This window comes from Priestia sp. P1_B12_1 (assembly GCF_056406695.1).
Window position 1 is genome coordinate 1 of record NZ_JBFTZR010000008.1, and the last position, 115,343, is coordinate 115,343.

At 38.1% G+C, this 115,343-nt stretch carries 100 protein-coding genes, 1 rRNA gene and 3 riboswitches (1 of these 104 running past the window's edge); of the genes, 79 read left to right on the forward strand and 22 right to left on the reverse strand.

Going from position 1 to position 115,343, the window contains the following annotated elements:
- Nucleotides 1-33 precede the first annotated feature (33 nt).
- From rrf to purD, 14 genes are all read left to right on the forward strand, one after another.
- Nucleotides 34-149: ribosomal RNA gene (gene rrf, locus AC1D0Y_RS22075) — 5S ribosomal RNA — on the forward strand.
- 167 nt (nt 150-316) lie between these two features.
- Nucleotides 317-517 (forward strand): NETI motif-containing protein, encoded by a 201-nt coding sequence (locus AC1D0Y_RS22080; RefSeq protein WP_014461942.1) that lies wholly within the window; start codon nt 317-319, stop codon nt 515-517.
- Nucleotides 518-601: 84 nt separating this feature from the next.
- A riboswitch (purine riboswitch) is annotated at nt 602-703 on the forward strand.
- Nucleotides 704-831: 128 nt separating this feature from the next.
- Nucleotides 832-1,320, forward strand: a complete 489-nt coding sequence (gene purE / locus AC1D0Y_RS22085) for a 5-(carboxyamino)imidazole ribonucleotide mutase (protein ID WP_013055034.1) — start codon at nt 832-834, stop codon at nt 1,318-1,320.
- Nucleotides 1,313-2,458, forward strand: coding sequence for a 5-(carboxyamino)imidazole ribonucleotide synthase (purK, locus tag AC1D0Y_RS22090; RefSeq protein WP_013081438.1), 1,146 nt, complete (start codon nt 1,313-1,315; stop codon nt 2,456-2,458). Before purE ends, purK begins: the two co-directional genes overlap by 8 nt.
- Complete coding sequence (gene purB, locus AC1D0Y_RS22095; RefSeq protein WP_013055036.1) at nt 2,455-3,747, forward strand: adenylosuccinate lyase; 1,293 nt, start codon at nt 2,455-2,457, stop codon at nt 3,745-3,747. Before purK ends, purB begins: the two co-directional genes overlap by 4 nt.
- Before the next feature lie 74 nt (nt 3,748-3,821).
- A complete protein-coding gene (gene purC, locus AC1D0Y_RS22100; protein ID WP_013055037.1) occupies nt 3,822-4,529 on the forward strand; it encodes a phosphoribosylaminoimidazolesuccinocarboxamide synthase in 708 nt (235 codons plus the stop codon).
- 7 nt (nt 4,530-4,536) lie between these two features.
- The gene (gene purS / locus AC1D0Y_RS22105) at nt 4,537-4,788 is read left to right on the forward strand and encodes a phosphoribosylformylglycinamidine synthase subunit PurS (protein ID WP_013055038.1); all 252 of its coding nucleotides are present in this window, start codon (nt 4,537-4,539) and stop codon (nt 4,786-4,788) included.
- A complete protein-coding gene (gene purQ, locus AC1D0Y_RS22110) occupies nt 4,785-5,471 on the forward strand; it encodes a phosphoribosylformylglycinamidine synthase subunit PurQ (protein ID WP_013055039.1) in 687 nt (228 codons plus the stop codon). The genes purS and purQ overlap by 4 nt, the downstream gene beginning before the upstream one ends.
- Nucleotides 5,455-7,686: a phosphoribosylformylglycinamidine synthase subunit PurL gene (gene purL, locus AC1D0Y_RS22115; protein ID WP_028410200.1), complete on the forward strand. Its 2,232-nt coding sequence runs from the start codon at nt 5,455-5,457 to the stop codon at nt 7,684-7,686. The genes purQ and purL overlap by 17 nt, the downstream gene beginning before the upstream one ends.
- Nucleotides 7,662-9,077 (forward strand): amidophosphoribosyltransferase, encoded by a 1,416-nt coding sequence (purF, locus tag AC1D0Y_RS22120; RefSeq protein ID WP_013055041.1) that lies wholly within the window; start codon nt 7,662-7,664, stop codon nt 9,075-9,077. Before purL ends, purF begins: the two co-directional genes overlap by 25 nt.
- A 26-nt stretch (nt 9,078-9,103) precedes the next feature.
- The gene (gene purM, locus AC1D0Y_RS22125) at nt 9,104-10,141 is read left to right on the forward strand and encodes a phosphoribosylformylglycinamidine cyclo-ligase (RefSeq protein ID WP_013081441.1); all 1,038 of its coding nucleotides are present in this window, start codon (nt 9,104-9,106) and stop codon (nt 10,139-10,141) included.
- Nucleotides 10,138-10,716: a phosphoribosylglycinamide formyltransferase gene (gene purN, locus AC1D0Y_RS22130; RefSeq protein ID WP_060746074.1), complete on the forward strand. Its 579-nt coding sequence runs from the start codon at nt 10,138-10,140 to the stop codon at nt 10,714-10,716. The genes purM and purN overlap by 4 nt, the downstream gene beginning before the upstream one ends.
- 103 nt (nt 10,717-10,819) lie before the next feature.
- Complete coding sequence (purH, locus tag AC1D0Y_RS22135) at nt 10,820-12,358, forward strand: bifunctional phosphoribosylaminoimidazolecarboxamide formyltransferase/IMP cyclohydrolase (protein ID WP_013081443.1); 1,539 nt, start codon at nt 10,820-10,822, stop codon at nt 12,356-12,358.
- A gap of 13 nt (nt 12,359-12,371) precedes the next feature.
- The gene (gene purD, locus AC1D0Y_RS22140; RefSeq protein WP_477707926.1) at nt 12,372-13,646 is read left to right on the forward strand and encodes a phosphoribosylamine--glycine ligase; all 1,275 of its coding nucleotides are present in this window, start codon (nt 12,372-12,374) and stop codon (nt 13,644-13,646) included.
- 30 nt (nt 13,647-13,676) lie between these two features.
- Here the strand turns inward: purD and AC1D0Y_RS22145 are convergent, their stop codons facing one another.
- Entirely contained in the window at nt 13,677-13,934 is a 258-nt protein-coding gene (locus AC1D0Y_RS22145; RefSeq protein ID WP_016762773.1) for a YgaP family membrane protein, read from the reverse strand.
- 102 nt (nt 13,935-14,036) lie between these two features.
- On the opposite strand from AC1D0Y_RS22145, the gene AC1D0Y_RS22150 reads away from it, so the two are divergent.
- Nucleotides 14,037-15,785 carry an adenine deaminase C-terminal domain-containing protein gene (locus tag AC1D0Y_RS22150; RefSeq protein WP_060746076.1) on the forward strand — a complete coding sequence of 583 codons (1,749 nt, stop codon included), beginning with the start codon at nt 14,037-14,039 and terminating at the stop codon, nt 15,783-15,785.
- Between the two features lie 147 nt (nt 15,786-15,932).
- A complete protein-coding gene (locus tag AC1D0Y_RS22155; RefSeq protein ID WP_013055048.1) occupies nt 15,933-16,238 on the forward strand; it encodes a YerC/YecD family TrpR-related protein in 306 nt (101 codons plus the stop codon).
- A gap of 37 nt (nt 16,239-16,275) precedes the next feature.
- On the opposite strand, the gene AC1D0Y_RS22160 is transcribed toward AC1D0Y_RS22155, so the two are convergent.
- Nucleotides 16,276-17,658 carry a glycine--tRNA ligase gene (locus AC1D0Y_RS22160; protein ID WP_013055049.1) on the reverse strand — a complete coding sequence of 461 codons (1,383 nt, stop codon included), beginning with the start codon at nt 17,656-17,658 and terminating at the stop codon, nt 16,276-16,278.
- Between the two features lie 511 nt (nt 17,659-18,169).
- Between AC1D0Y_RS22160 and pcrB the strand changes: the two genes are divergently transcribed.
- The 4 genes from pcrB to AC1D0Y_RS22180 are packed head-to-tail and all read left to right on the forward strand — an operon-like array spanning nt 18,170 to nt 24,380.
- Nucleotides 18,170-18,868: a heptaprenylglyceryl phosphate synthase gene (pcrB, locus tag AC1D0Y_RS22165; RefSeq protein WP_477707927.1), complete on the forward strand. Its 699-nt coding sequence runs from the start codon at nt 18,170-18,172 to the stop codon at nt 18,866-18,868.
- A 28-nt stretch (nt 18,869-18,896) separates the two neighbouring features.
- Entirely contained in the window at nt 18,897-21,146 is a 2,250-nt protein-coding gene (gene pcrA / locus AC1D0Y_RS22170; protein WP_013081449.1) for a DNA helicase PcrA, read from the forward strand.
- Between the two features lie 20 nt (nt 21,147-21,166).
- Nucleotides 21,167-23,173: an NAD-dependent DNA ligase LigA gene (gene ligA, locus AC1D0Y_RS22175; RefSeq protein WP_060746077.1), complete on the forward strand. Its 2,007-nt coding sequence runs from the start codon at nt 21,167-21,169 to the stop codon at nt 23,171-23,173.
- Nucleotides 23,174-23,186: 13 nt separating this feature from the next.
- Nucleotides 23,187-24,380 carry a CamS family sex pheromone protein gene (locus AC1D0Y_RS22180; protein WP_033580828.1) on the forward strand — a complete coding sequence of 398 codons (1,194 nt, stop codon included), beginning with the start codon at nt 23,187-23,189 and terminating at the stop codon, nt 24,378-24,380.
- Between the two features lie 55 nt (nt 24,381-24,435).
- On the opposite strand, the gene AC1D0Y_RS22185 is transcribed toward AC1D0Y_RS22180, so the two are convergent.
- A complete protein-coding gene (locus tag AC1D0Y_RS22185) occupies nt 24,436-24,921 on the reverse strand; it encodes a DUF3920 family protein (protein ID WP_060746078.1) in 486 nt (161 codons plus the stop codon).
- A 365-nt stretch (nt 24,922-25,286) separates the two neighbouring features.
- On the opposite strand from AC1D0Y_RS22185, the gene gatC reads away from it, so the two are divergent.
- The 5 genes from gatC to rlmD all read left to right on the forward strand — a co-directional run bounded on the left by gatC (nt 25,287) and on the right by rlmD (nt 31,138).
- Entirely contained in the window at nt 25,287-25,577 is a 291-nt protein-coding gene (gene gatC / locus AC1D0Y_RS22190) for an Asp-tRNA(Asn)/Glu-tRNA(Gln) amidotransferase subunit GatC (RefSeq protein ID WP_013055055.1), read from the forward strand.
- A gap of 16 nt (nt 25,578-25,593) precedes the next feature.
- Nucleotides 25,594-27,051: an Asp-tRNA(Asn)/Glu-tRNA(Gln) amidotransferase subunit GatA gene (gatA, locus tag AC1D0Y_RS22195; RefSeq protein ID WP_013055056.1), complete on the forward strand. Its 1,458-nt coding sequence runs from the start codon at nt 25,594-25,596 to the stop codon at nt 27,049-27,051.
- Nucleotides 27,052-27,065: 14 nt separating this feature from the next.
- Nucleotides 27,066-28,496 (forward strand): Asp-tRNA(Asn)/Glu-tRNA(Gln) amidotransferase subunit GatB, encoded by a 1,431-nt coding sequence (gene gatB / locus AC1D0Y_RS22200; protein WP_013055057.1) that lies wholly within the window; start codon nt 27,066-27,068, stop codon nt 28,494-28,496.
- Between the two features lie 234 nt (nt 28,497-28,730).
- Entirely contained in the window at nt 28,731-29,663 is a 933-nt protein-coding gene (locus AC1D0Y_RS22205; RefSeq protein ID WP_016762783.1) for a diacylglycerol kinase, read from the forward strand.
- A 95-nt stretch (nt 29,664-29,758) separates the two neighbouring features.
- The gene (gene rlmD / locus AC1D0Y_RS22210) at nt 29,759-31,138 is read left to right on the forward strand and encodes a 23S rRNA (uracil(1939)-C(5))-methyltransferase RlmD (RefSeq protein WP_060746079.1); all 1,380 of its coding nucleotides are present in this window, start codon (nt 29,759-29,761) and stop codon (nt 31,136-31,138) included.
- 458 nt (nt 31,139-31,596) lie between these two features.
- Here rlmD and AC1D0Y_RS22215 read toward each other — a convergent pair whose 3' ends face one another.
- The gene (locus AC1D0Y_RS22215) at nt 31,597-32,418 is read right to left on the reverse strand and encodes a hypothetical protein (protein WP_060746080.1); all 822 of its coding nucleotides are present in this window, start codon (nt 32,416-32,418) and stop codon (nt 31,597-31,599) included.
- 253 nt (nt 32,419-32,671) lie between these two features.
- On the opposite strand from AC1D0Y_RS22215, the gene AC1D0Y_RS22220 reads away from it, so the two are divergent.
- Together AC1D0Y_RS22220 and AC1D0Y_RS22225 are read left to right on the forward strand one after the other, a co-directional pair.
- Nucleotides 32,672-34,156 carry an ATP-binding protein gene (locus AC1D0Y_RS22220; RefSeq protein WP_060746081.1) on the forward strand — a complete coding sequence of 495 codons (1,485 nt, stop codon included), beginning with the start codon at nt 32,672-32,674 and terminating at the stop codon, nt 34,154-34,156.
- Between the two features lie 547 nt (nt 34,157-34,703).
- Nucleotides 34,704-36,080 (forward strand): hypothetical protein, encoded by a 1,377-nt coding sequence (locus tag AC1D0Y_RS22225; protein ID WP_060746082.1) that lies wholly within the window; start codon nt 34,704-34,706, stop codon nt 36,078-36,080.
- 874 nt (nt 36,081-36,954) lie between these two features.
- On the opposite strand, the gene AC1D0Y_RS22230 is transcribed toward AC1D0Y_RS22225, so the two are convergent.
- A complete protein-coding gene (locus tag AC1D0Y_RS22230; RefSeq protein ID WP_060746084.1) occupies nt 36,955-37,326 on the reverse strand; it encodes a recombinase family protein in 372 nt (123 codons plus the stop codon).
- A 290-nt stretch (nt 37,327-37,616) separates the two neighbouring features.
- Between AC1D0Y_RS22230 and AC1D0Y_RS22235 the strand changes: the two genes are divergently transcribed.
- From AC1D0Y_RS22235 to AC1D0Y_RS22260, 6 genes are all read left to right on the forward strand, one after another.
- On the forward strand, nt 37,617-39,407 hold the full coding sequence (locus tag AC1D0Y_RS22235) for a hypothetical protein (protein WP_060746085.1): 1,791 nt from the start codon (nt 37,617-37,619) through the stop codon (nt 39,405-39,407).
- Nucleotides 39,408-39,801: 394 nt separating this feature from the next.
- Nucleotides 39,802-40,617, forward strand: coding sequence for a YitT family protein (locus AC1D0Y_RS22240; protein WP_013055060.1), 816 nt, complete (start codon nt 39,802-39,804; stop codon nt 40,615-40,617).
- Between the two features lie 195 nt (nt 40,618-40,812).
- Nucleotides 40,813-43,551 (forward strand): GTPase domain-containing protein, encoded by a 2,739-nt coding sequence (locus AC1D0Y_RS22245; protein ID WP_477707928.1) that lies wholly within the window; start codon nt 40,813-40,815, stop codon nt 43,549-43,551.
- A 13-nt stretch (nt 43,552-43,564) separates the two neighbouring features.
- Nucleotides 43,565-43,795 carry a helix-turn-helix domain-containing protein gene (locus AC1D0Y_RS22250; protein ID WP_013055062.1) on the forward strand — a complete coding sequence of 77 codons (231 nt, stop codon included), beginning with the start codon at nt 43,565-43,567 and terminating at the stop codon, nt 43,793-43,795.
- Nucleotides 43,796-43,966: 171 nt separating this feature from the next.
- The gene (locus AC1D0Y_RS22255; protein WP_060746087.1) at nt 43,967-44,950 is read left to right on the forward strand and encodes a BMP family ABC transporter substrate-binding protein; all 984 of its coding nucleotides are present in this window, start codon (nt 43,967-43,969) and stop codon (nt 44,948-44,950) included.
- 23 nt (nt 44,951-44,973) lie between these two features.
- Nucleotides 44,974-46,779, forward strand: a complete 1,806-nt coding sequence (locus AC1D0Y_RS22260; protein ID WP_060746088.1) for an ATP-binding protein — start codon at nt 44,974-44,976, stop codon at nt 46,777-46,779.
- 27 nt (nt 46,780-46,806) lie between these two features.
- Here AC1D0Y_RS22260 and map read toward each other — a convergent pair whose 3' ends face one another.
- Nucleotides 46,807-47,553 carry a type I methionyl aminopeptidase gene (gene map / locus AC1D0Y_RS22265; protein WP_025752900.1) on the reverse strand — a complete coding sequence of 249 codons (747 nt, stop codon included), beginning with the start codon at nt 47,551-47,553 and terminating at the stop codon, nt 46,807-46,809.
- 333 nt (nt 47,554-47,886) lie between these two features.
- Here map and AC1D0Y_RS22270 point away from each other — a divergent pair, with 333 nt between their 5' ends.
- The 4 genes from AC1D0Y_RS22270 (at nt 47,887) to AC1D0Y_RS22285 (ending at nt 52,409) form a co-directional block, all read left to right on the forward strand.
- Entirely contained in the window at nt 47,887-48,951 is a 1,065-nt protein-coding gene (locus tag AC1D0Y_RS22270) for a lactonase family protein (protein WP_025752899.1), read from the forward strand.
- A gap of 272 nt (nt 48,952-49,223) precedes the next feature.
- Complete coding sequence (locus AC1D0Y_RS22275) at nt 49,224-50,240, forward strand: nitronate monooxygenase (RefSeq protein ID WP_081085252.1); 1,017 nt, start codon at nt 49,224-49,226, stop codon at nt 50,238-50,240.
- A 59-nt stretch (nt 50,241-50,299) separates the two neighbouring features.
- On the forward strand, nt 50,300-51,121 hold the full coding sequence (locus AC1D0Y_RS22280; protein WP_060746089.1) for a MerR family transcriptional regulator: 822 nt from the start codon (nt 50,300-50,302) through the stop codon (nt 51,119-51,121).
- Between the two features lie 67 nt (nt 51,122-51,188).
- Complete coding sequence (locus tag AC1D0Y_RS22285) at nt 51,189-52,409, forward strand: multidrug effflux MFS transporter (RefSeq protein WP_060746090.1); 1,221 nt, start codon at nt 51,189-51,191, stop codon at nt 52,407-52,409.
- A 40-nt stretch (nt 52,410-52,449) separates the two neighbouring features.
- Here the strand turns inward: AC1D0Y_RS22285 and AC1D0Y_RS22290 are convergent, their stop codons facing one another.
- A complete protein-coding gene (locus AC1D0Y_RS22290) occupies nt 52,450-53,244 on the reverse strand; it encodes a hypothetical protein (RefSeq protein WP_060746091.1) in 795 nt (264 codons plus the stop codon).
- A gap of 214 nt (nt 53,245-53,458) precedes the next feature.
- On the opposite strand from AC1D0Y_RS22290, the gene AC1D0Y_RS22295 reads away from it, so the two are divergent.
- From AC1D0Y_RS22295 to AC1D0Y_RS22325, 7 genes are all read left to right on the forward strand, one after another.
- On the forward strand, nt 53,459-53,980 hold the full coding sequence (locus AC1D0Y_RS22295; RefSeq protein WP_060746092.1) for a M15 family metallopeptidase: 522 nt from the start codon (nt 53,459-53,461) through the stop codon (nt 53,978-53,980).
- Nucleotides 53,981-54,458: 478 nt separating this feature from the next.
- Nucleotides 54,459-55,187, forward strand: a complete 729-nt coding sequence (locus AC1D0Y_RS22300) for an amino acid ABC transporter ATP-binding protein (RefSeq protein WP_060746093.1) — start codon at nt 54,459-54,461, stop codon at nt 55,185-55,187.
- 21 nt (nt 55,188-55,208) lie between these two features.
- Nucleotides 55,209-56,024: a transporter substrate-binding domain-containing protein gene (locus AC1D0Y_RS22305; RefSeq protein ID WP_028410184.1), complete on the forward strand. Its 816-nt coding sequence runs from the start codon at nt 55,209-55,211 to the stop codon at nt 56,022-56,024.
- 74 nt (nt 56,025-56,098) lie between these two features.
- Entirely contained in the window at nt 56,099-56,737 is a 639-nt protein-coding gene (locus AC1D0Y_RS22310) for an amino acid ABC transporter permease (protein WP_060746094.1), read from the forward strand.
- 14 nt (nt 56,738-56,751) lie between these two features.
- Nucleotides 56,752-57,402: an amino acid ABC transporter permease gene (locus AC1D0Y_RS22315; protein WP_013081471.1), complete on the forward strand. Its 651-nt coding sequence runs from the start codon at nt 56,752-56,754 to the stop codon at nt 57,400-57,402.
- 223 nt (nt 57,403-57,625) lie between these two features.
- A complete protein-coding gene (locus tag AC1D0Y_RS22320) occupies nt 57,626-58,981 on the forward strand; it encodes an amino acid permease (protein ID WP_060746095.1) in 1,356 nt (451 codons plus the stop codon).
- Between the two features lie 127 nt (nt 58,982-59,108).
- Nucleotides 59,109-60,386, forward strand: a complete 1,278-nt coding sequence (locus tag AC1D0Y_RS22325; protein WP_477707929.1) for a DUF445 domain-containing protein — start codon at nt 59,109-59,111, stop codon at nt 60,384-60,386.
- A gap of 38 nt (nt 60,387-60,424) precedes the next feature.
- On the opposite strand, the gene AC1D0Y_RS22330 is transcribed toward AC1D0Y_RS22325, so the two are convergent.
- The 4 genes from AC1D0Y_RS22330 to AC1D0Y_RS22345 form a co-directional block, all read right to left on the reverse strand.
- Nucleotides 60,425-60,964, reverse strand: a complete 540-nt coding sequence (locus AC1D0Y_RS22330) for a PepSY domain-containing protein (RefSeq protein WP_060746097.1) — start codon at nt 60,962-60,964, stop codon at nt 60,425-60,427.
- Nucleotides 60,965-61,097: 133 nt separating this feature from the next.
- Complete coding sequence (locus tag AC1D0Y_RS22335; protein ID WP_028410179.1) at nt 61,098-61,673, reverse strand: PepSY domain-containing protein; 576 nt, start codon at nt 61,671-61,673, stop codon at nt 61,098-61,100.
- Between the two features lie 72 nt (nt 61,674-61,745).
- Nucleotides 61,746-63,092 (reverse strand): HAMP domain-containing sensor histidine kinase, encoded by a 1,347-nt coding sequence (locus AC1D0Y_RS22340; RefSeq protein WP_477707930.1) that lies wholly within the window; start codon nt 63,090-63,092, stop codon nt 61,746-61,748.
- A gap of 3 nt (nt 63,093-63,095) precedes the next feature.
- Nucleotides 63,096-63,827 (reverse strand): response regulator transcription factor, encoded by a 732-nt coding sequence (locus tag AC1D0Y_RS22345; protein WP_272767659.1) that lies wholly within the window; start codon nt 63,825-63,827, stop codon nt 63,096-63,098.
- 153 nt (nt 63,828-63,980) lie between these two features.
- On the opposite strand from AC1D0Y_RS22345, the gene AC1D0Y_RS22350 reads away from it, so the two are divergent.
- The 4 genes from AC1D0Y_RS22350 to AC1D0Y_RS22365 all read left to right on the forward strand — a co-directional run bounded on the left by AC1D0Y_RS22350 (nt 63,981) and on the right by AC1D0Y_RS22365 (nt 67,759).
- Nucleotides 63,981-64,574: an undecaprenyl-diphosphatase gene (locus AC1D0Y_RS22350; RefSeq protein ID WP_013055082.1), complete on the forward strand. Its 594-nt coding sequence runs from the start codon at nt 63,981-63,983 to the stop codon at nt 64,572-64,574.
- Between the two features lie 153 nt (nt 64,575-64,727).
- Entirely contained in the window at nt 64,728-65,147 is a 420-nt protein-coding gene (locus AC1D0Y_RS22355; RefSeq protein WP_060746103.1) for an organic hydroperoxide resistance protein, read from the forward strand.
- Nucleotides 65,148-65,252: 105 nt separating this feature from the next.
- A riboswitch (cobalamin riboswitch) is annotated at nt 65,253-65,435 on the forward strand.
- Nucleotides 65,436-65,568: 133 nt separating this feature from the next.
- Nucleotides 65,569-66,366: a HoxN/HupN/NixA family nickel/cobalt transporter gene (locus AC1D0Y_RS22360; protein WP_013055084.1), complete on the forward strand. Its 798-nt coding sequence runs from the start codon at nt 65,569-65,571 to the stop codon at nt 66,364-66,366.
- 262 nt (nt 66,367-66,628) lie between these two features.
- Nucleotides 66,629-67,759 (forward strand): M20 family metallopeptidase, encoded by a 1,131-nt coding sequence (locus AC1D0Y_RS22365; RefSeq protein WP_060746138.1) that lies wholly within the window; start codon nt 66,629-66,631, stop codon nt 67,757-67,759.
- 69 nt (nt 67,760-67,828) lie between these two features.
- Here the strand turns inward: AC1D0Y_RS22365 and AC1D0Y_RS22370 are convergent, their stop codons facing one another.
- The gene (locus AC1D0Y_RS22370) at nt 67,829-68,251 is read right to left on the reverse strand and encodes a DoxX family protein (RefSeq protein WP_060746104.1); all 423 of its coding nucleotides are present in this window, start codon (nt 68,249-68,251) and stop codon (nt 67,829-67,831) included.
- 305 nt (nt 68,252-68,556) lie between these two features.
- Between AC1D0Y_RS22370 and AC1D0Y_RS22375 the strand changes: the two genes are divergently transcribed.
- The gene (locus tag AC1D0Y_RS22375) at nt 68,557-69,081 is read left to right on the forward strand and encodes a type 1 glutamine amidotransferase domain-containing protein (RefSeq protein WP_028410168.1); all 525 of its coding nucleotides are present in this window, start codon (nt 68,557-68,559) and stop codon (nt 69,079-69,081) included.
- 635 nt (nt 69,082-69,716) lie between these two features.
- Nucleotides 69,717-70,205, forward strand: a complete 489-nt coding sequence (locus AC1D0Y_RS22380; protein WP_060746105.1) for a DinB family protein — start codon at nt 69,717-69,719, stop codon at nt 70,203-70,205.
- Nucleotides 70,206-70,230: 25 nt separating this feature from the next.
- Here the strand turns inward: AC1D0Y_RS22380 and AC1D0Y_RS22385 are convergent, their stop codons facing one another.
- Nucleotides 70,231-70,983 (reverse strand): lipase family protein, encoded by a 753-nt coding sequence (locus tag AC1D0Y_RS22385; RefSeq protein WP_013081488.1) that lies wholly within the window; start codon nt 70,981-70,983, stop codon nt 70,231-70,233.
- A gap of 255 nt (nt 70,984-71,238) precedes the next feature.
- Between AC1D0Y_RS22385 and AC1D0Y_RS22390 the strand changes: the two genes are divergently transcribed.
- Nucleotides 71,239-72,693, forward strand: coding sequence for an alanine/glycine:cation symporter family protein (locus AC1D0Y_RS22390; protein WP_050688464.1), 1,455 nt, complete (start codon nt 71,239-71,241; stop codon nt 72,691-72,693).
- Nucleotides 72,694-72,725: 32 nt separating this feature from the next.
- Here the strand turns inward: AC1D0Y_RS22390 and AC1D0Y_RS22395 are convergent, their stop codons facing one another.
- On the reverse strand, nt 72,726-73,781 hold the full coding sequence (locus AC1D0Y_RS22395; RefSeq protein ID WP_060746106.1) for an aromatic acid exporter family protein: 1,056 nt from the start codon (nt 73,779-73,781) through the stop codon (nt 72,726-72,728).
- Between the two features lie 143 nt (nt 73,782-73,924).
- Between AC1D0Y_RS22395 and AC1D0Y_RS22400 the strand changes: the two genes are divergently transcribed.
- The gene (locus AC1D0Y_RS22400; RefSeq protein ID WP_060746107.1) at nt 73,925-75,091 is read left to right on the forward strand and encodes a M20 family metallopeptidase; all 1,167 of its coding nucleotides are present in this window, start codon (nt 73,925-73,927) and stop codon (nt 75,089-75,091) included.
- 54 nt (nt 75,092-75,145) lie between these two features.
- Here the strand turns inward: AC1D0Y_RS22400 and AC1D0Y_RS22405 are convergent, their stop codons facing one another.
- Complete coding sequence (locus AC1D0Y_RS22405; RefSeq protein ID WP_060746108.1) at nt 75,146-75,601, reverse strand: ferritin-like domain-containing protein; 456 nt, start codon at nt 75,599-75,601, stop codon at nt 75,146-75,148.
- Nucleotides 75,602-75,752: 151 nt separating this feature from the next.
- On the opposite strand from AC1D0Y_RS22405, the gene corA reads away from it, so the two are divergent.
- The 16 genes from corA to essA all read left to right on the forward strand — a co-directional run bounded on the left by corA (nt 75,753) and on the right by essA (nt 95,871).
- Nucleotides 75,753-76,718, forward strand: coding sequence for a magnesium/cobalt transporter CorA (corA, locus tag AC1D0Y_RS22410; protein WP_013055095.1), 966 nt, complete (start codon nt 75,753-75,755; stop codon nt 76,716-76,718).
- A 154-nt stretch (nt 76,719-76,872) separates the two neighbouring features.
- Entirely contained in the window at nt 76,873-78,459 is a 1,587-nt protein-coding gene (gene dcuS, locus AC1D0Y_RS22415) for a DcuS/MalK family sensor histidine kinase (RefSeq protein ID WP_060746139.1), read from the forward strand.
- Nucleotides 78,452-79,177 carry a response regulator gene (locus AC1D0Y_RS22420; RefSeq protein ID WP_025752831.1) on the forward strand — a complete coding sequence of 242 codons (726 nt, stop codon included), beginning with the start codon at nt 78,452-78,454 and terminating at the stop codon, nt 79,175-79,177. The genes dcuS and AC1D0Y_RS22420 overlap by 8 nt, the downstream gene beginning before the upstream one ends.
- Before the next feature lie 141 nt (nt 79,178-79,318).
- Nucleotides 79,319-79,978 (forward strand): cobalamin B12-binding domain-containing protein, encoded by a 660-nt coding sequence (locus AC1D0Y_RS22425; RefSeq protein ID WP_060746109.1) that lies wholly within the window; start codon nt 79,319-79,321, stop codon nt 79,976-79,978.
- Complete coding sequence (locus AC1D0Y_RS22430) at nt 79,965-80,717, forward strand: STAS domain-containing protein (protein WP_028410159.1); 753 nt, start codon at nt 79,965-79,967, stop codon at nt 80,715-80,717. Before AC1D0Y_RS22425 ends, AC1D0Y_RS22430 begins: the two co-directional genes overlap by 14 nt.
- A 293-nt stretch (nt 80,718-81,010) precedes the next feature.
- Nucleotides 81,011-82,105 carry an ATP-binding protein gene (locus AC1D0Y_RS22435; protein WP_225049871.1) on the forward strand — a complete coding sequence of 365 codons (1,095 nt, stop codon included), beginning with the start codon at nt 81,011-81,013 and terminating at the stop codon, nt 82,103-82,105.
- A 364-nt stretch (nt 82,106-82,469) separates the two neighbouring features.
- The gene (locus AC1D0Y_RS22440; protein ID WP_013081498.1) at nt 82,470-83,675 is read left to right on the forward strand and encodes a DEAD/DEAH box helicase; all 1,206 of its coding nucleotides are present in this window, start codon (nt 82,470-82,472) and stop codon (nt 83,673-83,675) included.
- Between the two features lie 252 nt (nt 83,676-83,927).
- A complete protein-coding gene (locus AC1D0Y_RS22445; RefSeq protein WP_013055102.1) occupies nt 83,928-84,245 on the forward strand; it encodes a hypothetical protein in 318 nt (105 codons plus the stop codon).
- 109 nt (nt 84,246-84,354) lie between these two features.
- Entirely contained in the window at nt 84,355-84,954 is a 600-nt protein-coding gene (locus AC1D0Y_RS22450) for a WXG100 family type VII secretion target (RefSeq protein WP_013055103.1), read from the forward strand.
- 61 nt (nt 84,955-85,015) lie between these two features.
- Nucleotides 85,016-85,408, forward strand: coding sequence for an SseB family protein (locus AC1D0Y_RS22455; RefSeq protein ID WP_028410157.1), 393 nt, complete (start codon nt 85,016-85,018; stop codon nt 85,406-85,408).
- A gap of 372 nt (nt 85,409-85,780) precedes the next feature.
- Nucleotides 85,781-86,074: a WXG100 family type VII secretion target gene (locus AC1D0Y_RS22460; protein ID WP_013055105.1), complete on the forward strand. Its 294-nt coding sequence runs from the start codon at nt 85,781-85,783 to the stop codon at nt 86,072-86,074.
- 93 nt (nt 86,075-86,167) lie between these two features.
- A complete protein-coding gene (gene yukD / locus AC1D0Y_RS22465) occupies nt 86,168-86,407 on the forward strand; it encodes an ESX secretion system protein YukD (RefSeq protein WP_013055106.1) in 240 nt (79 codons plus the stop codon).
- Nucleotides 86,408-86,421: 14 nt separating this feature from the next.
- Nucleotides 86,422-87,726 (forward strand): type VII secretion protein EssB, encoded by a 1,305-nt coding sequence (gene essB, locus AC1D0Y_RS22470; protein WP_028410156.1) that lies wholly within the window; start codon nt 86,422-86,424, stop codon nt 87,724-87,726.
- Nucleotides 87,727-87,738: 12 nt separating this feature from the next.
- On the forward strand, nt 87,739-92,217 hold the full coding sequence (gene essC, locus AC1D0Y_RS22475) for a type VII secretion protein EssC (protein WP_060746110.1): 4,479 nt from the start codon (nt 87,739-87,741) through the stop codon (nt 92,215-92,217).
- Entirely contained in the window at nt 92,214-95,396 is a 3,183-nt protein-coding gene (gene esaA, locus AC1D0Y_RS22480; protein ID WP_060746111.1) for a type VII secretion protein EsaA, read from the forward strand. The genes essC and esaA overlap by 4 nt, the downstream gene beginning before the upstream one ends.
- Nucleotides 95,374-95,871 (forward strand): type VII secretion protein EssA, encoded by a 498-nt coding sequence (gene essA, locus AC1D0Y_RS22485; RefSeq protein ID WP_060746112.1) that lies wholly within the window; start codon nt 95,374-95,376, stop codon nt 95,869-95,871. The genes esaA and essA overlap by 23 nt, the downstream gene beginning before the upstream one ends.
- A 50-nt stretch (nt 95,872-95,921) precedes the next feature.
- Here the strand turns inward: essA and AC1D0Y_RS22490 are convergent, their stop codons facing one another.
- The gene (locus tag AC1D0Y_RS22490) at nt 95,922-96,398 is read right to left on the reverse strand and encodes a hypothetical protein (protein ID WP_060746113.1); all 477 of its coding nucleotides are present in this window, start codon (nt 96,396-96,398) and stop codon (nt 95,922-95,924) included.
- A gap of 288 nt (nt 96,399-96,686) precedes the next feature.
- Here AC1D0Y_RS22490 and AC1D0Y_RS22495 point away from each other — a divergent pair, with 288 nt between their 5' ends.
- Together AC1D0Y_RS22495 and AC1D0Y_RS22500 are read left to right on the forward strand one after the other, a co-directional pair.
- Nucleotides 96,687-97,841, forward strand: coding sequence for an endonuclease (locus AC1D0Y_RS22495; RefSeq protein ID WP_060746114.1), 1,155 nt, complete (start codon nt 96,687-96,689; stop codon nt 97,839-97,841).
- 105 nt (nt 97,842-97,946) lie between these two features.
- Nucleotides 97,947-99,584: a family 14 glycosylhydrolase gene (locus AC1D0Y_RS22500; RefSeq protein WP_060746115.1), complete on the forward strand. Its 1,638-nt coding sequence runs from the start codon at nt 97,947-97,949 to the stop codon at nt 99,582-99,584.
- 49 nt (nt 99,585-99,633) lie between these two features.
- Here AC1D0Y_RS22500 and msrA read toward each other — a convergent pair whose 3' ends face one another.
- Entirely contained in the window at nt 99,634-100,149 is a 516-nt protein-coding gene (msrA, locus tag AC1D0Y_RS22505; protein ID WP_060746116.1) for a peptide-methionine (S)-S-oxide reductase MsrA, read from the reverse strand.
- A gap of 368 nt (nt 100,150-100,517) precedes the next feature.
- On the opposite strand from msrA, the gene AC1D0Y_RS22510 reads away from it, so the two are divergent.
- Entirely contained in the window at nt 100,518-101,855 is a 1,338-nt protein-coding gene (locus tag AC1D0Y_RS22510; protein WP_060746117.1) for an ATP-binding protein, read from the forward strand.
- 163 nt (nt 101,856-102,018) lie between these two features.
- The gene (locus tag AC1D0Y_RS22515) at nt 102,019-102,915 is read left to right on the forward strand and encodes a hypothetical protein (RefSeq protein WP_060746118.1); all 897 of its coding nucleotides are present in this window, start codon (nt 102,019-102,021) and stop codon (nt 102,913-102,915) included.
- A gap of 194 nt (nt 102,916-103,109) precedes the next feature.
- Here the strand turns inward: AC1D0Y_RS22515 and AC1D0Y_RS22520 are convergent, their stop codons facing one another.
- Entirely contained in the window at nt 103,110-104,666 is a 1,557-nt protein-coding gene (locus tag AC1D0Y_RS22520; protein ID WP_013055117.1) for an ABC-F family ATP-binding cassette domain-containing protein, read from the reverse strand.
- A 261-nt stretch (nt 104,667-104,927) separates the two neighbouring features.
- Between AC1D0Y_RS22520 and AC1D0Y_RS22525 the strand changes: the two genes are divergently transcribed.
- The gene (locus tag AC1D0Y_RS22525) at nt 104,928-105,860 is read left to right on the forward strand and encodes a D-2-hydroxyacid dehydrogenase (RefSeq protein ID WP_477707931.1); all 933 of its coding nucleotides are present in this window, start codon (nt 104,928-104,930) and stop codon (nt 105,858-105,860) included.
- 99 nt (nt 105,861-105,959) lie between these two features.
- Nucleotides 105,960-107,045, forward strand: a complete 1,086-nt coding sequence (locus AC1D0Y_RS22530; RefSeq protein WP_477707932.1) for a nitric oxide synthase oxygenase — start codon at nt 105,960-105,962, stop codon at nt 107,043-107,045.
- Between the two features lie 48 nt (nt 107,046-107,093).
- Here the strand turns inward: AC1D0Y_RS22530 and AC1D0Y_RS22535 are convergent, their stop codons facing one another.
- Nucleotides 107,094-107,225, reverse strand: a complete 132-nt coding sequence (locus AC1D0Y_RS22535) for a YflJ family protein (RefSeq protein ID WP_016762840.1) — start codon at nt 107,223-107,225, stop codon at nt 107,094-107,096.
- 173 nt (nt 107,226-107,398) lie between these two features.
- The gene (locus tag AC1D0Y_RS22540) at nt 107,399-107,848 is read right to left on the reverse strand and encodes an Rrf2 family transcriptional regulator (protein ID WP_028410145.1); all 450 of its coding nucleotides are present in this window, start codon (nt 107,846-107,848) and stop codon (nt 107,399-107,401) included.
- 216 nt (nt 107,849-108,064) lie between these two features.
- Here AC1D0Y_RS22540 and hmpA point away from each other — a divergent pair, with 216 nt between their 5' ends.
- The 4 genes from hmpA to AC1D0Y_RS22560 all read left to right on the forward strand — a co-directional run bounded on the left by hmpA (nt 108,065) and on the right by AC1D0Y_RS22560 (nt 112,370).
- Complete coding sequence (gene hmpA / locus AC1D0Y_RS22545) at nt 108,065-109,246, forward strand: NO-inducible flavohemoprotein (RefSeq protein WP_060746121.1); 1,182 nt, start codon at nt 108,065-108,067, stop codon at nt 109,244-109,246.
- A 72-nt stretch (nt 109,247-109,318) separates the two neighbouring features.
- Complete coding sequence (locus AC1D0Y_RS22550) at nt 109,319-110,608, forward strand: lysine N(6)-hydroxylase/L-ornithine N(5)-oxygenase family protein (RefSeq protein ID WP_060746122.1); 1,290 nt, start codon at nt 109,319-109,321, stop codon at nt 110,606-110,608.
- Between the two features lie 143 nt (nt 110,609-110,751).
- Nucleotides 110,752-111,264 carry a type 1 glutamine amidotransferase domain-containing protein gene (locus AC1D0Y_RS22555; RefSeq protein WP_013081517.1) on the forward strand — a complete coding sequence of 171 codons (513 nt, stop codon included), beginning with the start codon at nt 110,752-110,754 and terminating at the stop codon, nt 111,262-111,264.
- Between the two features lie 359 nt (nt 111,265-111,623).
- Nucleotides 111,624-112,370, forward strand: coding sequence for a CAP domain-containing protein (locus tag AC1D0Y_RS22560; protein WP_013055125.1), 747 nt, complete (start codon nt 111,624-111,626; stop codon nt 112,368-112,370).
- 238 nt (nt 112,371-112,608) lie between these two features.
- Here AC1D0Y_RS22560 and ade read toward each other — a convergent pair whose 3' ends face one another.
- Both ade and AC1D0Y_RS22570 read right to left on the reverse strand, forming a co-directional pair.
- Nucleotides 112,609-114,345: an adenine deaminase gene (gene ade / locus AC1D0Y_RS22565; RefSeq protein WP_217599368.1), complete on the reverse strand. Its 1,737-nt coding sequence runs from the start codon at nt 114,343-114,345 to the stop codon at nt 112,609-112,611.
- 83 nt (nt 114,346-114,428) lie between these two features.
- Nucleotides 114,429-114,530, reverse strand: a riboswitch (purine riboswitch).
- Nucleotides 114,531-114,712: 182 nt separating this feature from the next.
- The gene (locus AC1D0Y_RS22570; protein WP_013055127.1) at nt 114,713-114,940 is read right to left on the reverse strand and encodes a DUF1128 domain-containing protein; all 228 of its coding nucleotides are present in this window, start codon (nt 114,938-114,940) and stop codon (nt 114,713-114,715) included.
- 176 nt (nt 114,941-115,116) lie between these two features.
- On the opposite strand from AC1D0Y_RS22570, the gene AC1D0Y_RS22575 reads away from it, so the two are divergent.
- Nucleotides 115,117-115,343, forward strand: partial view of a low molecular weight protein-tyrosine-phosphatase gene (locus AC1D0Y_RS22575; protein ID WP_216143111.1) — the 5' portion only. The gene runs 247 nt beyond the window's last position; the window shows 227 of its 474 coding nt (coding positions 1-227); it begins with the start codon at nt 115,117-115,119; its stop codon lies beyond the right edge, outside the window.

The following is a 115,343-nucleotide window of genomic DNA, read 5'->3' on the forward strand; positions in this document are numbered from 1 at the left end:
ACTGTTACCTAGTTTTGAGAGAACAATCTCTTGTCTGGTGGCGATAGCGAAGAGGTCACACCCGTTCCCATACCGAACACGGAAGTTAAGCTCTTTAGCGCCAATGGTAGTTGGGACTTTGTCCCTGTGAGAGTAGGACGTTGCCAGGCCAATAAAAAGACTAGTCATTCAATGACTAGTCTTTTTTTGTTTCTAAAAATTACAGCGTGAATTTAACTTTTAAATTATGTTACACTATAGTGGATTCATTTAATTTTTTATTATAAAAGTTCTTTTTGACGTTGTAAGAAACTTCTTTCAAACTGGAGGCTGCATTTTGGGTAAGAAATCAAAAAAAGTACTATACGAATTACAGGAAAATGAAACAATCGCAAGTTGTTTAGATCGGATGAAAAAAGATGGGTATATGCCCGTTCGACGCATGGAAAAGCCTATCTTTGAAGAAAAAGAAATAAATGGTAAAAAAGAGTATGTTCCGGTAAAGCAACAGATTGTTTTCGAAGGGAAAAGTCTCTAAATACGAACATTTTAATGATAAAAATAGTAAACATTCGATTTTTGGGTTGACTTTTTTCTGGTTTGGCTGTTATTATTAAGTTGTCAATTGAGATATCCGAAACCTCATATAATAGTGGGAATATGGCCCACGAGTTTCTACCCGATGACCGTAAATCATTGGACTATGAGGAGAGTACAATTACTAAATAGGTAAACATGATTCCTTTTCAAAAGGAATGTTGATACATGAAACCTAGGGTAGTTGTGGCTTTCCTTTAGTGAGCCATAACGTACCCTAGGTTTTTTTATAACGTGAAAAAGGAGCTTTTATTCATGAATGTAAAAGTTGCTGTTGTAATGGGCAGTCAGTCAGACTGGAGCACTATGAAATATGCGTGTGACATTTTAGATGAATTAAATATTGAATATGAAAAGAAAGTTGTATCAGCACATCGAACGCCGGATTATATGTTTGAGTACGCTGAAACTGCTAAAGAACGAGGGATTAAAGTTATTATTGCTGGCGCTGGTGGCGCTGCTCACTTACCTGGTATGATTGCTGCAAAAACAATTTTACCTGTAATAGGTGTACCGGTTAAATCAAGTAACTTAAACGGTTTAGATTCACTTTTATCGATTGTTCAAATGCCGGGCGGCGTACCGGTAGCTACAGTAGCTATTGGAAAAGCTGGTTCTACGAACGCTGGCCTGCTAGCAGCACAAATCTTAGCAACACAGGATCCAACGTTAAGTGATCAACTTGAAAATCGTAGAGAGTCTATTAAATCATCCGTGTTAGAAAGTAGTGATCAACTTGTCTAATTTACTTATACCTCCTGGTAAAACAATTGGAATCGTAGGCGGTGGACAGCTTGGAAGAATGATTGCACTATCTGCTAAAGAAATGGGTTATTACATTGCAGTGCTTGAACCAACAGAAGATTCTCCTTGCGGTCAAGTAGCAGATATTAAAGTCATTGGCAACTATGATGATAGAAAAGCGGTTGAACAGCTTGCTGAAGTGTCAGATGTCATCACCTATGAATTTGAAAACGTTGATGTTGAGATGATGAAATGGCTAGAAACAAAATGCTACGTGCCACAAGGCAGTCATTTACTAGCCGTTACACAAAATCGTCGTTTAGAAAAAGAAATGATTACAAAGCTTAATCTAGACGTTCCTGATTACGCAATCGTTACGACTGAAGAAGAACTTTTAAAAGCTGTCGAAACAATTGGTTATCCATGTGTCGTAAAAACTTGCCGAGGCGGATATGACGGTAAAGGGCAAGTTCTAGTGAAAAATGAGAATAATATTCGTGAAGCAGCTGAGCTATTAGCACAGTCGGAATGCATTGTAGAACAGTGGATGAACTTAGATAAAGAAGTATCAGTTATTGTACACCGCAATGCAAAAGGCGAAACGGTATGTTTACCAGTAGCTGAGAACATTCATAAGCATCATATTTTGCACCAAACGATTGTTCCGGCACGTATTACAGCAGATCAAGAAGCGAAAGCTCTTCAATATGCGCAAGAAATAGCAAAAGGATTAGATTTAGTTGGTACATTAGCAGTTGAGATGTTCCTAACTGAAGAAGGTCAGCTTTATATAAATGAAATGGCACCTAGACCTCATAATTCAGGTCATTATTCAATCAATGCTTGTGATCTTTCTCAATTTCAGCAGCATGTAAGAGCCATTTGTAACTGGACCCTAGCACAGCCGACTTTATTAAAACCTGCTGTTATGGTTAACCTATTAGGGGAACATATTGAGAACACAATGGCAAAAATCGAATGTTTAGATGATATGCACTTGCATTTGTACGGAAAAAAAGTTGCAAAAGAGAAGAGAAAAATGGGACATATCACGGTATTAGCTGATAAGATAGATGAGGCGATAGAAAAAGCCGAATCTCTAGGAATTTGGGAAAGAACGGAGGAAGTAACAACATGATTGAACGTTATACAAGACCAGAAATGGCAGCTATTTGGACAGAAGAAAATAAATTTAAAGCTTGGTTAGAAGTTGAAATTCTAGCTTGCGAAGCATGGTCAGAATTAGGACATATTCCGAAAGAAGATGTGAAGTTAATTCGTCAAAATGCATCTTTTGATATTAACCGCATCAATGAAATTGAATTAGAAACGCGTCATGACGTAGTAGCTTTCACTCGTGCAGTATCTGAAACGCTTGGTGAAGAGCGCAAGTGGGTACACTACGGTTTGACTTCAACTGACGTAGTTGATACAGCTCTATCTTATTTATTAAAGCAAGCTAATGAAATCTTGCTAAGTGACGTAGAGCGCTTTGTAGAAGTACTAAAGGAAAAAGCTCAAGAACATAAGTATACGGTTATGATGGGACGTACGCACGGTGTACACGCTGAGCCAACGACATTTGGTTTGAAAATGGGATTATGGTACGAAGAAATGAAGCGTAACCTAGAGCGTTTAAAACGTGCTGCAGCTGAAGTGGAATTCGGTAAAATGTCAGGAGCAGTTGGAACGTTCGCTAACATCGATCCTTTCGTTGAAAAATACGTATGTGAGAAGTTAGGAATTTCACCAGCACCAATCTCTACGCAAACATTACAGCGTGACCGTCATGCACACTATATGTCAGTACTAGCGTTAATTGCGACATCTATTGAGAAATTTGCAGTAGAAGTTCGCGGTCTTCAAAAGAGTGAAACACGTGAGGTTGAAGAGTACTTTGCAAAAGGTCAAAAAGGATCATCTGCAATGCCTCATAAACGTAATCCAATCGGTTCTGAGAACGTAACGGGACTTGCTCGCTTAATTCGTGGCTATATGGTTACAGCTTATGATAATGTACCGCTTTGGCATGAGCGTGACATCTCTCATTCATCAGCAGAGCGTGTCATCTTACCTGATGCAACGATTGCTTTAAATTACATGTTAAATCGTTTTGCAAACATTGTTAAAAACTTAACAGTATTCCCTGACAATATGAAGCGCAACATGGATCGTACACTAGGATTAATTTACTCACAGCGTGTACTGTTAACACTAATCAATAAAGGCATGGTACGCGAAGAAGCATACGACTTAGTACAGCCAAAAGCAATGGAAGCATGGGAAACGCAAGTTCCTTTCCGTTCTTTAATTGAAGGCGAAGAGCGCATTACTCGCCACTTATCACCAGAAGAGATTGAAGATTGCTTCGATCATAAGCACCATTTAAAAAATGTAGATATGATCTTTGAACGTTTAGGTCTTTAATAAAAAAGGCAAGGCACGTCCTTGCCTTTATCTAAGAAAGTGTATCTGAATATTCTGTATGTAGAGGTGACAGCATGGAAAAGCAAGAGTTACTTTATGAAGGAAAAGCGAAAAAAATTTACGCTACTGATGAGCAAGATGTATTGTGGGTTGCTTATAAAAATGAAGCTACAGCATTCAACGGTCAGAAAAAAGCGGAGATTAGCGGAAAAGCACAGTTGAACAATCAAATTAGTAGTTTACTATTTTCAATGTTACATGAGCAAGGGATTACAACTCACTTTGTGAAGCAGCTTTCAGATCATGAACAAGCGGTTAAGAAAGTAGAAATTGTCCCGCTTGAAGTTGTTGTACGAAATGCTACAGCAGGAAGCCTTGCGAAGCGAATTGGCGTAGAAGAAGGTATTCGTTTTGAACAGCCAATCGTTGAACTTTATTACAAAGACGATGCGCTTGGTGATCCATTAATTCTTGCAGAACATGCGATTTTCCTTAAGGCTGCAACTCAAGAAGAGATTGATAGTTTAAAGGCACAAGCACTTCAAATCAACGAAATATTATCGAAATTTTTCAAAGATAAAGATATTTTCTTAGTAGATTTTAAATTAGAATTCGGCCGTACTTCTCAAGGCGACATTATTTTAGCGGATGAAATTTCACCTGACACTTGCCGCTTCTGGGATGTTCATACGAACGAAAAATTAGATAAAGATGTATTCCGCAGAGATTTAGGCGGTTTAACAGAAGCATACGAAAAAATCTTACAGCGAATCGGAGGATAACCCAACCATGTATAAAGTAAAAGTATTTGTCACATTAAGAGAAAGTGTATTAGACCCTCAAGGAGTAGCCGTTAAAAATTCATTGCACCGTATGTCTTATGAAGAAGTAGAAGAAGTACGCATCGGTAAATTTTTAGAGCTAACAATCGACAGCACAGATTCATTAGATGAACGCGTAAAAGAAATGTGTGAAAAGCTTTTAGTTAATACAGTAATTGAAGACTACCGTTACGAGGTTGAGGAGGTTGTCGTACAGTGAAATTTGCTGTAATTGTTTTTCCAGGATCAAACTGTGACGTCGATATGTATCATGCTATCAAAGATGAGCTTGGTGAAGAAGTAGATTACGTTTGGCACGATACAGAATCATTAGATCAATATGATGGTATCTTGCTTCCAGGTGGTTTCTCATATGGAGATTACCTTCGTTCAGGTGCTATCGCTCGTTTCTCAAATGTAATGGACGCTGTAAAAAAAGCAGCAAGCCAAGGAAAGCCAGTACTAGGTGTATGTAATGGATTCCAAATTTTATTAGAAGCAGGATTACTGCCAGGTGCTATGCGCCGTAATGAAAACTTAAAATTCATCTGTAAAACAGTGAATTTGAAAGTAGCTAATAACGAAACAATGTTTACAAATGCTTATGGCAAAGATGAAGTAATTGCTATTCCAGTGGCACACGGTGAAGGCAACTACTATTGTGATGAACACACGTTACAAAAATTGATTGAAAACAACCAGATTCTTTTCCAATACGCAGGTGATAATCCAAACGGAAGTCTTCAAGATATTGCAGGGATTACGAACGAAACAGGCAACGTATTAGGAATGATGCCTCACCCAGAAAGAGCGGTAAGCGATCTTTTAGGAAGCGCGGACGGACTTAAATTATTTCAATCAATCGTAAAGCAGTGGAGGGAACAAAATGTCGTTACTTCTTGAACCAAATGTAGAGCAAATTAAAGAACAAAAGTTATATCGAGACATGGGATTAACAGACGAAGAGTTTGCGAATGTAGAGCAGCTGCTTGGTCGTACTCCTAATTATACAGAAACAGGCTTATTCTCTGTTATGTGGTCAGAGCACTGCAGTTATAAAAACTCTAAGCCTGTACTGAAAAAATTCCCTATCACGGGTGAAAAAGTATTACAAGGTCCTGGTGAAGGAGCTGGTATCGTTGATATTGGTGACAACCAAGCCGTTGTATTTAAAATCGAAAGTCATAACCATCCATCAGCGATTGAACCTTATCAAGGAGCAGCAACTGGTGTAGGTGGTATCATTCGTGACGTCTTTTCAATGGGAGCAAGACCGATTGCACTTTTAAACTCTTTGCGTTTTGGTGAATTAACATCTCCAAAGGTTCGTCATTTGTTTGAGGAAGTAGTAGCGGGAATCGCAGGTTATGGTAACTGTGTAGGAATCCCAACAGTAGGCGGAGAAATTCAGTTTGAAGCTTCATATGAAGGAAATCCGCTTGTTAACGCTATGTGTGTGGGTTTAATTAATCACGAAGACATTCAAAAAGGTCAAGCTAAAGGCGTTGGCAACACGGTTATGTACGTAGGAGCAAAAACAGGTCGCGACGGCATCCACGGCGCAACATTTGCTTCTGAAGAACTATCTGATCAGTCAGATGAAAAACGTCCTGCTGTACAAGTAGGAGATCCATTTATGGAAAAACTTCTTCTTGAAGCTTGCTTAGAACTTATCAAGTGTGACGCTTTAGTCGGTATTCAAGATATGGGTGCTGCGGGCTTAACAAGTTCTTCAGCAGAGATGGCAAGTAAAGCGGGTTCTGGTATTGAAATGAACCTTGATCTTGTACCTCAGCGTGAAACAGGTATGACACCATATGAAATGATGCTTTCAGAATCTCAAGAGCGCATGCTTATCGTTGTTGAAAAAGGCCGTGAAAATGAAATCGTAGAAATCGTAGAAAAATATGGATTAGAAGCTGTTTCAGTTGGTCACGTAACCGACGATAAGCGCCTTCGTTTAACTCACAACGGAGAAGTAGTAGCAGATGTTCCTGTAGATGCATTAGCAGAAGATGCACCGGTATACCACAAGCCATCTCAAGAACCAGCATACTATCGTGAGTTCCAAGAGCAGTCAGCATATGCTCCTACTGTTGAAAATCACAGTGATATGTTAGTAACACTTTTAAAACAGCCTACTATTGCAAACAAAGAGTGGGTTTACAACCAATATGACTATCAAGTACGTACAAACACAGTTGTATCTCCTGGATCTGATGCGGCGGTTGTTCGTGTACGTGATACAAATAAAGCATTAGCGATGACAACAGACTGCAACTCTCGCTATTTATACCTAGACCCAGAAGTAGGCGGCCGTATTGCAGTAGCAGAAGCTGCTCGTAACCTTGTATGTTCAGGTGCCCAGCCTCTTGCAATTACAGACTGCTTAAACTTCGGTAACCCTGAAAAACCAGAAATCTTCTGGCAAATTGAAAAAGCAACAGACGGTATGAGTGACGCTTGCCGTGAGCTATCGACTCCGGTTATCGGCGGTAACGTATCTCTTTACAATGAAACAAAAGGTGAAGCAATTTACCCAACTCCTGTTATCGGAATGGTTGGTTTGATCGACGATCTCAACCATATTACAACTCAATATGCGAAGCAAAAAGATGACTTAATCTATGTGATTGGTAAAGCTGAAGCAGAATTCGCAGGTACTGAGCTTCAAAAAGTACTAGAAAACGGTACGGTATTTGGGCATTCACCTAAATTAGATTTAGCAGTTGAAAAAACACGTCAAGATCAGCTTCTTCAAGCAATTCGTGAAGGCGCAGTTCAATCTGCTCACGATATTGCAGAAGGAGGATTCGCGGTAGCCCTAGCTGAAAAAGTGATGAACGGCAGCGGATTAGGTGTGGACGTAACGGTAGACGGCGAAGCAACAGCAGAGCTATTCAGTGAAACACAATCGCGTTTTATCGTAACGGTTTCTCCAGAGAATAAAGAAAAATTCGAAATGCTTGTACAAGATGTAACATTAGTAGGACGCGTAACAGAAGACGCAACATTAACTGTTAAACATCAAGAAAATGTTCTTGTTCAATTATCAGTTGAAGAATTAACTACTGCTTGGAAAGGAGCGCTTCCATGCTTGCTGAAATCAAAGGCTTAAACGAAGAATGTGGCGTATTCGGTGTATGGGGACATGAAAATGCAAGCCAGATTGCTTATTACGGTTTGCATAGCTTGCAGCACCGCGGACAAGAAGGCGCTGGTATTGCTGTAACAGACGGAGAAAAAGTGACAGTAATGAAAGGTGTCGGTCTTGTTAACGAAGTATTTGGCCACGGAGAGTTAGAGCAACTAAACGGTAAAGCAGCAATTGGACACGTTCGTTATGCAACAGCTGGAGGCGGAGGGTTTGAAAATGTTCAACCCCTTCACTTCCGCTCTCATAGCGGAAGCCTTGCGTTAGCTCATAATGGAAACTTGGTTAATGCAAATGCATTAAAGCATCAGCTGGAAAACCAAGGGAGTATTTTTCAATCAACATCGGATACAGAAGTACTTGCTCATTTAATTAAACGAAGCGGCTATGAAGATATGAAAGATAAAGTAAAAAATGCTTTATCAATGGTTAAAGGCGCATACGCATTCGTTATCTTAACAGAAGATACGATGATGGTTGCACTTGACCCTCACGGATTGCGTCCGTTATCAATTGGACGATTAGGTGATGCTTATGTAGTAGCTTCTGAAACATGTGCGTTCGATATCGTTGGAGCAGTTCATGAGCGTGATGTAGAGCCGGGTGAATTACTCATTATTAACGATGAAGGTATTCAATCAGAACGTTTCACATTAAATGTAAACCGTGCAATTTGCAGTATGGAATATATTTATTTCTCAAGACCAGATAGCAATATTGATGGAATCAATGTTCACTCTGCTCGTAAAAACCTTGGGAAACAACTTGCAGTTGAGTCACCGATTGAGGCAGACGTTGTAACAGGCGTTCCCGATTCAAGTATTTCAGCGGCGATCGGTTTTGCAGAACAGTCAGGAATTCCATACGAATTAGGTTTAATTAAGAATCGATACGTAGGCCGTACATTCATTCAGCCTTCACAAGAATTGCGTGAACAAGGTGTAAAAATGAAGCTGTCTCCTGTACGTAAAATTGTAGAGGGTAAACGTGTTGTCATGGTAGATGATTCTATCGTTCGCGGCACAACAAGCCGTCGCATTGTTCGTATGCTTCGAGAAGCAGGAGCAACTGAAGTACATGTACGCATCAGTTCACCCCCTATCAAAAATCCATGTTTTTATGGAATTGACACGTCGTCATCCTCTGAGCTAATTGCTGCTACACGCTCTGTTGAAGAAATTCGTGAATTGATTGAAGCTGATTCACTTGTTTTCTTAAGCAACGAAGGGTTAGTAGATGCAATCGGCAGACAGTATGAAGGCAACGGCGGACAGTGCATGGCATGTTTCACTGGAAAGTATCCAACTGAAATTTATCCAGATACTGTACACCCTCATGAAAAGGTAACTTGTTAGTTTTAACGTAAAAAAGGAGTGACAACATGTCATATTCATATAAACAAGCTGGAGTTGACTTAGAAGCAGGATATGAAGCTGTTTCACGTATTAAAAAGCACGTAGAACGCACTGCTCGTGCAGGTATTATGGGAACAGTCGGCGGCTTTGGCGGAATGTTCGATTTATCTACATTGAATTTAAAAGAGCCTGTTCTTGTTTCTGGTACAGATGGAGTAGGAACAAAATTGAAACTTGCTTTTCAAATGGATAAGCATGACACAATCGGTGTGGATGCAGTGGCCATGTGTGTAAACGACGTTTTAGCACAAGGAGCAGAGCCACTTTACTTCTTAGATTATATTGCTTGCGGGAAAGCAGTTCCTGAAAAAATTGAATCGATTGTAAAAGGAATTGCAGACGGCTGTGAACAATCTAACTGTGCGTTAATTGGCGGAGAAACAGCTGAAATGCCAGGTTTATACGAAGAAGATGAATATGATCTTGCAGGGTTTACAGTAGGAGCAGTAGAAAAGTCAGAAATTATTACTGGAGATGAGATTAAAGCTGGACAGCTGTTGATCGGTATTTCATCTAGCGGTATTCACAGCAACGGCTACTCTCTTGTACGTAAAATCGTTGATGATCAAGGATTAAATCTTCAAGAAACTTACGCTGGTTTTAACGAAAAGCTTGGAGTTGAGTTATTAACGCCAACAAAAATATACGTGAAGCCGGTCCTAAAAGCATTACATGCAGCTAAGATTGCAGGTATGGCTCATATTACTGGAGGCGGGTTTGTTGAAAATATACCTCGTATGCTTCCTGAAGGTTTAGGTGTAGAAATCGATTACGGTTCTTGGCCAATTCCATACGTGTTTGATTTCCTTGAAGAGCAAGGCAAGCTAGACCGTAAAGAAATGTTCGAAGTATTCAACATGGGAATCGGATTTGTTTTAGCTGTTGAACCTGAAGATATGAATAAAGTCATTGAAGCAATTGAAAACGAAGGCGAAAAAGCATTTGTTATCGGACGTGTAAAAGAAGGAACAGGTGTTGAATTTGCTGGAGGGACGTTTGCATGATAAATATTGCAGTGTTTGCTTCTGGAAACGGCAGTAACTTTCAATCCATCTACGAAGCAACTCAGTCAGGTCGATTAAAAGCAAATATTGCGCTTGTTGTTTGCAATAAACCCGATGCATACGTAATTGAACGAGCAAAAGCATGTGGAATACCATGCTTTGTTTGTTCGCCTAAAAACTATGAAAATAAAGAAGCGTATGAAGCAGCAATTCTTGCAGAGCTTACATCAGCTAAAGTAGAATTTCTTGTTTTAGCAGGATATATGCGATTAGTTGGTTCGACGTTGCTTAAGCCATACAAAAATCGTATTGTTAATATTCATCCGTCGCTTTTACCTGCATTTCCTGGGATTGATGCTATTGGTCAAGCTTTTGATGCAGGAGTAAAAGTGATTGGAATTACCGTGCATTTTGTAGATGAAGGAATGGATACAGGACCAATTATTGATCAGCAGGCTATTCGCATTGAAAAAGGCGATACAAGAGAAAGCGTTGAGGCCCGCATTCATGAAATTGAACATCAATTTTATCCCGCGGTACTAAATGAATTATTTGAACAAGCCGCAGTTAAATAAATAGGATGTAACCTTGTCAAAAAAGTTTTAATCCTTTACTATGGTAGAGTAGTAGTGAAAGAAAGATTTTAAATGAGAGATCGGATCAGGAGGAGTTTACAAAATGACAGCAAAACGCGCACTTATTAGCGTATCTGATAAAGAAGGTATTGTTTCATTTGCACAAGAATTAAAGGACTTAGGAGTAGAAATTATTTCAACTGGCGGTACAAAACGTACGCTAGAAGAAAACGGCATTGACGTTATCGGAATTTCTGAAGTAACTGATTTTCCAGAAATTTTAGACGGTCGTTTAAAAACATTGCATCCTAACGTTCACGGTGCTTTATTAGCGTTACGCGATAATGAAGAGCATCAAGCACAAATGAAAGAGCATAATATCTCGCCAATCGACTTTGTAGTTGTAAACTTATATCCATTTAAAAAGACAATTGAAAAAGAGGATGTAACGCTTGCTGAAGCGATTGAGAATATTGACATCGGTGGACCTACAATGCTTCGTTCAGCTGCGAAAAACTATCGTTCTGTCTCAGTTGTAGTAGATCCAAGCGATTACGCAACCGTAGTAGAAGAGTTAAAAGCTGATGGCAATGTTTCATTTGAAACTAATCAACGATTAGCAGCAAAAGTATTCCGTCACACGGCAGCTTATGATGCATTAATCGCTGAATACTTAACAAACATTACAGGTGAAACAACTCCTGAGAAATTAACAGTAACGTATGAGCGTGTTCAAGGCTTACGATACGGAGAAAATCCGCACCAACAAGCTTCTTTCTATAAAAAGCCGTTAACACAAAAAGGTTCTATTGCAACAGCTACGCAGCTCCATGGAAAAGAGTTATCATACAATAATATCAACGATGCAAATGCAGCTCTTCAAATCGTAAAAGAATTCAAAGAGCCGGCTATCGTAGCGATCAAACATATGAATCCTTGCGGTGTAGGTGTGGGTGAAACAATTGCTCAAGCTTATCAAAAAGCATACGAAGCAGATCCTACATCTATCTTTGGCGGTATCGTAGCAGCTAACCGTCCTATCGACCGTGAAACGGCTATTCAGTTAAAAGAAATTTTCTTAGAAATCATCATTGCTCCTGCGTTCGATCAAGAAGCATTAGATGTATTAACAGCTAAGAAAAACCTTCGTTTACTAACGATCGAACTTGATGAAAAGGCAGAAAAAGAAGCTTTCTTAACATCTGTAAAAGGCGGCGTGCTTGTTCAGGATGAAGATGTATTCGGATTTGATGATGCAACGATTACTGTTCCAACGAAACGTGAGCCAACAGAAAAAGAGTGGGCAGATTTAAAATTAGCATGGAAAGTTGTTAAAAATGTTAAGTCTAATGCTATTGTACTTGCAAAAGATGACATGACAATTGGCGTAGGAGCGGGTCAAATGAATCGCGTAGGCGCTGCAAAAATTGCGATTGAACAAGCTGGTGAAAAAGCACAAGGTTCAGCTTTAGGTTCAGATGCGTTCTTCCCAATGGGGGATACAGTAGAAGCAGCAGCTAAAGCAGGAATCACAGCTATTATTCAGCCAGGCGGATCAATTCGTGATGAAGAGTCAATTGCAAAAGCAGATGAATACGGCATTGCAATGGTATTTACAGGCGTAAGACATTTTAAACATTAATGAGGTGAAGAACGTGAATGTTTTAGTTATTGGAAAAGGCGGAAGAGAGCATACAATTGCATGGAAAGCTTCAAAAAGTCCACTTGTTAACGAAGTGTTTGTAGCACCAGGAAATCCGGGCATGAGAGATGTGGCAACGATTGTACCAATCGATGAAAGCAACCAAGAAGAGCTTGTGCTATTTGCAAAAGAAAACAAGATTGGATTAACAATTGTTGGACCAGAAAATCCGCTAATTGAAGGCATTGTTGATCGATTTGAACAAGAAGGTCTTCCAGTCTTTGGACCGCGCAAACAAGCAGCGATGATTGAAGGAAGCAAAAGCTTTGCAAAAGAGCTCATGAAAAAGTATGATATTCCAACCGCAGCGTATGAAACATTTACGTCTTGCGAGGAAGCAAAAGCATATGTGGAAAAGCAAGGCGCTCCAATTGTTATTAAAGCAGACGGCTTAGCGGCTGGTAAAGGTGTAACTGTTGCTTTAACAGTGGAAGAAGCTGTAGATACATTACGTGATTTTCTAGTTGACCAAAAATTTAAAGAAGCAAGTGCAAAAGTAGTTGTAGAAGAATTTTTGGATGGTGAAGAATTTTCATTAATGGCATTTGTACGCGGTACAAATGTATATCCAATGGTAATTGCACAAGATCATAAGCGTGCTTTTGACGGCGATCAAGGTCCGAACACAGGAGGCATGGGAGCTTACTCTCCTGTTCCGCAAATCAGTGATGCAGAAGTACAAGAGGCTGTAGAAAACATCTTACTTCCAATGGCTAAAGGATTAGCTGAAGAAGGCTGTGAGTATACAGGAATTCTATATGCTGGTCTGATTCAAACACAAAAAGGACCAAAAGTTATTGAATTTAATGCGCGTTTTGGAGATCCTGAAACACAGGTCGTACTGCCGCGTATGAAAAGCGATTTAGTCGACGTGCTTCTTCGCATTTTGAAAGAAGAAAAAGTAGAAATTGAATGGGATGATGAAGCGGCTATCGGAATCGTATTAGCAGCAGCAGGCTACCCAGAAGATTATCAAAAGGGTGCGCCAATTAACGGTTTGGATGCGATTAGTGAAGACGCGCTTGTTTTCCACGCTGGTACAGCTTTAGAAAACGACACATACGTTTCAAACGGCGGCCGTGTTCTATTAGTAGGTGCTAAAGGAGCAACTCTTCAAGAAGCGCAGCAAGAAGTATACAAGCAAATGGCTCATATCGATGTAGAAAAAGGCTTTTTCTATCGCAAAGACATCGGTCATCGTGCATTAACAAAAGCAGCTTTAAAATAAAAAAGGAGAGCCTAGGCTCTCCTTTTTACCTTATGAAGGATTATACGTTTCTTCATTTCCATTTGGATGGTGTTCATGTTCATCATGTTTTTGACATGAATCATATGCGTACGTAAGGGGGCAAAAACGCGTGATGCCTTCTGCAACTTTTAAAGCTCCCATTAACCCTAAGAAGATGTATGAATCTTTGTACGGTCTGCGAGATAAACGAGATGTTGTCCAAGAAAGAAGGGTAAAGCCCAGTGTAAGTCGAATTAATGCGTTAACAATACCGATATTTGGTTTCATGTTTTATCACCTTTATTCATAAAATTAATAACAGTTTCTGAATGCGTTTACATCACGGATGTGTTACGATAAAAATACATAGTAAATTAGGGGGAATTTAGCATGCCGGAACAAAGATACCGCTGGAAAAGCAAACATATTAGACAGCAGCTCTTAGTATTAAACGGTCAAAAAGCACCAACTATTGTCTTAAAAGATGCAACATATTTGAACTCTCGAATGAAGCAGTGGAAAAAAGCACATATTTGGGTTTACCAAGATCGTATTGTATACGTTGGCTCAGAGATGCCTAAGCACACAGACGCTTCTACAGAGATTATAGACTGCAGTGATAAATATGTGGTTCCTGGGTATATTGAGCCGCATGTTCACCCGTTTCAGTTATATAATCCCCAGACTTTTTCCCAATATGCAGCCAAGCATGGAACAACGACTTTATTTAATGATAATTTAATTCTCGCTTTACAGCTTGAACAAAAAACGGCATTTTCATTGATTGAAGAAATGAAAACGTTACCACAATCGCTGTACTGGTGGTGCAGATTTGATTCCCAGACGGAAATTGATGAAGAGGCTGACATCTTCTCACACACGAACATTACTTCTTGGCTACAAAATGAAGCTGTCTTACAAGGAGGCGAACTGACAAGTTGGCCGAAGCTTTTAGACGGAGATGATTTAATGCTTCACTGGGTTCAAGAGACAAAAAGGATGAGAAAGCACATTGAAGGACATTTCCCGGGGGCATCAGCATTTACCTTGGCAAAAATGAAATTGCTCGGAGCAGACAGCGATCATGAGTCTATGACGGGGGAAGATGTTGTTGCTCGGTTAACACAAGGTTATGACGTTGCTTTACGCCACTCTTCAATTCGGCCGGATTTGCCAAAATTGCTTCAGGAGTTAAAAGAGCTGCAGGTAGATTATTTTGACCATATTACGATGAATACAGACGGTTCTCCGCCTTCTTTTTACCAAAATGGCGTGTCAGATATGTTAATTACATTAGCTATTTCAGAAGGGGTTCCCCTGTTAGATGCTTATAATATGGTGTCTGTAAATATTGCTCGCTATTATAACATGGAACATTTGCACGGGCATGTAGCAACAGGCTGTGTGGCTAATATTAATATTTTAGAAGATCCTATGCGGCCTACTCCAGTCTCTGTGCTAGCAAAAGGAAAGTGGATGAAAAAAGAAGGCAAAGAACAAGCATTAGCCTCAGCAGAATTTCCTTGGGAAAAGTTTGGTTTTTCCCCGTTAAAGTTGGACTTTGATTTAACGATGGACGATTTTCAATTTTCAATGCCAGTAGGCGTAAAAATGAAAAATGCTGTTATTATGGAGCCGTATTCAATTCACTTGAATGTGAGCGGAGATGTATTAGCCTCTGATCATGATGAAAGTTTTTTAGTGCTGGTGGACCGAGAAGGCAAGTGGCGGATCAATACCCTGTTAAAAGGATTTGCGACAAATGTATCGGGACTGGCGAGTTCATTTTCAAATACCGGTGATTTTATTTTAATTGGAAAATCGAAAAAAGATATGATGTGTGCATTTAAACGTATGAAAGAAATTGGAGGGGGTATTGTCATTACCGAAGATGAGAAAGTAGTATACGAACTGGATCTTCCGTTAAAAGGAGTCATGTCGAATCTGCCGATGGAGGAATTAAGTAAACGAGAGGTAGAACTCAAGAAAGTGCTGTGTGAGCGAGGATACAAACACGATGATCCTGTCTATTCACTGCTGTTCTTTTCGTCTACACATTTGCCTTATATTCGTATCACGCCAGTAGGAATTTATGATGTTATGAATAAAAAAGTACTTTTTCCGTCTATAATGCGTTAAAATATAAAAGTATCAAAGGAATTTGAAATTTGTATGAAATTGGCTGTCTTCATACAGAATGAATGTATGTGCAAACAAATATAGAAACTGTATTTTATAGATAGAAACAACCAGTAAAGAAAGCCAATGATAAAGGAGTTCGATACGATGCAAATCAACAAACTACGAGGAAAAGAATTAGATCAGCTATTTCAAGCGATTTTATCATTAGAAAACATTGAAGAATGCTATCAATTTTTTGATGACCTATGTACAGTTAATGAAATTCAATCATTAGCACAGCGCTTAGAAGTGGCAAGAATGCTGAGAGAAGGCAACACGTACCATAAAATTGAGACGGAAACTGGAGCAAGCACAGCGACTATTTCCCGTGTTAAACGCTGCTTGAATTATGGAAGCGATGCGTATCAAATGGTGTTAGAACGCCTTCAAGAAGATTCAAATCAAAAGTAAAGCGTATGGCTGAAGCAGCCATACGCTTATTTTTTAATTAAAACTGAGTTGCTTCTTCAATGATATTTTTAAGGTCGCTAATTGCTACACGTTTTTGTTCCATTGTGTCGCGGTTACGGATTGTTACTTGATTGTCTTCTAATGAATCGAAGTCGAATGTAATACAGAACGGCGTACCGATTTCATCATGGCGACGGTAACGTTTACCGATTGAACCAGCATCATCATAGTCAATCATAAAGTATTTTGCTAAATCTTCAAAGACAGCGCGAGCTTCATTAGAAAGCTTTTTAGAAAGTGGTAATACAGCAGCTTTAAATGGTGCTAAAGCAGGGTGAAGCTGCATAACTGTACGAGAAGATCCATCTTCTAACGTTTCTTCTTCATATGCATCAATCATATAAGCTAATGTTACACGGTCAGCACCTAAAGAAGGCTCGATGCAGTAAGGTACATAGCGTTCGTTTGTTTCTTGATCAACATATTGGAAGTCTTCTCCAGAGTGTTCCATGTGCTGTTTTAAGTCATAGTCTGTACGAGAAGCTACGCCCCATAGTTCGCCCCAGCCGAATGGGAACTTGTATTCAAAGTCTGTTGTTGCATTACTGTAGTGAGAAAGTTCATCATCATCATGGTCGCGAAGACGAACGTTTTCTTCTTTCATACCAAGAGAAAGAAGCCATTTGTTACATGTTTCTTTCCAGTAGTTAAACCACTCTAATTCAGTGCCTGGTTTACAGAAGAATTCAAGTTCCATTTGTTCAAATTCACGCGTACGGAATGTGAAGTTACCAGGTGTAATTTCGTTACGGAAGCTTTTACCCACTTGGCCGATACCGAACGGAAGCTTTTTACGCATTGAGCGCTGAACGTTTTTAAAGTTTACGAAAATACCTTGAGCTGTTTCAGGACGAAGGTAAATTTCATTTGTTGATGTTTCAGTAACACCTTGGTGCGTTTTGAACATTAAGTTAAATTGACGAATTTCAGTGAAGTTAGCTGAACCACACTCAGGACATGTAATTTCATGTTCTTTAATTAAGTCAGCCATTGCATCGAATGAAAGGCCGTCTACGATCATTTCAATGCCTTTTTCTTGAAGTTTTTCTTCAATTAATTTATCGGCACGATGACGGGCTTTACAATCCTTACAGTCGATCATTGGGTCATTAAAGTTTCCTAAGTGACCAGAAGCTTCCCATGTTTTTGGATTCATTAAAATCGCAGCGTCTAAACCAACGTTGTATGGAGATTCTTGAATGAATTTTTTCCACCATGCTTTTTTAATATTGTTTTTTAATTCTACGCCAAGCGGGCCGTAATCCCATGTATTTGCAAGACCGCCGTAAATTTCAGATCCTTGAAATACAAAGCCGCGGTGTTTAGCGTGAGATACGATTTGATCCATTGTTTTTGACATTCTAATTCCTCCTGTAAATGGTAGTGATTCAAGCGAAACAAAAAGAGCGGGTACAAAAAAACTCTCGTCCCTGGGCATATCAACAATATGCCCAGGGACGAGAGTTTTTCCCGCGGTTCCACCCTGGTTGATACAAAATGTATCCACCTTCGTCTGTATATACTCCAGATTGCCTTTTCCTTAAACCATTCTCTAGGCTCCCACCGTCCCTAGTTCGCTTTGTGAAGAGGATTTAAGTACTATTGATCCTTCAGCGTATATCATATGAATTTTAGTAGCTATATATTAGCATATCCTATGCAGAGAAACAATAACCTTGTGCAAAATGGGCTTTTTTTGTGATGTTTTCTTCCGGATTTGAGGGTGAAACCATATCTTTTGTACATATTTTTTGAAAACAAAAAACGTGATGAAAAGTTCGGTTTTCCTTTCATTTCACCCTCTTAGTTTTGTTATAATGAACAAATGGACGAGCGCGAACTTTTAAGTGTAAAGAAATGGAGGAACATATATGTATGATATTAAAGAGTGGAGACATGTCTTTAAATTAGATCCTAATAAAGAGATTTCAGATGCAGATTTGGAGAAAATTTGCGAATCCGGCACGGATGCGGTTCTTGTCGGAGGATCTGATGGAGTGACTCTAGACAATGTACTGCAGCTGTTAATGCGTATTCGCCGCTACACGGTGCCGTGTGCGCTTGAAGTATCAACAATTGACTCTGTAACACCTGGGTTTGATTCTTATTTTATTCCGACCGTTTTAAACAGCAAGGATCCAAAGTGGATTGTTGATTTACATCACGCGGCGATGAAGGAATACGGAGAGATCATGGACTGGGATGAAATTTTTGTAGAAGGATACTGCGTACTTAACCCCGAAGCAAAAGTAGCTGCGCTAACGGAAGCGAAAACAGATTTGGATGCAGAAGACGTTATAGCGTATGCTCGTATGGCTGAACGCATGTTTCATTTGCCCGTTTTCTATCTAGAATACAGCGGAACGTATGGAGATCCTGAATTAGTGGCAGAAGTGAAAAATTCGCTAAATGAGACGAAGTTATTTTACGGCGGAGGTATTGAGACAAAAGAGCAAGCGAGTGAGATGGGAGAGCTAGCCGATACGGTTATTGTAGGAAATGTTATTTATACAAATTTATCGGAAGCGTTAAAAACTGTAAAAGCAGTAAAAAAGAATATTGCACAGTGAAAAATAAATAAAGTAGAATAGAGAATATATGTTCGATATAGGCGGTGAAAACGTGAATTTTTTAAGTGAAAAATTATTAACAGGATTAAACCCTCAGCAACAAGAGGCAGTTAAAACAACAGACGGACCACTATTACTTATGGCCGGTGCAGGAAGTGGAAAAACACGTGTATTAACGCATCGAATTGCGTTTTTAATGGCAGAAAAAGAAGTTGCACCTTGGAATATTTTAGCCATTACTTTTACAAACAAAGCAGCTCGTGAAATGAGAGAGCGTGTTTCAAATATCGTTGGCGGAGTGGCAGAAGATATCTGGATTTCAACGTTCCACTCGATGTGCGTGCGTATTTTACGAAGAGATATTGATCGTATTGGCTTTAATCGTAACTTTACGATTTTAGATTCAACGGATCAGCTGTCCGTTATTAAAAATATTTTAAAAGATCAAAACATCGATCCGAAAAAATTCGATCCGCGCTCGTTATTAGGAAGCATTAGTTCAGCTAAAAATGAACTGAAAGTAGCGGAAGAATTTGATAAAACAGCAGCGGGACCGTATGAAGAAGTTGTAAGCAAAGTCTACAAAGAGTATGAAAAGCGTTTAAAGAAAAACCAAGCGCTCGATTTTGATGATTTGATTATGACAACGATTCAGTTATTTAAACGAGTTCCTGAAGTGTTAACGTACTATCAGCGCAAGTTTCAATATATTCATGTGGACGAGTATCAAGATACAAACCATGCACAGTATATGCTGGTTCGCTTGCTAGCCGCACGATTTGAAAATGTATGCGTAGTAGGGGATTCAGATCAGTCTATTTACCGCTGGCGCGGGGCTGATATTACAAATATCTTGTCATTTGAAAAAGATTACCCAAAAGCCAAAACCATTTTGCTTGAACAAAATTATCGTTCAACGAAAACGATTTTGGCTGCGGCAAACGGCGTCATTGCAAACAATATGAATCGTAAAGTGAAAAACTTATGGACGGAAAACGATGAAGGCCAGAAGATTTATCATTACCAAGCAATGAGTGAGCATGATGAGGCACAGTTTGTAGCACGTAAAATCAAAGAAGCAGTAGACAGCGGCAAACGTAAATATAGCGATTTTGCCATTTTGTATCGTACAAATGCACAGTCACGTGTAATGGAGGAAGTACTGCTAAAATCCAATATTAACTATACAATTGTCGGCGGGATTAAGTTCTACGACCGCAAAGAGATTAAAGATTTGCTTGCGTACTTGCGCTTAATTGCCAACCAAGATGATGACATTAGCTTAGCTCGTATTGTGAACGTTCCAAAACGCGGAGTTGGAGCTACTTCAGTCGATAAAGTAGCCAATTACGGAAACGTTCATGACATTTCTATTTTCAAAGCGCTTGATGAAGTAGAATTGATGGGGTTAACGGGTAAAGCAACAAAGGCACTTCGTGATTTCCAATCAATGATTTCAAACTTAGCTCAAATGCAAGACTATATGTCTGTAACAGAGCTTGTGGAACAAGTATTAGAAAGAACAGGGTACCGTGAAGCGCTTAAAGTAGAAAAAACAATTGAAGCACAAAGCCGCTTGGAGAATATTGATGAGTTTTTATCTGTTACAAAAACGTTTGAAGAAGCAAGCGAAGATAAGAGCTTAGTAGCATTTTTAACCGATTTAGCGCTTGTTGCTGATATCGATAAGCTTGACGACGAGGAAGAAGAAGAGAACGAACAAGTGATTCTGATGACGCTTCACTCAGCAAAAGGTCTAGAGTTCCCGGTTGTTTTCCTAATGGGTATGGAAGAAGGCGTATTCCCTCATAGCCGATCATTATTCGAAGATAATGAAATGGAAGAAGAGCGACGCTTAGCCTACGTAGGAATTACGCGTGCTGAACAAGAATTATATTTATTAAATGCTCAAATGCGTACACTATTTGGTAAAACAAACGTTAATCCAAAATCGCGCTTCATTGGAGAAATCCCAAGCGAGCTTGTGGAATCTTTAAATGAAGCAATGCGCAAACCTGCTGCTGGTCGTTCAGGGGCTTCAGCTTCGCCGTTTGCAGCGCGCCGACAAGCGGCCGTGGCAAAAACGAAGCTTGTGTCAACAGGCAGTGAATCAATTGGATGGAGCGTTGGAGATAAGGCCGAGCATAAAAAATGGGGAATTGGTACAGTTGTAAGTGTAAAAGGAGAAGGAGATTCAAAAGAATTAGACATTGCTTTTCCTAGTCCTACAGGTGTAAAAAGACTGCTTGCTAAATTTGCCCCGGTTACGAAAGTGTAATCGTGAAAAGGAGCTAGAATATGGAGTTTGAGACAGCAAAATCACGCGTTCAAGAATTACGTGACTTATTAAATCAATATGGCTATGAATATTATGTGTTAGATCAGCCATCTGTTCCAGATGCAGAATACGATAAATTAATGAATGAGTTAATTGAGATAGAAGAATCATTTCCAGAATTAAAAACAGCTGACTCACCTACTCAGCGCATCGGAGGCCAAGTGCTCGATGCGTTTGAGAAGGTTCAGCATCAAACGTCTATGCTAAGTTTAGGAAATGCATTTAATGAAGAAGACCTTCGGGATTTTGATCGCCGAGTGCGCCAAGCCGTTGGAGATGAGTTTTCTTATGTATGCGAACTTAAAATTGACGGCCTAGCTGTATCTCTTCGCTATGAAGATGGATACTTAGTGCTAGGAGCTACGCGCGGAGACGGTACAACTGGTGAAAATATTACTGAAAACTTAAAAACAATTCGCTCTATTCCACTGCGAATTAAAGAACCGTTATCAATGGAAGTTCGCGGAGAAGCATTTATGCCGAGAAAATCATTCGAAGCACTTAATGAAGCAAAAATGGAAAGGGATGAAGTTCCGTTTGCTAACCCGCGTAACGCAGCTGCAGGCTCACTGCGTCAGCTAGATCCTAAAATTGCGGCAAAACGTAATTTAGATATCTTTGTATATGCCATGACTGATACAGGAGAATTAGAAATCGACTCTCACAGCGAAAGTTTGAATTTACTGGATGAGCTTGGTTTTAAAACAAATAAGGAAAGACAGACGTGTGAAACTATTGATGATGTGATTGCTTACATCGAAAGCTGGCAAACGCAACGTCCAGAGCTATCTTATGATATTGATGGCATTGTTGTAAAAGTAGATTCATTTGATCAGCAGGCTGAGCTTGGAACAACGGCCAAAAGTCCACGTTGGGCTATTGCTTATAAGTTTCCTGCTGAAGAAGTCGTAACCAAGCTTGTAGATATTGAGCTGACGGTAGGCCGTACAGGTGTCATTACGCCAACAGCTATTTTGGAGCCTGTTCAAGTAGCAGGTACGACGGTACAGCGTGCGTCTCTTCACAATGAAGATTTGATTCGCGAAAAAGACATTCGCATCGGAGATTATGTCGTAGTGAAAAAAGCAGGAGATATTATTCCTGAGGTAGTGAATGTGATTGAAGAGAAGCGAACGGGAGAAGAGCAAGAGTTTACGATGCCTACTCACTGTCCGGAATGTGAAAGTGAACTGGTGCGTTTAGAAGGAGAAGTTGCGCTTCGCTGCATTAATCCAAGCTGTCCTGCTCAAATTCGTGAAGGACTTATTCATTTCGTGTCCCGCAATGCGATGAACATTGATGGACTTGGTGAAAAAGTTATATCGCAATTATTTCGCGAACAGTTAATTAAAGACGTAGCGGATATTTATACGCTGACAAAACAGCAGTTAATCGAGCTTGAGCGCATGGGTGAGAAATCTGCTGATAATTTGATTGCGGCCATCGAAGCCTCTAAAGAAAATTCACTTGAGCGTTTGCTTTTTGGTTTGGGCATTCGCCATGTCGGAGCAAAAGCTGCAAAGACGTTAGCTCAGCACTTTGAAACCATAGACAAGTTAACAAAAGCAACGTATGATGAATTAGTGGCAATTAATGAAATTGGTGCCAAAATGGCTGATGCTATTGTCGCTTACTTTACACAAGAAGAGGTTCAAGAACTTATACATGAATTAAAAGAGTATGGAGTAAACCTTACATACAAAGGACCCAAGCTTGTAAGTGTAGAAAATGTAGATTCTGTTTTTGCTGGTAAAACCGTTGTATTAACAGGTAAGCTTGAACAGCTATCTCGCAATGAGGCAAAAGCACAAATTGAAGCACTTGGCGGTAAAGTCACAGGAAGCGTAAGTAAAAAGACAGACCTTGTTGTGGCAGGGGAAGAGGCTGGTTCCAAACTGATAAAAGCTAACGAGCTTGAAATTGAAGTATGGGATGAGGCAAGGCTACTTACGGAATTAAATAAATAAGAGGTGTGTGTAGTTGAAAAAGATATTGTTACTTTCTCTTGCGGTCATGCTTGTAACTTCAGCGTGTGCACCGAATCTTTCGGACGATAAAGAGACTGTTCAACAAACCAACAACAAGAAAGAAAAAGCAGTTATTCCGAAGTATAGTATTTCAGATGATTATTACCGAACAATTCTTCCATTTAAAGCGGGAGTGGCAAGAGGCTTAGTAGCAGCAAACTTAAACAACCGCTTGGATGCGCAAGAATTTGAAACAGGCTTAATGCGCTTATCGACAGATAGCTATTCTCCGAAAAAATATGTGTATCAAGAAGGCCAGTATCTTGATAAAGATACTATTCGCTCATGGTTAAGCCGTAAGCTGAGTGATAAACAGTTTAAAGATCTTCAAAGCAAAGCAAAAGATGATACGGCGAAAAAGAAGCTTAAAAACACTGGGTTAAACCCAATTGATACAGAAAAAGGCGATTTGAAAACTCGTAACGAAACAAGTCCAATGTACTTAGCGAACATTACTGAGCAAGATTACCTTATCCAAGACGGAGATGACAAGGTAAAACTTGGAGGCGTCACAATTGGCCTGGCGATGAATTCCGTTCATTATTATACGGAAGAAAATGGTTATGCTCGTGAAAAACAACTAACTGATAAAAATATTGAAGAGCAAGGCAAAAAGATGGCCGATGAAATTGTGCAGCGAATGCGTAATATCAAGGGCTTAGAAAACGTTCCAATTCGAGTAGCGCTATTTAAACAAAGTGCTAAGGCTTCTTTAACGCCAGGTAACTTTATGGCTGTCGGAAATGCAGGTTCAAATGATACGGCCGTTGGCAGCTGGGATAATTTAGACGAGAAATATTATTTATTCCCATCATCAGATGCAACAAAAGATCACCGAGATGATGCGATGAAATTTGATGAGTTTAAAGCTCAAATTGAAGACTATTTCCCGAACTTTACGAGCGTAGTAGGGAAAGGGTATTACAAAGATGGACAGCTTCAAAAAATGACGATTGATATTCCCGTACAATTTTATGGAAAAGGTGAAATTGTAGGATTTACTCAGTACGTTGCTGGTTTAATGCTTGATCATTTCCCTTCATATATGGAAACGAGTATCTCTATTAACTCAGTAAGCGGACCGGAAGCTCTCATTGTTAGAAAAGCAGATGAAGACAAGCCGTTCGTTCATATTTACGAAGAGTAAGCAAAAACAGACACTGCTCAAGCAGTGTCTGTTTTTAATTCTATGAAATTGCCTCCTATGAAGAAATGGCGTGAGAATTTTGTTTCGTAAACTTAGCAAGATAATAAGCAGCAAATGCAAATGCATCTTGTTCGGTTGTCCGCTCTTCATACGGGCGCTTTTTATCCAGCTCAAATTCTTTCTGATAATAAGGGATGTGATCTTGAATATAGTGGCGCAGCTCGTGAAAGATCGTTTCAATGAGCGGAAGATAGTCATCAAATTTAAAAATAAATATAATGCCTACTTCTCGCCAGTAAACGCCTGATGCAAACTGGAGGTACTCTGTTTCTTCTTCTCCAAGGGCAGAGACAATTTTATTGGCTTCGCACGAATCACAAAAAATGATAGGAATATGAAAGGCTTTATTTAAACAAGCAAAAACATCTTTTTGCAAGGTGGACAAATTCCACTTGAATTCTTCATCTAATACAAACCATCTTCCGCTTTGCTGATACACAGGGCGCTGGTGGATGACTGACTGTATAAGTATTTTATTCAATTTTTATAGCACCTCTTTTACGGTAAAGTAGTTATTCGTTTTCTTTACTTTCCCAAAGACTAGTGAAATTAAAACATAGTGGTGTGTTCATCTAAAGCATGTTTCTCTTTCTATCTATCTTTTCTAAAAAGAAGGTTATTTTATACCTATGCAAGAGAGAAATATTTTATGACGAAGGAAAAGTATGGAATGTTGTTTGAATGAAATAGATTTGGTATAAAATAGAAGTGATAAATGTAAGCCCTGTCTTGTCTGGCGGGGTTTTTAATATTTTAGGAACTAGTCTCAGAAATGTTGCCTGTTGCTAGTGAAGTTTGGTATTATCAGTATATTGTAGTGGGACGAATATTCGGAGGTGAAGGAACATGTCAAGAATTTCTGTTGATCAAGTAAAACACGTTGCAAACTTAGCGAGACTTGCGGTGACGGATGACGAAGCAGAACTATTTACAAAACAATTAGATGCTATTATTACATATGCAGAACAATTAGATGAGTTAGATACTACAAATGTAAAACCAACTTCTCACGTATTGGATATGAAAAACGTAATGCGTGAAGATAAGCCAGCTAAAGGTTTACCAATTGAAGACGTAGTAAAAAATGCGCCAGACCACAAGGATGGCTACATTCGAGTACCAACTATTTTAGAATAAGGAAGGAGGCTTTACGATGTCTTTATTCGATCGTAAACTTTCAGAACTACATAGCCTTTTACACAAGAAAGAAGTACGTGTACAAGATTTAGTAGACGAATCATACAAACGTATTAATGAAGTAGATGATAAAGTAGGTGCGTTCTTAGCGCTTAATGAAGACAATGCTCGTGCTTATGCAAAAGAGCTTGATGAAGCATTACAAACAAAAGATGAATTTGGCCTATTATTTGGTATGCCAATCGGTGTAAAAGATAATATTGTCACAAAAGATTTACGTACAACTTGCTCTAGTAAAATTCTAGCAAACTTTGATCCGATTTATGATGCAACAGTTGTTCAAAAATTACAGGCAGCTGAAGCGGTAACAATCGGTAAATTAAATATGGATGAATTCGCAATGGGTTCTTCAACTGAAAACTCAGGTCTTCAGTTAACGCGCAACCCATGGAATTTAGATTACGTACCAGGTGGATCTAGCGGTGGTTCAGCTGCAGCTGTGGCAGCAGGCGAAGTTCCGTTTTCTTTAGGTTCTGATACAGGTGGTTCAATTCGTCAGCCAGCTGCTTATTGCGGTGTTGTCGGATTAAAACCAACGTATGGTCGCGTATCTCGTTACGGATTAGTGGCATTTGCATCTTCTTTAGATCAAATCGGACCAATCACAAATTCTGTTGAAGATAATGCATACTTACTTCAAGCAATTTCAGGCGTAGACCCAATGGATTCTACTTCTGCTAATGTTGATGTACCGGATTATGTATCTGCTTTAACAGGTGACGTAAAAGGTCTTAAAATTGCTGTTCCAAAAGAATACTTAGGCGAAGGTGTAGGCGAAGAAGCTCGCCAGTCTGTTTTAGATGCACTAAAAGTGTTAGAAGGACTAGGCGCAACTTGGGAAGAAGTATCGCTTCCACACTCTAAATACGCATTAGCTACGTATTATCTATTATCTTCTTCTGAAGCGTCTGCTAACTTATCTCGTTTTGACGGCGTTCGCTACGGATATCGTACAGATAATGCTGAGAACTTAATCGAGATGTACAAGCAGTCTCGAAGCGAAGGCTTTGGAAACGAAGTAAAACGCCGTATCATGCTTGGAACATTTGCGTTAAGCTCTGGTTATTATGATGCTTACTACAAAAAAGCACAGCAAGTACGTACGTTAATCAAGCAAGACTTTGAGTCTGTATTTGAAAACTATGACGTTATCATTGGACCAACTACACCAACTCCATCATTTAAAATTGGTGAGAAAACAGACGATCCATTAACAATGTATGCAAACGATATTTTAACAATCCCAGTAAACCTTGCTGGAGTACCTGGTATTTCTGTGCCTTGCGGCTTATCAAATGGATTGCCATTAGGGTTACAAATTATCGGTAAGCATTTCGACGAAAGCACAATCTATCGTGTTGCTCATGCATTCGAACAAGCAACTGAGCATCATAAAGCGAAACCAGCACTGTAAGGGGTGAGATAAAGATGAACTTTGAAACGATTATTGGTCTTGAAGTACACGTTGAGCTTAAGACAAAATCTAAAATTTTCTCAGCAAGTCCAAACGCATTTGGTGCGGCTCCAAATGCTAACACAAGTGTAATTGACTTAGGTTATCCTGGCGTATTACCTGTGTTAAACAAAGAAGCAGTTGATTTTGCAATGAAAGCAGCGCTTGCGCTAAACTGTGAAATTGCAACAGATACAAAGTTTGACCGTAAAAACTATTTCTATCCGGATAACCCAAAAGCTTATCAAATCTCTCAATTTGATAAACCAATTGGCGAGAACGGTTGGATTGAAGTAGAAGTTAAAGGTGAAACGAAGCGTATTCGTATCAACCGACTTCATTTAGAAGAAGATGCTGGTAAGCTAACGCATACAGGCGATGGCTATTCACTAGTAGACTTCAACCGTCAAGGTACACCTCTAATTGAGATTGTATCAGAAGCAGATATGCGTTCTCCTGAAGAAGCATATGCTTATTTAGAAAAATTAAAATCAATTATTCAATATACAGGCGTATCTGATTGCAAAATGGAAGAAGGTTCACTTCGCTGTGATGCCAATATTTCTTTACGTCCAGTTGGACAAGAAGAGTTCGGTACAAAAGCTGAGTTAAAGAACTTAAACTCATTTAACTATGTGCGCCGCGGTCTTGAACACGAAGAAATTCGTCAAGAAAAAGTGTTATTGTCTGGTGGCTTAATCGAGCAGGAAACACGCCGTTTTGACGAGTCTACGGGCGAAACAATTCTAATGCGTGTAAAAGAAGGGTCTGACGACTACCGCTACTTCCCAGAGCCTGACTTATTAGAATTACACATCGACGAAGAGTGGAAAGAACGCGTTCGTGCTTCGATTCCTGAACTTCCAGATGCTCGCAAAAAGCGCTATGTAGAAGAGCTTGGCTTACCTGCTTATGATGCAATGGTATTAACGCTAACAAAAGAAATGTCTGATTTCTTTGAAGCAACGCTTGCTGCGGGTGGAGACGCGAAGCTATCTTCTAACTGGTTAATGGGTGAAGTTTCTGCTTACTTAAACTCAAACCAAAAAGAACTTTCAGATGTAGCCTTAACACCTGAAGGCCTAGCTGGTATGATTCAATTAATTCAAGAAGGTACAATTTCGTCTAAAATTGCGAAAAAAGTATTCAAAGAATTAATTGAAAATGGCGGAGATGCAAAGAAAATTGTAAAAGAAAAAGGTCTTGTACAAATTTCTGATGATGCAACTTTACGTAAATTCGTAACAGATGCATTAGATGCAAACCCTCAATCTATTGAAGATTTCAAAAACGGTAAGGATCGTGCAATCGGCTTCTTAGTTGGTCAAATTATGAAAGCTTCAAAAGGCCAAGCGAACCCACCGATGGTTAATAAAATTCTTTTAGAAGAAATTAATAAACGCTAAATTTGATAACTAAATGTGAGGTGGATATCCATCTCACATTTATTATGAGTAAGGGCGATCGCGCTGAAGGTATGAATAAAAACCGAAACGTGAATATTGTATATCAAGGTTAATTTCTTTATAATATGTTTGTTCATGCCCCCTCTTGTTGATGATGTAATGTGAGGGGGCATTCTTTCACTGATAAAAGTAGGCAAAGATTTGTGACAAATTATCATTATTAGGATGATGAATATGAAAAGAGCGAGAATTATTTATAACCCGACATCGGGCCGTGAAATTTTTAAGAAAAACTTACCGGAAGTCTTGCAAAAGCTAGAGCAAGCAGGCTACGAAACATCTTGTCATGCTACAACTTGTGCTGGTGATGCAACAGAAGCTGCTAAAGTAGCAGTAGAACGTCGTTTTGACGTTGTAATTGCAGCCGGTGGAGACGGTACCATCAATGAAGTCGTAAACGGTATCGCTGGACAAGACTATCGTCCGCAGCTAGGTATTATTCCTGTTGGAACAACCAACGACTTTGCTCGTGCCATTAATGTGCCGCGTACGATTGAAGGCGCTATTGATGTCATTGTAGAAGGCGTAACAAAGCCAATTGACTTGGGCTGTGTAACAAACGACGGAGAAACGCATTACTTTGTAAATATCGCCGGAGGCGGCCGTTTAACTGAATTAACATATGAAGTGCCAAGCAAGTTAAAAACAATGCTTGGACAGCTAGCTTACTATTTAAAAGGCATGGAAATGCTTCCTTCTATTAAACCAACATCTGTTGAAATTGAGTATGACGGAAAATTCTTTGGCGGCGAGATTATGTTCTTCCTCGTTTCCTTAACGAACTCAGTCGGCGGTTTTGAAAAGCTGGCACCAGATTCTTCTTTAGATGACGGCATGTTTGATTTAATTATTTTAAAGAAAGCAAATTTAGCTGAGTTTATTCGAATTGCGACACTTGCGCTGCGAGGAGAACACATCAATGATCCTCATATTATCTACACAAAAGCGAACCGTGTTAAAATTCATACAAATGATAAAATGCAGTTAAATCTAGATGGCGAGTACGGCGGATTATTGCCTGGGGAATTTGTAAACTTATATCGCCATGTAGAAATCTTTGTTCCAAAAGCAACAGCTGAATTGATGGAAAAAAATGAGATCGCCTAATTGCGATCTTTTTTCATGCTTTTCTTTGTTTGGCTTTCGCTCTTATGGTACAATCAGTTCAGCATTTTCAAATGACTAAAAGGATGTAACGATAAATGGAAAAATTAAAACCACCTGTAGAAAAAAATGAATATATAGATGTTGCGTTTGAAGATTTAACGCATGACGGAGCGGGTGTAGCGAAAGTGAACGGATTTCCTATTTTCGTTCAAAATGCGCTGCCCGGCGAAAGCGGCCAAGTAAAAGTCATTAAAGTAAAAAAAGGCTATGCGTTTGGCAAGCTTATCAAGCACCATACGTTTAGTGAGCAACGTGTTGAAGCACCCTGTCCGGTCTACAAGCAGTGCGGAGGCTGTCAGCTGCAGCATGTAAGCTATGAAGGACAGCTGCAATTTAAACAAAAGCAAGTAAAAGACGTCATGGCGCGAATTGGCCATTTACCTGACGTTCCGGTACATTCGACGCTAGGAATGAACGATCCTTGGCGCTATCGAAACAAAGCTCAAGTTCCCGTAGCAGAACGAGAAGGCGGTTTGGTCGCTGGGTTTTATCAGCAGCGAAGCCACGACATCATTAACATGGATGCCTGTTTGATTCAGCAGCAGGCAAATGATGATGTTGTTCAAGCTGTCAAATCAATCTGTGAAAAGCATGGCGTTTCTGCTTACCAAGAACAAAAACATAAAGGCTCACTTCGTCATATCATGGCGCGCTACGGACTTGTAACGGGTGAAATCATGGTTGTCATTGTGACTCGTACAGCTGAGCTGCCAAACAAAAAGCGTATTATAGAAGACATTATCAAAGCCGTGCCGAACGTAAAATCAATTGTTCAAAACGTAAACAGAAAGCGCACAAACGTCATTTTAGGGAACCAAACGAACGTACTTTGGGGAGAAGAATATATTTACGATTATATCGGCGACGTTAAATTTGCCATTTCAGCAAAATCATTCTACCAAGTAAACCCTGAGCAAACGAAAGTGCTTTATGACAAAGCGCTTGAGTATGCGGATTTAACAGGAGAAGAAACGGTAATTGACGCCTACTGTGGAATCGGAACAATCTCGTTATTTCTCGCTCAAAAAGCGAAAAAAGTATATGGCGTTGAAATCGTGCCTGAAGCGATTGAAGATGCAAAGCGCAACGCTGAGCTAAACGGTATTCACAACGCTGAATTCGAAGTAGGCGAAGCAGAGGTCGTCATTCCAAACTGGTACAAACAAGGCATCAAAGCGGACGTCATCGTCGTAGATCCACCGCGAAAAGGATGCGACGAAGCTCTTTTGAATACCATCATTGACATGAAGCCGAAAAAAGTTGTCTATGTTTCATGCGGACCAGCAACTCTTGCGCGTGATCTAGCTATTTTAGAAAAAGGCGGATATGAGACGGTTGAAGTTCAGCCTGTTGATATGTTCCCGCATACGACGCATGTGGAGTGCTGTGTGTGGTTAAAAAGAATTGAAGAATAAGAAGATGAGTTCGAGAATCGATAAAAGATTCTCGGGCTTCCATCTGCTTTTATTTCAATTTGATTAATTAAGCGATGTGAAATTTCAGGAATTAATTCTTTAAATTCTAAGATCGCATGTAATTTATCATATATATGCTCCTCCTAGATTGAAGTGATTATTTTTCGTCAAATTAATCACTATTTATCAAGTTAGTAATAATTCTCGGGTATCTCGTTTGTATAGAGAGCTTTATCTAATATAGATGAATACGCTCACACCTCTTTTTCTTATTTTTCTGCGATCACTATTCTATTCATATAAATTATGCCACTAAACTGTTTTTTTAAAAAAGACAATTAATCCTTATAAGAATCAATTGTGTTTTAAATTGAGAAAGGTTTTATGAAATATATAGGTTTAAGTATTTCTCTTTGGAAAGCCTTTCAAAAATAAAATAAGTGTTCTCAGATACTACACTAATGTCGAATTCTATTTAGAGAAGCAGTAATAAGGTTAGCTTGAAACCTTTGCAACATCTGATGCTCAACTTCTAGGGGAAGCAAATAGAATGTTAAATTGATGTCAGTCACAGTACGGTATTGATTAATATCTTTTTCTGATAAAAATCCCTTGAGTATATAATTTTGTATTTTCTCAGCAGAAGCACTAGCGTGCCTAATTAAAAATTCAGCACCAAAATTGTTAAAGATTTTGGTGCAGTCAAATACAGGTTGTCGTTTAAAGAGAGTAAAGCTTCCATATTTAAAGTTCATCTTGTCTATCTCATCGCAGATAAAAAAACATAAAATTTTATTTTTTGCAACATTATATAAGGCTTCATTCTGTTTAAATATGTAATAAAATTTATTAAACCAAAAAGCTAGTTCATCAATTGATTGGTTTTCGAGTGGATTGTCCCAAGGTAAATTCTCATTTAGTCTATTTTTTAACTTTAAGTTAGGAGTTATATAATATTCGTCTTTTAATTGAAAAGGTTCCAACACTTTAGCTAATTGAGGTTGATCCTTTATTGCTTTAATTTGTACTACTTCCGGAAGAAGACCTATATTGTAAAGGTAATAATTAAGAGAGAAGTGATCTATTTGAAACTTTCTTTTTGGTATAAATTTAGCTACAAGATTATGCTTTGTAAATTCTATTCTTCTTGATTCGGCATGTTGTAAACGTTTATAGAACTGTTCTCTAATCATCTTTAAATATTTCTTAGCGGTTTGACATCTTTCGTATATGCCACTTTCAATCAGGTGTATAGCTATATCTTCTGCTGTTAACTTCATTGGCTTCACCTATCCTATCCATTTTATTATATTTATTATTTGAGAACAAATGTTCTTTTATGCTTTTCTTAAAAAATTTGATTTGAAAAAATTACGTGATATTAACTTCTAGTATAAGTCTTTTAGAAGGTTAGCAAGACAAAGTAGGAAGCAAGAAATAAATTCAATACAAAAACTTTTTATGAAGAGGAATAATTTCTGAAAATTTAGAACATAATTAAAGTAAGACAAATGATTGAAGGAGTCGTTTAGATTGCAGACAATAAAAGGTTCAAAATATACTATTGTTCCAAGCATTGATGAAAAGGGTTTTTGGGAAGGTATTGGAAAAAGTTTCAAAAATCTATCTCAAGCAATATGGGAACCTGTTGACAATTCAATTTCTAATCTTTTGTCCAATCCTAAAAGTGTCCGCAATATTATAATAGCCTTTGAGAGAACTTTGAAGGGCTATCTTATTAGAATAGAAGATTGTGGTACAGGTATCTCAGAATTAGCTCAAGCCTTTTCAGTTGGGAACAGAAATAATCAAACTACTACCTTAAATGAACATGGCTATGGGATGAAAAACTTTTTAGCTTTTTGCGATTCAACTAACTCAGCATGGGCTATTTATACACGAACAGAGACAGATAGGCCTGGTACTTATCGAAAGGTGTCGGCACCTTATTCAACTATAGGAATAAAAGTGGAAGTCATAGATGAAAAAATCCAACCATGGCCAGGAAGTCTTAAGGGAACAGGCACCATTGTAGAAGTGGAGGTTTCACAAACTCTTTTCTTTACTCTTCGTGACCGTGGGGGCGGAACTGCTTTGGATGCTAAATGTTTTGAATATTTATGTGAAGATTTAGGTTTTGTTTATAGTACGTTAATTGATGAACACAACATTGCGATTCGTGTAGATGCGGATGCGATTCCTGATGGAACACGTCAAATTAAAGCCTTGCGTCCCGTAGGGGAATTCTATAAAGAGTTAGAAAATCTAGATTGGACTTTTGAAGGTAGGAAAGTTCGAGTAGATATTAGTTGGATGGATGTTAAAGACCAGCCCGGGGTTAATCGTTATTATCGTCGAAGTGCTCGTTGTTCCGGAGCTGAAATTCGATTGAATGGGCGTGTAATTGCTTATAATCTACTAGATGAGATTTGGCCACGAGATAATCATCCATCAACCAACGGATTCTTATTACAAGCCAATATCATTTCTAGTGATAGAGATGTCTTACCAAGTACAGATCGTACGAAAACAGCTCTTCTAGAATCAGATCCGAAAACACAAAGTTTGTATGATTGGATTCGTAAGCAATGTCCAAAACTTCCAAAGGCAAAGCCCAGCGAACTTAGAGAATTGGATATGTTTAATAGATTATCCAAAAAAATTGAGAAATTTTATAAATTAACACGACCGAATGCATATGCTGAAACTAATTATAATGTGTACCGTTGTTACAATTCAAATATCAAAGCAGATATGCGATTTTACGATGGAGAAGCCGTAGTTTATTACGAAGGTAAGAAGGGAGAAGCAGACTTGTTAGCATTCTATCAATTACTTATGTATTGGGATGGGGCAGTTGCTGATAATGATCCACCCACTAAAGGGATCTTAGTAGGCGATGGATTTAGTCCAGGCGTTAAAGATATAATTGCTTATTATAATAGCCGGTTGGATGCCAGAGGTCACCCCTACTTCTTTAAGGCGCAAACATGGAATGAAGCAGGTCTGGAAGATTAAAAGAACTGTTTGCAGTGATTAAGTTGGAAACAGTAAATGAAATTAAGTATGACTAGAGGATTTCACTCTGTATTATATACAGAGTGATTTTTTTATTTTTTATAATCCTTAATTAAAGAAGGCATTTTTTAATCGGTATGGAGCCATTTCTTTAAGTGAAAAAGCCTCCCTACCTACTTAAATATACCAGAAAGTAAAGTTTTTAAAAGATAATTAGAGGTCATTTTGACCTAACAACTAAGTAAGATGAACTCAGTAAATAGAATAGGAGAGCTAATCTCTATAAAAAATAAAAAACATACTATATCTTTTAATCTGTATGTTTTTTATTCTTGTATTTAGCTCTTTAAAATCTATAAGTGTATGTAGTAATAATTTTATTTTTTAATTTCAAAGGGCTATATTTCGTTCGATAGGGATTTTGTTTGTATTTATATCTAATTGTTCAGAGATAAAAACCATTACTATTTTAAACGATGTTTTAATATCCCAGACTACTGGGGATGCTATTCATACAGTCTTAAGTTTAGTAATAGAGGTGTGAAAATTGGAGGAAACGCTAGAGGAATTATATAAAAAATACGGGTCAATAAAAAAGTTAAGTATGATTTTAGGAGTTGACCGTAATAAATTATCCAAAGAGTTAAAGGCCTTAGGATTAACTAGTCCAAATATAAACAGGAAGTTTGACAAAGAAGACTTATTAAAGATGAAGTATATGTACAGTGTGGAACAAAAGGCACTACATGAAATTGCTAAAGAATTTGGAGTGGAACGAAGATTAGTATCAAAAAAATTAAAAGAAATAGGTGTTGTTATTCGTTCTAATAATCCTAAAAATTTTCCTGAAGAAGTATATAATGATTGGGCTGAACAATATAAACTTGGTTTTTCATATCAAAATATTGCATCGAAATATCATGTAAGTAAAGAAACAGTAAGGGTTTATTTACAGAAGAAAATGAATTTACCAAGTCGTACTAGCAAAAAAAATTTTTCTCCAGGAACCTACCTTCTTTGGGGAGATTTGTATAATAATAGTAAAAGTCTAGAAGATATAGGAGAGGAATTTGAAGTATCATCCTCGACAGTAGCAAAACATCTTGCCTTACAAGGTATAGATAGAAGAACTGGATACACTTTTGATGATAATGTATACGAAAATTGGATATATATGTATAATGAAGATTTCACAACCAGAGAGATTGCATCCATACATGGAGTATCAAAATTCTCAGTCTCCTTTCACTTAGATAGAAAAGGTATCAGGATGAGAAAGAATTGGCAATGGAACCTTGCAAAACCCCACTTATTGGAGGCCGAACTATCTAATGATCAAAAACAATTAATCATTGGAAGTGCAATGGGAGACGGTACCTTATTCAATCAAGCAAAGGGAGCTTACCTTAGAATGAAGCATAAAGAGGGGCAGCGTGCATACTTAGAATACAAGATGAAAATATTAGGGGAGTTCGTTGCTGAAGCTGGGCTAGTAGACACAAAAACAAGTGCAAATGGTAAAGTATTTAATCAGGTTTATGTGTGCTCTGTTCCAAATATGTTTATAAAGCAGATTTGGACCCTAACTTATCAATCAGGAGAACGGATTATTAAAGATATCATTCCATCCCTTGACTCACTAGGTTTGGCTATTCTATGGTGTGACGATGGTTCAATCAACAGGAAGGGATCAGGTCATTTAAGTACTTGTAATTTTTCTTGGGAAGACAATGAACTTCTTGCTGCTCATCTACAAGAAAAATTTAAAATTGAATGCTATGTTAATAAGAAATATGACAAATACTATGATAAAAATTACCCTTATATTTATGTAACAGTAGAGGGAATGAAAGGCATGATAAGAGTAATTCAAAAATATGTTCCCCCTAGTATGAGATACAAACTTGGTGAATATAGTCATTAAATACTTTAGTTAATTTTTAGAATCAATAGAGGGAATGGTATTCTCTAGGGATCTTTATATATGTGTATGTATGAGGTGAATACTACTACATCAACGTTATTATTTTTTATCTACACTTAGCATTCTAGTCATTGTGAATGCTGTGCGTCGCTTGAGCTAGCTGACTAATCTCTATTTAAGCATGTTTTTCAACATATGCTTTATTAGGTTGTGGTTTTGGAATATCTAATTTAATATTAGCTGAAACATAAAAAACAGACGGTTTAGAAGTGCGATAATGCACTCCTAATTGGCCGTCTGCTTTTACTATTATTTTATGAATGAAACGACCTAAGATAGTTTTTGTTAACTCAGTAATTGGTTTTTTGGATTGAATTTCCAAGATATATATGATTTAAGTTCATCGATATCTACATGGCTATTCGTTTCCTCGTATTGTAAAGTATTCAACTTTTCAACTAGTTAGCTCTTCGATTCGAGGATTAGGTTTGCCACAAGCCCGTCATACGCGTCTTGATCTATTTTGTCATCAAGCATCTTACCTAGAACTTTTTGCTTTTTTACAAGTAGTTGAGTAAGCTCATTCTTTATCTTTTCAATATCAGTAACATATTTAATTTCTATTTTCTCTAGATAATTATCGAGCAGTTTCTCCGTAGATACTGTTGAAACCTTAGAAAAATAAAGTTGATTTAAATCATTTAGTAACAATTGAATTAATTCATTCTTTTTGAGTTGGAAATTTTCGGAGCAAGATTTTTTACCATGCCTGTTTTAATGTCCACAAACATAACGGTCACGTTTAAATTGCATACCCGCTCCTCATTTTCTGTAAACTAGAAAATTAGTTAATAAATGGTCTTTTTTGCTGCGATTAGATTCTCTTGCGTGCCTGAATTAGTTGTTGTACAAGACTGAAATTTTCTTTCGAGATAATTGCTTCGTGCGTACCTTCGTGTACAACCCAATCCTTTGGTTTATTATTTATACGTTTGGTAGTGGTAGGAGAAATAGTAGAAGTCTTCTTCGAAATTAAACAGCCTGTATAAATTTCACGTTCAAGGATTTGTCGTATAGTTGAGCTATGCCAGAAGATACCTGCATTTTGATGACCTTTACGATGAGCCCGTGTCGGAATGTCCTCGTTAAATAGAGAACGCCTGATCGCATCAAAACTCTTTTCCTCCATATAGTTTTCATATATACGTTTTACAATATCTGCACTGCTATCTGTACCGATAGACAATTTAACATCTTTTAAATCATAACCATAAGGAGCTTTATCAAAACGCCCTGCTAAAATAAAAGTTTGTAGTTAGGAAGGAATGAAAAGATTTATTCTATATTCTTATTAAGGCCTCAGAAATACAATTAAAGTAGTGTAATTAGCTAAATAAAATAAAAAAGGTGAAGTAAGCACTAAAACGGTAATTGCTACCGAGCTTTAGATACGTACTGCACCTTTGAGTTTGTAAAATTATTATATGTTATAATCATAAATAAATTCTTCGAAATTGTCAAGGAAGTGATTAAAAAATGATTCCGCTACATAAGCAGCTTTTTATTAACCTATTAGAATTGAAAATCGAAACTAAAGAAGAGATAAAGTATGATAGTTTCTTTACTTTAATTGAAGAATACTTGAAACTTGAAAAATCTATAGAGAATGCTTCTGCTGAAACGGTAGATTACTTAATACGAGCAAGACAAGATTATATAAAAGATATTTTGTTCGAAATTGAAAACTCGCCTTTTTCTAAGTATGATAATTTTTATTCGGGCGATTTGTTAACGATAAAAAATATAATTAAGGGTCAAAAAATTGATTTTGAATTGTTGAAAATTATATTTAATACTTTTCATAAGAAACGAACGATAAATTATTTTACCAATATACAGCGAATATTAGATAATCAAAAAAGGATCGATTTTAAATACATATTTATCTTGGTAGATAATCTTTTGCAGGAAATTAATTATCATAATTTTTCATATGAAAAAATTAAGTCTTTATTAAAGTATACATCTGATAAATATAATATTTGTTTAGAGATACAGCACTCCTTTGATTCTAAGTCTGAAAAGAAATTTCCATTGTGTCTCATAAAAGTTGAAGTGCCTAAGGAACTTGAAGGACAAGATTTATTAATAATAGATAATGTGAAGTTTTATAAAGTATACGATGTGGAATGGAACTTAGTTTCAACAGTATATTCTGACCTATATAAAGAACACTTAGAAAAATTCTTTATAACTGAAAATAATAAAATTAAATATAAATCTAAAGGAAATCTATATTTATTCGAAACTCAAAATTTAGATGGGGCTGACTATCAAACAAGAATTAGAAAGGCCGCTCAATCCGTTGAAAGTAACCTGAAGGATTTAATGAGCAATACAGGTACTAGAAAAAAGAACATTATTCATACAACGGCGTATACATTTACAAGTGAAGCACCTGATAAATATAGAGCGTTTAATATAGCAGTTGCTGGTTCGAAAAATATTCCTGTTTATCAGAATAGAAATAAAAGAGATGTCCAGGAATTTTATAAGGAATATTTATCTTCTTTTCATAAAGAAAACTTTAAATTAGATTCATTTAAGACTATTTATAATTTGTTAGATTTAATAAAAAATACGTCCGAAATGACTGTAGAAAATAAATTAGTTATTCTATGGTCATGTTTAGAAAAAATATGTGTTGATTTGAATAGAAAGGCTATTATTCAAAAGGTTCAACAAATAATAACGAAGTCACATTTAATGTATATTTTAAAACAAGATTTAAATGAAATTTGGCATGGAATTGTCGAAAATAATTTTCATAATCAAATAGAAGTATTGAAAGAAGTTATAGTAGATCCGTCAGACGATTTTGTAAAATATAAACCTAAAGAATTATTTGTTGTTTTAAAAGGAATGGATAAAGAAAATCAAACAACAATTATGGAGAAGGATATAGTTTTAGCTGCACTTATCAATTCTTTTCAAGAAAACATGAAAGATAAAAACACTATAAAAAAATATTTAAAGATAGAAAAGAGCAGAGTAGAACAAAATATCAGAAGGATTTATAGGCATAGAAATATACTGACACATACCCATTCACAACAAAATTTTGACATAATGTATTTTGTAATGAAATTAGAAAAATATTTAAGTGGTTTGATTTCTATAATTATTCATTATACGTTGAGAAATCCTGAACTAACTATTAAAGACATTATTTACGCTATAGATCAAACTTATAATTATTATGAATCTACTATTATTGATAGTAATGATTATAATTCAATATTAAAGCCTCATTATCTATTGTTATAAATTTATTTCTACAATCATAACAAATTTATTAAGGTTATTGGGAAAATTATGATATGGTGCCTCTACTAAATCTCATATTTGCACACCAGCGTCAACACTCACCACATGTAGAGAATGTGGCTGTATTAAATTTAAAATAACTCTTCATCAAAGCTGCTATCTTAGTAAAGATAGGAGCTTTTTTGCTTAAATAAGTACGAAAAAAGTAAAGTCAGAATTTCTATACTAAAAGCATTATCCGCTTGTATGTCCGTTTTATTTTGCCGTTTGTCCACCCCACCAACACATCAAATTTCTGAATATACTTTTTTTAAGGTTTTCAATATTTTAGGAATTATAATAAAGAAGCAATAAATGAAAACATTATATTTGTGGTAAGAGGTGAAGGGACATCATGTATAGAGCAATTGCTATTATAGCAGGTTCTGTGTTAATTGGATTTGCATACAATTGGTTTTTAATCCCCCATAAAGTGCTAAGCAGCGGTATTAGCGGTATTGCTATGATTATAGGAATTTTAACGCCTGCAAGCACGGGAACAATGAATTTTTTGTTGAATTTACCCCTTTTAATTATTGGTTTTATGAAGTTAGGAAAGCGGTTTGTTTTACATACGCTGCTGTCCGTTGTGGCTTTATCAATTGCTTTATACGTGATTCCCTTGAGAGCTGTTAGTACAGATCCTATTCTGTCAGCTGTTTTTGGAGGAGTTTTAACTGGAATTGGCGTAGGGTTTGTTTTTCGTCAGTCAGCTTCGACAGGTGGATTTGATATTATTGCGATGCTTCTTACGCATAAAAAAGAATTTCCTCTTGGCGCTATATTATCAGCGATGAATGCCGTGGTTGTATTTGTTTCAGGTTTCTTTGTGAATTGGGACGCAGCTTTATATACGATGCTTTCGATTTTCGTCACAGGAAAAGTAGTGGATGCGATTCATACTCGCCATATTAAGCTCACGTTAACCATTATTACGAGAAAAGGCGAAGAAATGAAGCAACAGCTTCTTACGAATTTAGTGCGCGGCGTGACGTTAATGAACGGTGAAGGAGCTTATTCAAGAGAAGACCGTAAAATATTAATGACGGTGATTTCGCGCTATGAGCTTGCAAACCTCAAGCAGTTAATTCAATCCGTGGATCCTGAAGCTTTCGTAAATATTACGGAAACGGTAGAAGTAATGGGGCTGTTTCGACGGGATGCCTATTAATATATTTGTTATTTCAGCGCCGATTTATGATAAATAGCCATTTTTATAGTATAAAAGTTATAAAAAAAGCCTTAAGAGTAGTTCTTGAGGCTTTTTTTGCGTAAAATATGAGTAAGAAAATATCGTGTATGAAAAGTATAAAAAAGGGAATTTGATAGAGTACATAAAATATTGACATCAAAAAGGAGAGACTATATGACGGTAGAATATCAGTTAACGAAAAAGAAATATTACGAAACGTTTATGCAAGAAAATGAAAATCAGCCGCCTGTAAAGGTCCTTGGACAAGCTTATTACGAAGAGCAGCAAAAAGAGTGGTACGACTTATCGCTCGTTCGCTTAGCACAGGGAGAAGTGTACTTCCATAATCAAGATTTTGAGTCTGCGATTTTTAAGTGGGAGAATGTAAATGGTGAATTTAAGCTGTGGGCGAAGAAAAATACGGCCGACGCGCATTATGAATTGGGGTTGTCTACGCTAGCTGAAGAGCTTTACCTATCCATCGAAACGGATTCAAAAGTATTAAAAGCTGAAATAGCGCTAAAGCTGTTTTCGCTGTATACGGACCATAACAATATTGAACGAGCTTATGAAGTCATTAACGAGCTGGTTGCTTCTCAGCCGGATTATCCAAACGTCACGGCGATTGCACGCAGATTTTATGAAGAGCAAGAAGACTTTAACAGCGCAGTAGAGCTTGCGGTAGATGAGTGTATTCGAACGGAATCGTTAAATTGGTTTGCGGTATTAAAGACTTACGTAGATAAAGGATATACAGCAAACTTTATCCCTAACTATTTTTATCAAGTGATGATTTCATTTTACAAAGTGGACCAAGTATATTTCAAACAGCTTGTCTCAGCTTTATGGAAACAATATAAGAGTCAGCCTCCTTATCTTGCTTGGATTAAAACCATCAATGATATTTTCTTGAATATTGAAGTGGGCCTCTATGATTATTGGCAAGAGATTTCAACTCTTTATCAAGAGACGTACACTGACTTAATGGAAAGTGATCATTCTGTAAAGGAATTGCATGAAGTCATTCCGAACGTATTAACAAACTGGCTTAAAATTACTAATAAGTCACGTGCGTTATTTCCGTCTGCGGCCGTGCTTTCATGGAATGAAAAGTTTCCGTCAACTATTGATACCATTACAATCGAAAATGCAGGCAGATTAATTTTTGAGGCGCGTAACGACATTGATGGTCTTGAATATCACTACAAGCTTTGCCATGGCATTATTAAATGGGCTAATGAAAATGGTTTAGAAGTGGGGCACACCTTTAAATGGTGGGTAGACTTTTTATTAGATGCTCATACGACACACTTATTAATTACAGGAACAAATGCTGAAACGTCTTCATTTGTGGGATCGATTACAGAAGAAAAGGTACCGCAAAATCACGAAACAACCTTTGTGTTCATTCATGATGAAGAAGAATCTATCCAGCAAATCGCTGATCAAGAAATCACTCCGATGGAAACGATTGACGGAGCCGAGCAATCTCCTCACAAGGCGCTTGTAGAAGTGAAAAAACCTTTTGCGTTCCTTGATAAACATAATTGTTCATGCATTGTTACGCCAAGCTTTACAGAACAAGAGGCGCGTGAGCAGGATGCATTTAAATATGCTCCTTTAGCAGATGGTTTACTGTTTGTGCTTGATGCAAAAGAATCGCTGCTTGATGAAGAAAGAGAATTGTTGCTTGAGATTAAAGAGCATGCGCCAAATACGCCAGTTCATTTTGTCATCAACAATATGGACAGTCTTTATAATCAAGCAACGATTGAGCGAATCACAAAAGAATTTGAAGCAAGCATTGGAGCTGATTTCCCGCAGGCGCATGTATTAGCCTATACGCCTCACTACGTATCCAGTCAGCACCACGGAGACTTGGCTCAGTTTATTAAAGCTAATTTCTATTACGATCCAAACAACGTTGGAGTAGAAGAGCGTGCGCGCAGACTGCTGTTCTTTATTCAAAGCATGCTAAAGGGCTTAGTGGAGAAGAGAAATCAAACAGAAAATCATTTGATTGAAAGCATTAAATGGAACGAAGATATGCTTGTACGATTAAATGGCTTCTTGCATCGAGTAGATGACTTAGAACAAGAAAAAGCGAGTAGTATTGTTTCGGCTTATCACGGCATCAAAGAGGATATTAGCAAAAAGTTAAAAAATAAAATTCCTCGTTTACTCAAAAAGTCTTCAGAACTAGTGAAGGAAGACAGTGATTTTAGCACGGTTCATATTGAGCTGAATAAACAAATGAATATGCGCGTGGAAGAGCACTTGCAGCAAGATGTCCTACCTAAGTTCCGCATTTCTTTAAAGGACTGGATTGCCACATCAAATGAAGAGCTGATTGCGAGTCAAGTAGATATTGAAGAAGTAGCAGAGTCATTAAATAAGATGTACAATGAGCAAAAATTAACGTTGGCCTGCGATTTTAAAGTGCTGGATGACTGGCGTCGCGACGTTAATCGGATGGCTAATCGGGTTCAGCTGGATGAGGAAAATATTTTACTTCGCGTTAATCCAACGCAGCTCTTGTTAAAAGGAGCAGGAAAGCTGTTTTCTTCCATTCTTCAAAACCAAACGCTGCTTTATAATCAATATAAAAAGTACATTGAAAGTCAAGACTATCAAGATATCACAGAATCTATGCTGGCAAAGTTTTTTATGCAGTTTAATTTATTTGAGAAAAATTTAGAAGTTGATATTGAACTATTCTTTGAAAAGCCAAAAGAGGTTTTAAAAGAAACGATTGAAGAAACACAGGCGCATATTAATGAAAATCAAGACGTGTTAAGTCATATGAAAGCCAATCCTGAAGCTTACTATGATCCGTTAACATTATTCCAGCTTCGCTTGCGTCAGTATGAGTTAATGGTTAAAGCTACAGAAGAAGTACACTATAACGTCTAAAAGGTGGAGCAGGATGTATTTAACGATAAAAGAAGCAGCAGAGTATCTATCTTTTCCTGAAGAATATGTACAGAAATTGATTCAAGAAGGAAAAGTAAGGGCTATATTTGATGGTGAAAACTACTTATTAAATAAAGAGCAGTTTAACACCCATTTAGAGCAAATGGAAAAGTACAAAAAACAAATTGAAGAATACCTAAATGAGCCAATCCCTGAAGATATGGACGTAAAAGATGAAGATTGAAGGCCGAAGCAGAAAACAGATGTTTTCTGCTTTTTCTTTTGGAGTGAAAGTGTTAAAAAAGGTAAGATATGAAAGAAATGTCGAAAAAAGTTGGAATTTCGTTAAAGATGTAGTCTTTTTAGATGCTTTTTTTATATAATGAAAGTATGCTAAACAAAAAGGAGAAGGTCTATGCAACGATCAAGACAGTTAAGGCTGATTTTATTGCTTGCCCTGATTGTTGTCGCTTCGTTTTTAATTATTATTGTTTCGAAAACACAAGGGATTATAAGTCAGCAAACGACAAAAAAAGTAGAAAACACAAGCGTTGCAATTCTCACCTCTGATGTACTGACAGATCAAAGCTGGGGCAGTCTAGCTTATAAAGGAAAAATCAACATCGAGCAGCAGTACCCCGTTTCGGCTCAAGTTATTAGCGAAGTAAATACGAACCAAAAAATGAAGGAAGCTGCTGAAAAAGTTATTCAAAATGGAACAAAAGTCGTAATTGGACATGGAAGAGAATTTTCTACCGTTTTTACAGAACTAGCTCCTAAGTATCCTCATGTTCATTTCGTCACCATTCACGGTACTTCAATGTATAAAAACCAAACGGTATATACATTTGATCAAACAAAAATAGAACACCTGGCAGGCACGGCAGCTGCCATGAAGACAAAAACGAAAAAAATTGGATTACTCGATACATTTGCAAAAGAAAAAAATCCAGGATTCGAACAAGGAATCAAAGCGTATGATTCATCGATTGCTTTTTATTATCGAGTTGTAAACAGCCGAGACGATGGAGCAAAAGCAGTAAAGCTGCTCCGCGAGTTAAAAGCTCAAGGTGTCGATATCGTCTATGCTAAAGGAAATTCGTATAATCAAGAAGTTATTCAAGAAGCGAAAACACAAGGAATGTACGTAATAGGATATTTAGATGATCAGGCGTACATGGGTAGGTCTGTTATTTTAACAAGTGTGATCAATGATGTTCCTCAAGCTTACAACGTGATTATGAAGAACTATTTTAGTAAAAAAGGTCTTCCATCTGGAGAAGTCAAACTTGACGCCAGGGACGGTGTTTATAAACTAGCGCCTTTTGGACCGATGTACAGTAAACGGGAAAAACAAATTTTATATTCGAAAGTTAGAATGTCTACACAGCCGAAGTAACTATGAAAAAGAAAGAGATGATTATGAATCAATTATTTCGCAACATGTCATTCCGTAGCCAAATATTAACGATTCTTCTTTTGATTACATTCATGTTAAGCGGGTTCTCTTTGGTTTTAGTGCATGCCATTGATAAAATGAATCATGTAAGCAACGAAATTAAAGATGAAGATGTTCCTCAAATGGTGTGGCTTTCTTATTGGGAAGAGCAGCTGAACATAAAAGAATACATTGTGAAAAATAATCTAAAGAACCCCACTGTCTCTTTGATAGAAGAATATCAATCATATGATACACGAGTTATCGAAAATAATGAAAGATATAAGCAGCCTGTGCCAAAATCGTTGATTCCACTAAAGGAAAAAATTGAGCTGCTGGATTTTAAGATTTCTAATAACGTGCAGGGACTGCTGAAGTACGGAGATATAGAGGGAGCAAAAGAGTATCTTAAGAGAAATTATTTGCCGGATCTGCATCAGATAAAAAAAGATATTAATAGTTCAAAAGAAGAGACGGTTGATTCACTTGATACACTATCAGATACACTGTCTGTTATTATTAAAGATTCATTAATTTTACTATTGATTTTAACAGTAAGTGCTATTGTGGCTTCCCTTTATGTTTCTTATCGTATGAGTGCGAGCCTTACGAAACCAATTGAACAAATGATTGAAAAAGTGAATGACATTGCAGACGGAGAATACGGTCTTGTTCTTCAAGACACAAAGCAAATCGAGCTGAAGCAGCTTTCGGCTTCTATCAATCAAATGTCGGTTAGTTTAGAAGATTCATTTTGGAAAATCATTAAAGATAAAGCATATCGCCAGCAGATTTTAAATTCACTGCCTGTTGGAATTATCACAATAGAAGATGAGACAAATAGTATATTTGCCAATACCTCAGCAAAACAGTTTTTAGATCTCGATGAAAAGGATATTTGCGGGTATATGAAGGAATGTCCTGAATATAATACTGAATTTTGGAGCATGTTGAATTCGGGAGAAATTCACGAAAATAAAAAAGTATTATTTGGAACGAAAGAGACGTGCTATTGCTTTTTAGCCTCTCAAACGCAGCTGTTTAACGAGAAGAACGAGAGCATTGGAAGGATTTTTTATTTCATTGATATATCGGATACCGAAGAATTAGAAAAGCGAATGCATCAGTCTGAGAAACTTGCCCTGGTTGGAGAAGTGGCAGCCGGAGCTGCTCATGAGATTCGTAATCCTCTTGCCGTGATTCATGGATTTATATCTCTTATGAATCAGTCTCTTTCTGATGAGGAGAAAAAGCGTTTTTACCTGCCTCTGCTTATGAAAGAGCTAGAGAGGATTAATTACATCATTGAAGAAATGCTGTTGTTATCAAAACCAGGGACTCCGGTGATGAAAAAAGTCAGCATGCAGGATATTATTAATGAGCTATTGCCTTTGATTACTCACTCAAGCAAATTTACAGAAAAAGATAAGCTTATCTTCGATGTGAAACTGCAGCCGCATATACTAAAGGTAGATGAAAAACAAATCAAACAAGTTCTTCATAATTTAATTCGAAACAGTATGGAAGCCATGGATGGAGAAGGAGTCATTACAATCTACTCGCAGGTTCATGAAGATAGCTACTGTCTATACATTGAAGATACTGGAAAAGGCATTCCTTTGCATATGCAGCAGTCGCTGTACCAGCCTTTTTCCACTTCAAAAGATAGCGGAACAGGTCTTGGTCTGCCCATTGCTCAGCGTATTCTAGAAAGCCACGGAGGACAGATTAAATTATTATCTACTTCTTCCCGCGGCACCGTTTTTGTTATTAAATTTCCTCTACATTAAAAAAACAGCCTCAAAAGGGCTGTTTTTTTAATGTGCTGTTAAAATAAGAGGACCGTTTTTCGTAATCGCAAGCGTATGTTCAAATTGAGCGGATAATTTACCGTCTGTTGTACGAGCCGTCCAACCGTTTTTATCCATTTTAGAATGCCATGTACCAGCGTTTACCATTGGCTCAATTGTAATCACCATGCCTTCTTTTAAACGTGTACCTTTGCCAGCTTTTCCGTAGTGAAGAATGGTAGGTGCTTCGTGCATGGTATTTCCAATTCCGTGTCCTGTAAAGTCGCGTACCACAGAGAATTTTTCGCCTTCTACATAGCTTTGAATAGCGTGGCCAATGTCACCTGTGCGATTTCCTGGCTGTGCTTGCTCGATTCCTTTCAAAAGCGCTTCGTATGTAACATCTACTAGACGTTGTGCTTCGTCTGAAATGTCTCCAACGGTATGAGTCCATGCTGAATCTGCTAAGCCTCCGTTTAAATTTACAACCATATCAATGGTTACGATATCACCGTCTTTTAACGGTTTAGTTGTTGGAAAACCGTGGCAAATTTCATCATTTAAAGAAGCGCACGTTGCATATTGATATCCTTTGTATCCTTTTTGTTCCGGCGTTGCTCCGTGCTTTGCTAAGTACTCTTCAACAAATTTATCAATTTGCATTGTTGTTATGCCTGGTTTGATCATTTTAGCGATTTCTTTATGACAAGAAGCTAATAATTTACCTGCTTCGTGCATTAAATTAATTTCGCGTTCACTTTTTAATGTGATCATTGTTGTTCACTCCTTTTTTGATGTAACTTTACGAAAAAAGTTGGGCAGCGGTTATAGCCATGAAAGTCGACTATTCATCAGTTCATTTTTCTTTATTTGAAAATCCAAGAAATACAGAAGCCGTCTGCTATGGGGCGATATAAAATCATCCTTAATCATAACGCCCAATGGTAGGGAAATGCAAGATGCAGGCTTAAAAAGGAAGGGTTTGACGATAGGCATGTAGGGAAAACTGATAAATGAACGTTGAATTGGAGCATTCTCTACAACAAATGCGGTATGATATAGTAAAATAAATGAAACAAAACAATTCTTTAGGAGGGGTATAGGAAAATGAGTGAACATGGAAAATTTATTGGATTTGCAGGTACATATACAAAAGCAGGCAGTGAAGGTGTCTATACGTTTACGTTAGATACAAAGGCTAAAAAGATTGTAGAAGTAAAAGCCGTGGCTAAAATTGAAAATCCTACATACTTAAATGCAAGCAAAGACAACGAACATCTTTATACAGTTATTAAAGAAGGAGAAAAAGGCGGAGTAGCTGCTTTTAAGATTGATCCAAACACGGGACAACTAAAGTTTGTAAACAAACAGCTGCTAGACGGCGCGCCTCCTTGCTATGTTTCAGTGAATGAAGATAATACGCTTGTTTTATCTGCTAACTTTCATAAAGGGAGCGTTGAGACGTATTCTGTTAATGAAGAAACAGGGGAAATTGAATATGTAGCATCTGTAGTGGAACATCCTCATTCAGACCTCAAAAAAGGACAAAAAGGAAAACCACACGTACACTATGCCGATTTTACTCCTGGAGAAAAGCACGTGGCTGTTGTGGACTTAGGTATCGATGAAATCGTGACATATGAAGTGGAAGAGAATAAATTGAAGGAAGTCAACAGTCTTTCTACATCTGTTGGTTCGGGTCCTAGACATTTAACGTTCCATCCAAATGGCCGCTATGCCTATGCAATGACAGAATTCAGCTCTGAAGTTTTATTTTTAACTTATGACGAAAGCAAAGGAAGCTTTACTCAACAACAAGCTACTTTAGCGATCCCGGCTGATTTTACAGAAAATAATCAAGGGAGTGCGATCCACATTTCTTCAGATGGCCGCTTTGTCTATGCAGGAAACCGCGGACATAACTCGATTGCAACATTCAAAGTAGATCAGGATTCTGGACAGTTAACATTCGTAGAATGGACAGGCACTGAAGGCGACTGGCCGCGCGATTTTGTTTTGGATCCAACGGAACAATTTATTGTAGCGTCTAATCAAGAAACAGGAAACTTGGTACTGTTTGAAAGAGACCAAGAAAGTGGAAAGCTAACGCTTCTTCAATCTAATGTTACGGTTCCAGAAGCTGTATGCGTAAAGTTCCTCCATTATAAGTAATCGATGTAGACAATAAAGCATAATCAAAGAACGATTATGCTTTATTGTCTAGACCTAAGCGCCTGTCACTCCCCTTGCGGGGTTAGTGCCATTCGCATAGGTGAACCTTTGAGGGAATAGTCAGGTAGTGTGCGTTCTTTAGTATGATTTATGATTGCGATTTTTGAAATGAGCATAACCTATATGTGGAAAAAAAGCCCTTTTGGAGGGCTTTTTTTTCTGGGGTTGTAGTAGAATGAAGAGAGAACGCATGAAGGGCTGAGGTGATAAGTGTGGAAAATATATGTGAGTATCCAATTGTACAAGCTCCCATGGCAGGAGGAGTTTCGACGCCTAAACTAGCTGCAGCAGTATCTAATAGCGGAGGGCTAGGGTTTTTAGCTGGGGGATATAAAAGTGCGCGTGAATTGGAGCAGGAAATTATAGAGATGCACTCACTTACGAAAAAACCTTTTGGAGTGAATCTGTTTGTTCCGACAAATGAAAAAGTAGCAGTTGATGCACTTGATTGTTATCAAAAAGAACTGTCAAAAGCAGCTGAATATTTGGAGTGTCAAGTTGGCATACCAAAGAATGATGATGATGAATGGAGTGCCAAGCTCGACATCATTCAAAAACATCGAGTACCTGCTGTGAGCTTTACATTTGGGTGCCCGGATCGAGAGATTATAGCAAGTTTAAAAGGAATTGGAAGCCGTGTTTTCGTTACGATTACAACACCTCAAGAAGCCGAAGTAGCTTCGAGAGCAGGAGCGGATGCGCTATGTTTGCAAGGTATTGAAGCCGGCGGCCATCGATCTACTTTTTTAGAGGGTTCGGTGGACTATCCGCTTATGAATTTGCTAAAAGAAGTTCGCTCAATCACCAAAAAGCCATTGATTGCTGCTGGAGGATTGATGACGGGATCTGACATCAAACGTGTGTTACAAGAAGGAGCTTCTGCCGCTCAGTTAGGTACGGCTTTTATTTGTTGTCCAGAAAGCGGAGCGAGTGCTCTTCATAAAGAAAGCATTCTTCAAAAACGTTTTAATGAAACAGGTGTCACACGAGCTTTTACAGGGAAACGTGCTAGAGGATTTGTGAATGCTTTTTTTATTTCCTATGATAAATCAGCACCATCCGCCTACCCTCATATTCATTACATGACAAAGCCTATTCGCTCAAAAGCTACACAAATGAAGAATCCAGAGTACGCTTCTTTGTGGGCAGGAACTGGATTTACGCTGGCAAGAGAACTGCCTGCACATCTTATTGTGGAAGAGCTTGTACAAGAACTAAATGAACGATGAGAATTACGCTGTTGCTTGCTTTAAGTGCAAGCAGCTTTACATAAAGAAGGTGAACTCATATGCAAAACAAATTTACGATTGGGCAAATGGCCAGACTGCATGATATTCCGGTTAAAACACTTCGCTATTATGATGAAATTGGTCTATTTGAGCCTTATGAAGTTGATCCACAAACCGGATATCGATATTATACGTTAGAACAATTTAAAAAATTAGATATCATTGTCTATTTAAAGCTGATGGGGGTTCCCTTAAAAGAAATTAAAAGAAAGATGGAGCACAGCAGCTTGGATGAATTTATTGAAACTTTAGCGGAATATCAGCAGGTAACAAAAGAAAAAATTCGTCACCTTCAAAGAGTGAATGCGCAGTTAACAACTCGAATGAAGGAATTAGAACAGACGAGACATATTAACCAAATAGGAGACCCGTTCATCAAACACCTTCCTTCTCGTGAAGTTGTGAAAGTAAAAGCAGAGGTAGGTACGTTAGATGGTACTGAAAGTGTTCTGCGTGATTTAAAAAAGAAAATTAGTCATATTACCCCGATTATGATTGGGAAAGTAGGGTTTATGCTATCGGTAGAAAACACGAAAAAACAACAATTTACAGATTACGATGGCATTTTTTTATTGGTCGAAAGCGATGTTTCTTTTAAGCATGAACTCGTTACGTTAATACCTGAAGGCGATTACGCATCTATTTATATGAGAGAAAAGAGAGATACTACAGGAGTCTATTACGATGCGTTACTGAACTTTATTAAAGCCGAAGGATACAAAGCAGAAGGGCCTTTTTTAATTCGGCGAATTGTAGATTCTTTTATTTCTCATCATGAAGAAGAGCGGCTGACTGAAATTCAAATTCGAATTACGTCTTGACTATCCAGTAGCTGGAGGGTTTAAGATGAGACTATTGTAGAACTGCTGAAGGGAGAGACAACAATAGATGAATCAGCAAAGTATTTCCCAAGGAATGTCTTTAAGCCGAGGAAATCGAATTTTATTTATTTTAATTTTGGGTTCACTGAGCGCATTTGGCCCGTTATCAATTGATATGTATTTGCCAGCGCTGCCGACGCTTGCCAAAGAATTGCATACTTCAGCTTCTTTAGCACAAGTCAGTCTGACGGCTTGCTTATTGGGCTTAGCATTTGGGCAAGTGGTCATGGGGCCATTCAGTGATATTCGCGGAAGGAAAAAGCCGCTTGTAGCAGCATTAATTACCTATGCGGTTGCATCTGTTTTATGCGTGTTTGCGCCGTCTATTTGGATTTTTATCGTTTTGCGATTTATTCAAGGTATGGCAGGAGCAGCAGGAATGGTTATTTCAAGAGCGAGCGTGCGAGACTTGTTTTCAGGTTCGGATTTAACAAAGTTTTTCTCTATGCTTATGCTCGTAAATGGGTTAGCTCCTATTTTGGCTCCGGTTGCTGGTGGACAGCTGCTGACGGTTATGTCGTGGCGAGGAGTATTTGGTGTGCTAGCAGTGATTGGTGCACTAATGTTTTTTGCCGTTTTATTTGGTTTAAAAGAAACGCTTCCGCTCGAACGCCGTAAAGAAGGTGGATTAACAGAAGTACTGCGTACGTTTGGCGTATTGCTAAAAGATGGTGTCTTTGTGGGATATGCGCTGGCGCAAGGTTTTATTATGAGTGCCATGTTTGCTTATATTTCAGGTTCTACATTTGTCCTTCAAGACATTTATGGCCTGTCTCCGCAGATGTTCAGCTTTGTTTTTGCGATTAACGGTTTTGGGCTCATTATAGCTACTCAAGTGACAGGACGTTTAGCGGGTAAAATAAAAGAAGCTACTCTTCTTATGTATGGATTGCTTCAAGCAGCCGTCGGAAGCGTGCTTTTAGTGGCCGTGATTGCTACTCACATGTCCGTTATTTTGGTCTGCATCTTGCTTTTCTTTGTAGTATCGAGCGTAGGAATTGTGAACACAACCGTTTTTTCACTTGCTATGGAAAATCAAGCTTCGAACGCGGGAAGTGCTTCAGCGCTTCTAGGGTTGCTTCCGTTCTTGCTCGGAGCAGCCGTAGCTCCTCTTGTTGGTCTTGGAGGAGGGCAAAATGCTCTGCCGATGGGCATTGTGATTATGGTCTGTGATTTATTAGCATTAGGTGTGTACATGACGTTAGTGAGAAGGAAAACTGCATCATAAAAAAGCTACTTGGCTTTCAATAGCCAAGTAGCTTTTTTTGTTATTGAGCTTTGTGCTCATGATTTTCAAACGGCATTGTAACGCCAAGCTTTTGAATTTCTTTTTTTGCATTTTCCAAAATGGTTTCAGCTTTCGCTTTTGTTTCAGCATCTACCCCGCTTAGAAAATCTTTCTTTTTAGCAGGAAAATTCACGCCCAGTTCTTTTAATTTGGCTTCCGCTTGTTCTTTAGTCAGGGTGCCGTCGCGAAGCTGATCCATAATAGCTTTCGCTTTTTTCTTTGTAGCCGCATCTAAATTGTTAAAAGGACCGCCTTTATGTTCAGGAAAATTCACGCCCAGTTCTTTTAATTTGGCTTCCGCTTGTTCCTTAGTCAGGGTGCCGTCGCGAAGCTGATCCATAATAGCTTTCGCTTTTTTCTTTGTAGCCGCATCTAAATTGTTAAAAGGACCGCCTTTATATTCAGGCAAGTTCACGCCCAGTTCTTTTAATTTAGCTTCCGCTTGTTCCTTAGTCAGGGTGCCGTCGCGCAACTGATTCATGATAGCTTTCGCTTTTTCTTTAGTAGCTGCATCTAGATTGCTGAAAGGGCCTTCTTTGTGCTGAGGCAAGCTTACGCCGAGCTTCTGTAATTTTTCCTGTGCTTTTTTCATAATATCATCAACTTTTTGTTGTGTTGCATCATCCGTATTTGTTGTACTGCCATTTGTTCGCTCTACAACTGTTGAAGAGCTTGTTTCATCTTTGCTTGCTGCAAATGCCGTGGAATTTGCAGCGGCCATAACTCCTAGTGTTAAACCGCTTGCCATGATATAACCGAATAGTTTCTTTTTCATGCTGTTGTCACTCCTTAAAAGTTATAGGGGTGTGGTACAGAGCTGTCCACAATTGTTAATGTAACCACCAATAGTGAAAAAATGGTGAAAATAGATAAAAAACGAAAAAATATAGACGTTTGTTGAACAATACAGCTCTTTTATTGGATAACAAAATGAAATTCGATATGATTTTATCTAAACAGCAGCAAAAAAGAATGGAGACTTTATATAGATGAACGTTCTTAAAAAATTGGCAATAGCTTTGATAGTTGTAATAGCGGTAAGCCTGGTATTTTTGTTTCGCGATGAGTTAAAGCCTGGTCCAAGGCTAGAAGATTTTTCAGGAGCAACTGAGTTGCATCCTGTCGTAGAAGAAAAGAAAAATAAACTTGTTCAACAAGCAAGTGACCAAGGAATCTCGATTGTCATTACGGAAGGTTTCCGTTCAAAAGAAGAACAAGATAAGCTTTATGCAAAAGGCAGGACGGAAGAAGGCAACATTGTTACCTATTCAAAGGGCGGCCAGTCTTATCACAATTACGGATTAGCTATTGATTTTGCTATTCAATTAAAAGACGGACGAGTTATTTGGGACATGAAATATGAGGGTAATAACAACAATCAGTCTGATTGGATGGAAGTTGTAGACATTGCAAAAAATTTAGGATTCGAATGGGGAGGAGATTGGCAAGGTTTTAAAGACTATCCGCATTTTCAAATGAGTCCGGAAAATATAAAAGACCACACACGTTAACAAAACGTGTGTTTTTTTAGAAGGATAATATAATTTTACTATATCTATGTCAGAACCTCTAACACGAATAGAAGCTTGTAATTTCTTTTTTTTATTAATTTACTGTTAAGAGAATTATATATACTAATATAATAAAAATATAGACGGATAATTAGAAAAAGGGGTGATTAGAGAGAACTGCCCCCTAAAAATGAAAGACAATTCGTATAAAGATATGCGTTAACTAATATAATCTATTGATTAAGCTTATACAAGTACCTTCAGCCTAGCGAACGTATCCTTACATATCGGCAAATGCCAACAAAGCCTTTTATTTTTCTAGCATATTTTATTTGAAGATAGTTCATTTAGATTACAAAAAAGAGATAATTTGTCAACCGTTGACTTTGCTTTAAGGGTAAGAATATAATTTTTAACATATTTTAAATATTTTAAAAATTTAAATATTTATTGTTGTTCGCAGATTAGGAGGGGGAAAATGATTGTTTTTGACGGAGTGAATAAATATTACGGTGACTTTCACGTATTAAAAGATATCAATTTAACGATTAAAAAAGGGGAAGTTGTCGTCGTAATTGGACCGTCGGGTTCGGGTAAAAGCACGATGCTGCGATGCATAAATTATTTAGAAACAATATCTAACGGACAGTTAACGGTAAATAATATATTGGTCGCGGATAAAAAAACAAATATTAATAAACTGCGCCGCAATATAGGTATGGTGTTTCAGCATTTTTATTTATATCCGCACAAAACGGTTTTAGAAAATATCACGTTAGCACCTATCAAAGTATTGGGACAGTCGTCAGAAGAAGCTAAGAAAACAGCTCTATACTATTTAGATAAAGTCGGAATCGGTGAAAAAGCTAACGCCTACCCGTCCCAGCTTTCAGGCGGCCAGCAGCAGCGTGTAGCTATTGCGAGGGGACTCGCGATGAAGCCAGAAATTATGCTTTTTGATGAGCCTACTTCTGCTCTTGATCCAGAAATGATTGGAGAAGTGCTGGATGTCATGAAAACATTGGCTAAAGAAGGAATGACCATGGTAGTTGTAACTCATGAAATGGGGTTTGCAAAAGAAGTAGCGGACCGCATTGTATTTATGGATCAAGGAAAAATCTTGGAAGAGGCAACTCCGGCTGAGTTTTACGAAAACCCGCAAGAAGAAAGGGCACGTTTATTTCTTAGCCGTATTTTAAATCATTAATTGTTTAATAGGGGGAGTAATATGAAAAAATCAAAAACGTTTTTAAAGGCAGCTGTGCTTTCATTAGCAGCGGTTATGATGTTAGCAGCTTGTGGAGGGAAAAGTGAAGAAACGAGTGGATCGTCAGCTAAAAAAGATGCGCTCACTGAAATCAAAGACCGAGGGAAGATCGTCATTGGAGTTAAAAATGATACGCGGTTGTTCGGATTAAAAAATCCGAAGACGGGTGAAGTGGAAGGTTTTGATGTTGATATTTCTAAGCAGCTGGCTAAAGAGATTTTAGGCGATGAAAACAAGGTAGAATTTAAAGAAGTTACGTCTAAAACAAGGGTTCCTCTTCTTCAAAAAGGAGATATTGATGCTGTTGTTGCGACAATGACTATTACAGATGAACGTAAAAAAGAAGTAGACTTTACGGATGTATATTTCCAAGCTGGACAGTCTCTGCTTGTGAAAAAAGGCAGTAAAATTAAAAGCGTTGATGATTTGAAGAAAGGTACTAAAGTGTTGGCTGTTAAAGGATCAACTTCAGCTATTAATATTCGCGAAAAAGCACCAGAGACAACGGTATTAGAGTTTGAAAACTATGCAGAAGCATTTACAGCTTTAAAATCTAAGCAAGGGGATGCTTTAACAACTGATGATGCTATTCTTTATGGAATGGCTGATGAAGATCCTTCTTATGAATTGGTAGGAAAGCCGTTCACAGAAGAGCCTTATGGCATTGCTGTGAAAAAAGGAAACAAAGAGCTGGTAGATGCATTAAACGATGCGCTTAAAAAGATAAAAGACTCTGGAAAATATGATGAAATTCACGACAAGTGGATCAAACAATAAGCGTACAGTTTTCTTTTCTCAGGATGAGCAGCATTATGCTCATCCTGCTTGTTTAGTTGAAAGGAGGAAGAAAATTGTTGGATTTTTCAATTCTGACGGACAATATGGATCTTTATTTAGAAGGATTTAAATACACTATTATTGCCAGTCTGATCGCTTTAGTCGCCAGCTTTGCACTCGGTACGATCATTGCGGTAATGCGAATAGCCCCTCTCAAAATAGTAAATGTAATTGGTACGGTCTATGTAGAGTTCATTCGAAATATTCCCCTTGTGGTTATCGTCTTTTTTATTTTTATTGTAGCGGGAATCAGCGGTACAGCGGCCGGAGTGCTGGGACTAACTATTTATACGGCAGCTTTTATCGCCGAAGCCATACGAGCGGGAATTATGGCAGTTCCAAAAGGGCAGCTTGAAGCGGCACGTTCATCCGGCCTTACGTACGGTCAGGCGATGCGATTCATTATATTGCCTCAAGCGATTAAAATCGTCATTCCTCCTCTTGGGAATCAATTTATTAATTTAGTCAAAAACTCATCCGTGTTAGGGATTGTTGCTGGTTTTGATTTAATGTATCAGGCAGATCTTGTTTCCTCTCAAACTTACGTAGTGTTTGATGTGTATATTTTTGTGGCTCTGTTCTATTTAGTTCTAACCATTCCGTTAAGCTTAGGGGTTGGTTATCTTGAGAAACGTCTTGGTAAAACAAGCTGAAAGGAGTGAAAGTGATGGATTTTATGGGTGCTTATTCTCCTGATCACCTTTCTTTCTTAATGGAAGGATTTTGGGTCACTTTAAAAGTAGCATTCATTTCGATTGTATTAAGTTTTCTTATTGGAAGTATAGTAGGTATTTTAAGGTATGCCCGCATTCCAGTTCTGTCTCATGTACTTGCTTTTATCGTAGAAATTATCCGGAATTTGCCGCTGCTTTTAATCATCTTTTTTACATACTTTGCTTTACCTGAAATCGGAATTGATATGGAAATTACGTCAGCAGCGATTGTGGCCCTCACTGTATTTGAATCTGCTATGATTTCAGAGATTATCCGAAGCGGATTAAAATCAATTGAAAAAGGACAAATCGAAGCGGCGCGATCATCAGGTTTAAACTATTATCAAACGCTTCGTTTCGTTGTGCTGCCCCAAGCTTTGCGGAGAATGGTGCCTCCTTTAGTTAGTCAATTTATTTCCTTATTAAAAGATACGTCGCTTGCAGTAGTGATCGCACTTCCTGATTTGCTGCATAACGCTCAAATCATTTACGGACAGAAACAAAGCTACGTAGTCCCAATGTTTTTGATCATCGCGATGATGTATTTTATTGTAAACTATGCTTTATCTATCATTGCAAGAAGACTAGAAGTCAAAAGGGTGTAGATACTCTTTTGACTTTATTTTTGGAAAATAAATAACATTGACAATATATTGATTCAACGCATAAAATGACTAAAGTAACAGTGGTAAAATCAGATCATTTTCATTCATCATAGAGAAGAAAAACAGTGTTGGTTCACCCCCTACTGAATATCCGGTAGGGGTTTTTGCGCAAGAAGTGATTTGGTTAAACTAACACGTAAAATGAACAGAAGGGACGGGCATCATGGAAAAACAAGATCAAAATTTAAAAAAAGGTCTGTTGCCTCGTCATGTGCAGCTCATTGCGCTTGCCGGTATGATTGGGACAGGCATTTTTAAAGGCAGTGCTGATACGCTAGGTATTGCAGGACCAAGTGTTGTACTGGCGTATTTGTTTGGCGGTCTTATCTTATTTATTGTAATGACAGCATTGGCAGAGATGGCAATTGTCTATCCGAATATGAACGTACAAAATTTAGTGCATAAGGCATTCGGTACGCAAACCTCTTTTATTGTAGGGTGGCTGTACTGGGTGAACTGGATTGTCGTGACAGTTGTTGAACTGCTTGCGGGAGGAAGCTTTTTGAAGTTTTGGTTCCCTTCTGTACCTCTTTGGCTCTTAAGCTTTCTCTGTGCAGTGCTGATTGTAGGGATGAATTTATTTCAAGTGAAGTATTACGGAGAAATTGAGTTTTGGTTTGCCGGTATTAAAGTAATTGCTCTTACTGCTTTTATCATTTTGGGAGCTTTCATTTTATTCGGTGTAATTCCAAGTGATGTGCAAAACCCCTGGGCAAATTATACGGCTCATGGAGGCTTTTTTCCTCACGGCATGAGCGGTGTGCTGAGTGCCTTTTTAATTGTGATGTTCTCTTACGGCGGAGCTGAATTAATTGGTGTGGCCGTAACGGAAACAAAAGATGTGAAAAACGTGTTACCGAAAGTGATCAAAGGCACAGTATGGCGAGTGATTGGCTTTTACATTTTGCCTATTTTAATTATTTGCGGCCTTATGCCCTGGAATTCTGTATCAGGACAAGACAGTCCATTTGTCCAAGTGTTTAGTATCACCGGACTGCCGGGTGCGGCTCATATTATGAACTTCGTTTTATTAACGGCCGTTTTATCAGCAGCGAATTCAGGGATGTATGCAACTTCGCGTACGCTCTATGCTATGGCTCAAAGCGGAGAAGCATCAAAGCGCTTCTTAAAAGTTTCAAAAAACGGTATTCCGATTAATGGTTTAATGATTACGGCTGTTTGTATTTTAATAGGTGTGTTTTTAGCTTATAAAACACCGGATAATGTAATTAGTTATTTAATGACCATTCCGGGCTTCACGATTATTCTTATTTGGGTAAGCATTTGTTTAGCTCAATTAAAGCTGCGTAAAGGGTATAAAGAAAAGCCGTTTTTCGCATTAAAGTGGTTTCCTTATACAACGCTTTTTGCAACAGCAGCACTGCTTGTTATTTTTGTATCATTTATGTTTAATAAAAACAATGTGATTGGATCCAGCGTATGTGCGGTTATCTTGGTCGTACTCCTCATTTTTTCATTTATTAATAAAAGTCGAAAAGAAAAAAAGTTTGAAGTATAGCAAAAAGGCAATATACTAGAAAGACGAGGGTAAAAGCTTGTCTTTCTTTTTTTGCGGAAATTTCTGTATCACGTTACATATTTCTAGATGAAATGTTTAGTTAAATAAATAAAGGATGAGGACTACAATGGAATCAAATAATGTATTTACAACAAACCCAAAGAAGAAATCAAAGCACTTAGCCGTGATTTCTTTGGCGATTATGGGAGTGGGCTTCGTTGCCACAATGCCTTTTGGTGATTCAATTTGGGGTCGGTTGCTTCAAGGTGGGTTCGAAGCTGGGTTAGTCGGCGGATTAGCGGATTGGTTTGCCGTTACGGCTCTTTTTCGTCACCCTTTAGGCATTCCTATTCCACACACTGCGCTGCTTCCTAAAAACAGACAGCGTATTACAAGAGGGCTAGTCTCAACGCTTGAAAACGACTGGCTGTCAAAAGAAAGTATTCAAGAAAAAGTAAAAAGAATTGCGTTTACACAGCGTTTGCTTCCGATTGTTCGAAAAGGTGTTTATTCGGAAACAATTCAACAAAAAGGAACAGCACTGCTTGTTGATGCGATTAATCGTGTGGATACAGAGAAAGTCGTTCCTATTATTGAAAAAGAGCTCAAATCATCGCTTTTAGCAATAGAGTTAAAGCCTATTGTGCATTCGATTGTTGGAGAAGTGGTAAAAAATCAGTATGATGAAAAAGCGCTTGATGTTCTTTTAAATAAAGGGGAGAGCTGGATTAAAAAAGAAGAAACGCAGTATCAGCTCGGAAGTATTGCTAAAAATGCGCTTGATAATATTGAGCTTGATGGTATTTTACAATTCGCTCTCAAATCATTTCAAAGCATGATTAATGAAGAGAAGCTAGGATCTATTTTGCAAAATTTATTGCTTTCTATTACAGGACGTCTTGGTAACGAAGATGATGAATACCGCCTTGCTTTGGTAAATGGAATTAGAAAAGAGCTGCAAGGCTTGGAGCAGAATGAAGAACTTCTTGAAAAATTAGAAGCATGGAAACGAAAAACGATTCATGAATTAAATGTAACGAATAAATTAACAGAAATCGTCGATAAAATGAAAGCGAAAGTGACAGCATTCATTGAAAGCCCTGAATTTATGAAAAGCTACGCGGTTGCTTACGTAGAGAGCTGGCTGAATGCTCTTGAAGAGGATGCACAGCGTCAAGAAGCAATTGATACGGCTATTCAAAAGCAAATCATGAGCTTTGTAGAAGAGAATCATTCGAAAATTGGACAGCTTGTTCAAGAAAACTTAGATAAATTAGATGATGAAACACTTGTGGATATGATGGAAAACAATGTCGGAAAAGATTTGCAGTGGATTCGAGTGAACGGAGCTCTATGTGGATTCTTGATTGGTATTGTATTAACGGTTATTAAATTAGCGGTATAAAAAAAGAAGCACACTCCTTTTGGAGTGTGCTTTTTCTATTAATCATCTAGTTCTACACTGATTACGCCGCCGTTTTTGGCATCTACTGAAACAGTTGCTTCACGTTTATCAGCTGTGTCAATTTCAATTTCATATACTAAACGGTTGTTTTCTTGGTCTAGATCCGTTTCATTGACGGTTCCTTTAGCACTCTTTAAAGCTGTTTTTATCGCTTGATCTAATGAAATAGCAGGGGAAATGTTTTGAAGTTCCTCTTCTTTCTCATCTTCATCGTCTTTTTGCTCTTCATCAAATTCAATGATTTTACCGCTGCTGCTGTCAATGTCTACATCGTATTCTTTATTACCTTTTGTGATGTCTACTTCATATTGTTTAACGCCGTCATCTATGGCTAATTGGATATTTGTAATGTCGCCGCCATCTGTTTTTTGAAGGGCAATGTCTTTTGCCTTTGCTTCTTCAATCGTTGTGGTTTGCTTCTTATCATTGCTTTTAGACTGATCTGTCATTGCGTATGCGCTTGCACCTAATCCACCGACTAGTACTGCACTGGCTAAAACGGTTGTAATAACTTTCATATGTTATGGCCTCCTCGATTTGTTGTTAAGACTATCTTAGCCAATGAACTTTAAAGGAAAAGAAGAAGAAGTTTAAAATTTTCTTAGAAATAAATAAAAATAGATAAAAAAAGCACAGCTTTCCGCTGTACTTTTAATCATCGTCATTTTCATAGGTGATGGAATCTACATGTCCAGAGTAAGCATTGATCATCACTTTAGCTTCTCTTGTTTTAGACTGATCAATTTCGACTTCGTAGAAGGTTTGGCCTTCTTCCTCTTCTATTTCAACTGAGGAAAACGTTCCTTTTACTTTTTGTAAAGCAATGTCTCTTGCTTGTTCCATTGAAATGAGAGGCTCGTCGGATGTAAGAGAAACTGGTGGCTGCTCGCTCTTTTTTTGCTCTTCTTCTATATTATTTTTAGTTTGAGTAGACGTTTGTTTCTTTACTTTTTGTTTGATTAATGAATGGACTTCTCCATTTTCTCCATTTACTGTGATATGGTATGGAATATCATTTTTAAGCAAAGTGATTCGATAAATCGGTTCATCATCTTTTTGGGAAAAGCTTGCATTTTCAATAGTGCCGCCATATTTTTGCTGAATCATACTGCTGACGTCCGATTCCGATAAAATTGTATCAGGCCGATTCACTGCTTTTGCTATTCCGTAAAAGCTAGCTGAACCAACAGCAAGAAAAATAAGTATAAAAAGCACCGTTTTCTTCATACATTCACCTCCAGTATCTTAAAAAGTAGTATAGCAGGCGATTCTTAAAAATCTCTAAGAAAAGGCGAGGAATCAAAGAGGAAAGGAAACCGTTACTGATGTCCCTTTTCCTTCTTGGCTGTTAATCTCAATACGCCCGCTATGAGCTTCTACAATCTTTCGAGCAATAGATAATCCAAGTCCAGAACCACCGGTTTCTCGATTTCTTGCTTTATCTACGCGAAAAAAGCGTTCATACACGTTTGATAAGTCTTCTTTTGGAATACCAATTCCTTGATCTGTGACCGTAATCATAAAGCTTTCGCTTCTTGTTATGGTTACCTCTACCGCTTTTTCACTATATTTAATGGCATTATCTAAGAGGATGTACAGCAGCTGCTTTAAGCGTTTTTCATCCGCTGTTACGACGGGATGATCCGTTTTTATATTTAAATAAATGGTTCGTTCAAAAGCTCGTTCTAGATGCTTAATTGTTTGGTTACAGACGGCCTCCGCATCTACGTGTTCCATGTGAAGCTCCCGCTGCGACTCATCTTTCGCAAGCACTAGCATTTGAGACGTAAGCTGTTTCATGCGTAAAGACTCAGAGTGAATGGCTTCGATGGCTTCTTCTAAAATATCAGGCCGCTTCATTCCCCATCGTTTTAGCATATTGGCATAGCTTTCTACAACGGTCAGGGGTGTTTTTAATTCATGAGAAGCATCGGATACGAACTGCTCTTGCTTTTTATAGTTTTCCTCTAATAAATCCATCATATTATTGAAGGTGTTGGCCATTTGATCTAACTCATCTTTAGAAGGAGAAGAGAGGTCAATCTTTTTGAATGTGCGAGACACTTGAATTTCTTCCATAGTATGAATAAGAGATTTGATAGGCCGCAAAATAATTTTACTTAAAAGCCGTCCAGCAAATATGGTTGGAATTAATATAACAAGAGAGGCAATGAGCAAGATAAATTTTAATGTCTGCAGAGATTGTTCCACATCTGCCAGTTGTTCCGTGACTTCCAAAGAAACAACTTCACCGTTCGTCCAAATGACAGGGGTGTGTGAAATCGCGTATAGATGGCCGTCATCTTCTTTGATGCTTGTTTGTTCATTTGAATAATAGGAATAAGGTAAGTCCTGAAGCTCTTTCGTTTGATCCGTAACGGATACAACTAAAGGACTGCCGAATTTGGGTAAAATACGAATCATTCCGTTAGGAGGCAAATAGGCACGAAGCAAGTTGGCTTGTTTAACCGTCGCACTCGTTTGCTTTAGCCCATTTGTTACATTGCTTGTTTCTGCTTGCAAACGTTCAATTGCGTTGTCTTCCATGGTCTTCTTGAAAATGAAGTAAATCGAACTGTTTGCAATTACTAATAAAATAAAAAGCAGCGCAGTTGATGTAAGAATAATCTTTGTTTGTAGTTTCATAAGCTACTCCTTCAGCATGTAGCCAACGCCGCGCACTGTTTGAATGTAAGGAGTTGAAAATGAAGCATCAATCTTTTTACGTAAATAACGAATGTATACGTATACAATATTTGTGTCTCCGTAATAATCAAATCCCCAAACGTTTGTAAGAAGCTGTTCAAAGCTCAACACTTGATTTTTGTTTTGAAGCATATAGACAAGCAAATCATATTCTTTAGGAGTCAGCTCAATAGCTTCATTTTCACGCGTGACTTCTCGCGTTTTTTCGTTAACGACTAAATTGCCTAGTTGCAGAGTGGCTGTTTCTTGTTCAGCAGGCGATGTTGATGCAGGATGGCGAAGCCATACGCGAATGCGTGCAAAAAGCTCTTCAATTTGAAAAGGCTTTGTAATATAGTCGTTTGCTCCTAAATCCAGTCCGCTTACCTTATCAGGAAGGGCGTCTCGAGCTGTTAATAAGATAACGGGCGTTTGATCATCATTTGCTCGAATGCGACGAAGTACTTCGAGTCCGCTCAGTTCAGGAAGCATCACATCTAAAAGCAGCAAATCCCAATCGTGTTCTTGAAACTCTGCCAATCCTTCTGTTCCCGTGTAAGCCATGCCCGTTTCGTACCCTTCATGTTCAAGCTCGAGCTGAATTAAACGAGCAATTTTGCGCTCATCTTCTACAATTAAAATTCTGCCTTTACTCAACAAAAATTCCCCCTTGTGTCTATGTATAGTTGCGTACATTATAGCACGGAGAGATTGGAGGTGTATAAATGACAGGGAAATCAATAGTTATTTGACTAAATATATCAATAATAGCCCGAGAAATAATGTTCATTTTCTCAAGAAACTGATAAGATAGCTAATGACATTTAAAAATAAGAAAGGATTTCGATTATGTTATCAGCTATTAATTCAGTAGATTATACCATCTTCCACGCGGTGAATCAGTATGCCTCACACGTAAAGCCTCTAGATTCGCTGATGGTATTCTTTGCAGATTATGCCCAGTATGTACTTATCGTTTTACTCGGCTTGTTTTTACTTATTAATAAAAACGGCAGCCGTGTTGTAGCATTTCAAGCTTTGTGTGCTTGTGCCACAGGAGTCATTATCAATAAAGTGATTAGTTTATTTGCTTATCGAGATCGTCCGTTTATCTCTCACCACGTGAATCAGCTTATTGATCACGCCGCAAATTCTTCATTTCCAAGCGATCATGCTACATCTGCATTAGTTATCACTTTTACCATTTGGCTGCATTTCAAACGTTCAGGGCGCATGTGGGTTGTCATGGGCGTACTCATTGCCTTTTCACGCGTATGGGTTGGCGTTCATTATCCATTCGATGTGTTAACAGGAGCCGTTCTAGGCTGCGTGCTGGCGCTGTTCATTCATTATGTTATTTTTAATACGAAACTGATGAGAGCTATTACCAACTTGTCTATTTTTCGAAAATCAGCTTATGACGAACAGTCTCAATATTATTAAGAAAAAGTCGCAAATACGCGGCTTTTTTTTATTGGGAAATTTTTAATGTATTTAATACTTGTTTTTTAAAATTAAATTGTGTACAATTAAATTACAGAAACGATAAATAAAAAATTTTTAATAAAATTAATGAAAAAGAGGAGAGGTTTATACATGAAAGCTTTATATGAAACAACAGTCGTTAACACAGGTGGAAGAACAGGAGAAGTTCACTCTTTAGATAACATCTTTAACTTAGACGTTGCAACACCTCCAGCGCTTGGTGGAGAAGCAACAACAGCAACAAACCCAGAGCAGCTGTTTGCAGCTGGATACAGTGCCTGTTTCAACAGCGCGTTAGAATTTATGTTGAAAAAACATAACGTAGAAATCAAAAGCAGTGAAGTAAAAGCTACTGTTCAGCTGCTTCCTGATAAAGCTGATCAAGGAGTGAAAATTGGAGTAGCGCTTGAAGCTCATATTGAAGGCTTAGATTTAGAAACAGCGAAAAAATACGTAGACCTAGCTCACTCATACTGCCCGTATTCAAAAGCAATCAGCGGCAACGTAGACGTAACGGTAGAAGTAGCTTAATTGCTTTAAAAAGCCCTGCTAAGCATGTAAAGCTTAGCAGGGCTTTTTTATTTGAATTTTCTCTATTCATTTGTAAGCGGTACTAGTATAATGAGGAAGAAAATGAATCATTCGCACAGTTTAGGTGCTCTTACATAGCGTAAGAGGTAACAGGGAATCGAGTGCAAATCTCGAGCGGTCCAGCCACTGTAAGCAGGGAGTTTTCTATCTTATCGTCACTCAAAATGGGGAAGACGGTAGAAAATGATGATCTCAAGCCAGGAGACCTACCTATTCTGTACACTTGACTCTTCTAGGAAAGAGGCGGTGTATCAAGGTACGCAGTGAGCAATTGCTGTTTATTTTCATATGCCGACACGTCCTCAATTTCTATAGAATTGAGGCTTTTTTACGTTTTATTTTAAAAAAAGGAGTGTAGGAAATGGAAGGTTTATCAGTTTTTTTACTTGTCTTTTTATTAGGAATCAGGCACGGATTGGATGCAGATCACTTAGCTTTTATTGACGGCCAGACCCGATATAATTGGCGAATGGGCAGCCGTTTTGCCCCGTGGGTCGGAACGCTGTTTTCACTAGGTCATGGAGGAATGGTGGCCGTCACGGCCGGGGTGCTGGGCGTGGTGATGAAGAATTTTACGTTTCCATCATATTTCGATCATTTTGCATCTTGGGTATCCATTATCTCTCTCTTTCTGATTGGAACATTAAACACATATCATTTGCTTCGAACTAAAAATAAAGAAGAAGAGTTTCAGCTGAGCGGATTAAAAGGGAAGTTTATTCCGAAAATCGCAAAAGGAACAACGAATCCTTTTTTAATTATTCTTGTAGGGGCATTGTTCGCTTTAGCAGCCGAAACGGTCAGCCAAACGGCCGTGTGGTCTCTAGCTGTAGGGAACGCAGGCAAGTATACGCCGCTTTTATTAGGACTAGTATTTATGTTTGGTATGATGCTCACAGATACAATCGATTCAATGATTGTACATAAAATGGTGAATGAATCGAGTAAGTTTGGGCAATCTGCTTCCCGCTTGATGGGCTGGGTTATTGTTGTCCTCGCGTATGGTGTGTCGTTCTATTTAGCATTCACTTTCTTTAACCCATGGGCCGAAGTAAACTTTGAAATGGTTGGCGTTATTCTGTTTATTTTCTTAGTGTCTATGTTTGTTTTTGTGAGTGTGAAGTCAAAAGGGAAAAATATTAAAATAAATGTCAATTAGTCAAATGAAAGCTTTAATCTGTTGAAGATTGAAGCTTTTTTGTATGAATTTGTTGAAGTTTATGGCTATTTTCGGTCGGTTATGAATAAGTTAAAGTATTATCTGTATTTAAAGGATGGAAAATTGTCTGAAAACCATTATAATTAAGGATAATTTAAGGTCGTTATGTGAAACGTAGAACATAGTTATACGTACGATAAATAAAAGCATTTAATGCAAGCAGCAGGGGTTTTCTAGAGGAGGAATTGATTTGAGTCAGGTAATGGTAGAACAAAGCGTGTTTAGTTATTTAAAAGAACACGAACAAGAGATGCTCGAAGATTTAGTGGGATTTGTGAAAAAAGAATCACCGTCCTACAGTAAAGAGTTAGTAGATCAGTGTGGAAAGTATTTAACGCAGCTGTTTCAAAAGCGTTTAGGGGTAGGGTACGAAATCATAGAAGAAAAAGAAGTAGGAAACCACTTGAAATTTACGATTGGAGAAGGAGAAAAGCAGCTTTTAATCATCGGTCACTTTGACACGGTGTGGGAAAAGGGAAGGCTGAGTCTAAGAACAGAGGGAAACAAGCTGTACGGTCCGGGAATTTTAGACATGAAAGGCGGCATTGTACAATCTATATGGGCGATTAAAGCGATTCAAGAGCTTGGCTTACCGCTGGATAAAAAAATTGTGTTTTTCTGCAATTCGGATGAAGAGATTGGGTCAATTTCTTCTAAAAAATACATTGAAGAAGAAGCGCAAAGAAGTGAAGCAGTGCTAGTAGCGGAACCGGCGGTGGCGGGTTCAGGTGCGTTAAAAACGTCGCGCAAAGGAGCGGGAATTTTTACCGTGAAAGTATGGGGACGAGCAGCACACGCGGGTAATCACCACAAAGAAGGAATCAATGCGATTGAAGAGCTGGCGCGCCAAGTGATTTTCTTGCAGAGCTTAACAGATTATGAAAAAGGTACAACGGTGAACGTTGGGACATTTACGGGAGGCAGCGGTACAAATGTAGTGCCGGAATATGCAGAAGCGCACGTGGATTTACGTGTTTCTACAGAAGAAGAAGCAAAACGCATGACGGATATTATTTTGAATTTAACACCCATTTTAAAAGGGATTAAGCTCGAAGTAACGGGAGGCATGAATCGTCCTCCGATGGTCAAGTCTAAACAAACGGAAGAGTTATTTGAATGCGCTCAGTCAATCGCGGCCAAACTGGGTATGAAATTAGAAGAAGCAGCTGTTGGAGGAGGAAGTGATGGCAATTTTACAGCGGCCATTGGCGTTCCCACGTTGGATGGGCTAGGAGCATGCGGAAAAGGAATACATGCGGAATATGAACATATTCAAATTGATACGTTATCCGAGCGTTCTTCTTTATTTGCGAATTTGCTGCTGCAAATATAAAAAAAGCCCGCCTCAAACGGCGGGGACTAATCTGAGAGCTTATATTGGGAGAGTATAAGCTTTCTTTTTTTATTTACTGCTTTCTTCTTGAAGAGAAAAGGCAGTTTCTTTCTTTTTGAATACCACTGCATCAAGAGCAAGGAACTGGCTTCCTGCAAGAAATAAGTGAGCAGACATGGCAATTAAGGCAATATCAAACTCAAACCCGCCAACAAATCCGCTTTTAAGCTTGGCTGTAAAAATGGCGCCAAGCATAACTGCCACAAATAAAGCAGCTACGACTCTTGTTGCTAGACCAAGAATAATAAGAACCCCACCTACAAGTTCAATGGTTGCAACAATATATGCCATGAAACCAGGGATTCCTAAGCTATCGAAGAACCCTACTGTATTTTCAATCCCGCCTTGCCATTTTTGAAAGCCGTGCACTAAAAATGTAAAACCTAATACTAAACGAATAATAAGTGAACCAATTTCAACGTTTTTATTCACTTTACTTCCTCCTTTAAGTGTATTTGAAAAACACTACATTATGTAGTGTAAAAGCCTGAAAAAAGAAATGTAGCAATTAAATCAGAAAGTCTTTCTGATTTGGATAATTTTACAACATTATGAACATCACACTACACATTGTAGTGTGATGTTTGTCCTCAGTCAAGTAAAAATATAAAATTAGACCATTTGGCATACAAAAATTTTCTGAAGGGCACTTGAAAAATCCTTTAATTATGTATAATTTAGTCCCTTATTTTCAATCTTATTCTCCAACATGCTATACTGATGGCGGAGGTGTTACGATGCGCTTAGAAAATAAAAGAGTCATTGCGCTTGTTAGTGCAGACTTTGAAGATCTAGAACTATGGTATCCAGTGATGCGTCTTCGAGAAGAAGGAGCAGAAGTACATTTAGTTGGAGAAAAAGCAAACGAAACGTACATGGGGAAATACGGTGTTCCAGCCATATCGGACTACGCGTTTAAAGATGTTGATCCAGCTGAATATGACGCTATTTTAGTACCTGGAGGCTGGGCGCCGGATAAACTGCGCCGCTACCCTGAAGTAATTGAAATGGTTCGTCATATGGATGAACAGCAAAAGCCAATCGGCCAAATCTGCCATGCAGGATGGGTATTAATCTCTGCAAAAATCTTAGATGGCCGAAACGTAACAAGTACGCCAGGAATCAAAGATGATATGGAAAATGCGGGAGCTATTTGGCATGATGAAGCAGTCGTAATCGACGGCCACATCATTTCAAGCCGCCGCCCGCCAGACCTTCCTCCTTATGCAAAAGCATTTGCTGATGTACTAGCAGAGCAATAAGAAAAAAAGTCGAAACCATACTGGTTTTGGCTTTTTTTGTAAGGTCCGCTAAAAAAGAAATGATAAAGCAAATAAAAAACAATCATTAAAAAAGCGAGCAGATGCATCTGCTCGCTTTTGTTCGTGTTTCTTATCAGTAACTTGCTTTCTGCAAGTGTAAAAACAAAATGATTACTTTCTTTATAAAATCCATGATTACGGTTTTTGTATGTTTCGTTGTTGTTAGGGCACAATTAGCATTGATTGTGCTTGCATGGATTTCATCCATTGCCGCGGTTTGTTTTTCCACATGATCGATTAACCTAAACGACGCAAGCCCTACCTCTCTTGCATCCTTACGGCTCCGAAGCCGATCCAGTGTGAATAAGTTTTGTTCAAAGACATGTGTCGAATGCCAGTATTTTTACCTTGCATTGTACGATACATCCTTTCAAGTTACTTTCACTATGTCCAGCTCTTAAAGAAAAGCCGGAAATCTAAATATAACACCTCAGTTGATCTATGTCAAATAGAAAATGCAATTTTTTCACGTGAAACAATTGCAGCTAAAACATGGTTAAAGAAAGGGATATCTTTTTTATATGGAAGAGTTTTTTGATACGATAAGCTAGAGGAATCCTAGAGGAGGATGAAAAATGAATAAAAATGAACAGTTTCGAAATGATGTATTGAGCAGTGTAGAATCATTAACATATGAACAATTAAATCAACAGCCAGCATCTAATACGTGGAGCGTTATGCAAGTATTAGAACATTTATATTTGATGGAGCGCATGATTGTTTCACGTGTGAAAGATCAGTTAGAAAACGGTGTAGATCAGCCGACTGAAGATAAGCCGTTTCATTTAGCGGTAGACCGTGCGCGAAAAGTAGATGCACCGGCTCAAGTTACGCCTTCTAATGAAAAGCAGACATTAGAAGAAATGAAGAGTAAGCTGGCAGAATCGAGAGCGGCTTTAATAGAGCTAGAAGAAACAGCAAGTGAAGACAAGCTAAAGCAAAAATCATTTCCACACCCTGTGTTTGGGTTAATGGATTTAAAGCAGTGGATTGATTTTATTGGCTATCATGAAAAGCGTCATCAAGAACAAATAGAAGAAATCAAAACGGCAATTGGTGCATAAAAAAACAGGCAGTCCGCCTGTTTTTTTATTTTTGGACCAAAATAGGATAATCCGACATCATCCAAATACCAACACTATATGTTTGGGGATTATGGTTCCCTACGGTAGAGCCTGTTTGAATGGTAAACGAGAGTTGCAGAGGATCTTGATCATAATAAATCGTTTGCTTGGTGGAAGGGGAATAAAGGCGCTTTGGGGGGATTTTAGGAACCGTATCCGTCGTGTTAACAAAACAGCGGCTATTTGAAACAAGATTTGTGTATGTTTGAACGAATTGAGGATCACCTACTCGAGGAGCTCCGTAGTTGTACATTGTAACTTCCGGAAAAGATGCGTTTGTGGCGACATCTAAGGCATGAAGAGCCGCGAGTGCACCACCTAGGCTATGCCCTGTTATATAAAGTGGCTTGGGGGTAAGGGACTGATACGTTTCAAAAATTTCATCACGGCATGATTCGTAAACGGCTAAAAAACCTTCGTGAACGAGACCCGCTTGTTGATTGTATGGATAAGGGCGTTGCCTAATGCGAGCATCAGCAATCCAGTCTGCCTCAGATTGAGTTCCTCGAAAGGCAATTACGATAGAGTCATCAGATTCTAAAATAAAACCAAACCATTCTTGCACCCCTACGGCAGAAGCTTTAAACGATTTAATAAGCCGGTAGCCTTCAGGTACATCAAATGTGCCTCCCTGTGCGTATTGCTTATAAGCTAAGACGCACGCGTAAAGAAGGTCTAGAGCTAAAGGACGATAAAATAAAGGCTCTATTCTCATCATTGTTTTTCACACCTTCTAATAGAAAATAACTCCTATAGCCTATGTGTTCCTGAGAAGAAAGGTGCAGATATCTCTCTTTTGAAAGCGATAATTACGGAATGTAAACGGTTTATCATTGGATGTTTTTGAGGGTTTTATAAGTTTTTTTGTGTATTTTAACTAAAAACGAGTTTTAATTTAGAGTTTTATTGTTAAAATTTATAATTTAACTTATAATTTAAAATAGTCTGAATGAAAAAATAAGGGGGTTATCTTTTGGAGCAATTTGTAACGAGTTTGAATAATGTGCTATGGAGCACACCTGTTATTTATGGGTGTCTTGCGATTGGCCTGTTTTTCTCAATTTTAACGAGGTTTTTGCAGGTACGACACTTAAAAGACATGGTTATGCTGATGTTTCAGGGTAAAAGCTCAGAAGCAGGAGTTTCTTCCTTCCAGGCACTGTCTTTAGCGCTGTCGGGACGAGTTGGAACAGGAAACATTGCTGGAGTTGCAACAGCTATCGCTTTTGGAGGTCCAGGAGCTGTATTTTGGATGTGGGCAGTTGCTTTTATTGGTGCTTCTAGTGCATTCATCGAATCAACACTTGCTCAAATTTATAAAGTTAAACAAGATGGCCAATATCGAGGTGGTCCAGCGTACTACATTGAAAAAGGAACAGGGATGAAATGGTATGGCATTTTATTTGCTATTGCAGCACTTGTTGCGATGAGTATCTTAATGCCGGGCGTTCAGTCTAACTCCATAGCGCTTGGCATCGACAACGCATTCGGCGTTAGTCCAACGGTTACAGCAGTAGGATTAGTTATTATTCTTGCTTTTATTATCTTTGGAGGCGTTAAGCGTATTGCAGGAGTGGCCCAATTCGTTGTACCTTTTATGGCACTTGGGTATATTATTTTAGCTCTTATTATTATTGCCATGAACATTTCTGAGTTGCCGGGAGTTATCGCCCTTATTTTTAAAAGTGCTTTTGCATTAGATTCTGCTTTTGGAGGAATCGTTGGTTTAGCTGTTTCTTGGGGAGTTAAGCGCGGCATTTATTCAAACGAAGCAGGACAAGGAACAGGACCTCACGCAGCAGCTGCAGCAGAAGTTTCACATCCGGCGAAACAAGGCCTTGTACAAGCTTTTTCGGTTTATATTGATACACTGTTCGTTTGTTCAGCAACAGCGTTTATGATTTTATTCACAGGCATGTACAACACGGAAGGACCAGGCGGTTCATTTATTATTTCAAATTTACCAGGTGTAGAAGCAGGGCCTGGATTTACACAAGCTGCTATTGAAACAGTGTTGCCAGGGTTCGGAGCTGGCTTCGTGGCAGTAGCCCTATTCTTTTTCGCGTTTACAACGATCATGGCATATTATTACATTGCTGAAACAAATATTGCTTACCTAACTCGCGGGAAGAACGGAAAGTGGGCTATGTTTGCATTAAAGCTTGTCCTTCTAGGAGCTACGTTCTACGGGTCAGTTAAACAAGCATCACTAGCTTGGGCGTTAGGTGATGCTGGACTTGGTATCATGGTATGGCTAAATTTAATTGCTATCTTAATTTTAGCTAAGCCTGCGTTAGTTGCATTAAAAGACTATGAAGCTCAGAAAAAACAAGGGATAGATCCTGTGTTTGATCCTGTTAAGTTAGGAATTAAAAATGCAGACTACTGGGAGAAAGAATATAAAAAAGATGAGTCACAAGTTTCGTAAATAAGAAAATCCTCACATATGTGAGGATTTTTTTATGAAGAAAGTGAGACAGATGAGTTATTTAAGTTATATCGATCCTTCAAACAATGAATACGGTGCAGTTCTTCAAGCAGATGGTGAATTGCAAGCAGTTCGTACAGCATTGTTGTTTCTGTTGAAAAAGGGTGATCCCCTCTGTGTTCTTCCTGCTTATGTGCCCAAAACCTTTGTTTTAAAGTCAAAACAAGCGTTTGATGGTGCAAAGAGCTTTTATATTGTTCATTTTGTAAGACGTTATGAAAGGAAGTGAAAGTATCCCATATTACTTGATGTCTTACACTTTGCAGCTGATGAGCAGGCAAATAAATTAAATTACCAATATGGTAGACAAGCTGTCTCATAAGAGAAAGTTTTTTATATTCATAGTGAAATTTTCTCATAGCTGTACGAGTGAAATGGTGAAACTTCCATTCTTTGCGCTGATACTCACAAAGCGTCTCAATTTTTTCAATTTCAGCAGAAAGCTGCTGAAATTGAAGCTTTGTTTGTTTATGACAAGCGTGTACTTGGGAAAGCTCACTGCCTCTTTGGTGTAAAACGCCGCCCATTTGTTTTGAGAGATTTTGAATTTTCCTCGTAATAATCGGTGTATAATTAGGAGGAAGAACGATGATATTCACAAGTGAAGAAGTGAGCAGCCCAATACTAGTGGTCGCTAAGCGAATTAAAAACGATATAAAATAATGGTCATGCACAATCGTCAGCATAGCCACTCCTGTTAGCGTAGCAACGAGTGTTCCCGCATGTAAACGTAATTTATAACAGGATATAATAGTAGAAATGGCAACAAGCATATAGGTAAGCGGCGTTACCCCTAATAGAAATGTGTAAAGCATGGCAAAAGCAGCTCCGATTGCTGAAGCAGGAAAGCGGATGAATGCTTTTTTGATAGAATCGGCAGCGGTTGGTTCAATCGTAACAATAGCTGTAATAACAGCGAGCATATAAGGCCAGCCAATGGCCTGACAAATGAGCGCAGTTAAAAAAACGGCAATGCCTGTTTTAATAATACGACCGCCTAAAAAATTGAATTTTTTTACGTTAATCATTATGCATACCTTCTTTAAAACAGTTAGTAATTTAATTATAAGGCATATTAAGGTGATAGGAAAACCCGTCTTAAAAACTAGCTTTCAAAAAACGAATAAATATACTATAATTTGTTTAAATATTTAAAAGAGGAGTACAACTAATGAAACAATTAATAAATGAAACAATCAATAAATTACAGGATACATTTTATGATGTAAGCAAATATATTGGGCAAAACCCTGAGCTTGGTCACGAAGAATTCAAAGCTTGCAAAGCATTAACGGATGTTTTAAAAGAACAAGGCTTCACAGTTGAAATTGGTACATGTGACTTACCAACGGCTTTTACCGCTGTTTATGACAGTCAAAAGCCAGGTCCGTCGATTGGGTTTATGGCTGAGTACGATGCTTTGCCGGATCTCGGACATGCATGCGGACATAACTTAATTGGAACCATGTCCATTGCAGCTGGTATTGGTCTTAGTAAAGCAGTTGCAGAAACAGGCGGCAAAGTATACGTATACGGCACGCCTGCAGAGGAAACACGAGGCGGCAAAGTGACGATGGCCGAGCAAGGTATTTTTAATCATTTAGACGTAGCTATGATGGTACATCCTTATTACTGCCACCAAAAAAGCGGACGTTCTCTTGCGATGGATGCCATTCAGTTTGAGTTCTTCGGAAAATCCGCGCACGCAGCTGCTGCTCCTCATGAAGGAATCAATGCGTTAGACGGCGTATTACAAACGTTCAACAGTATTAATGCGCTTCGCCAGCATGTGAAGTCGGATGTACGAATTCATGGAGTGATTACAGAGGGAGGCAAAGCGGCCAACGTTGTGCCTGATTATGCAGTAGCGCAATTTTATGTCCGTGCTTCAACTCGTGCATATGTAGATAAAGTGACAGAAAAAGTAAAGGCATGTGCAAATGGTGCTGCTTTAGCCACGGGAACAAAATTGAAAATCTCAAACTACGAGTTTTCTTATGATGATATGCAAACGAATCAAACATTATCCGATGTCTATACAAATAATCTCATTTCATTAGGCGTAAGTGAACAAAGCATTACAGAAGACCAAGGCGATCATGGATCTTTAGATATGGGGAATGTAAGCCAAGTTGTTCCGGCTATTCATCCTTATATTCAAATTTGTGATGATTATTTTGTTTGTCATACGCACGAATTTAGAGAAGCAGCTTTAAGTGAGCAAGGAAGAGAAGCAATGATACTCGGGGCACAAACAATGGCATTAACAGGGTATGACGTATTAACAAATCAAGCGTTGCTTCAAAAAATCAAACAAGAATTTAATGCTACCAAGTAAGAGGTAATGATAAAACCATACTAAATAATACGCTTGCCACTGCAAGCGTATTATTTAGTATGAGAAGTGGGACTGAATGGTTCGGAAAATTTGACCGTGGCGCTGTTCATCGCTCGCAGCTCGAACAATGCGGCTTTGAATTCGAGCATTTGTGATTCTTCTAGCGATTGATTGATAAAATGGAACGGTTTCTACTTCATCTTTAATGGATTCAGAGACCCCTTCTTGAAAAGTATTTGGCAGTTTTATGTTCAATGAAATCTGTGGATAGCTGCCTGATAAATCATAATAGGCTTTAGAAAACCAGTCAAAGTGTTTAATTTCATCCTGCCGAATATCTGATATAGCTTGTTGAAATTGATTATTAGGAGCCAGCTCTGCTAGGCGTGTATAGTAGTGAATAGCGGAAAACTCATCGTTTACAGCTTTGTTTATATCTCTTAGAAGCTGTTCATCTAGTCTTGTATCATCTTCCCAATATTCTTCATGCCGGGAGTAAAATTCATTCATATGGATATACCTCCTCACCGTTTTGTTCTCTTGTCGTCACCATCATCGTATGTATAGACAAGAACAGACGTACTTTAAAAGAAAAAAGTTTAACAAAATGGTAAAAAGGGTATGTGCAGAGAATAGTATCAAAAAAGACAGAGGTTATCTTATGATTAAAATTGTAGCTAAAACCAAAGAAGGAGCTATTAAAGAAATAGAAATGAATGAGATTCGTTCAAGCCATGACTTTCAATGGTATTGGGTTGATTTTTACAACCCCACCGAGGAAGAAAAAAAGCAGCTTGAACAATTTAATTTTCATCCTTTAGCAGTTGAGGACTGTTTAAATCAAGGTCAGCGGGCTAAATTTGAGTTGTATGATGAGCATTATTTTTTAGTCTATTATGCCCTTCATAAAGAAGAGCTTGAGCACTTAGAAGTATCTGCGTTTGTAGGAGATAATTTTTTAGTCACTTACCATATGGATAAGCTAACGAGCGTGGCTAGGGTGTGGGAGCTTATCAAAAAAGACCCTGAGGCTACCGAAGATGGAACATGGGATATCATGTATGAACTCTTAGATCATACCGTTGACGAATACTTCCCTGTGCTTTATAAATTTGAAGATCACATAGACGACATTGAAGACAATGCAAAAGACGAACCTATGGATGAATTAATGAGGCAGCTTTATGACATCCGAAGTGATTTGTCACGAATGCGCCGCATTTTAAACCCTATGAGAGATTTAATGTATCGTATTATGTCAACTAATGCGTTAAAAGCAAAAGAGCAGGTTCGCTATTTTAATGATATTTATGACCACCTATTAAATATGATTGAAATTATGCAAGCAAGCAGGGATTTGTCAAATGACATCCGAGAAAGCTTTATGTCCATTAACTCGGATCGTATGAACTCGATCATGTTTACGCTCACGCTTATGTCAGCTATTTTCTTACCGTTGACGTTTATTGCTGGCCTCTATGGCATGAACTTTTCATATATGCCGGAACTGACGGGGAAATATAATTATTTTATTGTACTTGGCATTATGATTGGGCTTGTAGGAGTAATGGTCTTTGCTTTTTATAAAATGGGATGGTTTAAATATCGAAAAGGACCTAAACTATAAAGTAGATTGTCAACCTTCCTGTATAAATGTTAATCAACTCAGTAAAAATGAAATTAAATAAGCGAAGATCTTATCTGACTCTAGATAAGATCTTTTTCTTGTGCTATAAACAAGAAAAGCAGGGAAGCGAGGGAAGAACGTGAAGCACGGAAGAATGGGGCTGCGAAGCATCACGGTGCTGCTTGTATGCATGGTGGTGATTCTATCGCTATTGTTAACGGATTTATTAGTTAGCAGTTCAATTGGAAAAAATATTCGGGATCAACAGGCTGAAAAAGCTCGGACTATTGCTACGATTATTTCAGAATCAACGAACGTGAAAGAAGGACTAGAGACAAAAACACCTCAGTCAATTCAAGAATTTACTAAACGAATTCGTGAAAAATCAAGCGTCTTGTTTATCGTTGTTATGGATATGAATGGAATTCGCCAATCTCACCCAGATCCTAAAAAGATAGGAAAGAGGTTTGCCGGAGGCGATGAGCAAAAATCATTGCACGGGAAATCTTATGTATCTGTATCAAAAGGAACGCTTGATAAATCTCTGCGCGCTTTTGCACCTATTTATAATGAGAAAAATCAGCAAATTGGCGCAGTAGCTGTGGGGATTTCTTTGAATAATGTAAATGAAGCAATTAGAGATGGGCATCGTCGAATTGTTTTAGGTTCATTAATTGGTTTACTTGTAGGCGTTCTTGGTGCTATTTTATTAGCGAATTACATAAAGAAAATTTTATTTGGCTTGGAACCTTCTGAAATTGCTAAAATTCTAGAAGAGAGAAGCACCATGCTGCAGTCGGTTCGTGAAGGAGTGATAGCTGTTGATAAAGAAGGTAATATTACACTTGCTAATCGTTCTGCACGCCGCTTATTTGTTAAAGCTGGGTTAGCACCAGAGCCAATCGGTTTGTCTATTCGAGAATATATGCCCACCTCCAGGTTGGACGACGTTTTGTCTACGGGGGAATCTCATTATGATGAAGAGCAAGTCATAAATGGAGTAGCCATTGTGGTTAATAGGGTTCCGCTAGTAGTAAACGAAGAGATTGTAGGGGCACTTTCTACGTTTCGGGATAAAACCGAAGTTAATATCTTAGCAGAGCAGCTAACAGGTGTTAAAATGTATGTGGAAGCGCTTCGAGCACAATCGCATGAATTTATGAATAAACTTCATGTGATTTTAGGAATGGTGCAGATGAATTATTATGATGAGCTAAAAACGTATATTCATCAGCTTGTTAATCACCGTGTCGATGAATCTAGTTCAGTGACTAAAACTATTAAAGATCATGCGTTGGCAGGGTTCCTCATGGGCAAAATGAGTTATGCTAGAGAGGAAAGCGTAGAACTGACATTTTCCGCTGATGAAGTTATTCCAGAACCTTCAGATCCACACGTTACTCATCATCTCATTACCATTATTGGAAATTTAATTGATAATGCAATTGATTCAGTTTGTCATCAAGCCTCTAAAAAAGTGTCCGTTATGCTTGTGTATAAAAACAATAAACTTACGATTCAAGTCACGGATACAGGCTGCGGCATTCCTTCCGATACAATGAATCAGATTTTCAAGAAAGGCTTTTCTACAAAAGGCACGAGCAGAGGGTTTGGGCTGCATTTAGTAAAGCAAACGATTGATGAATTAGGTGGCCAAATCGTCATTGACTCATTTATAAATAGCGGTACCACATTCTATATTGATATTCCGTACGAAACAAGGAGAGATCAAGTTGATTAAAGTATTAATTGTTGAAGATGACCCCATGGTTGCTCAGTTTAATCAAAAGTACATTGAAGAGATAGAGGGGTTTACAGTAGTCGCTGTTGCTCATTCGGGTCATGAAGCCTTGGTGAAGGTAAATGAATATCAAGTTGATTTAGTGTTGCTTGATATCTTTATGCCCGGGCAAAATGGTTTGAGAGTTTTACAAGAGATTCGAACAAAACAAGAGGAAATAGATGTCATTTTTATCACCGCTGCTTCAGATGCCCAAACGATTCAGCAAGCTTTACGCTACGGAGCGATTGATTATTTGATTAAGCCTTTTACATTTGAACGCTTTTATCAAGCACTTTCGGCTTACAAACAAACATTTCGCACGTTAAAACAGCAACCTCAGCTTAATCAACAGGAATTGGACGGGCTGTTGTCTAATAAAAAAATAAAAGAAGCTCCGGTAGAGCCATTGCCTAAGGGTTTAACGACTGGAACATTAGAAGTTATCGTAGAAGCCATCGAGCATCTTAAAGATCACCCTTTTTCGACCGATGATGTAGCTGAAAAAACGGGAATCTCAAGAGTGTCTATTCGGAAATATTTAAAATTTCTAACAGATATAGGTCTTCTTGGAGAAAGAATGACTTACGGCACAATAGGACGTCCTGTGTATGCGTACTTATACAATGAACAAAACCGTCACTTGCTGCATCACTACCTCGTTGACTTTGAAAAATAAAGAGATTGACCTGTCAGAGACGTCCGGTGCTATTTTGTCGGTGTGAGAATATTTTACTGTAGAGTGCCAGTGAGTTAAGTGGTATGGTTGATAATAACAAAGAAAAAAAACAAGTCGTTTGACTGAAAAAGAGGTGGTTTCTTGATTGGAAGCATAGAACGCTTGACTGAATTACTGTTATCAGGGAATCAAGATGAAGCTTGGAATATTGTGTGGAAAAAAAGACAGCAGGGTTTCGATACATTTTATATTTTTCAGCAATTCATTTCAGTGTCAATGGCTCAAATCGGTATGATGTGGGAAGAAGATGAAATTTCAGTGGCTGATGAACATTTAGCTACTACTACCTGTGACTATGTTTTGTCACGCTATCAATTGTGTATAAGAGAAGAAGTTATTAAAAATGAAAAAAAAGGTCTGTTTTTGTGTATAGAAAATGAGCAGCATTTTTTAGGGTTAAAAATGATTTCCATTCTCTTTGAAGAGCACGGATGGCAGACGAAACTTTTAGGAGCAGATTCTCCGCTTTTACATGCAACGCACGCTGTGGAACAATGGAAACCTGACTTAGTAGGAATCTCGTTCAGTTTAACTCATCATATAGAAAAAGCAAATGAATATATAAAAGGATTACAAAAGACAAAACATCAGCCGCTTATTTTAGTTGGAGGCCGAGTAGTTTCAAACTATAAGTTTCCTCTTGCTCAAACAAATCAAGTTCGGTTTATTGCACAGTTAGAGGAGTTGAAAGAGTTTTTTCATTATCAATCAATTAGGGGGATTAAGGTTGTCGACTATTAAATATGCTCCGCTTCCTGTTTTTATTATGGATGAGGAAATGAATATTCTAGCGCGATCTGATGAAGCAGCCACTTTATTCGGAGAGGTTCAACATTTTTTAGAAATTGTTGACGAAGATAGTCAGATCAAAGCTAGAAAACGATTAGGGCAGAAGAAAAAAATAAAAACAGAATTAGTCATGCATTCGCGCAAAGCTAAGATGTCTCTTTATACCGTGAATTGCAAATGGGAGCAAGATAAGGCGCATGTAATATGTGTAGAGGAAGATTCTCAAATTAGAATTCTTTCAGAAAAAATCCAACAACATACAGCGCGTTTATCTGAAACAGACTTAGAACTGCTGCTGCAAAAAGAACGATTAGAAAAAGCAATGAACCGAGTTATAGAACTGTCGGGACCGTTTATTCATTTATCGAACAACATGGTGCTTATACCTCTGTTTGGCGATTTATTTGAGGAAGTCATCATGAAAAATGAACATCGGCTGCTCAGACAAATAGATGAGGAAACGGTTGATCGAGTTATCATTGACTTTAATGGAATAGGTCAAATTGATGAACGAGGTGTTGCAGCCCTAGAACATTTAATATGGGAATTTCAGCTAATGGGTGTACAGATTTATTTAACAGGTGTGACACCCGATCATAGTCAGTGGCTTCACCAGTATCATTTTCAAGCAAATGTAAAATCTATTAGTAACTTAGGTCAGGCCATTCATCAATTTTTTACAACGGCATGAAATGGCTACAAAAAGTGAACACTTCATATAAAGACAATAAGACAGGGGATCAATATTGATAAACAGGTGATTAAAATTTGGTGAAACACGCGCGTAAAGTAGCTTTAAGAATTTCAATTATATATATCATTATTGGCGCTGTATGGATCCTGATATCTGATAATATATCTAGAACATTAGCGCAAGGTCGTTTTGAAGTATATATTTTTTTTCAACAATACAAAGGTTGGTTTTTTATTTTAGCTACGGGGATTATTTTGTATGGGTTGGTATATAGGAGAGCTTATAAACTAGTGGAGTCCCAGCAAGAGCTCGTAGTGAAAGAACACGAACTTCAAACGAGCAACCAGCACTATCAATCTTTATTCAAACATAATCCCGATGGCGTTTTTGAAATAAGTAAAACGGGTGAAGTTCTTCTTGCTAATCCAGAAGGTGAAGCAATCGTTGGATACTCCAGTGAAGAATTGCAAAAGATGAAACCTTCAGCTCTTATCGCAGCTGAAGAGTTTGATATGTGTAAAGAGTATTTTAAAGAAGTGCTGAATGGAAAAGGTGCTAAGTTCGAAATGAATGTGATCAATAGAAAGAGAGAAAGACGGTTGCTGAGGTGTTCTTTGCTTCCCATTATCGTTCATAAGCAGGTAGTAGGTGTATTTATGATTGCACGCGATATTACTACATACCGTCAAGATGAAGAGCTTATGATAACCTCGGAAAAAATGTCGGTTATTGGACAAATGGCAGGTGCCGTCGCACATGAAATTAGAAACCCGCTTACTTCTTTAAAAGGTTTTGTACAGGTTATGCAAGCCTCTAAGGAAACAAATGACACATATTTAGATATCATGATGTCTGAAATCGACCGCATCAACTTAATCTCCAGTGAAATGCTCATTCTTGGAAAAAAGCAGCATGTATCTTTTGAAAAGACCAATTTATGCGAGATTTTAAAACAAGTTATTACCCTAATGGAAGCGCAGGCCAATTTAAATAATGTTTCTATTTTATTGAAAGAAACAACAAAAAGGCCTATTTATGTTTCGGCTGATGCAAATCAGTTGAAACAAGTGTTCATCAATGTGATCAAAAACGGTGTAGAAGCTATTATGGAGAAAGGTCATATTACAATAACAGTTGAAGAAAAAGATACACGAGCATTGATTCACTTTGAAGACAATGGAATTGGAATGAGTCAAGAGAGGATTGAACAAGTAGGAACGCCGTTTTATTCTACAAAAGAAGCTGGCACTGGCTTAGGGCTGGCCGTGTGTTACAAAATCATGGAGCGTCATCAAGGTACCATGCATTTTAAAAGCGGTAAAGGAAAAGGGACAACGGTTACTATTGATATGCCAATTATAGAACGAAACAGCCGCCTCTCGTAGTTCAGAGAGGCGGCTGTTTTCGTGAAAAAGAGAAAGTAAGCAGCTGAGCCCTTTGGTCTGGATCCATATAGGACATAAAACCTCCTTCTTATACAAGTTTTCGTCCATAATAAAGAGGATCATATTGTTTTCTATAGAAGCAATAGTGTATCATAGTTGAAGCTATGTTTATTGATGTAGAAAAGTTAAGGTAACAACCGATTTTTCTACTGACGGATTGACAGGGTCCCTTGGGATAAGAAAGGTTTATTTATAAATAGAAATTAAGGTCAGTATTAACGCAAATGGCCACTGATACATTCGTTTAATTGAAATGAAAAAAATCGTTTATAATATCGAGAAAAGCATGGAAAAGGAGATAGATATGAGTCAGTTTATAGAGACTTTACAGCCTTTTTTACAAGAGGCATGGAAAAAAGCAGGGTTCAATGAGCCTACTGCCATTCAAACGAAAGCTATTTCAGAGATTTTAGCTAATAAAGATGTAATAGGAGAATCCCCAACGGGAACAGGAAAGACGCTGGCATATTTGTTGCCTGTCTTACATCGCATTCAGCCGGGACCATCTCATATTCAAGCAGTTATTTTAGCATCTTCCCATGAATTAGTTATGCAAATTCACGGTGAAATTCAAACTTGGTCGCAGGGAAGCGGTATTTCAAGCGCTGCGTTTATTGGCGGAGCAAATATGAAACGGCAATTAGAAAAACTCAAAAAACGTCCTAATATTATTGTTGGTACCCCAGGACGTTTGAACGAGCTAATTAAAATGAAGAAATTAAAAATGCACGAAGTCAAAACAATTGTGATTGATGAAGCGGATCAATTGTTTGTACCTGAGCATGTTCAAACGGTTCAACAGATTGTAAAAATGGCGTTAAGTGATCGTCAAATCCTAGTCTTCTCAGCTACTGTATCAGAACGTACCAAATCGCTAGCGAAAGATATGATGAACCACCCTCTTGAAATAGAGGTAGGAAGAGATGAACTTCCTGCTTCGAAGGTAGAGCATGTATACATCAAAAGTGAAGCTAGAGATAAAGTGGACGTGCTTAGAAAACTAGTTCGTCAAGAACAAATGAAAGCTTTAGCCTTTTTTAAAGGAATTGATACTTTAATCGAGTTTGAAGAAAAATTAACATTTAAGCGTGTAGAAGCAGGCTCTTTACACAGTGAAACGAAAAAAGAAGATCGTGCTACGACGATTAAAGGGTTTCGAAAAGGAGATTTCCCTGTCTTATTAGCAACGGATGTCGCAGCTAGAGGATTAGACATTAAGGGATTGACGCATGTAATTCACATCGATGTTCCTCAAGATGCAGATCAATACGTACATCGCTCAGGTAGAACAGGCAGATCGGGAGCAGAAGGTACAGTCATTTCTCTTGTGACTGAACGTGAAGAACGAAATTTAAAACAAATCGCACGTGAACTTCAACTTTCATTAGTGAAAAAAGAACTTTATATGGGTGAAATCGTGGATGAAGGAACAAAAGAGCAGTCCCGTACAGCTAAAAAACCTTCAAAAAAGCCGTTTAACAAGAAAAAGAAACAAAAAGGTCGAATGTAAATTAGGTATTCTTCCTTTTTATAACAGCAGTGTCATAACCTAAAAAGCAACGTCTACTGCTTTATTACAGCAGCCTGGCGTTGTTTATTTTCTCTATTTTCCCTGTATAAATAAGTAAAAAAAGAGAAATGTAGATATTTTTTCCTAGGTATGAAAATAGTTTGAATGATGGATTTTGTTTTTTGTAACCTTATTTTAACATTACTTTAAGAGACTTCTAATAAAAGAGGAAGAAGGACGTGGGGACATTTTATGGATGCAATTGATGATCTCTTTGACGACATAGAGCGAAGAAGAAAAAGTAAAGAATATAGTCGAGATGCAGATCAATTAGAATCATATTTACATGAAGTTCAACGTATCATGGAATTTCTTGAAGAGGGTATCTATCTGTTTCAAAATTCGCACCAACAATATGCGTCAGATTGGTCAGGGCGTTCTAAGAGCTCATATGAGGATATTTATAATGATATTACGCAATCTACTTTTCATCTGTACGACGTAAGGGATGAATTGTTTCAAACTTTACGCTTAGAAATTTCACGACTAAGAGAGTTAGCATCGGCGTAATAAATAACATTATCGACTCACTCCTTTAGAAAGTGAGTCTTTCCGTATAGGCTTAAAAAATGTTTAGATGATGACTGAAGGCTTACAAGAGATAGGGGGACGGACATACATGGAGATAAAAGTAAATCCAGAGGTGCTGCAGACATTTGCAGAGCGAATTCAGCAGTCTCATTCACAGACGGCTGATGCACTTCAAAAACTAAGCTGGGAAGCTACAAATCTACATTTCTTGTCTGTTGCAGATATTGATAAAGTGCTGGACTTGCAGGAAGAGTTACAGCATATGATTCGCAAACTTGATTCGCTAACGGAAAACGCACATTTATTAGTAAAAGACACGGCAGAACAAATGAGAAAAGCAGATGGAGAGCTAGAAGGCTCTTCAGGCTGGACGGAGTTTTGGTCGAGCGTATGGAGCGATGGGAGCACCCATTCACAAGATACGTGGAATGATATAAAGAACTTAAAAGAATGGAATACGTATGACAATATGCATAGAACGATTGAAAAACCTTTAGGTACTCTTAATGTTATGTGGAATTCGCTTTCTATGTCTTGGGAAGAAAAAGTAGTGAATGGTTCTACATGCAGTCGAACGGAATTTTTTACTTATGGCGTTATTCAAATGGGGTTGGGCATTTTAAGTCAGGAAATGAATCCTTCAAACATTATGTTTAGTGACAGCACAGAGGAAGTGAAGAGAGAATGAATGAAGTATATGATGGCGCTGGAAGTGAAATGGTACAGTTCCTTACAGGGTTGTCTCGGCAATGAAATATACATTTAACTTATTAGAAAAATCATTAATTGAAGCAATGAAAGATAATAAGAAAATTGCTCAATTTTATAAAACTTTAATGAATAGCAATTTATGGCTAGTTGTGAATTCAGAGCATGGAGCATCAGATATATTGATTGCAGAGCACTACGTTCAGACAATGAAAAGCGCAGCGTACCGATATTTACCTGTTTTTTCGTCAAAATATCCGATTGAACAGATGCTGAAAGATGAAAAGACCGTATGCGTATCATTTAAGGATATGCTGCCTGTATTAAATGAAGAAATAGCGATATTACTTAACCCTGACACGCCTCTCTCAAAATTATTCATCCCCGAAGAAATAAGGATGTTAAAAGAAGATCAAAATTATTTTAAGCAGTAGCCAAAAAATAAAAAGCGCATGTGCTTTTTCCAAGCATGTCTGAATCTTAAATGAATATAAGATATATAAAGAGGCAGGGCCTTAAATAGGCTGCTGCTTTTTTATTACTAGTAAATAGTTCTATAGATAATGAACGAAAATGTAATTTAATAGTCTTATAGTTTTTATTTTCCTTTAAATAGGTACCTATAGATCAGATGGAAAAGGTTTAAATGAGAACAAAATCTTGGTTTTTTAGGTTTTATTTGCATTTTTTAGGGGTATTTGTAGATACATATTCTCATTTTTGGAGGCTTTTGCAAGTAACCTTTGACCTTATCACTAGAGTTTCTTACAATAATAGTAAATATATAAACCGAAGGAGAGATATGTATGTCAGGAATTATTCGCGTAACACCAGCAGAGCTTCGCGACATGGCAGGTCGTTATACTAACGAAAGCGGTCAAGTTCAAGAATTAGTAAGTCGTCTTGATACAATGAAAAATCAACTTCAAGACATGTGGGAAGGTGCTTCAAGCGAAGCGTTTGCTGCTCAATACGAAGAACTAAAGCCTTCTTTCGTTGAAATGTCTAACCTACTTACAAAGATTGCTAAGCAATTAGATGACTCTGCAAACGTTCTTGAAGATACAGATAACCAAATCGCTAGCCAAATCCGCGGTTAACTTCATCTAATAATCTAAGTGAAGTAATAAAAGGAGCGCCCTATTCTCAAAAGATGAAGGCGCTTTTTCTATGTTTTGAGGTGATGAAACCCTATGTATATAGAAGTAACAGTAGACTTAAAGCACTATACAGGTGATCGGTTCGATTTGCGACTATCAAACTATCATTCACTCAAAAAAGTAGTCGAGATCGTTTGGCAAGCTAAAAAGATTACTCAATCACCAAAGGACGGTGCGTGGATACGTGTTTCAAATAAAAATCTTATTTTCTCGGGAAATGAGACGATGATTAACTGCGGAATTACCACAGGTGATTGTATCGAAATTCTCTAAAGGAGTCTATTAGAATGTCAGAGAAGAAACCGACTTACTTAGAAGAACAGCTCGAAGCTGTAATGACACGTCATAATAATGAATATACATTTGTTTTTCAAAAAGAAAAAATTCGACTTAATCGTTCTGTTGAAATTGAAATGTTAAAGGATGTAAACATGGCTTTTCAAAAAGAAATCATGATGAGCGATGATGAACTTAAAATAACAATTAAGCCTACCTCTGAATTTCAACCTTTTACGGCATTAAGAGGAAAAGAAGAACAGCAAAAGTGGCTGTTTGCAGATCAGCTTATCAAACAGGTAAAGCAGCATTCTTTTTCAAGGCTGCATTTGTTGATTTGTCCAGAAAATATCATTTTTGATAAAAGTTTAAGTCCGGCTTTTTTACACTATGGAGTGAAAGAAAGTTTACCTCCTTATGAGTCTAACGAGGAACAAAGCTTTCAAGAGTTAAAGGCTACGATAGCAGCGGCCGTTGACTCATCACATACATTTGAACAGTATTTTAAGTTATATGAGACCTTGCAATTAAAAGAAGACGCTAAAAAAATAATGCATATCAGCAATGAGGAAGAGTTGAGTCAATTTGTTCAGCATAAGCTAACTCAAATTGAAAAGCATCAAAAGACACTCGTTCAACTTCCTCAAAAACGCTGGACCATTTTTAAGTTTTCATCTGTGGGTATACTTGTCCTATTAATTCCAGCTCTTATTTATACTTTTTACTCTTACTTTTTTGCTCAGCCGAAACAAGAAGCATTTGTAGAAAGCAACGAATACTTTCTTGAAAAAAACTACAGCAAAGTAGTCGACACACTTGAAGATTATGACATTGAAAGCATGCCTAAAATTGTGCAATACGAAATAGCAACTTCCTATCTTGTTAATGAAAAGTTAGGGGAGGAGCAAAAAGCAAATGCTTTAAAGACCATTACGCTTCAGTCGGATCCTCAGTATTTTGCCTATTGGTTTTACATTGGCCGAGGAGACAACAAAAAAGCGCTAGAAGTCAGCAGGTTGTTAGAAGAACGTTCGTTAATTATCTATGCACTAATGAAATACGAAGGTCAGCTAAAGACAGACAACGATTTAGCGGCTGATAAAAAGCAAGAGGAGCTTGATAAAGTAGCGAACGAACTTGAAGAATTTAAGAAAGAAAATGATCAGCAAGAAGCGGAAGCAGCCAAGCAGCAAGAAGAGAAACAAGCTGAGGAAGCACAGGCGGCCAAGCAGCAGGAAGAAGAACAGAAAGCTGCAGAAGCCGAGAAAAAGAAACAAGAAGAGCAGAAAAAACAGCAGGAAGATCAATCGAAGTAGGGAGGTAGTTGTATGAATATGCTTTGGGTAGTTAGTGGGCAAACGTATCAGCAGCTGCCTGTAGATTTTAAAACCTTTCGCCAAGCAACGGTAGGAAACACTCAGCATCACACTTTTACGTTTTCCTATCCGTTTGAGAAAGGGCAAATGACGCTGTCATCTGAAAAGAACGGCCGGCTCTTGATTTCCTACGGAGAAGAAAGGATAGCAGAGCTATCTGTTTCTGAGTCATTTGTATGGCGAGAACAAGGACATGTTTTAACCTTTGTCCTTACAGAGACGGCTGTTAAAGAAGCTGTCTATTATATTGATTACGGATCAGAAGTCTCGTTTTCCACAAGTGATGAAGCAGCTGATGTGTATCAGCAGAAAGAAAAGTGTGTAATAGAGCCAAAAGAAGGATTTTACTTATCAAAGATAAACGGGAAGTGGAAGGTCTTTTATAACCAAGAACCGCTTTATCTTAACGGACACCGACTAGAAGAGAATACGAACCTTCAGCCTGGAGATCTTATTTTATGGTCTTCTATGACGATTCAATTGATCGAAAAAGATTTGCTGAAGATTCAAAGCTGCTATGATTATGCATCTAAGCTTCCAGCTACGGCACAGCCTATTTCTGAAATGAAAAAGAAGTACCCGGTTTATAGACGGACACCGCGCATGATATATGATTTGCCTAATGATAAGGTGAGCTTGTCCTTTCCGTCGCAAGACAATGATGAAAATAACCGAAGCTTATGGCTTACTATTTTACCGCCATTAGTCATGCTTTTAGTCATGGGTACGGTCTCGATTATTCAGCCTAGGGGAATTTTTATTATTATATCTGTCATGATGTTTACGACCACGCTGATTGTATCTACCGTTCAATACTTCAAAGATAAAAAACAGCGCAAGAAGCGGCAGGAGCGTCGTCGTCGAATTTATACAAAGTATTTAGAGAACAAGCGCGAGGAATTACAAGAACTAGTATCAGTTCAACGAGATGTATTATCTTATCATTTTCCGACGTTTGAACGAATGAAATATTTAACAGAACAGATTTCTGATCGAATTTGGGAACGAACTGTAGAAAGCAGTGATTTTTTACAGGTGCGCCTTGGAACAGGAACAGTTCCGGGAAGCTACCAAATTTCTTTGAATAGCGGAGATATGGCTAATCGAGAAATTGATGATTTGCTTGAGCAGTCTCAGCACATGGAAAAGGTCTATCGAGAAGTGAAAAATGCCCCTGTTACCGCTCATTTAGGTTTAGGCTCTATCGGTCTGGTAGGAAAGATGAAAACGGTGAAGAATGAACTGCATCAGCTTGTAGGACAGCTGGCATTTTCCCACAGTTATCATGACGTAAGATTCGTATTCATTTTTGATGAAGAAGAATATAAAGAGTGGGAATGGATGAAATGGCTTCCTCATTTTCAGCTTCCGCATTCTTTTGCGAAAGGTTTCATCTATAATGAACAAACGAGAGATCAGCTTTTATCTTCTATTTATGAAATGCTGAGAGAACGCGATTTGGATGAAGCAAAAGGAGAAGGGGTTTTCTTGCCTCACTTTGTTTTTATTATTACGAATCAGCAGTTAATTGCAGATCACGTTATCTTAGAGTATTTAGAAGGGTATCACCCTCACCTTGGGTTTTCTGCGATATTTGCGGCAGAGACAAAGGAAAGCTTAACGGAGCATGTTCATACACTCGTCCGTTATATTAACGAATCCGAGGGGGATATATTAATTCAAAAGCAAAAGGCTGTGAATATTCCATTTCAGCTTGATAAACACACGCTTGATTATAATGAAAGATTTGCAAGGATGCTGCGGACATTGGATCACCAAGTTGGCATGACCAACTCAATTCCAAATAGCGTTTCATTCTTAGAATTATTTAAAGCAAGAGAAATTGGTGAGTTGGATATCATGCAAAGGTGGCAAAGCAATGAATCAGCTAAGTCGCTAGCAGTTCCTATTGGGTTAAAAGGAAAAGAAGATATTGTTGAACTAAATCTTCATGAAAAGGCTCACGGCCCTCATGGATTACTTGCAGGTACGACGGGGTCAGGGAAAAGTGAATTCTTACAAACGTACATTCTTTCGCTAGCAGTGAATTTCCATCCCCATGAAGTCGCGTTTTTATTGATTGACTATAAGGGCGGAGGAATGGCTCAGCCGTTTAAAAACATGCCTCATCTGCTTGGAACCATTACAAATATTGAAGGAAGTAAGAATTTTAGTACAAGAGCCTTAGCTTCTATTAAAAGTGAATTAAAGCGACGCCAGCGCTTGTTTGATAGATATGAAGTCAATCACATTAATGACTATACAGATTTATATAAGCAAGGTATGGCAGAAGAACCTCTGCCTCATTTATTCTTAATCTCGGATGAGTTTGCCGAGTTAAAAAGTGAAGAACCAGAGTTCATTCGGGAATTAGTGAGCGCGGCGCGCATTGGACGTAGTCTAGGAGTTCATTTAATTTTAGCCACGCAAAAGCCAGGCGGTGTTATTGACGATCAAATATGGAGTAATGCGCGCTTTAAAGTAGCTTTAAAAGTCCAAGATGCCGCTGACAGTAAAGAAATCTTAAAAAATGCAGACGCTGCTTCTATTACGGTGACGGGTCGAGGCTATCTGCAGGTTGGAAATAATGAAGTGTATGAACTGTTTCAGTCAGCTTGGAGCGGCGCGCCGTACATGGAAGATACGTATGGGGCTGAAGATGAAGTCGCCATTGTCACAGATCTCGGGTTGATTCCTTTATCTGATGTATCTACTCAGCAGACGTCATCTAAACAAGCGGAAGCAGAAATTGATGTTGTGGTGCAAAAAATTGAAAAAACGCAGCAGGAACTAGCTATCAAAAAATTAAATAGTCCATGGCTGCCGCCTCTTAAAGAGAGATTGCTTCGCAGTGAGTACACAGAGAAGCGAGACGGCGTATTCCCAATTGGCTTGATTGATGAACCGGAAAAGCAAAGTCAAACGGTATACAACTATCAGCTGATGGAGGATGGAAACATTGGTATATTTGGTTCGTCAGGATACGGTAAATCGTTTACAGTCATGATGTTGCTTCTTAGTCTAGCTGAAAGACAAAGCCCGGAGCAGCTTCATTATTACATTTTTGACTTTGGAAACGGCACGCTGCTGCCGCTTCGTCAGCTGCCTCATACGGCGGATTATTTCTTAATGGATCAAATGCGTAAAATTGAAAAATTTATGACGATTATCAAACAAGAAATCGCAAGGCGAAAGCAGTTATTTCAACAGCAGGAAGTTAGCAATATCAAGATGTATAATGCTCTAAGTTCAGAAGAGCTTCCTCTAATTTTTATCACGATTGATAATTTTGATCTTGTCAAAGAAGAAATGCAAGATCTAGAAATGCAGTTCACACAGCTCGTGCGTGACGGCCAGTCTTTAGGAATTTATATGATCTTTACCGCGACGCGCGTGAATTCTATTCGTCAGTCGCTTATGAATAACTTGAAAACGAAGGTTGTTCATTATTTAATGGATCATTCAGAAGCGTATTCTATTTTAGGACGTACGCCGTATGCGCTAGAGTCTATTCCAGGCCGAGCTATTATCAAAACGGATCAGCCTTATTTTGCGCAGCTGTTTTTACCTGCGGAAGGAAAAGATGATTTTGAAATTTTTGATACAGTTAAGCTGCACATTCAACGATTAAAGAATCAATATGCTGATGCTATTGTTCCGGAGCCTGTACCAATGCTGTCATCGAAACTTGTGCTTGCCGAATTTATGACGGACAGAAGGGTTATTCGGGAAAAAGGAGTCATTCCTCTTGGGTTAGATGAAGAGTTTGTTCGACCGGTGCATATGAACTTTACGAAAAATAAGCATTGCATCGTCATGGGGCAGACGCAAAAAGGAAAAACAAATGTAGTGAAGGTCATACTGCAAACAGCGCTTGAACAAGGCGTGAAGCAAATCGGATTATTTGATTCGGTTGATCGCGGTTTATCAAGTTATACAGCTGAAGATGAAGTTGTTTACATGGAAATAAAAGAACAGATTATCGACTGGCTTGATTTAACTGAAGAACGGTTGCAGCGACGTGAAAATAAGTATTTGGAAGCAGTGCAGGAAGGAAAGGTACACAGTCTTTCATTTTCTCCGATCATGCTTGTAGTAGACGGATTTGTACGATTCCAGCAAAACTTAGACAGCGTCCTGCAGGATCGTATTACAAAATTGATGAAAAATTATAGTCACCTGGGCTTTAACTTGATTGTTGCAGGGAACAACAATGAGTTTTCAAAAGGATTTGACGCGTTAACAACAGAAGTGAAGCAAATTAGCCAAGCTGTGCTGCTGATGAAGAAAACAGAGCAAAGCTTATTTACACTTCCTTATGACCGAAAAGAAGCCGACGTTAATCCTGGCTTCGGTTATTATATTAAAAGTGGAAAAGAAACAAGAATTCAAATCCCGCTATGTGTAAGTGAAAGGAAGATCTTAACATGACCGAACAGCGTAAGTATACACTTAAAGTCATATTAGCTGTTGTTTTAATTTTGGCTCTTCCTTCTTTCTTTTTCCAGTATATTGGAGACAATCCGCTACAAGTCACAGAAAACTCAACAAGAACGATTGCGGTGGTTAACGAAGATAATGGAGTAAAAGAAAATAGTGAAAAAGCGATAGAGTTTGGAGAAAAAGTGACTCCTCTTTTACAGGAGGGGTCGGATTATCAATGGACCGTGCTTGGACGAAGCGCAGCTACAAGCGGTTTACAGAATGGAAAATATGATGCGGTTATCTATATTCCCTCGACTTTCTCACAAAATATTTTATCGTATCAGGAAAAAAAGCCAGAAAAAGCTACTTTGGAATACAAAGTTCAAAGTCAGCTTAACGCAGTTAATAAGGAAAAAGTAGTAGGGGAATTAGAAGATGCTACTACAAAGGTTAATAATGAAATGTCCTCTTTGTACTGGAGTTATGTATCACAGGAAGTGGATAAAGTACGCGGACAGTTCGATAAAATTCTAAATAAAGAAATCGCCTTTCAAAAAACAATGGTCGCTTTTTATAAACCGAATTCAAAAGATTTAGCAGGTGAATTAAATGATCAAAAGAAAATTCTTCAGCAAATCCAAGATAATGTAAATAAAGCAGAAAAAGGTTCGAGTGACAGACAAGGCGACGTAGAACAGGTTGAAAAGAATTTAAACAGCTTTATTGAATATGTAAATCAATATCAAACATATCAAGAAACACAGAAACAAATGCTTGAAAAAACGCAGGCTCAAAGCGTCACTGCGATTCAAGAAGGGCTTTCTTCCCTTGAATCTAATCAGCCAAGCTCTAAGCAAAATTTTAATGAGCAGGCCAATCAAGTGTTTAGTGGCTTATCTTCCATTCAACAGCAGTTGGATCAAAATCAAAAAGCCGTTGGAGAACTTGGAGACCAACAAGCGGATAACATCAGTGAACAAGAAAAAGCTCTGCAAGATTTGAACGGCCAAATAGTCAGTTCCTATAAACAGCAGTCTGAGCAAACAACCCTAAATCAAATTGAAAGTAAGCTAAAGCCGCTTCGTGCGCAGCTAGAGACAGCTTCATCAAATGATAGTGGCGGAGGCTCAACGGATCCAGGGGAAAGTGATGGAACTCAGCCAGACCCTACTCAAGGCGGAGAGACGCCAATGGACCCTGGGGAAGGTGACGGAACTCAGCCAGATCCGAATCAAGGTGGAGAGACGCCGACGGATCCTGGAGAAGATGATGGAACTCAGCCAGATGCTGGTCAAGGCGAAGGAACGTCAGAACCAATTAAAGTGGATTTATCTCAGCAAACAGCAAAGCTTGATGATATATCAAAAGGTCTTGAAGACTTAGAACAGCAGCTCCAAGGAATGGTGAACGAAACACCTGAAGCGCCTGAGACATCTGAGGGAACGGAAACGCCTGAAACACCGGACACACTGGACACACCGGACACACCGGATGCATCAGGTACATCCAATGCTGTGAAAAGTGCGCTTGAAAAAGTGGCTAATCTGAAAATACAGGTACAAGCAGTCAAAGATGAGCTGCAAAATGTAACAGTTCAGCCGGAAGCTTCAGGAGAAAATACGGATGAGCTGAAGCAGAAAATTGCCAGTTTGGAAGCAGACGTTGAGACTTTGACAGCACAGAAAAACAAAGCAGAGAAAGACTTAGAAGAAGCGACCAAGTCGTCCAGCAGTCAAATTGCTAAGCTTCAAGAAGAAAATGAACGATTAAAAAAAGAGAATGAAAAGTTGAAAGAAGACGGCAAAAAGCCTTCTAAAGGTAGTGTGAATGTAGACAATCTCATTACGATGATTACAAACAAAGAAGATAAAATTTTATCTTCTCCAAACCTTTCAGCTTCTCGCAAGGAAAAGTTGAGCAATACATTCTCAGGTAAGATTCAAAGCAGCAGTGCAGAAGATCTGCTAAAGTACTACGGTGATTTATCGCAGTATGATTTGACTTTAGCTCAGGTAGGAAATACAGACATACAGAACAGCGTCCTTAACAATGACTCTATTAAAGGAAGTTTGCAGCAGGCGTTAGCTGGCACCGTCTCTTCTCAAGATGCACGTAAGCAAATCCAACAAAACCTGTCTCTAACAAAAGAAGAGTTAGCACAGTTCCAAAGTTCAGTGCAAGATTTTGCTGATCAATATGGACAAACAGTTGATGCTGAACAAGCATCTATTATGGAAGAGCTATCAGCTATTCAAGAAAAAGCAAATGCAATGAATCAAGAGCTTCAATCTAGCGCAGGTGAAGATCAAGCATTAGAAAAGAAAGAAGCTCCGGACGTAACGGGCTTAATGACGCTGCAGCAAAGCATGGGTCAAGAGTTGAAGGGAATGAACGAACTCATTTCATCTTTAGGTGAAAGACAAGCAAATGTTGTCACATACACAGATGAATTGCAGAAGCGTGTAAATGAAGTCCAGGATAAAGCTGACACGCTTAACAGCAAGTGGGCCCAAAACGTGGATTCAACGAAGTTGGTTCGCGGCCAGGTATACCGTTTGTTAAATAATACATTAGTAGATGGACAGAATAATGATTACGTTTATCATTATTTAGCCAATCCTCTTCAAGTAAGCGGTGAAGTGCCGGCTGAAAAAGTAAAAGAGGTTCCACCAGTTGTCATTTTGGTTATTATCTTAATCAGCAGCTTACTAATTGGCTATTTCAGTCAATACTACCGACATGCACCTATGCTTGTGAAAGGTACGCTGTTTGGGTTATTGAATTTGATTGTAGGGTTAATGGTAAGTATCTTTAGCCTTAATATTTATTCGTTATCGGGAGACCGGGCAATGGAATGGTCAATCTTTACGATTGTCTTATTACTTGCTACATCTACACTCGTACGTATTGCTTTCTTATTAGGAAGCTTCGCTGGATGGGTGACGACAGTAGGGTTGATTTTATTTTATATTACCCCGCTTCTTAACTTATCTATGCCAAACTTTAATTACGAGGATCCAGTATCTAAGGTATATATGTCAATTCAATATGATACGCAGTCTCTATTTGGACAGGCGCTTATTGTATTACTGGGGATGACTGCCGTTTTAAGTGTTCTGCCATCTATTATTCGTGCTTTAAAGACGACTAAAGAGGTTGAAAATGATGAAACCTATAGTGCTTAATAAGAAGATTGGAAGTATTGTTCTTATTTTTTCACTTCTTTGTTTCCCTATAGCAGCAGCGGCTGAAGATGATGACGGAAACGTTGAAGAGATTAAACCAAATGTATATAAGGATGATCCGATTAACTTGGACCCCGAATCTTTGCTGGAAAATAAAAAAGAAGTAGGAAATATTCCGGAGGAAATAAAGGATCTTACATTTGAAAAAGAGGAAGATGCAGAGAAAGAGAGCTTAAAAGAAAGTCTTTTTGCGAACGCATCAGCTGAAGATAATACGATTTCTGCGAAAGCAAAAGAATATAACTTGTTTTCTTCTAAAAACACTTCCTACAAGAAAGATCGAACAGAACAAACTGCCTCTGAAAAGTCATCAGACCTACAATGGTTTTATTTATTATTGATTGGTGTGGGGGTTGTTGTATTATTTGCGGTTTTAATACCGCGCATTAGCCCTCAGCCTTCTGTGAAAAAATGAAAAAACCTCGCTGTTAATCAACAGCGAGGTTTTTGCGTATAGACGTAAATTTACAGGCGGCGGAAGCCTTCTTCAAACAAATAATCTTCGGCTTCTTCGTAAGATAGAAATGCTGCCTCTAAATTCAAGCCAGAATAAACATTCCACAGATCATCTTCATGAACAAGTAAAAGCGTTGCATTGTCTGGACCGTTCCAGCGCTGTTCATTTCCATTCCCTACAATAGCTTCTTCTCTAGCTGTATCAGGAAGGGTTGACAAAGATTCAATAGAAGCTTCAATAATTGAGCGAAGCTCTTCTTCTGTATAATCACGGATATTTACAAGACCTTTGTCATTTGTTTCATATCCTTTTAAAAACCCTCCATATACAAATCCATTTCCGTTAGGATGCAGATGATGCACAACAACCGTTTTATCGTACACGCTTTTTTCATAATGAAAATTCGCGCGTCCTAAAGATACATCTTTTCGATGCAGCTCTGGAAACGATGAAATAATAGCTAATTTTTCGTCAAAACTAAGCATACACAATCCTCATTTCTATTTAAATCATTTCACTTTCTGAAATGGTATAAGCTCTTTTACGATTCGGTTGATTATACCATATATAAAGAAAGACACATAATGCTTTTTCCAATGTGGACTTTTAAAAATATAACCCTTCGCATAAAGTGGCCGTCACTGTAAAGAAGAATACATCTTTTTCACTATAAAACTTAACAAAAAAGAGGCAGGGAATTCACAGTGAAAAAATAATATAAAGAGGTGGAAGAAAACTAGTTTTCAAACCTATCATATAGGAGGAATAAAAAAGTGAAATTATACGATCTGTGTAAAAAAACATGGGCACTATCCCTGCTTGTTTTTGTTCTTTTAGTGAGCTTAACTCCTGTTAGTCAAGCAGCCGCATTTTTATCTGTTGCACAAGCTCTTGAGAATCAAAACAATAGTGTACAAACGGTTAAAGGATATGTAGTAGGTCAACCTACAGGCACATCTACAGTTATTACGAGCAATTACCCAAACGATTATGCACTTGCACTTGCTGATAGTGCAAATGAAACCAATACAGACAAGATGGTGTACGTTCAAATTCCTTCAAATTTGCGAAGTACATTTGGACTTCAAAGTCACTCGGAGTTAAAAGGGAAAAATCTTACTGTTACGGGCACACTCACTCCTTATTTTTCACACCCAGGAATAAAATCAGTTACTTCTATCAGTACAGAAACAGGAGGAACTGATCCGGCTCCAGATCCCACAGAGCCAACTGTTCCAGTAGAAGACTATTATCGTACTGCAGCTGGAAAAACAGGAAATACCTTAAAGACAGAGCTTCATAACATTATTGATCATCATACAGAACTTTCGTATTCAGCCGTATGGGAAGCTTTAAAGAAAACGGATGAAGATCCAGTTAACGTAAATAACGTTATTTTGCTCTACACGGGGCGTTCACAGGCTAAGAGTACAAATGGAGGCGGAGTGGACGATTGGAATCGTGAGCACGTCTGGGCAAAGTCTCACGGGGATTTTGGAACAGCTATGGGACCTGGAACAGATCTTCATCACTTACGTCCAACCGACGTGTCTGTAAACAGTACGAGAGGAAACTTAGATTTTGATAACGGAGGGACGGAACATAGCGAAGCACTCGGAAATTATTTTGACAGTGATTCATGGGAACCTCGAGATGAAGTAAAAGGCGACGTGGCTCGTATGTTGTTTTATATGGCCGTGCGCTATGAAGGCGATGTAAGTGATGAGCCTGACTTAGAACTTAATAACACAGTAAATAATGGCACTGCTCCTTATCACGGGAAATTATCTGTGCTTCTTCAATGGAACGCCCAAGATCCAGTAGATGATCGAGAACGACGTAGAAATGACATTATTTATTCAGATTATCAGCATAACCGCAACCCGTTTATTGACCATCCTGAATGGGTGAATGAGATTTGGAACTAATGAAGGAGGCGTCCTGGCAGGGCGTCTTTTTTTTATAAAAGAAAAAGGAAAAAACTAAAATCCGCCGAATACCTATAGGTGATTTTGAAAAAATGGAGGGAAGATATGAAACAGCTATGTAAAAAAGGATTGGCTTTCGTTTTGATGTTCATTTTTGTTAACGCTTTCATTTTAAGTCCAATTAACGGAGCGGCTGCCGTAGATGGAAATTCAATGAATCCAGGTTACAAAACCTATTTAATGGCGCCTTTAAAAAAGGTAACAGACTATACGACATGGGAAGCGTTTGAGAACGATTTACGCAAAGCGAAACAAAATGGATTTTATGCAGTGACAGTAGACTTCTGGTGGGGAGATATGGAGAAAAACGGCGATCAGCAGTTTGATTTTTCCTATGCGCAGCGCTTTGCTCAAGCTGCTCGTAATGCAGGTATAAAGATCGTTCCTATTATTTCTACTCATCAGTGCGGAGGCAATGTAGGAGATGATTGTAACGTTCCGCTTCCATCTTGGGTATGGAACTTAAAAAGCGATGATAGCCTTTACTTTAAATCTGAAACGGGAACGATAAATAAAGAAACGCTAAGCCCGCTTGCAACAGACGTTATTTCTAAGCAATACGGTGAGCTCTACACGGCATTTGCGCAAGCGTTAGCACCTTATAAAGAAGTGATTGCTAAAATCTATTTATCAGGAGGCCCTGCAGGTGAAATTCGTTATCCGTCTTATACAGCAGCAGACGGAACCAGCTATCCGTCTAGAGGGAAATTTCAAGTGTATACGAACTTTGCCAAAAGCAAGTTTCAATCATATGCTTTGACTAAATACGGTTCACTCGCGGGCATTAATCAAGCATGGGGAACCAATTTAACCTCTGCATCGCAAATTTTACCGCCGTCAGATGGCTATCAGTTCTTAAAAGATGGTTATTCAACAGCTTATGGAAAAGATTTCTTAGCATGGTATCAAGGAGCTTTGGAAGATCACACAAAACGTATTGGACAGTTAGCTCATCAGGCTTTTGATTCCACCTTTAACGTACCAATCGGTGCAAAAGTGGCGGGAATTCATTGGCAGTATAACAATCCCACGATTCCTCATGCTGCAGAAAAACCTGCTGGATATAATGATTACAATGCACTTTTAGATGCGTTTAAAACAGCTAAATTAGATATAACGTTTACGTGCTTAGAAATGACGGACAGCGGAAGTTATCCAGAATATTCTATGCCAAAGACACTTGTACGCCAGGTAGCAGGTATTGCGAATGCAAAAGGAGTTGTTTTAAACGGGGAAAATGCTTTAACTATAGGCAGTGAAGATCAATATAAAAAAGCAGCTGAAATGGCCTTTAACTATAATTTTGCAGGATTTACGTTGCTTCGTTTCTACGATGTTATTAACAATGATACGCTGATGGGGCAATTTAAAAATACGTTGGGCGTTACACCTGTTGCGCAAACGGTTGTAGTAAAAAATGCGCCAACCGCATTAGGAGAAACGGTTTATATTGTTGGAGACAGAGCTGAGCTAGGTCAGTGGGATACGTCCATGTATCCAATTAAATTAACATATAATTCATCTACAGCTGATTGGAGAGGCACCGTCTATTTTCCTGCGAGTCAAAATGTTCAATTTAAAGCAATTGTGAAGAGAGCTGATGGATCGTTAAAAGCATGGCAGCCTTCGCAGCAATATTGGAGCGTACCTTCAACAACAATGACGTATACAGATAATTGGTAAAACAAAGCCGCATAGCACGTGCTATGCGGCTTTGTTTTGAACACAAGAATTATTTCCAGTTCTCTTGAATAAATTCATCTCGACCGGACTTAGCACGGTCTTCTTTATAATGCTTTGGATTTTTCTTGTGGAAATCTTGGTGATACTCTTCGGCTTCATAAAACGTAGAGGCAGGAAGAATGCTTGTTACGATTGGTTTTTTAAAACGTCCGCTTTCTGCGACCTCTAGCTTCGTCTCTTCAGCTGCTTGTTTTTGGCTGTCGTTATGGTAAAAAATTGCTGTTCGATACTGCGAGCCGCGATCTTGAAATTGACCTCCGTCATCTGTTGGATCAATTTGCGGCCAATAAAGATCTAATAAACGTTTATACGGAAACACTTCGGGGTCAAATGTGATTTGAACCACTTCGTAGTAACCGCTTGTTCCAGATTTTACTTGCTCATAAGTAGGGTTATCCACAGTTCCCCCCATATATCCTGATACAATGCCGTGAATACCTTCTAGCTCTTCAAAAGGTGTAACCATACACCAGAAACATCCACCTGCAAATGTAGCTTTTTCCATACGTAATCCCTCACTTAATCCGTTGTTATGAAGGGTATTATAACAAATTTATATTGAAACAGCTAGAAAAGGGTTTGTAGTCTGTGTAAAAGCTGTGGATAAAGATAAATATCCACAGCTTTTACACAATAAACTCGACTGTTTTGAAGATTGAAAAATGAAGGAGAGAATAAAGAAAAAATGATAGAATAGATAAGATGTATATATCGATTTAGAAGAAATTGCACAGCAGAAGTACAATCTACGGACTGGACTTTGGTGTACTGGTGGCATCTAGATAAATAAAGTTAGTACGTTAGTAACAAGAGGTACGAAACAGCATATTCGCGCTGTTAAATAAATATACAAAGATAATAGGAGAGTTGAATATGTTACAAGATAATCTCATCCTAGAGCACTATGGATTAAACGAATTAAATTTTGATACGATCAAAAGCTACCGGGATCGGTTTGCTGAAGTAAAACCAGCTCATCCTTGGAATGCACTTGAAACAAAGGAGTTTTTATACAAAGTAGGAGCTTGGGGAAAGGTTAGAGATACCCATAAAGAGGGAGTCACACTCGCAGGCCTACTTTTATTCAGTGAAGAACGGATTATCACAGAAGTTTTACCACAATACTTTTTAGAATACCGGGAAAGTAAAGGGAACGAAGAATGGACAGAGCGCTTTACCTCTCAAGACGGGACGTGGTCAGGAAATATTTTTGATTTTTATTTTCATATTCATGAAATTGTTCGTAATAGCGAACCTCAGCCGTCAATCGCTTCCTCTTTAACAGAAGTTTTGATTAATATGCTTATTCATGCAGATTATAATGGCGAGGGCGGCGTTATTTTAGAAAAGCAACCTTCTCATTACGTTTTTTCTAATCCAGGTCTTTTGTTAGTACCTACAGATTCAGTTTTTAGCAATACCGTTAGTCAGCTTCGAAACCCAAATATCGTTAAGCTATTTAGTTTACTAGGGCTATGTGAACGTTCGGGCTCTGGTTTGAAAAAAGTAAAGCAAAATTGGAGCCTGCATCATTATAAAACGCCGGCTATTGATCAAGATGTTTCTATGCATCGTACAGTGGTCATGTTATCTCTGTCCACTCAAGAAAGACAGGTAAGTTCTTCTGGAAAAGACACTTATAATACGTCTATAGATGATTCGGGAAATAATTTTAAAGATGTCGAAAAATATCAAAATACACCTGAAAACGATGTCGAAAAAGACTCCTATAATAAAAATGATTACTCCTATAATAAAGAATTAATAGAGGAGTTAAAGTCATACAATAACGATGTTAACTCCTTTAATAAGGAAGATAACTACTATAATAACGAGAGTGACTTATACAATAACGATGTTAACTCCTATAATAATAATCATAACTCCTATAATAATGAACAAGGAGAGAATTCTTCTAATTTGGTAAATGTAGAGAATATTGATACGAAGCTATGGGATATTGCAGCGCTGGCTCGTGAAAAAAAACGGCTTTCGCCGAATCAGATGGAACATATTATTCTTGAGTTATGTAAAGAAAAACCGCTCATGCTTAAAGAGTTTGCTTATTTACTAGAAAGAACGCCGGATGGAGTACGTAATAATTATTTAACAAAGCTATTACGAAAAGGACAATTACAGTTGAAATATCCAAATCAGCCAAACCATCCAAAACAGGCATATTTATTTAATAAGAAAGATATAGAGAAATAAATCAAGCAACCGATAGAACGTATAGAGATTAAGCTGCAAAAAATTGATAAGGAGGAGTTTGCTAAAAGCTACAGATTTAAGGGGGAAATTCACCATAAAGTTGTGCCAAGCTGTCAGACTCTCTTTATATGAGTTCTGGCTCGTATAAAGGAGGAAAAAGAGTGTGAAAAGCAAGTGCGTTCTTATTTTTCTGGTGGTTGTATGGCTGTGTAATATGGGGAAAGGAATAGGATGTGGATCAAAGGTGAATGCAGAGATAAATATACCGCTGTCGACGTGGGTGTGGGATACAAAGAAATGGATGCTGAACCAAGAAGCTATCCTCGAAAAGCTTCAAGAAAAAAAGGTGACAAACGTTTATTTACAAATTGATACTCATCTTTTACCTTCCGTATATCGGCATTTTATCCAACAAGCACAAGCCCAGGGCATAAGTGTTTACGCACTTGACGGCGCTCCTTATTGGATAGGGCCTTCTGGTATAGAAGAGCAGGAAGCATTTTTTAATTGGATAACAGCTTACCAAGCACAAGCAGACGAGCCACAGCAATTTTCAGGGGTTCATTTGGATGTAGAGCCTTATTTGTATAAAAGTTGGGAAAATAATCGAGCGAAAAGTATTCTGCAGTATCAATATGTTATTTCTCAAGCCGCTGTACAGTCTCATGAGTTACACTTGCCGCTTGCTGTAGATATCCCGTTTTGGTTTGACGAAGTTCCATTCAAAAATAGCAACGGTTCCGGTTCGCTGGGGCGGTGGATTATTCAGTACGCTGATGAAGTCACAATTATGGCGTACCGGAACCACGCAGATAAAGAAAACGGTATTGCTGAAATAACAGAAAATGAACGCAAGTGGGGACGTGTACTATCCACTCCGATTGAAATAGGGGTAGAAACGATGGCTTCAGATGAAGGAGAATACATTTCTTTTTCTGCTAAAGGAGAAGAAAAGATGATGCAAGAGCTGGGTATGTTGCTTACGGAGTGTCAAGCTGAAAATCCTCCAAGCAGTATAGCTGTTCATCATTTTGATAGCTGGCTACAGATGAAGCCATGACAATGAAAAAACCGCTGCATCGCTGCAGCGGTTTTTTTGGGTTTAGGGAGTATAGATACAATATAGCCATTTTATTAAAGGACTATACATAAAAAAAGTAACCATTTAAAAAATGGCTACTCACACAAAGGGGGGGAACTTAATCTTATCATTCCCACTTTTTCTAAAAGATATGCCTTTTTTAACCCGTTTTTTTAAAATAATTTAGTCGTCCAAGATTCGCAGTTCCACACGTCTGTGACCACATCTTGATAAAATTCAGGTTCGTGGCAAATAATTAAGATACTTCCTTTGTATTCTTTTAAAGCTCGTTTTAATTCATCTTTCGCATCTACATCTAAGTGGTTTGTAGGCTCATCCAGTACAAGAATGTTGGTTTCGTTGTTAATCAGCTTACATAGACGAACTTTTGCTTTTTCTCCACCGCTTAGAACTTCTACTTTACTTTCAATATGTTTTGTTGTTAAGCCGCATTTAGCTAAAGCTGCACGAATCTCGTATTGGGTAAAGTGAGGAAACTCATTCCATACTTCTTCAATACACGTATTGTAATTAGCGGTTTTGATTTCTTGTTCAAAATAGCCAATATGCTGGTAATCTCCTTTTTCTACAGAGCCTGAAATCGGTTTGATTTCTCCTAAAATACTTTTTAAAAGAGTTGTTTTCCCGATTCCATTTGCTCCTACAAGGGCAATCTTTTGACCTCGCTCCATTTTTAAATTCAGTGGCTTAGAAAGCGGCTCTTCGTATCCAATGACTAAATCAGATGTTTCAAAAATTAATTTGCTTGAAGTACGAGCACCCTTAAAGTTAAACTCTGGTTTTGGACGCTCCTGAGCTAGTTCAATTACTTCCATTTTATCGAGCTTTTTTTGACGGGACATGGCCATATTTCGTGTCGACACACGGGCTTTATTTCTTGCTACGAAATCTTTTAAATCTGCCATTTCTTGCTGTTGTTTTTTATAAGCTGCTTCAAGCTGCTGTTTTTTCATCTCGTACACTTTCATAAAATCGTCGTAGTCTCCTACATAGCGATTTAACTCTTGGTTTTCCATATGATAAATTAAATTGATCACGCTATTTAAAAATGGAAGATCGTGAGAAATTAAAATAAAGGCATTTTCATATTCTTGCAAATAGCGTCGCAGCCACTCAATATGCTGTTCATCCAAGTAGTTTGTAGGCTCATCAAGTAAAAGAATTTCTGGTTTTTCAAGCAGCAGTTTGGCTAATAATACTTTCGTACGCTGTCCGCCGCTTAAATCCTGTACATCGCGATCTAAGCCGATATCTTCTAATCCTAATCCGCGTGCAATTTCTTCGACTTTTGCATCGATAACGTAAAAGTCATTGTTTGTTAAGAGGTCTTGAAGCGTACCGACTTCTTCTAATAGTTTTTCGAGTTCTTCTGGTGATACCTCCGCCATTTTCTCATAGAGGCCATTCATTTGAGCTTCTAAATCAAATAAGTATTGAAAAGCACTTTTTAGTACATCACGAATAGAAAGGCCGCGCTCTAATGCTGTGTGCTGATCTAAATAGCCAACGCGCACTTTTTTAGACCATTCTACTTTTCCAGCATCCGGTTCTAGCTTGCCTGTAATGATGTTCATAAATGTTGATTTACCTTCGCCGTTTGCTCCAATTAAGCCGACGTGTTCACCTTTTAACAATCGAAATGATACATCGTTAAAAATCGCACGGTCACCAAAACCATGGCTTAGATTTTTTACGTTTAATACACTCATGCTGACACACCTTTTCTTTTAAAATATCTATCGTACGTTTCGTTATAAACAAATTGATTCATAACGATTATAGCGAACTTATATACATAAATCCATATGAGTTTTCCAGCCTTGAAAGTCATATAAAATTCACTCGCGTCTTCCTTTCACTTCATTCATACTATATATATCAATGTAGAAAATCCTTCATGAAGAAGGGACGGTTATATCGAATCATTCAAATAGAGTATATAAAAGAATAAAAAGGCAGGGGGAAAAGAAATGAACATTTATACGATACTAGTGACAGGAAGAATGCATAAAGAGCTGGAGGAGATAATTAAACAAAAGCAGCTGTCTCAGACGTTTCGATTTATGGAAGAGCAAGACGTTACAATTGAAGATTTAAACTGGGCTGATGCGCTTTTATCCTTCGGTCCAACGAATTGCTTTGAAGATCATAGCTTTAAATGGATTCATTCTCTCGGCGCAGGAGTCGATCGGTTCTTAGAAAGCGGGGATTGGAAAAAGAGTGTGATGTTAACACGTACGGTTTGTTCATTCGGTCAGCGAATCAGTGAATATTGTCTTAGCTATATGCTAGCTGAACTTCAGCATCACGCACAGTTTCAGCATCAGCAAAAACAAAAGCATTGGAAAGTGGTAGAGCCTAAGCAGCTTTCTGCTCAAACGGTCATAATTTACGGAACAGGTGAAATCGGCGGGCGTCTTGCAGCCGTTTTAAAATCTTTTGGTGTACGAGTAATAGGTGTATCTAAAAGTGGAAATGAAAAGCCGTCATTTGATCAAGTGGTCTCGATTTCGAAGGAAAAAGAATTGCTAAAAGAAGCCGATTGGATCATTAGTACAATGCCGCTAACACATGAAACAAAAAGCTACTTTGATTCAAAATGGATGAATGTAGTTGAAAATGCATACTTTATAAATGTTGGACGAGGAGCAACTGTAGATGAACATGCGTTAGTAGCGGCTGTTGAGCAAAAGCGTATTCGAAAAGCATACATAGACGTATTTGAGCATGAGCCGTTAACGAAAGAATCTGCTTGGTGGGATCATTCAAACATCATCATAACACCTCATATTTCAGCGGTGACTACGCCTGAAGAAGCCGTCGAGTGCTTTGTTGAAACGCTGCAAAAAGTTGAGCAAGGCGAATTTCCTTCTAACTTGGTTAATATTGAAAGAGGCTATTAAAGCATTATGATGCGCGTTTCCGCTATGAGAATGGTATACTGAAACTTGCTTTTCTTGAACGAAAAGAATGAAATCTGTTCTTCTAGGGGGGAACAAACGTTGAAGCAAGAAGAATTATTTAAACAAGCACGTGTATTTATAGAGACGTGTTACGCTGAACTTGAAAAAAGCGAAGCGGATAAAAACAAGCGGTTAAAAGAAATCCATCAGCAAATTATGTCACTCGGACATTATGATCATACATTTGAAGAGTTAGAGCACGGAGCTCGTATGGCTTGGAGAAACAGCAATAAATGTATTGGACGATTATTTTGGCACTCACTCAATGTATTTGATAAGCGAGATGCGAACACAGTTGAAGAGGTAAGAGACGCCCTGTTTCACCATATTGAATATGCAACAAATGACGGAAAAATCCGGCCTACTATTACGGTGTTTAAACCGAAAATGAAAGAAAAAGAGCCGGTTAGAATATGGAATCATCAGCTAATCCGCTATGCAGGGTACGAGACGGAATATGGTGTGATAGGAGATCCTGATTCTGTTGCGTTCACGGAGGTTTGCCAAAAGCTGGGGTGGGAAGGTGAGAAAACTCACTTCGATGTTCTTCCTTTGGTCCTGCAAGTTAATGAAGCATCACCTCGATGTTTTGAGATTCCAAAACATTTAGTGAAAGAAGTAGCTATTACGCATCCAGAACTTCCTGAATTTGAAGACTTACAGTTGAAATGGTACGCTGTCCCGATGATTTCAGATATGAAGCTAGAAATTGGAGGGATTGATTACGTGGCAGCACCATTTAATGGATGGTACATGGGGACTGAGATTGGTGCCCGAAATTTAGCGGATACGTATCGCTATAACCAACTTCCAAAAATAGCTTCTATGATGGGATTGAACATGGATTACAACGCGACGCTTTGGAAGGACAAAGCTCTTGTTGAATTAAACGTTGCAGTGCTTTCTTCTTTTAAACGAGAAGGCGTTAGCATTGTAGACCATCACACTGCTGCTCAGCAATTTCACTTGTTTGAAGAAAGAGAGCAAAAAAATGGCCGGGAAGTGACTGGGAACTGGACGTGGTTAATCCCACCGGTTTCGCCAGCAACCACGCATATTTTTCATAAGTCTTATAAAAATAAAGTATTATCACCAAATTATTTTTATCAAGACGCTGCTTATTAAATGAACAAAAAAGAGAGTACAAATTTGTACTCTCTTATTACACGTTAATTAATTTTTGTGTTTATCAAGCAAGTTAGCAAGTACATATGTTTTGTACTTTTCCACTTTGCGGCCTTCATGGTTGCGAACTCCTCGTTTTTTAAGTTCCTCAACATACCAGCCTTTGCTTCCTACGTGCATACTCAAACACCCTTTCGTCATTTTTTTAGGATGAACAGAATGAGGTTCATTGTCTGCTCGAATGGAGACATCTTGTCTTTCCAATACGTGCCTCATTGTAACATCTTTTATTTTATGATGAAAGGGAAAAAGGTCGAAAAAACGAGAATGATTTCAGGTGAATTTTAGTTTACTCATTCCTCGTTTTTTTGAGATAGAAGGAGGAGGTTTAATTCGTCTTTATTTTGGATTAGATCTTCTAATGTATACTGATCTAAAACCTTAATGAAGGCTTGCATGGCTTCATGCAAAACACTTTTTAACTTGCAGACGGGGCTAATAATGCAGAAGTTTCCTTCACGGTCAAAACATTCAACAATATGAAAATCTTCTTCTGTTTGACGTACCACTTTTCCAATATTAATGTCTTTTGGAAGCTGAGCTAAACGAATACCGCCGTTTCGTCCTCGGATTGTTTCAATTAAGCCAAGTTTCCCAAGCTCGTGAATGATTTTCATAAGATGGTTTTTTGAAATATTATACGCTTCAGCAATTTCTTTTATATTGCTTAGTTTATTATTATCGCGAACGCCTAAGTATAATAAAACTCGCAGTGAGTAATCTGTATATTGTGTGAGCCTCATCTTTTTACCTCTTCTCTTATCAGCAGCTGATATATCTATAATAGCATGTCTATATCTAAGAAATACAGAAAGAATGCTCTCATTTTTGCAGGAGTGAATTTGTGAACATTTTTTTAAATATGTATATAAAATATATCTTTTTAAGTAGGATATGAGTATTATAAAGATGTATTAAGAATATATCTTTTAAAAATGAATCTTTCGGAGGCGAAAGTTATGAAACAAACAACTATTTCTATTGTAAAAAGTACAGTTCCTGTTTTAGAACAGCATGGTCAAGCAATCACAACTCGTTTTTATGAGATGCTTTTTGAACAGTATCCTTCTTTAAAAAATGTATTCAACCAAACAAATCAAAAAACAGGACGTCAGCAAATGGCGTTAGCTAATACAGTTTATGCCGCTGCGCAGTACATCGATCGTCTTGAAACGCTGCTTCCAGTTGTAAAGCAAATCGCTCATAAACACCGCAGTATCGGCGTAAAAGCAGAGCACTATCCAATTGTCGGAGAGTTCTTATTAAAAGCAATTAAAGATGTTTTAAAAGAAGCTGCGACCGATGAGATTATGGAAGCTTGGAAAGAAGCATACGGTGCCATTGCGGACGTATTTATAAGTGTGGAGAAAGAATTATATGAAGAAGCCGAAGAAAAAGGATGGAAAGATTATAAAAAACTAATGGTCCATAAAAAAGTAAAAGAAGCAGAAGACGTGTACTCGTTTTATTTAGTATCACCTGATCAAAAAGCGCTGCCTGCTTTTCTGCCAGGTCAGTATGTAAGTGTACGAATCCCTGGTCAAGAGTATTTATCCATTCGTCAGTACAGCTTATCTGGCTACCGAAACCAACCATACTATAAAATTACGGTGAAAAAAGAAAAGCAAATGGAAGACGGGGTCGTGTCAACTTATTTACATGACCAATTGAAAGAAGGAGACTTGCTTGAAGTCAGCGTTCCAGCAGGAGATTTTGTCTTAAAAGAAAATAGTAAATCAGTATTTATCAGCGGAGGTGTAGGAATTACTCCAATGATGTCAATGCTTCATCAAGCACTAGAAAACAATCAAGAAGTAACATTTATTCACAGTGCTAAAAATGAGCAGTTTCATGCAATGAAACGAGAGCTTCAATCGTTGTCAGAGACATATACGTTTGAACAACACGTTTTCTATAGTCAAGCGCAAACAGCTCAGCATGATGAACATATAACGTATGGTCGCTTAACTAAAAAAGAGCTAGCTAAATATGCCGGTGATAAACATGCATATTATTATGTTTGTGGATCTTCTTCATTTACGCAAATGGTGTTAGAAGGCCTAGCTGAAATGGGTATTTCCCAAGAAAATATCATGTATGAATCGTTTGGCCCGAAAATGAGTATGACTCCTTCCGCATAAATGTATGGAAAAAGGGTAAAAAGCTAACAGTAGACAATACTGTTAGCTTTTTTTATGAAAGGGAGTTTAAAGATGACAAATACGCAGTATGACATGGTGGGAATAGGAATAGGACCTTTTAATTTAGGCTTAGCGGCCCTTGCTGAGCCTCTTGATGAAATTGATGCCATCTTCTTTGATAAAGAAGAGAAATTTGAATGGCATCCGGGCATGTTAATTGACGGCACGGACTTGCAGATTCCGTTTCTAGCAGACTTAGTTACATTTGCGGATCCAACAAGCCCCTATTCTTTTCTAAATTACATTCACAAGCAAAAACGCTTGTATCCGTTCTTTTTCTTTAATCGTTTTGACATTCCGCGTCAAGAATACAACGAGTACGCAAAATGGGTAGCGGAGCAGCTATCTTCCTGCCACTTTTCTTCAAAAGTTGTGGACGTGATACCGAAACATGAAGAAGAGTATTATGAAGTAAAGGTAGAAACACCTGAGGGAATTCAAACGGTCAATGCTAAACACGTTGTAATGGGAACAGGAAGCATTCCACTTGTACCTCCGGCTTTTGAAGAAAAGCTGAATGAGCATATTTTACACAGCAGCGGCTATTTACATAAAAAAGAAGAGATTCAAAAAGGAAAACATGTAACGATTGTTGGTTCAGGGCAAAGCGCTGCAGAGATTTTTCTTGATTTACTAGAAGAACAGACTGAACATCATTACCACCTTACATGGTTTACAAGATCCTCTAATTTTTTTCAGCTTGATCAATCCAAGCTTGCTCAAGAGTTATTTTCGCCAGACTATGTAGATTATTTTCATTCGCTGCCTTTTGAGGAACGTACAAGCACGGTAGAAGATTTAAATCCTTTACGTCACGGAATTGAATCTTCTACCTTAACGAAAATCTATGATTTACTTTATCATCGTTCACTTAAAGGAAAAGTACCCGTTACGATTCAAGCTTCGACTGAAGTAAGTGATATTCATAAAAAAGGAAGTGGATATGAGCTGGAGTGCAAACAATTAAAGGTTGAACGCTCTTTTCAATACGAAGCGGATCGTTTGATATTGTCCACGGGCTATAAGCCGAAGGTTTCGCCGTTCATCGAACGAATAAAAGATGATATCGAATGGGAAGATGACAAGCGTTTTAAAGTCACAAAAGATTACCGGCTTGTCTTTAAACAACCCCGTAACCACCACTTTTTTACGTTAACCAATATTGAACATTCACATGGATCTGGCGCAACAAATCTTGGTTTATCCGTTCAGCGCAATCAGCGTATTCTGAACGTGATTGCAGGGAGAGACGTGTACCCAGTTCCAGAAGAGACGACGTTTCAGACATTTAATTTGTTTTGAATTTCTTCTTTATAAAAATCTTCAATGTGGTTTTTGATTATTGTAGAAAAGTTTTTTACCCATAAACTATGTTTAAAAGAATAGTGTACGGGTATTTTATTTATAGAACATTAGTACACAAATCAATTAAGGAGTTGCTTAGAATGAGTAAGAAAATTGCAGTATTAGTAACAGATTTATTTGAAGATGTGGAATATACAGATCCAGCCAAAGCCTTTGAAGAAGAAGGCCATACGCTAACAAAAATCGATGTTAAAACAGGTGAAGTAACAGGTAAACAAGGCGAAACAACATTAACAATTGATAAAGCAATTGCGGATGTAAAACCAGAAGATTTTGACGCATTGTTTTTACCGGGAGGTTTCTCACCAGATATCTTACGTGCGGACGATCAAGTCGTAGCTTTCACAAAATCATTTATGGATGAAGGCAAACCGGTTATGGCTATCTGTCACGGACCACAGTTGCTAATCAATGCTGAAACATTAAAAGGACGTGACGTAACTGGTTTCAAATCAATTGCTATTGATTTGAAAAATGCAGGTGCAAACTTCCATGACAAAGAAGTGGTGGTATGCGGTAATCAACTAGTTACAAGCCGTACACCAGACGATATGGAAGCATTCGTACGTGAATCAGTAAATGTCTTAAAATAAGTAAATAATATTAGTAAAACTTTCTGTAAAAGGCGATAACAGGGTGGTTTACCACTCTGCTGTCGCCTTTTTTATATGTAACGATTTTGACGAGGAATTTACAGTTATATTACTGGATTAGGTGAAGAGGTTTCTAAAAGAATATGAAAACCTTTTACTATCAATAGATAGAAGCCACGTAACACAATCGAAATATTTTTTACATAAATGAAAGTATAATTTTGGTAGCTTAAAAGACGTTGCGAGTTTCATAGTTTTCATGCAACAATGAGGGTGCATCACGAGATTGGCTTGCTACAAGCTTAGATGCGTTGCGGTTTTACAAAAAAACTTTATTATCACATAGGAGGATTTCAAACATGAAGAAAAGGTTTCGTATTGCCACTGTCGCAGGTGCCGTATCATTAGGATTACTAACAGCAGGACAAGCAAATGCAGCAGCTCCTGATTGCAACACTCCAAAACAAATTAACATTAAAGATGCTCAAGCAGCACAAAATATAAATGTAGATGAGCTATTAAAGAAATTTAACGCTCAAGGACAATCTGCTCAAGCAGCAGCTCCACAACAAGAAACACAAGCACCAGAGCAAGCTGAAGCAGCTCCACAGGAACAAGCACAAGCACCAGAGCAAAGTGAAGAAGCAAAAGCTCCAGAGCAAACACAGCAAAACACAAAAGCTCAACAATCAGAAAATACTGATAAAGCAGAACAAACAAAAGATGCTAGTCAATTCGAACAAAAGGTCGTAGATTTAGTGAACCAAGAGCGTGAAAAACAAGGTTTAAAACCTCTAACACTTAACAAAAAATTAAGTGACGTTGCACGCACTAAATCAAAAGATATGATGGACAAAGGGTACTTTGACCACAATTCACCAACATATGGTTCACCATTTGATATGATGAAACAATTCGGCATTGAATATACAACTGCAGGTGAAAACATTGCAAAAGGTCAGCAATCTCCTGAAGATGTAATGAATGCTTGGATGAATAGTGACGGTCACCGCAAAAACATTCTAAACCCTGATTTCACTGAAATTGGTGTTGGATACGTAAAAGGTGATACTACGTACTGGACTCAACAATTTATCGGTAAGTAATACAAAAAGAGCAGGATATACCTGCTCTTTTTTGCGTTTTTAGCTGTCCAATTTGGGTATAGTAAAGTAAGAACACGTAAAGGAGTGCCTTAAATTGGGACGTATATTAAAAAAAATTCTAGTCGCTGTTTTTCCTATCCTTTTAAAAGAAGGATATCGTCATTATAAAAATCGTAAAACTCGAACTGCGCCGTCTAAAGGATATAAATAAAAAGGACTCGAAAGAGTCCTTTTTATTTTATGCTTGAACAGTGATATGCTTAAATTCTTTTACGTTAAATAATCCTTTGTCGGTTAATTTTAGACATGGGATAACAGGCAAGCTTAAGAAAGATAATGTCAGCAGCGGGTTGAATTTCTGTGAAATATCAAGCTCATGAAGAGCCCCGTGAAGCTGCTTAAGTAAGCTGTTTACTTCATTGTAAGGGTGAGGTGACATTAATCCTCCAATGGAAAGAGGGAGGGAGCCAATCACTTCATTGCCTTTTACAATAACAATACCTCCGCCGATTTCTTCAATTGCCGCAATTGCTTTTGCTAAATCTTCATCATTTGTTCCTACGGCTACGATATTATGTGAATCGTGAGCAATCGTGGTAGCAATCGCTCCGTCTTTTAACTGAAAACCTTTTACAATTCCAAGACCAATATTCCCTGTTAGATGATGACGCTCAACAACAGCCATTTTCAGCTGATCGTTTTCTACAGAAGACTGAAATTCGTTTTGCTTCACTTGAACTTCTTCTACAATATGATTTGTAATCAGGCTGTTTGGATTAATTTCAATAATATTAGCGCGATTGTGCTGAAGTGGTATCGTAAGTTTTTTAATGGAAAACTCTTTGAGATGAACAGAATTCATTAGTTCTGTTGGAAGGTCAATTTGTTCTTCTTGAACAGAAAGCAGCTCTCCATTTTCAGCAATAAGCTCTCCGTTTTGATAGACATGTGCTGCAGATATATCGGTTAAGTCGTCTAATAGAATAAAATCCGCTTTGTAACCAGGAGCAACCGCACCTCTATCTTTTAACCCGTAGCATTCAGCGGCATTTAACGAAGCCATTTGAATCGCAATTAACGGATCCAGCCCGAGTTCAATAGCAAAACGAACATTATAATCAATAGAACCTTCCGTTAATAAATCATCTAGGTGTTTGTCATCTGTACAGAATAAAAATCTGCGCGCGTTGCGTTCATTTACAGCAGGTAATAGTTGTTTCAAATCTTTAGCGACAGAACCTTGGCGGATCAGAACATACATCCCGCGCTGAATACGTTCAATTGCTTCTTCTGCTGTTACGCATTCATGATCTGTTGAAATGTTAGCGGTACGATAAATATTAACGCCCGTAGCATCTAACCCTGAGCCGTGCCCATCAATTACGCCGTTTGCATCGTTAGCTGCTTGTAATTTATCGAGCATATCGTCATCTCCATCTCGAACAGCAGGGAAATCCATCACTTCTGCTAATCCAAGCACGCGAGAGTGAGAGAAAAATGGCGCTAAGTCAGCTGCTTTTAAGACGGCTCCAGAGCTTTCAAAAGGAGTTGCTGGCACGCTTGAAGGTAAGTTTACAAATACGTCTAAAGGAATGGAATCCGAGTTTTGAAGCATAAATTCAATGCCAGATTTCCCTGAAACATTCGCAATTTCATGAGGGTCCGTTACGACAGTTGTGACGCCTCTAGGTACAAGAAGTTTTGAGAACTCTTTAGGTGTAACCATTGATGATTCAATGTGAACGTGTCCATCAATGAACGTAGGAGAAATGTATTTTCCTTTTGCATCCACGACGTTATTCCCATCGTATTGACCTATTCCAACAATCACTCCATCAGCAATCGCAATATCAGCTTCAATGATGGAAAGCGTAAAGACATCGATAATTTTCCCGTTTTTCACTACAAGATCTGCAGGTATTTTTTTATTGGCAACAGCAAGCTGTTTTTTTAAGGTTGTTTTTTTATTTGACATGAATGTGACTCCTCTCATTGTATAACTGAATAACAATGAAGGACTATGTAAGGGAGAACATAAAGAAGAATAAAAATGCAGTATGAATGATGTTCAACCCTCGTAGTCCAACTATTTACGGTAGTTCGGTAGAAACTCTTGGACCCTATTTCCAAGACTATACGAGCTTTAGGTATTTCGATACATTCTATAGACAAATAATAAAAACGTCAATTCCTAATAAAAAAGAAAGATTTTTGGGAATATTTCATCTATGTGTATGTAAACGATTTAACTCTTATTTGCTCGCTAAAAGGCGCAGCATTCATGTGTAGAAAAAAATGTAGAAAAAACCGTCAATGGCTATTAGTCATTGACGGAGTTGTCATTAAGCTTGTTTACGCAGTGTACCTAATTCTTCCGCGATCGCTTGCATTTCACTTGGGCTAAAAGAATCTTTTCTCATTACCATATCGTATAAGTACTTTAAGTCTTCATACATTTCTTCGTCAAAAGCTTCAGCTTTAATTGCTCCGATATTTAGCATGCGCAGTTTTTCACTAATGCTATCGACCATATGTTTAATATTCTCTGGAGATTTTACTGATAAATCCACTTTGTTCATCCTTCCAGTTGCGTTTTTTTTATTGTAACATGTTTTTATCGTGTGAACACTTTTATGTCAGGTTCTTATCCACAGAAGAGTGGAAACGATATAAATAAAAGAAAACTATTTTTTAGTTTAAAAATGATTGTATATAATGTTTGTAATAAGGGAAAGGAGTCGAGACTATGATTAACGTATTATTCGTTTGTTTAGGAAATATTTGTCGTTCACCCATGGCAGAAGCGGTCTTTAAAGATATGGTGAAGAAAAAAGGGCTGGAAGGAAAAATTCACGTAGATTCTGCAGGCACAGGAGGCTGGCACAAAGGCAATCCTCCTCATGAAGGAACGCAATCTATTTTAACGAAAAACAACATTGATTTTAAAGGGCAAACAGCAAGACAAGTGATTCA

Coding starts and splice junctions, on each gene's coding strand:
- purE (WP_013055034.1), top strand. CDS start 832: ATGAATGTAAAAGTTGCTGTTGTAATGGGCAGTCAGTCAGACTGGAGC.
- purB (WP_013055036.1), top strand. CDS start 2,455: ATGATTGAACGTTATACAAGACCAGAAATGGCAGCTATTTGGACAGAA.
- purC (WP_013055037.1), top strand. CDS start 3,822: ATGGAAAAGCAAGAGTTACTTTATGAAGGAAAAGCGAAAAAAATTTAC.
- purS (WP_013055038.1), top strand. CDS start 4,537: ATGTATAAAGTAAAAGTATTTGTCACATTAAGAGAAAGTGTATTAGAC.
- purL (WP_028410200.1), top strand. CDS start 5,455: ATGTCGTTACTTCTTGAACCAAATGTAGAGCAAATTAAAGAACAAAAG.
- purF (WP_013055041.1), top strand. CDS start 7,662: ATGCTTGCTGAAATCAAAGGCTTAAACGAAGAATGTGGCGTATTCGGT.
- purM (WP_013081441.1), top strand. CDS start 9,104: ATGTCATATTCATATAAACAAGCTGGAGTTGACTTAGAAGCAGGATAT.
- purN (WP_060746074.1), top strand. CDS start 10,138: ATGATAAATATTGCAGTGTTTGCTTCTGGAAACGGCAGTAACTTTCAA.
- purH (WP_013081443.1), top strand. CDS start 10,820: ATGACAGCAAAACGCGCACTTATTAGCGTATCTGATAAAGAAGGTATT.
- AC1D0Y_RS22145 (WP_016762773.1), bottom strand. CDS start 13,934: ATGAAACCAAATATCGGTATTGTTAACGCATTAATTCGACTTACACTG.
- AC1D0Y_RS22150 (WP_060746076.1), top strand. CDS start 14,037: ATGCCGGAACAAAGATACCGCTGGAAAAGCAAACATATTAGACAGCAG.
- AC1D0Y_RS22155 (WP_013055048.1), top strand. CDS start 15,933: ATGCAAATCAACAAACTACGAGGAAAAGAATTAGATCAGCTATTTCAA.
- AC1D0Y_RS22160 (WP_013055049.1), bottom strand. CDS start 17,658: ATGTCAAAAACAATGGATCAAATCGTATCTCACGCTAAACACCGCGGC.
- pcrB (WP_477707927.1), top strand. CDS start 18,170: ATGTATGATATTAAAGAGTGGAGACATGTCTTTAAATTAGATCCTAAT.
- pcrA (WP_013081449.1), top strand. CDS start 18,897: ATGTTCGATATAGGCGGTGAAAACGTGAATTTTTTAAGTGAAAAATTA.
- ligA (WP_060746077.1), top strand. CDS start 21,167: ATGGAGTTTGAGACAGCAAAATCACGCGTTCAAGAATTACGTGACTTA.
- gatC (WP_013055055.1), top strand. CDS start 25,287: ATGTCAAGAATTTCTGTTGATCAAGTAAAACACGTTGCAAACTTAGCG.
- gatA (WP_013055056.1), top strand. CDS start 25,594: ATGTCTTTATTCGATCGTAAACTTTCAGAACTACATAGCCTTTTACAC.
- gatB (WP_013055057.1), top strand. CDS start 27,066: ATGAACTTTGAAACGATTATTGGTCTTGAAGTACACGTTGAGCTTAAG.
- AC1D0Y_RS22205 (WP_016762783.1), top strand. CDS start 28,731: ATGAAAAGAGCGAGAATTATTTATAACCCGACATCGGGCCGTGAAATT.
- rlmD (WP_060746079.1), top strand. CDS start 29,759: ATGGAAAAATTAAAACCACCTGTAGAAAAAAATGAATATATAGATGTT.
- AC1D0Y_RS22215 (WP_060746080.1), bottom strand. CDS start 32,418: ATGAAGTTAACAGCAGAAGATATAGCTATACACCTGATTGAAAGTGGC.
- AC1D0Y_RS22235 (WP_060746085.1), top strand. CDS start 37,617: ATGATTCCGCTACATAAGCAGCTTTTTATTAACCTATTAGAATTGAAA.
- AC1D0Y_RS22240 (WP_013055060.1), top strand. CDS start 39,802: ATGTATAGAGCAATTGCTATTATAGCAGGTTCTGTGTTAATTGGATTT.
- AC1D0Y_RS22245 (WP_477707928.1), top strand. CDS start 40,813: ATGACGGTAGAATATCAGTTAACGAAAAAGAAATATTACGAAACGTTT.
- AC1D0Y_RS22250 (WP_013055062.1), top strand. CDS start 43,565: ATGTATTTAACGATAAAAGAAGCAGCAGAGTATCTATCTTTTCCTGAA.
- AC1D0Y_RS22255 (WP_060746087.1), top strand. CDS start 43,967: ATGCAACGATCAAGACAGTTAAGGCTGATTTTATTGCTTGCCCTGATT.
- AC1D0Y_RS22260 (WP_060746088.1), top strand. CDS start 44,974: ATGAATCAATTATTTCGCAACATGTCATTCCGTAGCCAAATATTAACG.
- map (WP_025752900.1), bottom strand. CDS start 47,553: ATGATCACATTAAAAAGTGAACGCGAAATTAATTTAATGCACGAAGCA.
- AC1D0Y_RS22270 (WP_025752899.1), top strand. CDS start 47,887: ATGAGTGAACATGGAAAATTTATTGGATTTGCAGGTACATATACAAAA.
- AC1D0Y_RS22280 (WP_060746089.1), top strand. CDS start 50,300: ATGCAAAACAAATTTACGATTGGGCAAATGGCCAGACTGCATGATATT.
- AC1D0Y_RS22285 (WP_060746090.1), top strand. CDS start 51,189: ATGAATCAGCAAAGTATTTCCCAAGGAATGTCTTTAAGCCGAGGAAAT.
- AC1D0Y_RS22290 (WP_060746091.1), bottom strand. CDS start 53,244: ATGAAAAAGAAACTATTCGGTTATATCATGGCAAGCGGTTTAACACTA.
- AC1D0Y_RS22295 (WP_060746092.1), top strand. CDS start 53,459: ATGAACGTTCTTAAAAAATTGGCAATAGCTTTGATAGTTGTAATAGCG.
- AC1D0Y_RS22300 (WP_060746093.1), top strand. CDS start 54,459: ATGATTGTTTTTGACGGAGTGAATAAATATTACGGTGACTTTCACGTA.
- AC1D0Y_RS22305 (WP_028410184.1), top strand. CDS start 55,209: ATGAAAAAATCAAAAACGTTTTTAAAGGCAGCTGTGCTTTCATTAGCA.
- AC1D0Y_RS22315 (WP_013081471.1), top strand. CDS start 56,752: ATGGATTTTATGGGTGCTTATTCTCCTGATCACCTTTCTTTCTTAATG.
- AC1D0Y_RS22320 (WP_060746095.1), top strand. CDS start 57,626: ATGGAAAAACAAGATCAAAATTTAAAAAAAGGTCTGTTGCCTCGTCAT.
- AC1D0Y_RS22325 (WP_477707929.1), top strand. CDS start 59,109: ATGGAATCAAATAATGTATTTACAACAAACCCAAAGAAGAAATCAAAG.
- AC1D0Y_RS22330 (WP_060746097.1), bottom strand. CDS start 60,964: ATGAAAGTTATTACAACCGTTTTAGCCAGTGCAGTACTAGTCGGTGGA.
- AC1D0Y_RS22335 (WP_028410179.1), bottom strand. CDS start 61,673: ATGAAGAAAACGGTGCTTTTTATACTTATTTTTCTTGCTGTTGGTTCA.
- AC1D0Y_RS22340 (WP_477707930.1), bottom strand. CDS start 63,092: ATGAAACTACAAACAAAGATTATTCTTACATCAACTGCGCTGCTTTTT.
- AC1D0Y_RS22345 (WP_272767659.1), bottom strand. CDS start 63,827: ATGTACGCAACTATACATAGACACAAGGGGGAATTTTTGTTGAGTAAA.
- AC1D0Y_RS22350 (WP_013055082.1), top strand. CDS start 63,981: ATGTTATCAGCTATTAATTCAGTAGATTATACCATCTTCCACGCGGTG.
- AC1D0Y_RS22355 (WP_060746103.1), top strand. CDS start 64,728: ATGAAAGCTTTATATGAAACAACAGTCGTTAACACAGGTGGAAGAACA.
- AC1D0Y_RS22360 (WP_013055084.1), top strand. CDS start 65,569: ATGGAAGGTTTATCAGTTTTTTTACTTGTCTTTTTATTAGGAATCAGG.
- AC1D0Y_RS22365 (WP_060746138.1), top strand. CDS start 66,629: ATGGTAGAACAAAGCGTGTTTAGTTATTTAAAAGAACACGAACAAGAG.
- AC1D0Y_RS22375 (WP_028410168.1), top strand. CDS start 68,557: ATGCGCTTAGAAAATAAAAGAGTCATTGCGCTTGTTAGTGCAGACTTT.
- AC1D0Y_RS22380 (WP_060746105.1), top strand. CDS start 69,717: ATGAATAAAAATGAACAGTTTCGAAATGATGTATTGAGCAGTGTAGAA.
- AC1D0Y_RS22385 (WP_013081488.1), bottom strand. CDS start 70,983: ATGATGAGAATAGAGCCTTTATTTTATCGTCCTTTAGCTCTAGACCTT.
- AC1D0Y_RS22395 (WP_060746106.1), bottom strand. CDS start 73,781: ATGATTAACGTAAAAAAATTCAATTTTTTAGGCGGTCGTATTATTAAA.
- AC1D0Y_RS22400 (WP_060746107.1), top strand. CDS start 73,925: ATGAAACAATTAATAAATGAAACAATCAATAAATTACAGGATACATTT.
- AC1D0Y_RS22405 (WP_060746108.1), bottom strand. CDS start 75,601: ATGAATGAATTTTACTCCCGGCATGAAGAATATTGGGAAGATGATACA.
- corA (WP_013055095.1), top strand. CDS start 75,753: ATGATTAAAATTGTAGCTAAAACCAAAGAAGGAGCTATTAAAGAAATA.
- dcuS (WP_060746139.1), top strand. CDS start 76,873: ATGGGGCTGCGAAGCATCACGGTGCTGCTTGTATGCATGGTGGTGATT.
- AC1D0Y_RS22440 (WP_013081498.1), top strand. CDS start 82,470: ATGAGTCAGTTTATAGAGACTTTACAGCCTTTTTTACAAGAGGCATGG.
- AC1D0Y_RS22445 (WP_013055102.1), top strand. CDS start 83,928: ATGGATGCAATTGATGATCTCTTTGACGACATAGAGCGAAGAAGAAAA.
- AC1D0Y_RS22450 (WP_013055103.1), top strand. CDS start 84,355: ATGGAGATAAAAGTAAATCCAGAGGTGCTGCAGACATTTGCAGAGCGA.
- AC1D0Y_RS22455 (WP_028410157.1), top strand. CDS start 85,016: ATGAAATATACATTTAACTTATTAGAAAAATCATTAATTGAAGCAATG.
- AC1D0Y_RS22460 (WP_013055105.1), top strand. CDS start 85,781: ATGTCAGGAATTATTCGCGTAACACCAGCAGAGCTTCGCGACATGGCA.
- yukD (WP_013055106.1), top strand. CDS start 86,168: ATGTATATAGAAGTAACAGTAGACTTAAAGCACTATACAGGTGATCGG.
- essB (WP_028410156.1), top strand. CDS start 86,422: ATGTCAGAGAAGAAACCGACTTACTTAGAAGAACAGCTCGAAGCTGTA.
- essC (WP_060746110.1), top strand. CDS start 87,739: ATGAATATGCTTTGGGTAGTTAGTGGGCAAACGTATCAGCAGCTGCCT.
- esaA (WP_060746111.1), top strand. CDS start 92,214: ATGACCGAACAGCGTAAGTATACACTTAAAGTCATATTAGCTGTTGTT.
- essA (WP_060746112.1), top strand. CDS start 95,374: ATGATGAAACCTATAGTGCTTAATAAGAAGATTGGAAGTATTGTTCTT.
- AC1D0Y_RS22490 (WP_060746113.1), bottom strand. CDS start 96,398: ATGCTTAGTTTTGACGAAAAATTAGCTATTATTTCATCGTTTCCAGAG.
- AC1D0Y_RS22500 (WP_060746115.1), top strand. CDS start 97,947: ATGAAACAGCTATGTAAAAAAGGATTGGCTTTCGTTTTGATGTTCATT.
- msrA (WP_060746116.1), bottom strand. CDS start 100,149: ATGGAAAAAGCTACATTTGCAGGTGGATGTTTCTGGTGTATGGTTACA.
- AC1D0Y_RS22510 (WP_060746117.1), top strand. CDS start 100,518: ATGTTACAAGATAATCTCATCCTAGAGCACTATGGATTAAACGAATTA.
- AC1D0Y_RS22520 (WP_013055117.1), bottom strand. CDS start 104,666: ATGAGTGTATTAAACGTAAAAAATCTAAGCCATGGTTTTGGTGACCGT.
- AC1D0Y_RS22525 (WP_477707931.1), top strand. CDS start 104,928: ATGAACATTTATACGATACTAGTGACAGGAAGAATGCATAAAGAGCTG.
- AC1D0Y_RS22535 (WP_016762840.1), bottom strand. CDS start 107,225: ATGCACGTAGGAAGCAAAGGCTGGTATGTTGAGGAACTTAAAAAACGA.
- AC1D0Y_RS22540 (WP_028410145.1), bottom strand. CDS start 107,848: ATGAGGCTCACACAATATACAGATTACTCACTGCGAGTTTTATTATAC.
- hmpA (WP_060746121.1), top strand. CDS start 108,065: ATGAAACAAACAACTATTTCTATTGTAAAAAGTACAGTTCCTGTTTTA.
- AC1D0Y_RS22550 (WP_060746122.1), top strand. CDS start 109,319: ATGACAAATACGCAGTATGACATGGTGGGAATAGGAATAGGACCTTTT.
- AC1D0Y_RS22555 (WP_013081517.1), top strand. CDS start 110,752: ATGAGTAAGAAAATTGCAGTATTAGTAACAGATTTATTTGAAGATGTG.
- AC1D0Y_RS22560 (WP_013055125.1), top strand. CDS start 111,624: ATGAAGAAAAGGTTTCGTATTGCCACTGTCGCAGGTGCCGTATCATTA.
- ade (WP_217599368.1), bottom strand. CDS start 114,345: ATGTCAAATAAAAAAACAACCTTAAAAAAACAGCTTGCTGTTGCCAAT.